Here is a 110,891-nt window from a genome sequence, read left to right as displayed (position 1 = left end):
CACCGCGCCGATGTCCGCGAACCACGCACGCGCGTCGCCACGGCCGATCGCGAACGTGTTGGCCCACGGAATCGCCGCGTAGCGCTTCTGGACCGCGATGAAATCGTCGAGCGAGCGCGCCTGGTTCCACGCGAAGAAGTTCTCGAAGCTGCGCACGTTGTCCGCGTTGATGTCGGCGAGCGCGTAGGCGTGCTGCGCGTTCCAGCCGAGCGCCGCGTTGAGCGGCGACAGATCGACGACCGGGCCGAAGCGCGTCCGGTACAGCGTGCGCGTCACCGATGCGAGCGAGCCGTCGGCGCGGCGCGAGCGCACGGTGAGCGGCACGGGCGTCATCGGCTCGCTTGCGCCGTCGTACCGGTAGCGCGTGGGATCGGCGGGATCGAGCGTCAGTTCGTAGATGCCGAAGCGGCGCGCGGTCGAAACTGTATGCGTCCACGCGATGTTCTCGTTGAAGCCGATCACGATGAGCGGCACGCCGAGAAACGACACGCCCGCCACGTCGAGCCGGCCGGGAATGGTGAGTTGTGCCTGATAGAAACGGTCCGGGCCGCGCCAGTACCAGTGCGGATTGCCGAACAGGATGCTGCGCCGGTCGCGCGTGATCGGCGCGCCGAACGCGAGCGCGTTGCTGCCGATGCCGGGCACGTCGCCGACTGAATAACGCAAGTCGTTCGTATCAAGCGATGCGGCCGGCGGCTGCGCCCCCGCCTTCGGAGGATGCGCCGCCGCGATCGATTGCACGAAGCGCGCCGATCCGCCCGCGAGATTCGCCGCGATCAGCCGTCGATAAATGTCGTCGGCGGCGATGTTCCCGGCCCACGGCTGGCTGCGGCACGCCGCATGCGCGCCCGGGAATTGCCCGGCGTTCAGGTCGGCGAGATAGCGGTTGTAGCCGGCGACGAAGCCGTCGATCAGACCGCGCAAATCGGCCGGTTGCGCGGCGCGGTAACGGTCGACGGCGGCTTGATCGTCGACGAAGCGGAAGAAGAAATCGGAATCGAGATTGCGCGGCTGGCCGAAAATCGATGCGGCGGGCGGACGCGCCTCGCCGCCGAAGTATTCCGAGCGCTGGCCGCGCCAGGTGACGAAGCCGTCGGCGAGCGAACACAGATTGTCTTGCGCCTGCGCGTAGCCGTAACCGTACCCCAGGCTGCCCCAGTCGGCGGCGCGGATGTGCGGAATGCCCGACTGCGTGCGGCGGATTTCCGCGCTGTACGGCGTCTGGTCGCCGCGCGCGGTTTCGGCGGACTCGGACGCATCCTGCGATGCAGCGCAGCCCGCGAGCATCGCGCTGGCAAGCGCCCCGAGGATCGCACGCCTGACGGTCTGGTTCATCGATCACAGTCCTCGCTTGTTGGAAGCACGGCGGTTCGCGGCAAGTATCGCACCGTCGCGCGGCGAGGCTCCGCCAAAAGCTAGGTCGAGCGACGGCGTTCAGCACGCGCGCGTCGCACAATATGGCCATGCCTCACGCAATTTCGCCGTCATGACTTCATCCGATTCCACCGCCAACGACCCGCGCCCAACGCAGCCCGAGCGCCCTTCGCCCGACGACTGCTGCAACAGCGGCTGCCATCCGTGCGTTTTCGATCTCTATGAAGAAGCGCTCGAGCGCTACGAGCAGCAGCTCCGTGCGTGGGAAGCGCGGCACGCCCCGCGCGACGAGAAATAGCGCCCGCTCATCCGAGCAGCGAAAAGCGCCGGGCGCTATGCTTGACGTCCTTCCCCTAGACGGACCGCCACGGTCCGCACCACGCCAAGGAGCGCCAGACCATGTCCCTTTCGATGTATCGCGCGTCGATTCCCGTGTTCATTCGCGGGTTGGAAGTGTGCTCGTCCCTGCTGGAAAAAGGCGCCGCCTTCGCCGATGAAAAAGGCCTCGCCCACGCCGATGTCATCGCTGCGCGCCTCGCGCCCGACATGCTGCCGCTCGCCGCGCAAATCCAGCGCGCAAGCGATACCGCGAAGCTCTCCGCGCAGCGTCTCTCGGGCGTCGAAGCGCCGCGTTTCGACGACAACGAGGACAGCTTCGCGGCATTGCAGGAGCGCATCGCGAAGACGATTGCGTATCTGAAGAGCATCGACAAGGCCGCGCTCGCCGACAGCGAAACCCGCACGGTCACGCTCAAGTTCCCCGACTTTTCGCCGTCGTTTTCGGGCGTCGATTATCTGCTCGGCTTCGGGCTGCCGAACTTCTATTTCCACGTCGTGACCACACACGACATCCTGCGCCATCTCGGCGCGCCCATCGGCAAGCGCGACTTTCTCGGCGCGCTCCAGTGACGGCGGACGCGGCTCAGGCCCCCGCCCGCGCCGCGATTTGCCTGTGCCATCCCGCAAGAATGCGGCGCGCGAGCGCATCGTAATCGCCGCCGAAGTGGTGATCGCCCGGCAGCTTCACCACTTCGATGCCCGTCTTCGTGAGCGTCGGGCACAGCGTGTCGTCTTCCTTCTCGCCGTAGATGCACTGAACCATCGCGGGCGGCAGCTTCGCCAGTTCCGGCTTGACCTTCAGCGCCTTTTCGCTCGCCTTCATGCCGAGCCAGCCCGTCACGCGAATCTGGAAGTCCGCTTCGGGCGCGAAGCCCATCAGCGAGATATAGGACACCTGCGCGCGCACCGCGTCCGGCAGGCGGTTGTACGCGAACGGCATCACGTCAGCGCCGAACGAATAGCCGACGAGCGCCACGTGGCTCGTATGCCAGCGCGCGTTGTACGTGCGGATCACGCGCGCGATGTCCGATGCCGTCTTCTCCGGCGACTTCTCGCTCCAGAAATAGCGCAGCGAATCGATGCCGATCACCGATACGCCGTCGTGTTGCAGCGCGAGCGCCATCGTCTTGTCGAGATCGCGCCAGCCGCCGTCGCCGGAAATGACGATTGCGAGCAGATCGGTCGGCTGCGCCGCGCGCAGTTCGATGAGCGGCAGGTCGGACACGTCGCTATCGACGGGCGCTTCGGGCTTTTTCAGATGCGGCCCGGCCATCGCGACGAGGGCATCGGCGCGGGAATGGCCCGGCTGCAGCGCAGCGCGCTCCATGAAGCCCGGCAAGCCTTTCATATGGATGATGGTCGGATCGGGCGGACACGGGTTGAAGCGCGCGTCGAGCTGCGTGTCCGGCGCGAGCGACACCGCGCCCGCCACCGTGTTGTCGGGCGCCTGGCTGAGCGCGTGTTCGCTCAAGATTGCGCCTTGACCGGTGCCCGCGAAGATCGGCGAGAAATAGTGGCTCGTCTGCACCGTGCGTTCGAGCTGATGGCTCATGTCTTCCGCATCGCCGACGAGGTTGTGGCACGTTTCCTTCTTCTCGGTGGCGAGATGCGCGGCGTAGTGCGGCGTATCGACACCTACGACCATTGCGCCCTTCGCGGCGAGGGCGTTGGCGGCTTCGGTATCGGCGGGACTCCAGCCGGTCTTCTCCGAGAACAGCACGACGAAACCGGTCATCTCGCCCGTGGGCTTCGTCAACGTCACCTGCCCATAGCGGCCGCCGGAAATGACGCTGCTACCGGTGGATGCATGCGCCGCGCCGAACATGGAAACGCCACACACCGCGGCCGTCGCGAGCGCCGCCAGTTTCTTGCCAAAGTAATTCATGAACGCCAGCCTCCCGCCAGCAGCGAAAGGTCCGCCAAAGTGAAAAACACGCCAACCGAACCGGACGCCGCCAGATAGCGCGGCTCCCAGTGCGGCTGGAACTTGCTCTTGAATCCGCGCAGCCCGCGGAAGTTGTAGAAACGCCCGCCGAAGCGCCACACGAGCCCTGCCAGCCGATGCCAGTGCGATGCAAGCGGCGTCGGCTCCATGCCCGAAAGCGGCGCGATGCCGAGCGACAGCGACTTGAACCCCGCTTCCTTCAGATGCAGTGCGAGCTTCGTGAAGAGATATTCCATCGCATACGGGGACGCCTGCGCGACATGGCGCATCACGCCGACGGTCGCTTCGGTGTTGAGGTCCGTCGTCATGAAGGTGACGAACGCGACGGGCGCGCCCGCCTGACGTACGAGCAGCACCGACTGCGCCGCCAGATAGTCCTCGTTGAAGGCCGCGACCGAGAAGCTCTTCTCGCGTGCCGAGCGGCTGTCGAGCCAGTCGTCGGAAATTTCGCGCAGCATCGGCATGCATTCGGCGATGCGCTCCGGACCGATCAGCTCCGTGTCGAAGCCGTCGCGTTCGCCGCGCTTCAGCGCATAACGCAGATTCGCGCGGTGCGCGCCCTTCAGATCGAAGTCGGACAGCGCGACGTGCGCTTCTTCGCCGAGCTTCATGAGCGTGAGACCGGCGTCGAGATAGAGCGGAAGCGCGTCGGCGCGGACCTGATAAAACGCCGCGCGGCCGTTGTGCCGGTGCGCAAGGGCGACGAACTCGCGGATCAAGCCAGCCCATTCGCTGCGCGGGCCGACCGGATCGTGCAGCGCGGCCCACGTGCGGCCATGCTTCGCGTACATCAGGAAGGCTTCGCGCGATTCGGAAAAGAGGAAGCTCTTGTCGCCCATCATCGCGAGGCCGGCGTCGCTGCGCTCCTGCGCGCGGAAAATGCGCGCGGCATCGGCGAGATCCTGCGGCGCGGGCTTCACGAAGCGGCCCGCTGCCGGACGCAGCAGTTGCCACACCGCGAACGCCGCCGCGAAAACGCCCGCCGCGAGCGTCGCGCGCAGCGCACGCGGGGCGCGCTCGTCGAACGCGAATTGCCACCAGAGGTCGGTGTTGTACGGCACGTCGCGGAAAGCGAAGAACATGATCCACACGGCGACGGCCATCACCATGCCGGCGGAAAAGAGCCACGTCAGCGTGAAGCGCTCCGCAAAGAGCGATGCCCGCCGATTGAACCGCTCGCGCGTCACGACGAGCAGCACGATGAGGAACGCGAGCACGCCCGCTTCGACGAACGCGAGGCCTTTCGCGAGCGACAGCGCGAAGTTCGCCACCGCGATGATCAGCGCGAGCCACCACGCGGCGTCGAGGCGGCGCATCAGCCCGCGCGCGACGAAGAGCAGCAGCACGCCGAGCACGCTGCCGAGCAACTGCGAGCTTTCCAGCACCCACAGCGGCACGATGGTCTGCAACAGCGCGATCCGCATCTTGAACGCGGGCGTGGCGCCCGAGATGACGAGCATCGAACCGGCGGCGAACGTGACGATCGCGAGAAAGAGCGGCGCCAGTTGCGACACGCGATGCGGGCTCAGGAACGCGAAGCGGCCCTTCAGCGCGCGGCCTTCGAACGCGGCCATGACGGCGGCCGACAGGATCAGCGGCAAGCCGAAGTAGATCGCGCGATACGCGAGCAGCGCGGCGAGCACGTCGGGCGTCGCGACATCGCGGCCGAGCGCGAACACCATCGCGGCCTCGAACACGCCGACGCCGCCCGGCGTGTGGCCGATCATGCCGAGCAGCATCGCCGCCGAGAAGACCGTCATGAACTCGCCGAGACCGACGTGCGCGCCCGGCAGCAGCGCCCAGAGCGCGAGGCCCGCGCCGAAGACATCGACGACGGCGAGCGCCGTTTGCGCGACGAAATCGCGGCGCGTCGGCACGTTGAACGCGAGCCATTTCCAGCGCGAACGCAGCGTGCGCTGTTCGCGTCCGCAGAAGGCGAGCATCGCGGCGAACACGGCGAGAACCGCTGCGCCGATCACGCGAAGCATCGCCGGGGAGAGATGCATCATGCCCGCGAGCGTGCCCGCCGACGCGACCATGCCGACCGCCGTCATGAACGCCAGCGACAACGCAAGCGTCACGCCCGTGAAAACCGACAGCCGGCCGACCTGCGCCGGCGTGACGTCCGCCGCGCCGTACACGCGGCAGCGCACGGCGCCGCCCGTCAGCGCGCCGAAGCCCGTCACGTTGCCGAGCGCGGAACCGACCGTCGCGCCGACCCACAGCAGCGAGCGCGGCACCGTCGCGCCGATGTGACGCAAGCCGATGGCGTCGCGCCCGACGAGCGCGGCGAAGCTGAGCACGGTCGCGAAGAGCGCCCCGCCCCACGCCTCGAACGAAAGCAGGCGCAGCGAGCGGACCACGGACTTGTAGTCGACCGAATGGGACAAATGCTGGAATACGACGAGCAACAGCGCGCACACGACGACCGCGAGCACGGGCGTGACGAAGCGCTGAAGGTCGGGAGAGGCGCCGGGCGAATCTCCGGGCTTCGAATGGGCGCGAAGCCGGGCGAACAACTTTCTGCGAGACATGCGATTGTTTGGAACTTGCTCGCGCCGCGGCCTGACGATGAAACTGCCGGCTGCTGCGCTAATCGTTGTTATGGGGGCCGCGCGTGATGCACAGTGGGGACGCGGCGCCGGCTTACAGCTGTGACATTCGCGCCCTACAAAACGTTGCAGAACAAGAAACGTCTGTATAACGGCTACGGTTGACCCGACTTGACGCTATCGGCGATGCGTTTCGTGCCGGATGCCGGGAGCGATGGCTGCTCCTACAGAGGCGCGTCATGCACCATCGGCGCCAAGACTAAGTGGATACCGCTCACAGGGGCATCGGAAATATGAGAAAAATTGTCGCGAATTGCTTGGCAGCCTGTTTCACGCTCGGACTCGCGTCGTGCGTGACCACGGACGACGCCCTGCTCAAGACCGTGCCGATCGGCTCCGGCACATCGACCCTGGCGACGCTCGATTTCGTGCGCTGCGTGAAGCAACAATGGACACCGCTCGGCGCGCCCGTGCGCGAGTACGGACTCGGCGCGGACAGCTTGGCGGTATCGGTGAAGGGGAAAGGCGGCGCATCCACGGTGCTCGTCGTCGCGCAACCGGCCGCGCGAGGCACCGGCTACACGCTTTACGGCGATATCGCGGCGAGCCGCTACGTGACGGCCACGCACGCGTGCGACTGATCCGCCGCGCCTACGACGGCTTGCCGTTGCGCATGTCTTCGCCGGCCAGATGCGTGCCGACGATGCGCCCGATCAGGTAACCGTCCGACGCGCAGGCGTTCGTGCGTTCCTTGCCGTTCCACTGGATCTTGTACTCGTCGTCGAGCGAATGGACGGCGGCGGCGTCGAACTTGCCGAGCTTGCGCTTGGTCGGCTTGCCGCCGCCGCTGCGCAATTCCTCGCCGACGAGCCGGTTCCAGGTCAGCGCATAGCCGTAGCGGACGCCGTCGGCGAAGGCGTCGTTGTCGCAGACTTGCGCGGGCGGCGTCGTTTTGACCGTCAGACGATACCCGCTCGCCCCGCCGACCACGATCCGTTGCTCGGTCGGTCCCGTCGCGGGCGCGGCGGCTTTTGCTGCCGCCGCAGCGCTCGCGGCCCGTGCCGCAGAGGCGGCGGAAGCAGCGGCGGCTGCATCGGCGTTGGCTTGCTGCTCGGGAAGCGGCGCGCATGCGCCGAGCGCGAACGCCCCCGACAATGCCGCCACACACGCGAACGCCTTGCCGGCGCCTTTCAACTTGTTGAACATCGACCTGCTATCCACCTGCACTCATCCCGTCTTAAGAATAATCTCAGCGTTACCTTAACATCCCAGCGGGCGATGCTCGGAATTTTGAGAGACGGAAGCCGCCGCGCGAATCGTCACGAAGCCGACGACGTGTTGCCCATCGGCATTTCGATTCCGCGCCGCGCCATTTCGACGATGAGGAACGTTCGCCGCGTCACGTGAAAGCGCGCGAGCAGATCGCTTGAATATTCCTTGGCGGTGTTTTCGCTGATGTTCATCTTGCGCGCGATCGCCTTGTTCGACAGCCCTTGCAGCAGGTAGCGCAGCGTTTCGGTGAGACGCGGCGGCAGATCGAGCGATTCGATGGTTACGCCCGAGTGCGTGGAAACGGGCTTCGGACTGTGGCCGCCCTTGCCGAGCACGGTGTTCGGCAGATAGACGCGTCCGTTGAGAATGGTCTTGAGCGCCTCGCGGAACACGCTCGCGCCCTGCTCGCTGCCCTTCGAGATAAAGCCGCACGCGCCGCTGCGGATACATTCGAGCACCGTGTCGCGGTCGTCCTGCGCGGACAGCATGATTGTCTGGACCTCGCGCTCTTCCTCGCGTATCCAGTTGAGCAGATCGATGCCCGTCGCCTGGCCGCGCAGATTGTAGTCGAGGAACATCAGGTCGTACGAGCGGGCGCCGAGCCTCGCTTTCGCCTGGTCGAAGCCGTCGGCTTCGTCGATTTCGAGCAAAGGCTCGTTCGCCAGGATCAGGCTTTTCATCGCGCTCCTGGTGAGCCCTTCGTCCTCTACCAGCAATACTGTTTTGAAATAACCGTTTTCCATTGCGAGTCCCCGAGAACGCTTTCGATACTACGCGCGGCGCGCACGCGTGCCCAACCCTCCTTTCGCGGGGATACGAAAGGAGGTCTCCCAAAATGCCTGCGCTTCCCCGCCCGTGCCGGGTTGGGGCGATGGCGCGAACCGCCGACACTGGGCGCATCACGACAATCACGATCTTTGCGAAGAGGGAGGATGTCATGGCGCCCCGTCCAGCCGACCACGAAAGCGAATTCGCGTTGTGGCGCATCAAGCGCGCGCCCGCGGGCAATTTCGCGCGACGAGTGCTGATTGCGCACAGGGATAAGTCGATCGGCGATTCCCTCGCGCTGCAATTGCGCGGCAAAGGCTTGCAGGTGATCCATTCGCAGGATCTCGGGTCCGTCCGCGCGCTCGTGCATAGCTGGCGTCCGCACGCACTTGCGCTCGATACGAGTCTCGACAGCGAATCGGGCTATGTCTTCATTCGCACGCTGCGCATGGACGCCGATGTGACCGGGCGGCTGCTCGTCGCGATGAGCAATGTGTGGCCCGCCGATCCCGTCGAGGTGCTGAAAGACGCGGGCTTCGACGCGCACTGCCGCCGGCCGTGTTCGACGTGGCGCATCGTCGATATGGTCGATGCGTTTTTCTCCGCCCCGGTGACGCGATAATGAACGCGACGAATGCGACGAATGCGTGCAAAGCACCGCGTGGCGTGAGCGCCCGTGTCAGGCGGCGTCGGCGGCGCGGGTCGGGTGCGGGCGCGCGTCAGTTGCCATCGCGAGCGACGCCGCTATTTCACTACCTGGCGCAATCACGGCGACACTCGTTCCCGGCACGCCTTGCGCGTGCAGATTGAAGCCGTCGCTCACGTGCGAGACCGGCTCGACGCACAAGTACGCCGCGCCCGCCGGACAATGCACGACGACATGATCGAGCGGCCCGTCAGCGATCAGCGTGAGCGTGCGGCCGTCGCCGTCGTCGTCGCCCTCGTCGTCGACATAACGCAGCGTGGCGCGGCGGTTCCAGCCGCTCATGTATCGCGTGTAGCCTTCGTCCTCTTTCGCGTGATGGCGCGGCGGTTTCTCGTCCGACTGGCCTACCGCGATTTCCGCTTCATGACGCCAGAGCGTCGTCGCATCGAGGTCCGCTTCCTGCGCCGCGAAGTACGGATGAAAGCCGAAGCCCGCGGGCATCGGCTGCGACGAACGGTTGATCACGCGCATGGAGAGCCGCGCGCCATCGGCGGTGACTTGTATCGTCTGGATGGCTTCGTAGGCCCACGGCCAGCCGTGCTCGCCCTCGCGATGAACATGGCGCATCTCGATGCAATCTGCATCGTGACGCTCGACGCTCCACGCCGCGTACTGGCCGAAGCCATGTAGCGCGTGCGTCATGCCGGGAAACGTCGTCAGTTCGATGCGCGCGCCATCGGGCGCGGGAAAATGCGCGTCCCGCACGCGATTCGAGAACGGCACGAGCGGATAGCAGCCGCCTTTCGGCCACGCATCGCACGGCCAGCTTTGCGCGGTGATGGGCACGAGCCACTCGTGCGCGCCGCGCGCGTCGTCGGTCGTGAAGCGCACGATGCGCCCGCCCGCCGATGGCGCCACCTCCACGCTATGCGCACCGTGCGCGATCCGCAGAAGCGGCTCCACCTTCAGCTCGACGACTTCGCGCGTCACTGCCGCTGCTCCTTCACGCGCGAGACGAGCTGCGTCGGGCTCACGAACTGCAGCGCGATCAGCACCCAGATCAGCGTGATCGCCATGTAGATCATCGCCATCGCGTCGATGGATTGCGGCGCGCGCACGCCCGTCGAAAACACCGCGTAGTACAGCGCGACGACGAGCGTTTGCGTTGTCGGCCCAGCGGTGAAGAACGTCAGCTCGAACATGCCGATGGTCCGCACCAGCACGAGCAGCCCCGCCGCCAGCATGCCGGGCACGAGCAGCGGCAACAGCACGTAGCGGAAATAGCGCGCGGTGTTCGCCCCGAAAATGCGCGCGGCGGATTCCAGATTCGGATCGATCTGCTCGATGAACGGCGTCATCACGAGAATCACGAACGGCAGCGCCGGCACAAGATTCGCGAGGATCACGCCGGTCAGCGTGCCGGCCAGATGGAACTTGTACATGACCGTCGCCATCGGGATGCCGTAGGTCACGGGCGGCACCATCAACGGCAGCAGAAAGACGAGCATCGCGAAACGCTTGCCCGGAAACTGCACGCGGGCGAGCGCATACGCGGCGGGGACGCCTAGCACGATGGACAGCAGCACCACCGCGCCCACCACTTCGAGCGTAACGAGCAGCACGCTCGACAATTGAAAGTCGCTCCACGCCTGCGCATACCAGTGCAGCGTGAAGCCTTGCGGCAGCAGCGTGCCGAACCAGCGCGTCGCCACCGAATTGACCGCGACGGTCGCGATCAGCAGCAGCACGTTGACGAGAAAGAAGCCCATCGTCGTCCAGACGAAGAACTTCCACAGCCTGTCGCGCAGGCTCGCATGCTGTTTCATGTTCTTGCCGGAACGTTGAGTCGGAGCCGGGGCTTGCCACGTGGATGCGGCGCGATTGTCGGTCGTCATTATCCCTTCCCTCCCGTCACCGGGCCCGTGTAGAAGAAGCGGCGCGCGCCGAGCATGCCGCCCACCACGAGCAATTGCACGAAGCCCATGACGATCGCAATCGTCGATGCCAGCGAGTAATCGTAGTTCTCGAACGCGGCTTCGGATGCGGCGATCGAAATGACGCGCGTGGGGCCAGCCGGCGCGCCGAGCAGCACCGCCGACGGAAACACCGAGAACGCCTGCACGAACGAAAGACACGCGGTCATCGTGAGGCCCGGAAGCAGCAACGGCAGATAGATCTGGCGAAACTGCTGCCACGGACTCGCGCCGAGCGTGGCGGCCGCGCGCGCGAGCGTCGGATCGATGCCCGTCACATACGAAAGCGTCAGCAGGAACGCGAACGGAAAGCCCGACACGATCAGCGAGATGAGCACGCCCCAGTAGTTATGCGTGAGCCGCACTTCGTCGCCATAGAGATGCAGCGCCTGGATGGCCTGCGGAAACCAGCCGTTCGGACTGAAGTACGTGAGCATGCCGTCCGCGATCAGCACCGTGCCGAGCGTGACCGGAATCACGAGCAACGTGGTCGCGAACTTCTGATACGGCGACGAACGCCGCAGCGCGAACGCGACAGGCACCGACACGCCCACGTTGATGACCGTCGCGGGCACGGCGAGCTTGAGCGTGACGATGATGGTCGGCCACATCGACGTATCGGTGAAGAACGTGATGTAGTTGGCCCAAACGCCGCCGCCGTTCATCGGATTGAAAGACAGCACGAGGCCGTACGCGAACGGATAGATGAACAGCGCGACGATGAAGATCAGCGCCGGCGCGACGAGCCAGCCCTTCGGATCACGCTGCGCGGGAAGCGCGATCATGCTTGTTCTCCGCGTTCTTGTCCGTACACGAGCGCCTTGGAAGGCGCGACGCGCAGCGCAATGCGCTCCCCTTCGCTGCATTCGCCCGCGATGCGCGCCCACAGCTTGCCGAACGCCGTGTTCACGATGATGAGCGAATCGCGCCCGCCGTATTCGACCGTTTCGACGAGCGCGTCGAACGCGTTCTGCTCGCCCGGTGCGCAGCGTTCCATGTCTTCCGGACGCAGCGCGACGCTGACGTTCTTGCTGTCGAAGCCTTCCATCGGCGTGCCGAAGAGGCGCACGCCGTTCGCGTTCACCGCGACCATCTCGCCCTGCGTGCCTTCGAGCGTGAACGGCACGACATTGCGAAAGCCCATGAAACGCGCGACGTGAAGGTTCTTCGGCCGCGAATAGACTTCCTTCGGCGACGCCACTTGCTGCACCACGCCCTCTTTCATCACGACGATGCGATCGGCCATTGAAAGCGCTTCGTCCTGATCGTGCGTCACGTAGATGGTGGCGCGTTCGAGCTTGCCGTGGATGCGTCGAATCTCGGCGCGCATTTCGATGCGCAGCTTGGTGTCGAGGTTGGAAAGCGGCTCGTCCATCAACACGAGCGGCGGTTCGATGACGATCGCGCGTGCGATCGCCACGCGCTGCTGCTGGCCGCCCGACAACTGGCCGGGCAGCTTGGCGTCGTGGCCGATCAGTTGCACGAGTTGCAGCGCGGCCTTCGCGCGCTTCATTGCTTCGGCCTTCGACACGCCGCGCATCTTCAGCCCGAAGCCGACGTTATCGAGCACGGACATATGCGGAAACAGCGCGTAGTTCTGGAACACCATGCCGAAGCCGCGCTTCTCGGGCGGCAACACGTCGATGCGCTTGTCGTCGAGCCAGATGCCGCCGCCCGTCAACGGCTGCAATCCGGCGATGCAGTTCAGCGCGGTCGACTTGCCGCAACCCGACGGCCCCAGCAGCGCGATGAACTCGCCGCGCTGAATGTTCAGATCGAGTCCCTTCAGCGCGGCGAGCTGATGCCCTTCCGCGCTCGTGAAGCTGCGCGAGACCGAGTCGAGGCGCAACTGCTCAAATGTGTGCTTCATGACGATTTCCTGCGCGCGTTCGTGCGCGCTTATGTGCGCTCTTTGTACAAGCGGCGACGCTCCCCACGAGGAACGCCGCCGTCTCAAGGCAATGATCCGCCGAATTACTTGGTCTTCTGCGCGCCGATTTCACGGTCCCATTTCTGGAATGCCGCGACCATCGCCTGCGCATTCAGCGGCACAACATGCGGACGATCCGCCAGCAGCTTCGCGTACTCGGGGCGGCCGAACTTCTGAATCACTTCCTGGCTCTTCGCGGGCGCGGCGGAGAGCGGCACGTCCTTCACGGCGGGGCCGGGATAGAAGTAGCCGTCGTCATAGGTCATCGCCTGCTGCGCGGGCTCGAGCATGAAGTTCATCAGCTTGTAGAGCACGTCGAGCTTTTCTTTCGGCACGCCCTTCGGGATCACCATGTAATGCGCGTCGTTCACCCAGGTCATGTTGTCGAACGCCTGCACCTTGAACTCCGCCGGGACGATGCCGAGCGCGCGCGGATTGATGTCCCATCCGGTGACGGTCACGGTCATGTCGCGCGTGCCTTCGCCGAGTTCCTTCATTACCGCGGACGTGCCGCCCGGATAGTAAGGAATGCAGTCGTTCAGTTGCTTGAGAAACGCCCAGGTCTTGTCCCAGCCGTTGACCGGATCCATCGGATTCTTGTCGCCGAGCACGTACGGCAGACCCATCAGGAACGTGCGGCCCGGACCCGAGTTCGCCGGGCGCGCGTAGATCAGCTTGTTCGGATGCGCCTTGCACCACGCGAGCAGTTGATCGGGCGTCTTCGGGACATCGCTGACCTTGGCCGGGTTGTATTCGAGCAGCGGGCCGGCGGGCATGTACGTCACTTCCAGACCGTAGCCCTGCGCGATGTCCTGCATCTTGCGCGGACCGGGCGCGTACTTGTCGAGCACGCCGGGGAACGCGGCCGACTGCTCGGGCAGCAGCTTCTCCCACAGGCCTTGCTGGATGCCGGCGGCGAGCGCATCGGTGCCGGTCACGACGAGATCGATATCCGAGCGGCCCGCGGCCTGCATCGCCTTGATCTTGCCCGGCAGTTGCGGCGCGGGCGCGTTGGTGAACGTGATGCTGGAAACCAGATTCGGGTACTTGGCCTTGAACGCCTCGAAACCCTTCTGCGTCAGTTGAAGATTGCCCGCGACATCGACGATGTTGATCGCGACGGGATCGGCCGCATTAGCCGCGCTCGACGCGAACGCCGCGCCCACGGCGACGCACAGCGCCGCCAGTTTCACTGACAGTCCTGCCTTGAAAGCCATTTTGTCTCCTCACTTCTCTCGCAACCACTGTTGGGACTTCGTTCTGGTGTGTTGTGCTCGGCCCGCGCGCGCTTTCGTGGTGTTCTGTGATCTTCGCTTTGCGTCCTCGCGGTCCGTATTAGCTCACGAAGCTGAAAAATAGCCAACTGAATCATCGTATGTCAAGCAAATCGGAAGCGGCTTCGCGTGTTTCCAAGATGCGTGAAACGGCTTCTCTTCGGCTTTCCGACTGGCGTTGCGTGCGATGCTCGGGATATACCCGGAGCGCTTGTTACCCGGCTTGTTTAACTTCTTTTAACCGGCGTTTTCCCAAGCGATGACGTGAGGCGCCACGCGAAGGAGCGGTTGAGGATGCTCGCATAGTTCGGGCTGGTAATCGGAATACCGCGCGTCCGCGCTTCGGCGATTTGCGCCGGCATGTCAAGCAACTCTTTCGCTACTTGCAGAGCGCGAGTTGATGGAGATTCGCGTTGCTGTCGCACGGCTGCGTGCGACCGCCGCGCCCCGCGCGAGATCGAGCGCGTAGTCGCCTCGCCTCGTTCACGGATGTAGCTCCGAAAGTGAGGACGCCGCAAGTTGTCAAACAACTCATCGACTACAACGACATCGCCATCTCGATGAGCGTCAGGTCGTATGACAACTAGCTGCCGAACATGCGGTCGAGGGCACTTTCGAGGTGAGTTTTCATGGCTTGCCCGGCGCGCGGCGCGTCTTTGGCGCGGATGGCGTCGAGGATCTCGAGATGCTCGCGTTGCACGAGCCGTTGCCGTTCCAGCATCTTCACGAGCGACAGATTGCGCGACAGGTTCATGCTGAACGCCACCTGCTCTTCGATGCCTGCCAACGCCGCGATGAAGAACTGATTCCGCGAAGCCCGCGCGATCGCCAGATGAAACGCGAAATCGTCCTTCGCGCCGATGCCCTGCTGTGCCTCGACCACGCGCTGCAACTGATCCCACGCGTCCTGAATCGCGCGGATGTCGTCGTCAGTGGCTTTGAGCGCGGCCAGTTCGGCGGCGCCCGCCTCGGTCACGATGCGGAATTCATAGCAGCGCCGGATGTCGGACAGCGTTTCGAGCGGCGCGAAGCGGCGCACGTCCGGATCCGGACGACGGCCCACGGTGGTGCCCGAGCCGCGCCTCGTCACGATGATGCCGTCGGCACGCAAGCGCGCGAGCGCCTCGCGCACGGTGGGCCGCGAAGTCGCGAAGCGTTCGGCGAGCGCGTGCTCGGTCATCAGCCGGTCGCCTTCCTTGAACTCGCCTTCGACGATGCTGTTGAGAATATCGCCGTAAATGCGGTCGGCGAGACCGTGCGACTTACGCTCGTTCATGTTCGCGCGTGGGCGTGCTTGTCAGGGTGGAGACCGATTGTAAGACAGATTCCACGCAGCGCCCACGAACGAACCTTCACAGCGCCAACAACGCGCGCGCCTCCTTCGCGGTCGCCACGGCGCGTCCATATTCCGCGCACAACGACGCCACGCGCTCCACCAGTTGCGCGTTGCTTTTCGCGAGCGTGTCCTTGTCCCAGCGCACGTTGTCTTCGAGCCCGGTGCGGCAATGTCCGCCCATCTGAAGCGTCCAGTGATTCACTTCGAGCTGATGCCGACCGATGCCCGCCGCCGTCCACGTCGCGTCGGGCAGCAGTTTCCTCAACTGCTCGACTTCGAACTCGAGAATCTCGCGACGCGCCGGCAACGCGTTCTTCACGCCGAGCACGAACTGCACGTGCACGGGCGGTTTCAACAAGCCCTGATCGACGAGATCGACCGTGCTGTAAAGCATCGCGAGGTCGAAGATTTCGATCTCGGGCTTCACGTCGTGGTCGAGCATGAGTTGCGCGAGCGAGCGCACGAAGTCGGGCGGGTTCTCATAGACGATCGTCGGAAAGTTCACCGATCCCGTCGCCAGCGACGCCATGTCCGGCTTCAGATCGAGCATCGCGCCGCGCTGTTCGAACGATCGTCCGCGCCCGCCCGTCGAGAACTGGATGATGATGTCGGGACAGTGCTTGCGAATGCCCTCTTGCAGCTCTTCAAAGCGATGCCGGTCCGAACTCGACTTCTCGTCTTCGTCGCGCACGTGCAGATGGACGAGCGTCGCGCCGGCCTCGTAGGCTTCGTGCGTGCTTTCGATCTGCTCGGGTATCGTGATCGGCACCGCGGGGTTGTCCTTCTTGCGCGGCACCGAACCGGTGATGGCGACGGATATGATGCACGGATCGTTTGTAGTGGCTTGCGTCACGCTTGTCTCCTTGAATGACCGATGCCCTGCAAGAAAACCGCTACCGTCCGGCCGCTTCGGCAAGCACCTTGCCGAGCTGCTCGTCTGTCATCGCGGGCACGACGTCGAGCGTGAAAAGATCGGCCCATTCGTGCGCCCATCGCGCGATCGGTCCTATCTCGCTGCACTCGCACACGGCGAAGCCGCGTATCGAACCGATACCGTGCCAGCGTCCCAGCAAGCGGACGCCATCGGGCGGCGCACCGCCGTTCTGCAAGAAGCGCTCGGCTGCCGTTTCCCGAACCTCGGGCAGCGCGGTCCAATTGACGATGAATAACATGGCTCGGCCCTCCTTCCGGCGATACCACGATCGGGCGCGCTTGCCCGATGTGGTTCATCCAGTATAGGAGCCGGCCATGCCGTCATGGCAAGGCGTGCGCAAGGAGCGGACCCGCGTGAGCATTCGAAACGCGCAGAGCGGACGCTATCGTCTATCCTCAGTGCATGACGACGACCGGCGCGGCGAGCACCGGCTGCGCGTAGGTCACGCGCACGGGCGGCGCGTACATCGGCACAGGCACAGGCACAGGCACCGGCACGGGCGCGGTCACGATCACGGGACGCGGCGGAGGCGGCGGAATGACCGCGACCGGAACCACGGGCGTCACCGGCACGATGGCGACAGGACGCGGCGGCGCATAGTAAGGCCGCGCGTAGTAATAGACCGGACGCGGCGCATAGACCACGGCGGGCGCGGCATAAGAGACGCTGACGGTCGTTCCCGCCGATGCGCCTTGCGCGCAAGTCAGACCAATGGCGGCGACGGCGGTTGCACTGAAGAGACGGATGTTCATGTGAAGTCCTCGATGTTCGACTGAGTGGATGCCGGCTCCAGGCGGAACGGGTCACGCCAGGCCGGCCAGCGGAACGATAGCGAAGGACCGCGCAAACCGTGAGCGCAAAGATGTGTCGCCGGATGTCGGATCGAGTCCGTCTCGTGCGCGATGAAACATGCCGACATGCTTCGTCACATCGCCGACATTGCCATCGACACGCGGCTCAATAGAATCACGTCAAGCTGAACACGAATCGAGGAGAGCATCATGCAAAAGATCGCCGCCGCGCTTGTCGTGTGCGCCGCCCTTGCATCGGGCGCGGCGCATGCGCAAACGGCCACGCAGCCGATGGGCGCGAGCCCGCATGTCGAACACATCGGACAGATGATGCCGAAGTTGCAGACGCGCTTCGCCAACGCGAACACCACGCACGACGGCAAGCTCACGCGCGACCAAGCCGCGACCGGCATGCCGATGGTCGCGAAGCATTTCGACGAGATCGACGCGCAGAAGAACGGCTACGTCACGCTGCCGCAGATCGAAGCCTTCCTGCGGGAGCACGCCGCGCAACGCTGAAGTCAACGGAGCACGCTTCATGGAAGCCTTGCCGAAGATCATCGTGCTCGACGACGAAGCCGAGCTGCGCAACATGCTTCAGCGTTTCCTTACCTCGCAGGGCTTCGACGTGCGCGTCGTCGAAAACGGCAAGCGGCTCGACCGGTATCTTCAGCGCGAGCCGTACGACCTGCTCGTGCTCGACTGGATGATGGAGCCGGAAGACGGCCTCTCGGTCTGCCGACGGTTGCGCACCGAAGGTCACACGCTGCCTATCCTCATGCTCACGGCGAAAGGCGATCCCGTCGATAAAGTCGTCGGTCTCGAAACCGGCGCGGACGATTACCTCGCGAAACCCTTCTTGCCGCAGGAGCTCGTCGCTCGCGTGCGCGCGCTGCTGCGCCGCCAGAAGATCGCAGCCGGCGACCCGACGCTCACGTCGCAAGTCATCCGCTTCGGCCCTTTCCGGCTCGATCTCGGCAAGCAGCGGCTCTTTCGCGGCGACGAGCCGTTCGAGATTCATTCGGCGCAGATGCAATTGCTGAACGCGCTCGGCTCGTCGCCGAATCGCGCAGTGAGCCGAGATAACCTCATCGCTCGCACGCGCGGCCGCGATCACGACGCGCTCGACCGCAGCATCGACGTGCAGGTGTTGCGGCTGCGTCAGCTGATCGAGGACGATCCGGCCAAGCCGCGCTTCATCAAGACCGTGTGGGGTGTCGGCTACATGCTCCTCGCGGAAGTCGAATCGTGAGCGTCGTGCCGCGCTCGCTCTTCGCGCGCAATGTGCTGCTGCTCGTCGCGCTGGTCGCGGTGAGCCAGGTCTGCGCGCTTGCCGTACTGCTGCATTTCATTCAGACGCCGCGCATCGAACGGGCCGCCGCGACGTTCGCGAGCTATATCGAAACGCTCGATGGCGTCCTGCGTTCCGCACCGCCCGGCGCCATGCAACTCGACGTGCGCCGCGAGTTGCCCGCCGCCGCAAGTGTGCGTCCCGATGCATCGCGCTTGCGGTTTTATCAGACGTATCAGCGCGAGACGTTCATCGAAAGCCTTCGTCATCACTTGCCCGCCGACATGCCGGTGCGCTGGCAAAGCGCCGATACATCCGACGATGGACAGCAGCGCCTCTGGATTCGCATTCACGTTTCCGGCGAGCCGCGCTGGATGGCGCTGCCGGTGCCCGAAGCCGCGCACGACGACGGCCTCGCCACCGCGCTGCTGCTGTCGCTCGCGCTGGGCGCGCTGGCGGTCGCGACGGCGTATCTCATTCAGCGGCATCTGAATCGCCCGCTCGAACATCTTGCCGATGCCGCGCGCCGCGTATCCGCTGGCGACGATCCCGGCACGCTGCCGACAAACGGCCCGACCGAAATCGCGCAAGTCAGCGACGCGTTCAATCGCATGACATCCGCGCTCGCCGAAGCGGAAGCCACGCGCGCGCTGATGCTCGCGGGCATCTCGCACGACATCCGCACGCCGATGACCAAGCTGCGCCTCGCGATGACGATGTCCGCGGTGCCGTCGAAGGACGCGGCGTTCGCGGCATCGGCGGAAGGCTATCTCGAGCAGATCGACGGCATTCTCCAGCAGTTCATGGACTACGCGGGCAGCGGCGCGAAGGAAACGCCCATCGTCGGCGACCTCAACGCGCTCATCGCAAATCTCGCCGCGGATTTCGCGGGCCTCGGGCATGAGTTCGCGCTGTCGCTCGGCGACATCCGAACGTTCGCGTTTCGCCCGATCAGCATGATGCGCATGCTCATGAACCTGATGCAGAACGCGGTGCTCTACGGCGTGCAGGGTCTCGAAGTCCGCACATGGACGGATGCGAGCGCGAACGCGGCGTGCATCGTGATTGCGGATCGCGGCAAGGGACTCGGCACGCACGATCCGGAATCGCTCAAGCAGCCGTTCAAGCGCGGCGGCGGCGAAGGCCAGCCGAAGGGCACCGGCCTCGGGCTCGCCATCGTCGAGCGCATTGCGCGGCTGCACGGCGGCACATTCGATTTGCGCGCGCGCGAAGGCGGCGGTGTCGAGGCGACGATCGTCTTGCCGATCCGCGCATCGACGGGCGAAACGCAGGGATGAAAACAGCGTCATGGATATTTTGCCGCCATGCACCATACTGAATGCGTAGGAACCCGTAGGAGAAATGGCCATGGACACACCCGCGAGCCCCGGCGCTCGGCGTCATGTCCCGGCTCTGCACGTTCACTTCGCGAACGCTGATGCGATTCCCTTCCCCACGCGCAATGTCGCTCGCGGCGACGCGCTGTATTGCGCGGGCGAGCCGCTGCGCAGCCTGTACACGGTGCAGTCCGGCTGCTTCAAGAGCGTGGCCGCGTACCCGAGCACGAACGACGACGTTCCGCCGCATACGCAAGTCACCGCGTTCCATCTGATCGATGAAACCCTCGCGCTCGATGGCATCTGCACGGGCCAGCATGAAAGCGACGCCATCGCGCTAGAAGACAGCGTCGTGCGCATCATGCCGGTCGGCATACTGGAGCCGCTGTGCCGCGAATATGCGCCGATGCAGCACGCGCTGCTCGCGATCATGAGCGCTGAGATCGTGCGCGCGGCGCGGCTCGCGCTGATGCTCGGCACGATGCCGGCGCTCATTCGCGTCTCGGCCTTCTTGCTGGACTTGTCGAACCGGCTCGATATGGACGCGACGCGACCGCAGCAACCCGACGACGTGCTCCTGCCGATGACCCGCGCCGATATCGGCAGCTATCTCGGGCTGGAGCTCGAAACCGTGAGCCGCATGCTGTCGAAGCTGCAACGCGAAGGCGCCATCGCGCTCAGTGGAAGGCAGGTTCGCATCGTGGACCGCGCACGTCTCGCGCGTATCTGATCGCCATGTATGTTGCGATGCAACGCATGTCTCATCGATGAGGCGACATGCTGGGGCGCGCGCAATCGACGCGGTGCACGCATGCACGGAGAACGCGCGTTGTCTGAAGAAACAATCCCACGTCTCCATGACGGTTGTCGTCATGTCGCCTCATTGCGAGGCTAATCTACAGAGACACGCCTCGAAGAGTTCGTCGGCATCGGACTTGCTTTGAACATCGTGGCGCGCTGATGCATCGCACAAGATGTTTCGCAGCACGAATATCGAACCGAACGCCGCACAGTCAATCGAAACGATTGCGCGTGAATTCGTGCCACCGGGCGATGCCCGCAGCATGCACGCGACTCAACCAATGCATCAGGCGGTGCGGGACAGCATGAAGCCCGCGTGGAATGCCGCCACTCAACTCGATGACGCTCATGGCCGGCGCAATCGCGCTGAGCGTCTCCTTCGTCTAATCGATGTTCATGGAGGATGTCATGCGTATCACCGTCAAGCTGGATGGCTTCGAAGGCAGTCAAAACGCCGCGTATGCCATTCTGTGGCTCGACAAGGAATCCCGCCGCTGGTCGCGCGAAGGGCATCAGGCGCTCGAAGTGCCGGACTGGGGCGGGCTGCGCTCGGGCTCGAATGGCACGATGATCTGCGATCAGCACACGGAACAACCCATCTGCGTGCTGGAACAACTCGACGTCGACGCGCCCGGCGGACCGGATGAAGGGCTCGCGGGACGTGTCGTGTGGTATGTGGATGCGTCGCGCAAGGAAAGCGCGGGCCGGTGGCATGTGCAATGCATCGACCGCGCGCAAATCAAGGCCGAGCACAGTGTGTTCGCGGGCGAAGAAGACGCCTGGCGCGTCTAGCCTGATGTAAACAAAGACTCGTGGAAAGTCAGGGTCCGTCTTCCGGCATCGGCATCAGCATGACGGCGAACGACGCGACCCCGACGAGAATGGTGAGCACGCCATAGTTGAGCACGGCCACCTTGTCGAAGACGAGGCCGTGCAGCGCAACGAAGATGCCCGCCAGCGTCGTGAAGACCGCGATCGCCGCCGCCACGATTCGCGCTTCGCTGCTGACCATGATGTTCTCCTCTCGGCGCGGCCCGCCGCCTTCGTTCCTTTATCTTCATCGTCGTCGCTGCCGTGGCGTGCGTCTTGACCTGCGTCAAACTGATCGCGGCGCGCTCTGGTGTTTTCCCTTGCCCCATTTTCGCCGCCGATATTGGTAGTATCGGGTTCGGGCTGCCAGCGTCGCGACGCTGCAACCGCCCATTACCGCGCGATGACGCCGGTCTTCCTGATCCGCTCGCGCGCATACGAAAAGAACCTGGGAGGCAAGATGAATCAGTCAAAGTTCAGCGATCCGTTCAGCCAGTTTGCCGCCATGTTCCAGCAATATCAGCTGCCGGGATTCGACGTTGCCGCGATCATGGAATCGCGGCGCAAGGATGTCGAAGCGCTGGCCGCGACGAATCGCGTGGCATTCGGCGGAATGGAAGCGCTGCGCGACAAGCAGCTCGAAATCCTGCGCCGCACGCTCGGCGAACTCGAAGGCATCGCGAAGCAGTTCGCGTCGTCGTCGGCCAAGCCGCCGTTCAATGCGAACGAAGTCGTTCAGCGCACGCTGCATAACGCGCTCGCCGACATGCAGGACATCGCGCGGACCACGCAGCAGACGCAGGCCGAGGCGTATGCGCTCGTGACGCAACGTGTCGAAGAAGCGCTGCAGGAACTGAAAGCCGCCGTCGAAAGGCCGCAAAGCTAGCGCCTATTTCTTCGCCTGCGTCGTGATCTGAAAGATGTCGACGAGCACGCGCTCACGTCCATATCGGGCCGCGAGCGCGGCGAGGCGTTTGTCCACCGCGCGTAGATAGTCGGCCTTCGCTTCGCTGTCCGGGCGCAGCGCGTCGAAGAGCGGCGCGGGCGTCACCATCAGCACGATCATCTCCGCGCCGAACGGCTTGCCGACGACCCAGTCGCCCATGGTGCCGATGGTCGCCGTGTAGCTCGGCGGCGCCTGGTTGTCGCGCGAACGTTCGTTCGGCAGCAGATGCACGGCGCTGCCGTCGAGCATGAAGTAATCGACGTTGACGTACGAATCGAACGCGGGCGTCATCAGTTCGACGATCAGCGGATCGCCTTCCGTGAGACGCGTCTGGTTCGATCGCGTATGCACCGACGCAGGATGCCCCGCCTGCCGGTTCGCCGTCCAGTACGGACCGAGCACCTTGAGCACGTCGCATTTGTCGTCGCTGACGGGCTGCACGCCGAAGTTCGTCGTGCGCACGCCGGGCACGCGCCCGAGCGTTTCCTTCAGTCGCGCGAGGCCGTATTTCTCGGATACGAAGCCTTGCACATCCACGGTCTGATCGTGCACCGACGCGACCAGCGCCGAGCACGGCACGCTCGCGAGCACGGGCGTGACGGCGGCCATCGTGAGCGTCGGCGCGGGCGCGGCGGGCGTGGGCATCGCGATGGGCGCTGTGGGTGCCGGAGTCGTTGCGGTAGCGGTCGAAGTCGCGGTGGACGTCGGCGCCCGGCTCTTCTGATGCGCGACGAACACATAGCCCGCGCCCGCGATCACCGCGAGCACCAGCGCGCCGATAGCGAGCTTCGGCACGCCCGTGCGCTTCGCCCTCGCTTGCGCCGATGCAGCCGGCCGCTCCTCGCTGATCTCATCGAGAAACTGCGCGACGGTCGGCGTCCTGTCTTCGCGTTCGAATGCAAGCGCCGCTTTCAGCGCCTTCCATTGCTTGTTGCCGAGATTCTCCGGACGCAGCGGCTTCATGCCCGCGCTCTTCGCCTGCAACGCGGGCACGCGATCGAACGGATGCTTGCCGGTCAGAAGCTCGTACGTGATGCAGCCAAGCGCGTAGATATCGTCGCGCGGATCGGGCTCGCGATGTTCGAGCATCTCCGGGCTGGCATAAGCGGGCGTCAGCGCGCCCAGGCTGCCCGGATCGAACACGGTGGCTTCGGTTTCCTCTTCGGGACGCTGAATCACGCGCGCGATGCCGAAGTCGATGACCTTCACTTCCGATGCATCCGTGACGAACACGTTGGCAGGCTTGAAGTCGCAATGCACGAAGCCGCGCTCGTGCGCATACGCGAGCGCCGTCGCCATGCCCTTGAAGATGCGAAACACTTCGGGAAACGCCATTCCCTTGAAGTTCGGTGTCCGAAGTATCCGGGACAATGGCTGACCGGACAGATACTCCATCGTCAGATAGACAATGGCCCCGTCGCGATCGAAGTCGTACACCGTGACGATATTGCGATGCGCGAGCTGCTGCGCCTTGCGCGCCTCGCGTTGCAGCGCGATCAGCGACTTCGGATTGCCGCGAAACTGCAGGTTCAGCACCTTGATCGCCACATACGGGCGCCGGTCCGACGCCTCCAGCTTGCGCAGATCGAGCGCCTTGTAGACGGTCCCCATCCCGCCGATGCCGAGACATTCTTCGAGCACGAAGCGATTGTTCAGCGTATCGCCCACGCCCTTGATCTGGTCCACTTCGGGAAGCACTTGCGTCGCCTGGCCCGAGGTAGCGCCGGTCGCGCCGGTCGCGCCCGTTGAGTCCGGGCCAACGCTCGCGCTGCTCAAGGCGCGCGGCGGCAAAGGCGGCGGTGCGGCGGGCGTCATGTGCAGACGCGTTTCATCGCGGTCCGGATGAAACGTGGTGCCGGGGTTCGTTTCCGAGCGCATGCGCGCCGTATGCTCGATGCGCCGGCGAATGGCGGAATAGATATCGGGCGGCAAGGGCCTTGCCGCGTTTTCCTCGTCGAGGATGTCGAGGAGCCGCGCGCCCGGCGTGCGATCGGCGGCCAGTGCGCCATCGACCCCTGCAAAGAACGCGTCGCGCGACCCGACATCGCCCCGATATTGACGAAGCGCTTCTCGGAAGCTAGTCATCTGTGCGACTCGATGCGGCTCCAATCGACCGACAATTCACTTGTCGTACCAAACAACCGGTGCTCGTTCGATACTAGCCTTCGCGTGCGGCTTAGGCAAATGGCGTTTTCGATGATGAGCGGCATCGCGCACATGTCGTTCGGATACCGACAGATCGCGTGGGCTGTTGGTCCGGCGGCATCATCCCGATCGACTCGAGATGATGAAACTGAACGCGCTCCCGATCAGAAAAGCCCATGAAACAAGGCTCGGAAGCGGTTTCGTTTGTTCAGACGCGCGCTTGGCATACCTCATGCGTTTAACTGGCCCGAGCAGACAAGTTGCTCGACACCACCACCGAACGCGCGATGCGCACTCAAGGAGAACCGCAATGAAGACGCTGACCATCAAGGACCTGCCCGTCACCGAAGAACTCGATCGCCGCGCGATGTCGGCCGTGCGTGGCGGCTCGAGCTATTTCGTGCCGGGCTTCGATATGTCGAAGGTCTCGCTCTCGTTCAACACGCAACAGATGATCCAGCAGGATCAGAAGACGTTCAACGAGAACGGCGCGAATGTCGCGTTCGCGGACGACATCGACTCGAAGGTCAAGCCGGTTCAGACGGCGCGCAACACGAGCAACATCAACATCGGCGGCGGGCTGGCCTGGGCCTGAACCGCAAAAACGATTCGCTACGCGAGGAGCACCACCATGTCGTCCATCATCGTCCGGGACCTGTCCCACAGCAAGGACCTCGACCGTCGCGCGATGTCCGCCGTCTCCGGCGGGCAAGGCTACGGACCGTATGCCAACGTGGAAGTCAACGTCGGCATCCTTCAGAACCTCACGCAGGTTCAGAAGGTCGATGTCACCGCGCTCAGCAACATCGGCTATGTCGGCGCGGGCGTCTCGCCGCACTTCGACATCAGTCCGGTGCAGATCGGCAAGCTGAACGCATCGGCGTTTCTCTGATGCGCGCGCCGTAGTAGATGCATCGAAGATCGAACGCGGCGTTTGCGGCGAAAGGCTTCGGCCTTTCGCCGCCTTTGGCTTCAGCGCGTCGCCGCGATGCGGTCCCGGTGAGGAGTCGGCCGGGATTGCCTATACTCGATCCGATAAGCTCGATCCGATAAGCTCGATCCGATAAGCTCGATCCGATAAGCTCGATCCGATGCCCCACAGCACGACTCCGATCACGAAGGAGCAACAGTCATGAGCGTCATCAAGATCAGGGATCTCGCGGACAGCGTCGAACTCGACCGGCAAGCCATGACGGCGATCGCGGGCGGCGCGCGCGATGCGGCGCATCCGTGGTTTCGCGTCAGGGCGTCGAATCCGAACCGCGTCGTCGATTATCCCGGCGTGCCGGTGAAGGACGTGCCGGTGCAGCAGCCGGGGCCGTTCCGGAACAAGATCGTTTCGCGATGAATCATTGCGTGCCGTGCGGTGCGCGTGTTTATCGCGATGAGAATCCCGCGATGCCGCCGCTCATCGGCACGCTCGACGCTCGGCCGCTGCGCTTGACGAGCGCGAGCCGCATGCGTTCGCGCGCGTCGCCGTCGATATCGCCGAAATAACGCGTCTTGCCCGCGATCACCGCGCCCACGGGCACGCCATCCAGATACAGCACGCGATTGCCCGCCAGCGCGGGTACCTTTTCACCGGGCAAGAGCGTGCCGACGAGATTGAGCGGATCGACCGCGCTCAGCGCGACGAACGCGCCCTCCTTCGGCCGCTTGCGCATGTCGCGCAGAAGCGGCACCGCCTCGGGCAGCGCGAACTGCTCGCCCGCCAGCCCGGCGACGAAGCGCCCGCCGCGAATCTCGCCGCGCGCCTCCAGCCGATGATAGACGCGCAGCAGATCGCGCCACGGCGGCAGCCACTGCGCCTCGCGCTCCAGGAGCCGCCAGAACACGACGCCGTAGCGCCGCAAGAGCGTCAGCGCCACATGCTCGATATCGCCGCTGTCGTCGCTTCCATTGCCCGCGCGACGCAGCAGCGCCCAGCGGCCCGCATCGTCCATTCCGCCGATGAACAGGCCGCCCGAGCCTCGGCGCGACCGGCGCGACCACGCATTGCGTTTCGCCGCCGGCGTGAGCAGCGCGCGCAGGCCGGCGAAGCTATCGGCGTTGACGAGCCCGAGCGCGACGAGTTCGCCGAGCGCGTCTTCGAGTTCCGTGCGCAGAAGCCGCGTGTCGGCGAGCAGTTCGTCGAAGAACATCGCGCCGTGCGCCGTCAGCGCGTCGAACACGCGTTGCGCGCGCGATGACAACGCGGGCGCTTCGTCGGCGGCCATCAGCGCGTTCCACGCCGCGAGCCTTCGACGCGGCAACAACACGATCGGCGTGCCGCGCACCGGTCCGCCCGTCGCGCGCGTACGGCCCGCGGGCCGCGACCACACGATCTTCCCCGCGCGGCAGATTTCGTCGAGCCACATGCCCGAATAATCGGCGATGCGCGCGGGCAGAATCTCGTCTTCCCACGCGACGGCGGGCGCTTCGAATCCCTCGAGTTGCTCGATCACGGCAAGCAACGCATCGCGACCCTCGCCGTGCGCATCGGGCGCGACGCGCTGCCATTCGAACAGAAAACGCATGAAGTCCTGCCGCTCGACCGGCTCGATTTCGCGCCGCAGCCGCCGCACGGTGTATCGATGTATGCGCGCGAGCAGATGCCGCTCGCACCATTGCTCTTCCGCGCTGATCGAGCCTGGCGTGAAGCGGCCGCGCATCACGTAGCCTTCGCTTTCGAGCCGCGTCAAGGCAATCGCAATCGCCGACGCGGGCAACGCCAGCGGCCGCGCAATTTCCGCCACCGTCAGCGGCCCGAATGCCGACAGCCGCGCGCGCACGATTTCCACGAGCGCGTCGTCCTCCGTCCAGGCATCGTCGAAACCGGGCGGCGGCGTGAGGCGCGGGTGCATCGGCGCATGCGGATAGACGGCGCGCACGCTCGCGAGGCGCTCGACGGGCGTCCACAACGCATCGTGATCCGCGATCTGCAGGCGCGTCGCGCGGCCCGCGCGGGCGAGCGCGTCGAGCCATACGGGCCAGCCATCGGTTGCGGCGGCTTCCGTATCGGCGATGCAGGACAGCGTCGTCAGCGCTTCGTGCATCTCGTCCGCGCTCGTGACCGACGGCCACGCTTCCTCCCGCACGCTCGCGATGGCGTCGGCGTCGAGCGCGCCTAAGTCGTCCGTCGATTGCGGATCGGTCCAGCGGCGCGCGAGCACGGCCTGCGTGCGACGCTCTTCGAGCGGGGCGTCGTCGAGAAAAGCGTAGGGCCGCGCCGACAGAATCTCGGCGGCCAGCGGCGACGGCGCGGGCAGCTCGCGCGTCACGAGCCGCACCGCGCCCGCCTCGATGCGCCGCAGGAGCGCGAGCCACGCGTCGCTGTCCATCGCGTCGTGCAGGCAATCGTCGATCGTCTGCTCGACGAGCGGATGCGCCGGCACCTCGCGCTCCCCGACGACGTTTTCCGCGCACGCCACCTGGTCCGGAAACACGGCGGCGAGCAGGTCCTCGCTCTTCATCCGCTGCAACTGCGGCGCGACCTTGCGCCCGCCCGTGTAGCGCGGCAGCGCGAGCGCGTTCGTCGCGTTCCAGCGCCAGCGCACGCCGAAGAGCGGCGCGTCGAGCAGCGCCTGAATCAGCAGATGCTCGGCCGTGGCGGATTTCAGATAGCGCCAGACTTCATCGAGCGCGAAGCTGTGGCCCGCCGTCAGCGACAGCACGATGGCATCCTCGGTCGCCGCCGCCTGCAATTCGAAGTTGAAGGTGCGGCAAAAGCGCTTGCGGAGTGCCAAGCCCCACGCGCGGTTCACGCGGCTGCCGAACGGCGCGTGAATGACGAGCTGCGTGCCGCCGGATTCGTCGAAGAAGCGCTCCATGACGAGCGTGTCCTGCGTCGGCAACACGGAAAGCGCGGCGCGCGCGCGGGCGAGATAGTCGACGATCTGGCGCGCGGCTTCCATGCCGATGCCGGTTTCTTCCGCGAGCCATTCGGTCGCGGCGTCAGCGGAGTCGCCGAGGCGCACGTCGACGTCCGCCCGCAAGCGTGCGATCGCGAAGGAGAGTTCATCGCTGCGTCCCGGCGCTTCGCCGAGCCAGAACGGGATGTTTGGCGGCTGCCCGTTCGCATTCTCGACGCGCACGCGCCCGCCTTCCACCCGCACGATCCGGTACGACGTGTTCCCGAGCTGAAAAATATCGCCCGCCAGACTTTCGACAGCGAAGTCCTCGTTCACCGTGCCGATCTGCAAGCCCTGCGGTTCCAGCAGCACCGCGAAATCCGCGTTGTCGGGAATGGCGCCGCCGGACGTCACCGCCGTCAGCTTGCCGCCGCGACGGCCCCGCAGCGTGCGGCTGACCGCATCGCGATGCACATACGCGCCGCGCACGCCCTGTCGCCCCGTATAGCCCTCCGCGAGCGTCTTCACGACGGCGTCGTAACGCGCGCGTTCGAGCGTCGCGTACGGATGCGCGCGGCGGATGCGCTCGAACAGCGCGTCCTCGCCCCACTCGCGGCACGCCACTTCGGCGGTGATCTGCTGCGCGAGCACGTCGAGCGGCGCGCGGGGAACGGTCAGCGCATCGAGTTCGCCGCGCCGCACGCAATCGAGCAGCGCCGCGCATTCGATCAGATCGTCGCGCGAAGTCGGAAAAAGCCGCCCTTTCGGCACGCCGCCCACGTGATGCCCCGAGCGCCCCACGCGCTGCAGGAACGCGCCGATCGAACCGGGCGAGCCGAGCTGGCAGACGAGATCCACATCGCCGATATCGATTCCCAGTTCCAGCGACGCGGTCGCGATCAGCACGCGCAGCTCGCCGCGCTTGAGCCGCTGCTCGGCGTCCAGCCGATGCTCCCGCGCGAGACTGCCGTGATGCGCCGCGACCGCTTCCTTTCCGAGCCGGTCGGTCAGATGCCGCGCCGCGCGCTCGGCCATGCGGCGGGTGTTGACGAAGACGAGCGTCGTCCGATGCTGTGCCGAAAGTTCCGCGAGCCTGTCGTAGACGCGCTCCCACATGTCGTTCGACATGATGGCTTCGAGCGGCATCGGCGGAAGCTCCAGCGCAAGGTCGCGCGCGCGCGAGTGCCCGACATCGACGATCTCGCACGGCTCGCCCTCGCCCGCCAGAAAGCGCGCGACGAGTTCGATCGGCTTTTGCGTCGCCGACAACCCGACGCGCACCGGACGCGCCGCGCCGCGCGCCTCGCACAGCGCGTCGAGCCGCTCGAGGCTCAGGCTCAGGTGCGAGCCGCGCTTGCTGCCGGCCACGGCGTGAATTTCATCGACGATGACCGTGCGTGTCGTGGACAGCATCGCGCGGCCGGAATCCGACGAAAGCAGCACGTAGAGCGATTCCGGCGTCGTCACGAGGATGTGCGGCGGACGCTTGCGCACGGCGTTGCGCTCTTGCTGCGTGGTGTCGCCGGTGCGCACGGCCGCGCGAATCTCGGGCGCGGCCGCGCCCATGCCGCTCAACTGACGCGCGATGCCCGCAAGCGGTTCTTCGAGATTCACGCGGATATCGTTCGACAGCGCCTTCAGCGGCGACACATACACGACGCGCGTTTCGTCCGGCAGGACGCCGCCGCCCGCGATGCCGTCGCGCACGAGCTCGTCGAGCGCGGCCAGGAACGCGGTCAGCGTCTTGCCCGAGCCTGTCGGCGCGGCGACGAGCGTGGAGCGTCGCGCGTGGATCAGCGGCCAGGCGCGCGCCTGCGCGGCGGTCGGCGCGGCGAAATGCGCGCGAAACCAGTCGGCGACAGCTGGATGGAAGCCGTCGAGCGCGGTGTCGGGCGAAGCGGAATCTGAGGTCATCGGAACATTCTAGGGGCGCGAGCGACGAGACGCGCGCCACGGTTTTAGGACACATCCCATGCGAACTTGTCCTATTTGCGGCGATGCTAGTCGGTTTTCAATCGTCAGCGCCTATCGCTTCTCGCCTCATGATCGTCATCAGCCTTCTCTTCGACCACGCGCCGGGCGCGCTCGCCAACCATCGCCGCTATGCGCGCACGCACGGGTATCGGCACGTCGAGATCGATATGTCGGAACTGTCCGGAAGCAAGCCCGAAGTGCTCTGGATGTACAAGTACGAAACGCTGCTGCTCTGGCTTCAGCGCGCGGAGGCCGGCGAGATCGTGCTGCTGCTGAACGAGAACGCCGCAATTCTCGGTTCGACGCCGCTGCCCGCGCTGCTGGATAGCCGCGACTGGTTGCTCACGTGCGCGGAATCCGCGTTGCCGCAAACGGACGTGCAGATCTGGCGCAACACGGAAACGGTTCGGCGCAAACTCCACAAGGTCGTTTCGCATTGCCGGGTCGGTGTCGAATTGCCCGGCGATGAAGGCGAACTGCTTTGCGAGTTCGACGCGATGCCGTCGCGGCACATGATCGGCGATGTCTTCGTGGTCCTGCCCGCCGCCACGAATCTCGAAAGCGTCTGGGCGACGTGGCCCGCGTTTTCCCTGAGCATCCGCGAAGGCGGGCAGCATCGGCGGTTTCGCGCGGCGTTCTTCGCGCACGTCAACGAACGCATGACGCGCGGCCAGCCGATGCTTTCGTTTCCCCACACTCACGACGCCGCCGACAATGCCGCCACCAGCGTCTATCAACCGGGCCAGCCGATCGCCGTCGTCACGCTTTACACGCCGAACGTTGCACGATACGGACGCATCGCGGAGCACAATTTCAGGCGTTATTGCGAGCGTCACGGCTATACGCTTTACGTTCATCGGGAGATTCCGTCGCATCTGAACGACGGCAAGACGTCGGGCAACTGGCTCAAGCCCGCGCTGCTGCGCGAATATCTGCCGCATCACGAATGGGTGTTCTGGGTCGATGCCGACGTGCTCTTCAACGACATGAACCGCACGCTCGATTCGATCATGCATGGACACGATGCCGTGCTCGCGCGCGATGTCGGCACGTGGACGTTCAACTCCGGCATCATGGGCTTCAGGCGCACGCAGCCCAACTACGACGCGTTCCAGCGCATTCTCGAAGCCTGCGCGCAACTCGACGACAAATCCCATGTCTACGCCAATCTGGGCGATCAGTTCTATTTCATTCGCGAGTACGAGCAGCATGCGGACTTCGATGCCGCGCACGTCGCATCGTTCATCGAGTGGAATACGGCGTGGTTCTACCGGCGCGCCGACAGCTTCATGGTTCATTACATCGGCATGTGGAACGACCATAAAGCCTTGCTGATGGACTACGACATCGCGCAATCGGCGATGGAATGACGTTCTGTCAAAAACGCGTCGCGCGAACGCAAGTATGATGTTTCGCGACGCTCGCAAGGAGCGCGAAGCAAGACACCGCATCAATCAGCATCAGCATCGAAGCCGCAAGACCGACGCTCCACCCAACTCTCACCACGAGGAGAAGCAAGTGAACGACGACGTCCAGGGCAAGACCGCGACGCAGACGCCTCTCTCCCCCGACCTTCTGCGCAGCATCGACGCGTACTGGCGCGCGTGCAATTACCTCTCGGTCGGCATGATCTACCTGCGCGCGAATCCGCTGCTGCGCGAACCGTTGAAGCCCGAGCACATCAAGCGGCGCCTGCTCGGTCACTGGGGTTCGGACCCCGGCCAGTCGTTCGTGTGGGTGCATCTCAACCGTCTCATCAAGCGTGACCATCTCGACGTGATGTTCGTCTCCGGCCCCGGCCACGGCGCGCCCGCGACGCTCGCGAATTCGTATCTCGAAGGCTTCTACTCCGAGATCTATCCGGATCGCAGTTATGACGAACGCGGCATGCTCAGGCTGTTTCGCGCGTTCTCGTCGCCGGGCGGCATCGGTTCGCATTGCACGCCGGAAACGCCGGGCTCCATCCACGAAGGCGGCGAACTCGGCTATAGCCTCTCGCATGCGTTCGGCGCGGCGTTCGACAATCCCGATTTGATCGTCGCGACGATAGTGGGCGACGGTGAAGCCGAAACAGGCCCGCTCGCCACATCGTGGCACTCCAACAAGTTCCTCAATCCCGCGACCGATGGCGCGGTGCTGCCGATCCTTCATCTCAACGGCTACAAGATCGCGAATCCAACGATCCTCGCGCGCATTCCGCACGACGAACTCGAAGCGCTCTTCAAAGGCTACGGTTACGAGCCGCATTTCGTCGAAGGCGACGAGCCGGATGTCATGCATCAATTGATGGCGGCGGCGCTCGAACGCTGCATCGGCGATATTCGCGCCATTCAAACGCGCGCACGCGCGAACCCTGATGAGATGACGCGTCCGCGCTGGCCGATGATCGTGTTGCGCACGCCGAAGGGCTGGACCGGCCCGAAGGAAGTCGCGGGTCATAAGGTCGAGAACTTCTGGCGTTCGCATCAGGTGCCCGTGCCCGATCCGGCGACCAATCCGAAGAGCCTCGTCGTGCTGGAAGAATGGATGCGCAGCTACAAGCCCGAAGAACTCTTCGATGACGAAGGCCGGCTCATCGAAAGTCTGCGCGCGCTCGCGCCCGAAGGCACGCGCCGAATCAGCGCGAATCCGCATGCGAACGGCGGCGTGTTGCGGCAAGCGCTCGATCTGCCGGACATTCGCGCCTATGCGTGCGAATTCGAAGCAGCAGCCGCGATTTATCAATCGCCGACAGCCGTGCTCGCCGCGTTCCTGCGCGATGTGATTCGCCGCAACATGCAGACGTTCCGTCTCTTCGGTCCCGATGAAACCGCAAGCAACAAGCTCGACGGCGTCTATGAAGCATCGGGCAAGCGCTGGCTCGCGGAAACGAAGCCCGAAGACGCCGACGGCGGTGCGCTCTCGCCCACCGGCCGCGTGATGGAAATGCTCTCGGAACACACGCTCGAAGGCTGGTTCGAAGGCTATGTGCTGACAGGACGCCACGGTCTCTTCGCCACGTATGAAGCCTTCGTGCACGTGATCGATTCGATGTTCAACCAGCACGCGAAGTGGCTCGAAAAAGCGAAGAACGAACTCGCGTGGCGCGCGCCGGTGCCATCCATCAATCTGCTCATTACATCGCTCGTATGGCGGCAGGATCACAACGGCTTCACGCATCAGGACCCGGGCTTTCTCGATGTCGTCACGAACAAAAGTCCCGGCGTCGTGCGTATTTATCTGCCGCCGGATGCGAACTGCCTGTTGAGCGTCGCGGACCATTGCCTGCGTTCGCACGACTACGTGAACGTGATCGTCGCGGACAAGCAGCCGCATCTGCAATACCTCGGCATGGACGATGCGATCGTGCATTGCGCGAAGGGCATCGGCATATGGGATTGGGCATCGACGGATCAGGGTTGCGAGCCGGACGTGGTGATCGCCTGTGCCGGCGATATCGCGACGATGGAAGCGCTCGCCGCCGTCGAAATTCTCAAGACGCAATGCCGCGATCTGAAGATCCGCTTCGTCAACGTAGTCGATCTCTTCAGGCTGATGCCCGAAACCGATCATCCGCACGGCCTCTCCGACCGCGATTTCGATTCCATCTTCACGCGCGACAAGCCGGTGATTTTCAACTTTCACTCCTATGCGTCGCTCGTGCACAAGTTCACGTATAACCGCACGAATCACGACAACATTCACGTGCACGGGTATCGCGAACGCGGCAACATCAACACGCCGTTCGAGCTTGCCATCATCAACGGCGTGGACCGCTATACGCTCGCCATCGACGTGATCGATCGCGTGCCCGGTCTCGCCAGCACCGCCGCGCATACGAAGGAAACGCTCAAGAACCGCATCATCGAGAGCGTGCGATACGCGCATGAAGAAGGCATCGATCGCGACGAAATCCGCGAATGGACCTGGAAGGGCTGAAGCCATGACGCAAGGCATTCTGGTGTTGAACAGCGGGTCTTCGTCGCTGAAGTTCGGCGTGTTCGTCGCGCGCGATGGCGACGAAGCCGCGTGGCTTTCCGGCAGCGCGAAAGGCATTGGCCGCGCAAATGGATCGCTGTCGATGCGCTCGTCGGATGGCGCGATAAACATTACGCAGGACCATCTGATGGAGTCGCAGCACGATGCGTTGCAGCGCGTCGCCGATGCGCTCGCGAAGCACTTGCGCGAGCCGCTTGCGGGCGTGGGGCATCGCGTGGTGCATGGCGGTCCGCACGTGCGCTCGCATTGCAAGATCGATGTCCATGTGAAGGACGCGTTGCGCGAAGCGGTTCCTTTTGCGCCGCTGCATCTGCCGCAGTCTTTGGCGCTGATCGACGACGCGCAGCGCATCTTCTCCGGCGTGCCGCATTTCGCGTGCTTCGACACGGTGTTTCATCGCACGATGCCCGAGCGTGCGACGCGCTTCGCGTTGCCGCGCGACTATGCGGAACACGGCATCCTGCGTTACGGCTTTCATGGGCTGTCGTATGAGTCCATCGTGAACACGCTCGGCGCGGGCGTGCCTTCGCGCATGGTGATCGCGCATCTCGGCTCCGGGTCGAGTCTGTGCGCGCTGAAGGACGGCCGTTCCGTCGATACGTCGATGGGCATGACGCCGGCAGGCGGCATCCCGATGGCCACCCGCAGCGGCGATATCGATCCCGGTGTGCTGATTCACTTGCTGCGCAACGAATCCCTCAATGCGAACGCGCTGGAGACGCTCGTGAATCGCGCAAGCGGCCTGAAGGCGCTATCCGACTCCGATGACGACATGGAAGCGCTATTGACCCGCCGCGATCAGCGCGATGCCAATGCGGCGCTTGCCATCGACGTGTTCTGCACCGCAATCCGCAAGACGATCGGCGCTTATGCGGCGCTCTTGGGCGGCGTCGATCTGATCGTGTTCAGCGGCGGCATCGGCGAGCATGCGGAAGCCATCCGCGAACAAGCCCTCGATGGGCTTGGTTTTTTGCATGCAGAACATCGCGTCGTGGCGACGGATGAGGAAAGGCAGATCGCGCGGCATTGCCGGCGGATGCTCAGCGAGTGACTTTGCATTTTGCATGCGGCGCGATGCATGCGGCATGCCGCATGCAAAATGCCAACGCTTAGCGCGTGTACTTGAACGTGCCTTGCGCGCTCGCGATCATCACGCGGTCATCGACCCACGCTTCGCCGCGTGCGAAGTACACCGAGCGCCCTTGCCTTTCGAGGAAGCCTTTGGCAACCACCTTGTCGCCGATACCGCGATCCAGATAATTCACCGTCAGCGAAAGCGTGAAGCCGTGAATCGGCGTCGGCCCGGTGGTGAAGAGGCCGGTGTAGCCGCAAGCCACATCGAGCAGCGTCGCAATGGCGCCGCCCTGCAGCACGCGCTGGCGGTTCAGATGACCCGCGTGAATCGGCATCGTGAATTCCGCGTAACCTGCGCGCCATTCCGTCAGCGTCGCGCCGAGTGCTTCGAGGAAAGGATTGTCGAGATCCGAATTCGCCAAGCTGCATTCTCCCTGCGTCGTGGTTTGTGCGATGCAAGGGATTGTGCCACCGCGACGCCCGGCCTGCCGCGCGCCGCTTCGTTCGATATCAGCGCATGCGAGGCTTCATGTGCAGCGCGATCAGCGCGAGCGTGGCGAACTTCGCCAGGCATTCGACGCTCGACAGCACCGCGAGCCACGGCGCATTGACGAATTCGCCGGGCAACTCGGGCGCGATGGCGAGCACGCTCGTCAGGCACACGAAGAGCAGGACATAACGCGCGATGCGCCGTCCTTGCAGCGACAGCCACGCGACGGCCATCAACAGCGCCTTGGCGGTGATGACCGCGGCCCATTGCTCGAGACTGCTGTCGGTGTCGACTTCCCACGGGACTTCGAACAGCGACCACGCGACCATCATGCACGTCGATGCCGCGAGCGCGCGGCGAAGGCGGTTCGCATCGGCGCGGACGTCGCCGAAATTGCGCTTGCGCACAGGCGTTGCGATGCGCGCGTCTTCGTTTTCGATCAGGCGCGTGGGCAGCGCCGCGTTTTCGTCGATATGCATCATGTGCCGCCTGAAAGACGATTCGTGCTCGCGCAGCCACGCCAAAAAGCGCGGTTAAGCGTTTCCCGTCTGGTTATTTCCATCTGCAACGACAGCGTAGGCGATCAAAAAAAATCGCGCCGCGCGACGCAGTGTTGTTTTAAGGCGTCGGCTAAAGGAATTTGTAGGGAAGGAATAAATGCTTGAGTGAAGAACCGAGAAGGGCGCTAATTTACTGCCCGCAATGAAGCGTGAAACGCGCTGCCAATCGGTTTATCGCTTGCGCGCCCGCTATAACGCGTCTGCGCGCAAGGAATCACATCCTAAAACGATTAGTTATATCCACGGACTACGCAGGACTTTTGTTCCTCTTCCGCTTTTTCTCCCGCAAAGCGGCCGCATATTTCGGCAACATATTCCGGTTCGGCACTGACCTGACTGGAACGGTGCGACGCGGGAGCCGTCGTATCAGCGTGTGCTTCCGAGTCTTCCATCCATTGCGCTAAACCCGTGCCATGCGTGTTGGATCGAGCATCCATCTTTCGCCTCCTGTTTTCCTCGACGGTTTCAGAATGCGCTTTTCCGGGCCAAGTGGCCCTAGTGGATTTCATTGATGGACGCAGCCTGCAACCGTGCGGATGATAAAAAGAATGCGTGTCTGGCGGGCGCATCCCAAAGAACCGACTTCGAAAAAATCCGCCTGTCTTTAAGCTAGCCAAAACGATGCCCGGTATGCACTGCACGTGCAAACTTAAGCCATCGCTTTTACACGACATTCTTTTCGACGATCGGCCTTTCTTCGATTACGCGCGCCCAGCCGAGCGGCGAGAGATCGAGGGTCGTATATCGGCCATGCAGAACGAGTTCGCCGATGCCGCGCCCGGTTGCGGGTCCGTGTTGAAGCCCGTGCCCGCTGAAACCGCTTCCGAAAATACAATTGTCGATGTCCGGATGCGCGCCGATGATCGCGTTCTGATCGAGCACGTTGTATTCGTAATAGCCGGACCACGCGTGCTCCACGCGCAACGCTTCGAATTGCGGCACGCGATGCGCAAGCGTGGGCCAAATGACATCGTCGAAGAGCGCGTGATCCACTTCGTCGAGCGGTAAGTCGTCGGGATCGTTGTCCGCGGCGGGCGATGTCCCGCAGATATACGTGCGCCCTTCGGGACGAAAGTACACGCCGGTGGGATCGATCAACAACGGGCAGCCGTCGAGCTTCGCTGGCGACGACACATTGAAGATGCTGCGCCGCCGCGCATGCACGGGAATGTCGATGCCGAGCATCGACGCGATCGAACGCGACCATGCGCCCGCCGCGCTCACCACGACATCGCATGCATACGCTTCGCCATTCGATGCGCGCACACGCGTCACGCGCCGTCCCTCGTGCTCCATGCCGACGACTTCCGCCGCCACGTATCGCGCGCCGAGCGATGCAGCCTTGCGCCGCAGCGCCTGCACGAGACCGTAGCCGTCGAACCAGCCCTCGCCGCTTTCGCCGAACGCGCCCGCCGCGAGATCGTCCGTGTTCAGCCACGGGAAGCGCGTGCGCAGACCGGCGGCATCGAGCAGCGTGATATCGGCGCCGAGATCGCGTTGCATCGAATGATTCTCGCGCAGCGTGGCTTCGCCGCGAGACGTTGCGAGAAAGAGATAGCCGCCCTCGTGGAGATCGATGGAAGGCCGCTCTCCGTTCACTTCCAGCCGCTCGCCGATGGTGCGCAGGAAGTCGATGCCGTACAGCGACATGCGCACCGAAAGCGGCGTGGAGAACTGCTGGCGAATCGACGCCGCCGACAACGCCGACGACGAACGCGCGTAAGTCGGATCGCGCTCGATCACCGTCACCTGCACGTTCGGGTCCGATGCCCGCAGAAAATACGCGACCGCACTGCCGATCACCCCGCCACCGACGATCACCACTTGAGAAGCCACGCCGCCCCCGTCGCGAAATAGATTCGAAGCCTTAGCCGAGATTGAAGTCGATGCCCTGCGCCAGCGGCAATGCCGACGAGTAGTTGATGGTGTTCGTCGCGCGCCGCATGTAGGCCTTCCACGCATCGGAGCCGGACTCGCGCCCGCCGCCCGTTTCTTTCTCGCCGCCGAATGCGCCGCCGATTTCCGCGCCGCTCGGCCCGATGTTCACGTTCGCGATGCCGCAATCGCTGCCCGATGCGGACAGGAAGCGTTCGGCCTCGCGCAAGTCGGTGGTGAACGCGCACGACGACAGGCCATGCACGGCGGCATTGTTCGCGGCGATGGCGTCGTCGAAATCGGTGTAGCGCATCACGTAGAGAATCGGCGCGAAGGTTTCCTTCAGCACGACATCGCTTTGCGCCGGCATTTCGACAAGCGCGGGCCGCACGTAATAGCCGCCTTCGCAGCCTTCGACCGGCACGCGCTCTCCGCCGAATACCTTGCCGCCCTCGCCCTTCGCCTGCTCGATTGCATCTTGCATGCGAGCGAACGCCTGCACGTCGATGAGCGGCCCCATCAGCACGCCGTCTTTCAGCGGATTGCCGACCGGCACCTTCGCGTAAAGGTCCTTGAGGCGCGCGACGGTATCATCGTAAATGCTGTCATGGACAAACAGGCGCCTGAGCGACGTGCAGCGCTGCCCCGCCGTGCCGACCGCCGAGAACAGAATGCCGCGCAGCGCGAGATCGCGATTGGCCGACTGAGAGACGATGCCCGCGTTGTTGCCGCCGAGTTCGAGGATCGAGCGCCCGAAGCGCCGCGCCACTTCCACGCCCACCGCGCGGCCCATCTCCGTGCTGCCCGTCGCGCTGACGATGTCCGAGCGCTTGTCCGCGACGAGCTGCGCGCCGACGTCCCGGTCGCCGATGATGACCGACGCGAGTCCTTCGGGCGCGTCGCCGAATTCGTCGATGGCATCGCTCAAAATGCGATCGACGGCGAGCGCCGTGAGCGGCGTTTTCTCCGAAGGCTTCCAGATGACCGCGTTGCCGCAGACGAGCGCGAGTGCCGCGTTCCACGACCACACCGCGACCGGGAAGTTGAACGCCGAAATGATGGTGCAGACGCCGAACGGATGCCACGTCTCCGCCATGCGATGCCCGGGGCGCTCGGACGCGATCGTGAGCCCGTATAGCTGCCGCGACAGGCCCACGGCGAAATCGCAGATATCGATCATTTCCTGCACTTCGCCGAGGCCTTCCTGAAGAATCTTGCCCGCCTCGAGCGACACGAGCCGACCCAGCGCCGCCTTCTTTTCGCGCAGGCGATTGCCGAGCAGCCGCACGAGTTCACCGCGACGCGGCGCGGGCACGTTGCGCCAGGCGGTGAACGCGGTGCGCGCTTGCGTGAGCGTTGCATCGACTTGCGCGGACGTGTGACGCTTCACGCGTCCGATGACATCGCCAGTAATCGGCGACGTCGCCGCGATGTCGCCGTCCGCGACGAGGTCGGCAATGCCGAGGTCGGAAAGAATCGATTGAACGTCCACGATGAGATTCTCCAAAAGCTGAAGCGGTTTCGCGTGTTTCTGATGAGAAACTTTTCGCTGGTCCGAGAGACTATACGCGTCGTTTTCGCCGCTCACAATGCGGCCAATATTCGGGTTTTCTCGGATGAAAACGCATGCAAGCCCGGGCCGTAAGGCGCGCTTCGCCGATGTTATTATCGGAAACAAAGCGCTCCGCCTCTAATGAACACCATCGCATGAACAACCCGACCGAACCTTCTCTCGCCGATCTCGGACGCCGGGTGAAACAGGCGCGCGTCGCGCACGATCTCACGCTCGAAAGCGCCAGCCGCTTGTGCGGCGTGTCGCGCTCGGCGTTATCGAAGATCGAGAACGGGCTGATGTCGCCGACCTTCGACGTGCTGCAGAAAATCGTGCGCGGCTTGCGGATCGATCTCGGCGAACTGTTCGGCAGCGGCACCGCGGGCGCACCGAGCGCGAACGGCCGTCGCGCGCTCACGCGTCGCAACGAAGGACAGCGTCACGCGTATCGCGGCTATCAGATGGAACTGCTCGCCACCGACCTCGCGCACAAGGCGATGCTGCCGTTTCGCATCCGCATTTCGGCGCATACGCTCGACGCATTCGATGACTGGGGCCGTCACGAAGGCGAAGAATTCCTGTACGTGATCAGTGGCAGCGTGTGCCTGTATTCCGAACTCTATGCGCCGACGCATCTGAACGCGGGCGACAGCCTCTACTTCGACAGCCGCACCGGGCACGCAGCGATTTCGACCAGCGAAGAAGATGCCGAAGTGCTGTGGATGGCCACGGGTGGCGGCGCGCCACACGCTGCTCAGTAACGCTTCGCGTTCGTGCGCCCTTCGGCGTTCGTGGCCTTGTCGATCGCTTCGAGGTTCTGCGGATACGGATAGTTCAGTCCGAGCAACTGCCGCATCGTTCCGCTTGCGCGCTTCACGAACGCTTCGCCGACCATCGCGCGCAGGTCTTCCATCGGCTTCACGAATTTCGGCAGATACTGGATAAGCACGGCGCTGCGGTCGCGCGTGCTGTGGTTCGGCATCGCGCAATGCCATGTGGCGCCGAAGAAGACAATCGCATCGCCCGGTTCCGCTTCCATGCGCACGGCACGTTCGTAGAAGCGGTCATTTTCATTCGGATACCGAAGCATATTCTGGGTATGTGGCACGAACGCCGTTGCGCCGGTCTCGGCGGTGAACGGATCGAGCGGAATGGTCACTTGCGCATTGAGCGGAAAGCTCGTGTTGATGCCGGCCGGAAACGTGCCGGGCATGTGATAGTCCCAGTACGGATAGTCGATGTGCGGCTCCTGCCCCGGCCCGCCCGGCAGAATGCGGTTCGCGGCGATCGATCCCATGATGAAGTCGTCGCCGAGAAACGCGCGCATCGCCGCGACGATCCGTTCCTCTTCGGCCATCTGCGAAAACACGTCGCCCTTCGCGAGCAGATTCCACACGCGGCGCTGCAAGTGCAGCCTTTCGTCATGCGCCGCCTGCCCCTGAAAATGCGTGACCGTCTGCGCGCGATCGTCCGAATGCGCCATGACGATACGTCGCGCTTCGTCGATTTGCGCCGCGCTGAAAAGGCCGCGCACGCAGAGGGCGCCGGGACCGTTCAGGAGCGCATCGACGGTGAGTTCGGGAGTGAAGGACGCGGGATCGACTCGTTGCACGGCTGTCTCCTTGGCTGCGCATGTGAGAGGACGTCTTCAATGTGTAAACGCTTGAGCGTGCTTCAGTCGAACGGGTAACGCTGGCGCGCGTGCACGACGTTGATGATTTCGAGCACAGCATCGGTCACGCGATAAACAACGATGTAGTTAGGGTGAACGACGATCTCCCGCGTACCGGCAATTCGACCCGGTCTGAAAAGCTCCGGGTTGAGCGCGGCGGCGCTGGGCGCGGCTTCGATTCTCTCCTTCAACGACCGCGCCGCCTCGGGACTGTGTTCTGCAATGTATCGAATGATTTCGCGGATATCTGAACGTGCTTCGTGGGTCCACAAAACCTGCAGCGTCAAGCGGCCCTCTCACGACGGCGTTTCTCGGCGGCATCGATAATTTCATCGAGTTCGTTCATGACATCGTCATGCCCGACGCGCGGACGCGTATCCGCCATCGACCGCTGTACTTTTGCGCGATACCACTTGTCGTAAGTCTCGGCTTCTTCGACAGATGCGAAATCAGACACGACGGGATCGAGTGGATTGGTCATTTGATTATCTCGGCTGCTCATCAAACCCATGATACTGCACGGTTGACAGGCACGTCGCCTCTGCCATTCGGCCAACTCGTCCGCCTCAAACCGCCGCCTTCCGCTTCTTCCCCGCCGCCTGCGCCGGCTCCGTCGCCACATCCTTCGCCGCGGGCCGCTTGAAGTACGGCGAGCTCAACGTCGCGGCTCCCATATCCGACGCCGCCTCCAGCAACGCGGGCGCAAGCTCCTTCAAACGCGCATCGGGCAGGCGGCTCGTCGGTCCGGCGAGGCTCACCACGCCCACCACCGCGCCCGTCACCGGATGATGGATCGGCGCGGCCATCGAAGTCATGCCGGCCTCGTAAGTCTCGCTGGCAATGCCGTAGCCGCGCTTTCTCGCCGCCTGAAGATCCGCGAGGAACTGCTGGATCGTCTTCGGCGCCTTGGGGCCGCCTTGCCCCGGCTTGCCGAGGCCGCCCTGCTTCGACACCAGCGCGAGCGCTTCCTCATCCGACAGCGACGACAGCCACGCCTGCCCGCTCGCCGTGCAATGCAGCGGCGGCTGGCTGCCCATGTCGGGGTCGTAGCGCAGGCCGGACTTCGCGCCCTGCGCCTTGCCGACGAACGTGATGTGATCGTCCTCGACGACACCCAGCCGCGCCAGTTCCCCCGACGCCGCCGCGAGCCGGTCGAGCACCGGCTGCGACACGTCCAGCACGCCGCCCGTCGACAGGTAGATCAGCGCGAGCGACACGAGCTTGAGCGCAAGCATGTACTCGCCGTGATCTTCGTCCTGACGCACATAGCCTTCGTCGATCAGCATGGCGAGCAGCCGATGCGTGCCGCTGCGCGGAATGTTGAGCGTGTCCGCGATGGTCGCAAGCGGCATGCGCCCGCCGTTTTTCGCCAGCAGTTCGATGATCGACAACGCGCGCTCGAGGTTTCCTGCCATGTTTCGTTCTCGTTTGAATTACCGATTCGAATGAGAACACGATTCCACCACGGAATTCAACCGTAGACTTCGCCGAGCACCGCCAGCGTCGCTTCGCGCAGACGCTTCGCGCGTTCGTACGCGGTCGCGGTCTTCGCCCATTCGTCCATCGGCGCTTCGATGGAAAGCGGCAAATCGTCCGGCAGCGCTCGCAGAATGCTCGCGAGATCGATGCCGCCTTCGCCCGGCATCATCCGCGCGCAACGCGCCTGATGCAGCAAGGTCGCGAGATCGGCCGGGCGCTCGGCGGGCGCGTCGCAGAATTGCAGGTAGCCGAAGTACTCGCGCGGCAGCGCACGCAGCGTCTCCACGGACGATCCCGCGCGATCGAAATGAATCGGATCGACGATCAGCCCGGTGTTCGCGCGCCCCGCCGCCTTCACGATGCGCGCGCCCTGCGCGATGTCCTTCACATCGGTCCACGGCATCGGTTCCAGGGACGGCGCGAGTCCCAGCGGCTTCGCGAGATCGCACAGTTGCGCGAGCCGGTCGGCGGTGCGCGCTTCGTCCGGATCGTTGCCCGCGACGAGCACGAAGCGCGCGCCCAGCTCGGCGGCGGTGTCGAGCATCGGCGCGTAGCCGGCGACGTCCGTGTCCGGCTTGAGCCGCAGGATTTCGGTATCGAGCACGCCGATTCCCGTGTCGCGCAGCGCCGCGAGCGTTTCGCGCTTCAGTGGCGTCGCGCCGATGATCTCGTGCCGCACTTCCGTTTCCGTCGCCGGCAGAAGCCGCAGGCCGACGAAATCGTAGCCGGCAAGCGCCGCGCACTCGACCATCTGCGGCGGCGTCAGTTCGAGCACCGTCAGCGCGGAAAGGGACAGCTTGCGTGGTGGCATCGTCATGTCGGACCTCAACGCAGCGGCGAGAACGGCGCGGGCACGTAGATGGTCGATTCCATTGTCCTGAGATGCGCCGGCCCGCCCTTCGGCGGCCAGATGCCGTCCTTCACCGCCTCGGCGCGAACGCGCGAGCGCTCGTCCACGCTCTTGTACGGCCAGATGTTGAGAAAGCGCGGCACGGTGCCGTCGAGCGCGAACATCGCGCCGATCAGTGGCGAACGCCGCGTGCGCTCGGGCACGGCGTTGCGCCACGCGTCAATGGTGTGCTGAAGACTGCCGAGCTTCGTGCCGTAGACGCGCATCTCGTAGATGCCGCCGTGCTCGGCGGGCTGGATCGGCGGCAGGAACGGAAAGAGCGCGTAGCTGTTCACTTCGACATCGGTGATGAATTCGCCGCAGCCGAACGGATTGCCTTCGAGCAAAAGCCGCTTGCGTTCGCCGATCAGCGCCGCCTCCGATTCGAAGCCGCGCAGCACCATCACCTTGCCGAGCGCGCCGATGTCCGAATACCAGCAGCCGAGCAGCGTCGTGCCCGGTTGCGCGGCGCTCGCCTGAATGTTTTCGAAGACTTGCGCGTTCGTGCCGATTTTGACGGTGAGCGTGACCGTGTCGTACAGATTCATGGGAGCGTCCTTGCGTGATTGAGTGATGAATGTTCCGCGTCTGCCTCGGCTTCCGGTTCGACGGGCCGCGCGAGATCGTGTCCCGCGAGATAGCCGAAGGTCATCGCCGGGCCGAGCGTGATGCCGCCCGCCGGATAGTGGCCGCCCATCATGCTGGCGGCGTCGTTGCCGACGGCGTAGAGGCCGCGAATCGGCGTGCGCGTCGCGTCGAGCACGCGCGCGTTCGCGTCGGTGGCGAGGCCCGCGAAGGTGCCGAGGCTGCCGGGCAGCAGCTTCACCGCGTGAAACGGACCATCGACGATCGGCGCGACGCACGGATTCGGCTTCTGCGATGCATCGCCCTGTATGCGGTTGTAGGGCGTCGAGCCTTTGTGGAACTGCGGATCGCGGCCGTCTTGCGCGTGCGCGTTATAGGCCGCGATGGTTTCGCTGAACGCGTGCGCATCGATGCCGCATTGGCGGGCGAGCGCGTCGAGCGTCGGCGCGGATTTCAGATAGCCGGAGCGTTCGTAAGGATGCAGCGGAAACGGAAACGGCTTCGCCGCGCCCAGACCGTAGCGCCGCTGAAAACGATGATCGCAGACGAGCCACGCGCACACTTCGTCGCCGGACGGCGTGGCATCGATCATGGCGGCGACGAAGTCGTGATACGACGACGCCTCGTTCACGAAGCGCTTGCCCGCGCGCGTCACCGCGATCACGCCCGGCTTCGCGCGCTCGATGAGATGCGCGAACGCGACGGCATCGCCATCACGTTTCGGCGCAAGCGATACGGGCGCCCACGCCGCCGGGGCTTTCAGCGATGCATCGAAGTGCGCGCCGGCCGCTTCGCCGATTCGCACGCCATCGCCGGTATTGCTGCGCGGCGCGGCGGACCAGTGTTCGTCGCCCGACGGCGTGTAGGCGAAGGTCTGCGCGCGCCGCGCCCGGTCGTGCGGATAGCCGCCGCACGCGAGCACGACGCCCCGCCGCGCGATCACTTCATGCGGCACGCCTTCGATCTCGACGCGCGCGCCCGTCACGCGTGCGCCATCGCGTATCAATTCGACCGCCTTCGCGCGCGTCATGAGCTGCACGCCGCGATCCGCCGCCGACTTGAGCAGACGCGCGACCAGCGCATTGCCGTTCACGAGATGCATCGAACGGCCATGACGCAGCTTGTGCATCGCGAAGGCGGCAAGGCGCTTCGTCACGTGCCAGGCGGAGCGCGGCGAGCGCGTCGCGTTGAAGAAATGCGCGAGGTCTTGCCCCGATGCGATCGCCATGCCGCCGACGGTCATCTCCGTGAGCGGCGGCCGCAGCTTGTCGATGAGCGGACCGAGCGCGCGCCCATCGAACGGCATCGCGCAGACGGAACGCCCGCCGCTGCCCGCGCCTTGCGTCGTGTGGAAATCGGGAATGCGGTTGCCGTCGATGAAACGCATCGACGTATTGCGTTCGAAGAAGTCGATCATGCGCGGACCGTGCTCGATCAGCGCGTCGGCTTTCGCGGCGTCGTAGCGCGCGCCGAGTTCGTTGCGCAGATAGGTGCGCGGAGCATCGGCCGTCTCGACGATGCCCGCGCGCATCGCGAGCGGATTGCGCGGGATCCACATCCATCCGCCGGACCACGCGGTCGTGCCGCCGAACACGTCTTCTTTCTCGCAGACGATCACGGAGAGGCCGAGCGCCGCGGCCGTGACGGCCGTGGACAAGCCGCCCGCGCCGGAGCCGAGCACGAGGACGTCGCAGTGCAATGTGTTCATGGCGTTTGCTCGTGCGCTTCTTGCTGCGTCTTTTCACTCGACTCCCGCTCCGGCGACTGCGCCCGCGCTCGCGCCGCCGCATGCCGCGCGGCCAGATACGCGAACGCGAGCCCCGGCCCGAGCGTGATGCCCGGCCCCGGATAGACGCCGCCCATCACCGACTGCATGTCGTTGCCGCAGGCGTAGAGGCCGGCAATCGGCTCGTCGTCGCGATCGAGCACGCGTGCGTCGGTATCGGTGACGAGCCCCGTCGCCGCGCCGATGTCGCCGGGGTAAAGCCGCACCGCATAGAACGGCGCACGCGTGATCGGGCCGAGACACGGATTGGGGCCGGTCCGGTTTGCATCGCCGTTCGCGCGCTGATAGTCGGTCGTGCCGCGCTGAAAATCCGGATCGACGCCCGTTTGAGCATATCGATTGATGCGCGCGACGCTATCCGCGAGTCCCGTCTGGTCGATGCCGAGCTTCGACGCGAGCATAGCGAGCGTGGCGGCCTCGGTGAGATAGCCGTCGTCGATGAACGGCTTCAGCCCCTTGCCGCCCGGCCGCACCATGCCAAGACCGTACTTGCGCAATCCTTCGGCATCCGTAACAAGATACGCAGGCACGGAAGGGTTTGTCCGATGCGCCTCCTGCATCGCGATGCCGAACAGGTGATACGACGTGTTCTCGTTGAGAAAGCGCTTGCCGCTTCTATCGACGACGATCATCCCCGGCTTGCCGCGATCCATCAGAAAGTGCGGGAACACGGCGGTCGTGCCGTCGGCGCGCTTGCGCACGGAAACCGGCGCCCAGAATGCATTTGACAACGCGCCTTCGCCGAAACGCGCGCCCACCGCCAGCGCAAGATCCTGCGCGCCGCCCTCATGCCCCGGCGCGCCCGGGCACCACGCGGGATCGGCGCCCGGCAACATGTCGGCGCGGCGCGCGGCGTGCCGGTTGAAGCCGCCGCTCGCGAGAATCACACCGCCCGTGACGGCTACGCGCCGACGTTCGTCGCCCTGAACGAGCGTCACGCCTTCGATGCGGCCCGCGCTCACATGCAGCGTCTCGACGGTCGCGCGCGTCAGCACCGGAACGCCGCGCCGTTGCAACGAATACAAAAGGCGGCCGATCAGCGCGTTGCCCATCACGAGCCGCATGCCGCGTGGCGCGCTCATGCGGTCGCGTGCGTGACGCGCCAGCAGTTTCACCGCATGTTTCAGCGATGCAAATGACTTCGTCATCCCGAGCAGATGGGCGACATCGTCGCGATCGACCATCATGCCGCCGAGCACGGTGAATTCCGGAATCGGCGGACGGATGAGCGCGAATGCGCCGCCGAGCTTGCGGCCATCGAACGGCAGCGGTTCCAGCGCGCGGCCGCAGAGCGTCGAGCCTTCGAGTTCGGAGAGATAGTCGGGATGAAACGGGCGCGCGCGGTATTTCACGTCCGAATTCGCTTCGATATGCGCGACCGCCTTCGGACCGGCCTCGAGAAACGCGCGACGCATCGCGGCGCTGCTGCGTTCGCCGACGGCACGGTCAAGAAAGCGCTCCGCGACCGACCGCGAATCGGCGGGATTGACGCTCGCCATGTGCATCGACTCGGGAATCCACGTCGTACCGGCCGAATACGCCGTCGTCCCGCCGACGAACTCCGTGCTCTCGACGAGCAGCACGCGCGCGCCGTCGATCGCCGCGAACAGCGCCGCCGACATGCCCGCGCCGCCCGCGCCCACCACCACGACATCGAACTCCGTACCGCTCAGACCTGCCAGCGTCTCCACCATCTCTCGCTCCTCGTCCGGAACTTTATTTGATGTTGGAATGCTATTCCACTTTATGAGCGCTTGCCAAGCGATTTTTTGGAGATGCCTCGTCAACACGACGGCGCAACAGGCGCACGCTCGCGCGCCGACCGATGTACCGCGAGCGTCGCGGCGAGCGTGCGCGCGCCGTCATCGCCGGAACAAAGCGGCGTCTCCTTGCCGTCGATCACCGCCGCGAAATGGCGCAATTGTTCGTGGTACGGATCGCCTGCGTGAGGCGCGGTGCGCTCGGCGGTCAGCGGATCGTGCCAGCCCTTTGCCGCGCGATACTCCCAGACGTCGAGCTGGGGCAACGCGAGCGACGCATCGGTGCCGGAAATGAAATGCGTATTCACGCTTTGCCGCGGATAATGCGCCGCCTCGCCCGCCGCGAGGTCCCAGTTCCATGGCGACACCGCGCAGTCCGACACCGTCAGCGTGCCGAGCGCGCCGTTCTCGAAACGCAGCAGCACGGCGGCCGTATCCTCGACTTCGAAGCCGCGCACCGCGTTCGACGTCAGCGCCTGTACTTCGACGATCTCGCCGAGCAGAAACCGCATCATGTCGATGTCATGAATCAGGTTGATCAGCACCGGGCCGCCGCCCGCTTTCCTGCGCCAGTCGATGTCGAAATACGGATCGGGCTTGTAGAACGTCGCGAGCGCGTTCGCCGACACCGCCCGCCCGATGCGCCCGCTCGCCACGATTTCCCGCGCGCGCCGGAGAATCGGGCTATGCCGGCGGTGATGCCCGACAAGAAGCGGGACGCGCGCCTGCGCGGCGGCATCGACGAGAATGCGCGCCTGTTCGACGGTATCCGCGATTGGCTTTTCGATGAGCACCGCCATGCCGCGCTCGATGCACGCGAGGCCCGCTTCGACGTGCGTGGCGTTCGGCGTCGCGACGATCACGCCATCGGGCTTTTCGGCGTCGAGCATCGCGTCGATCGTCGAAAACCAGCGCGCGCCGTGCTCTTGCGCGACCGATTGCGCCGTCGCCGATGGATCCGCCACCGCGATGACTTCGCAATCCGGATGCAGACGCGCGCGCTCCATGTGCATGCGTCCGATCGCGCCCGCTCCTGCTACTGCCAGCCGTTTCTTGCTCATGCGTATGCTCTCCTCGATTCGTGGATGTGGACGAAAAAGACGGTTAGTTGCTTTGTCCTTGGAACTGCATTTGTTGAATCCTATTCCATTTTCAACTACAGTTTCACCGACGCAGGCCACAAATTTTTTCATCGGCAACGTGCGTTCGCCGGAGCGATCCGCGAGCGCCTCACGGGAGACAGTCGGAGCATGGCGCAGGACACAACTTTTTCCGCATCGCTGGATGCGGGCTTGAGCGGCGCGACCCGCGTGTACTTCATCGTCGGCGATCCGATCGCGCAGGTGCGCTCGCCGTCCGGCGTCACCGCGGCGTTGCGCGCGGCCGGACGCGACGCGATCGTGATTCCGGCGCACGTCGCCCCCGCCGATCTCGACGCGTTCTTCGCGGGCGTCACGCGGATGCAGAACGTCGACGGCCTCATCATCACGGTGCCGCACAAGTTCGACGCAACGCGCTATTGCCGCACGCTCAGCGGCGAATCCGCGTTCCTCGGCGCGACGAACATGCTCAGGCGCAACGCGGACGGCACGTGGCACGGCGGCATGTCCGACGGCGTCGCGATGGTCGCCGCGCTCCGGGATGCGGGCTGCGAGCCTGCGGGAAAGCGCGCGCTTCTGATCGGCGCGGGCGGCGCGGGTTCGGCCATCGGTCATGCGCTCGTCGAGGCAGGCGTGGCGTCGCTCGCCATCCGCGATTTCGACGCCGCGCGCACCGATGCCCTCGCCTCGCGGCTGGCGTCGTTGGGACGCGGCGCGGTCAGCGTCGCCGATGACGCGGGTGCTGAGACCTACGACATCGTCGTGAACGCGTCGCCGGCGGGCATGCGTCCCGGCGATCCGCTGCCGATCGACGTGTCGCGCCTCGCTCGCACGACCTTCGTCGGCGATGTCGTGACCAAGCCGCCGCTTACGCCTTTCATCGAGGCCGCTCGCGCGCGCGGCTGTCCGACCGTCACCGGCACGCAGATGTTTGGCCGCGTGTGCGATGCGATCGTCGACTATCTGCTGAAGGACTGAGCCCGCGCAAAGCCGCGCCGGGAATCGGAGCAATCTGGTTCAAACGCGCCGCGCGATGCTGCACCATAGCGCGGCGCAATCGTCCCCTCGGGAGCGCACGCCGGCCTCGGCATGCATTGGAAGCCGCCCTTTCACGGGCGGCATTTTTTTGTCCGACGCCATGACGCCCACGCCGGCGCGAGAAGAAACGAGGGTCAATCACGGGTCAACGAAGCTCTCATGAATTCCAACCAACGCATCTTCAAACGCGCGGCGCGGGCGGGCGTCGCGGCTGCCGCGCTCACGTTGCTCGCGGCGTGCGCGAGCGGGCCGGGCGCATCGGCCGCTATACCGTCCGATGCCGCGTTTGCCAACGGGCGCGTCGTCGGCAAGCAATATCTGACGACGGTCGTGGCCGGCGCGCCTGCCTCGTCCGGGCCGACAGTCGGCGTGGGTGCGGGCGGTATCGGCGGCGGCGGTGGCGGATGGAGCGGCGTCGGGGCCGGCGCGGGGCTGAGCTTCGATCTCACGAGCCTCTTCGAAAAGAGCCCGGAACAGACGGCACGGGTCTATCGCTACAGCGTTCAGATGCGCGACGGCGCCAGGCGCGACATCGACAGCACGCTGGATCTGCCGGACGGCGCGTGCGTGACGACGATCGATTCGACGCAGCCGGGTTATCCGCGGCTCGTGGCATCGAACGAATGCTGAGTCTTGCCGACGAAAGCGCAACGGTCAGGACCGGCGTTTTGTGGATGCATCTCATGCGTCACGCGCCTATGCGGCGACGTATCCAGCCATCGGCATAATCGGGCCGAAACGAAACGCACTGCTTCAAACAGACGATTGAGCCGGATCAACGCGTTTGCCATACTGACTCGCATCCGGTTGTCTCCTCACGCGTCCGTTCCCCGACCGGGACAGTCTCGCAACAGACGCGCTCTCGCCGCCTTCCCGGGCGGCTTTTTTTTTGCGCAAAGAAAAAGCCGCCGTTCGGAAACGGCGGCTTCGTTGCGGCATCGACTACGACGCGTGGCTTATTGCGGCTCGTACCACGAGTACGTCGGCAGCGACGTCACCGGCGTGCCGATCTGCAAGGTGATATCGCGCAGCGAATTCAGCGTGATATCGCGCGGATCGCCCATGTAGCGGCGCACATCGCCGTTGTCGTTGATGTAGACGACCACATTGCCCTGGAAGCCCGCGACATTCGTGGTGGTCAGCGTCTCACCCCAGATATCGAAGAACTGACCGAGCGTGAAGCGCTTGTCGTTCGGCGTTTCGATGTGGATGATGCCGGTGTTGTCGTGCGTGTGCAGCTCATAGTTGCACGACCCCGGCAGGCCGATGCTCTTCGGCAGCGCGAGCTGTTGCCCGTTGTTGAAGATCGCCAGATGCGAGTGCACGTGGAACGTCTCCGTCATGCCTGCCGCGCAGACCACGCCATCGACCGGCGCCCCGCTGCCGCCCGTCGCGGTCGCGCCGTCCGGCCAGGCCGAGGCGCCGACGACGCCGCCGTACGTCAGTACGGTGGGCGTGGTGTTGAACGGAGGCGGATCGGTCCACGTGTACGTCGGAATCTGCGCGAGCGGCGTGCCGACTTCCAGCGTCACTTCACCGTTGCGCGGCAGCACGAGGCTCGACAGATCGCCGGTGTATTGCGTGAGCGTGCCGCCCGTGTTCACCCATGCCGTGACCGGTCCCGTGATGCCCGCGACGTTCGTCGACGAGAGCGGCTGCCCCCACACGGAGAAGAACTGGCCGAGCGTGTACTGCGTGTTCGTGCTCGCGTCGATGCGGATCTTGCCGCTGGAATCGTCGGTATGGACGGGATAGACGCATCCCTTCTGCACGGCGAGGCTCGAATCCACCGTGCCGATGTTTGCCGGCAGCGCGAGCAGCTTGCCGTTCTGGTAGATGGAAAGATGCGAGTACGTGTACGAAGCGCCTGCCGGTGCGCAAGTGAGCGCGCCCACGGCCTGGCCCGTGCCGCCCGAGGGCGAGCCGGCGGGCCATTGCGCGGCGCCGAGCGTGGTGCCGTCGATGACGGGCGTCGCGGCGGCGAGCGTCGGCGTGGTGTTCGCCGCGGGCGTGCTGGCGCCGGTAGGCGAACCGGCAGTGGTCGGCGAGCTTGCGCCCGTTGCCGGCGCGCTCGACGAGGTCGTGCCGCTATTCGAACCGCTTCCGCCGCCGCCGCAACCGGCGAGCACGGCGAGCGCAGCCGCCGAAGCGATTGCGCTCATCCAATAGGCATACTTTCCTTCTTTCATGTCTCAACTCCGCTTTTTCGTTAATGAAACTCTTCTCGCGAAGCGCGCTTTTTAAACGCACGACGCATTAGACGGCATGCGCATGCATGCCTTGTCTGCGTGAATCGAGCACACTGGCAAAACCCGAGAAACGACATAAGACAGACGAAACGATTCGTTTCGCTCCGGGCGCGGGTCTAATGCACGCAAGTTTTGCCGTGTATGGCGTTGGCATGCGGTCGATTTATCCGATACACGCCGAAGGCCACGGGACAACGCCCTCGCGGGGCGCGGTTAATCTCGACTAAACGATAATTAACGTGATACGCGTTACGGCGGGTAAATCGCCGGTGAGCGAAGCGTAACGTTACAGCTTCGTCATCGCAAGTGGAACTGTCGCGGTATTTCAACGAGAATCCGATTAATCGCGTATTAATCGTTCATATGTTCAGATTAAAACTCACCGGAAGACAAAACAAAGTATTAATCCGCAATTCTTCGGCAAGTGCTAATTGACAGCGCCGACAGCAACATGAAAGCATGCCCGGCGCAGTCTCCACATTCCCGACCGGAGCGCTCGTCATGATCTTCCACGCGTCCATCCCTGCCCGCGATCCGAAGCACGTCGCGCACGTGCTCGCCGAACTGTGGGACGGCTTCGCCGCGCCCTTCTCGCCTTTCCCCGATGCATGGATGGCCGTCGCGGGCGACGATCGCGGCACCATCATCGAGGTCTATCCGGGCGATCGCGTGATCACGCCGGGCGGCGGTCACGAGACGAGCGTGAGTTATGGCGCGGGGTCGATCGAGCGCCCGCAATACAGCGCGTTCCATATGGCGATCGCGACGAAGCTGAGCGCGGCGCAAGTGCTGGCAATCGGCGAGCGCGAAGGATGGCGCGCGGTGCAATGCACGCGCGGCAACGATTTCTTCGATGTGATCGAGTTCTGGGTCGAGAATTCGACGATGCTCGAATTCCTCACGCCCGAGATGCAGGCTCAGTACCTTGCCTTCGCCACGCCGGAGAACTTCAAGGCGATGGCGGCCGCGGCGGTCGCCTGAGTTTGGCGCACGTTCTAGCCACGCCGCACGATCTCGCCGCCCGTCACGCGGATGGCGGGGAAACGGTCCGTCGGCTTCGCTATTTCGTCCTGCGAAGCCACGATCTCCAGTTCGTAGCGGCCCGCGTCGTACGTCGCCTTCACGACCGCGTTGACTGCCGCGAGCGTATGTTCGAGCGCGTTGCGCAGCGAATCGCCGAGCAGCGTGCGCGCGACGAACACCGCGCTCGTCAGGTCGCCGACGCCGACCGGCTGGCGCGCGAACGGATACAACGGACGCTGCACGAACCACGCTTCGCTCGGGCTGACGGCGAGCATGTTGAACGTATCGGCGCGACTGTTGCGATCCAGCAGATGCTTGACGAGCACGATGCGCGGCCCGCGCGCGATCACTTCGCGGCAGGCATCGACGGCTTCTTCCACCGTTTCGATAGTGCGCCCGACGAGTTTTTCGAGTTCGGTGTGGTTGGGCATCATCGCGTCGGCGACTTCGGGCATGGTCGTGACGAGGAAGTCTTCGATGCCCGGCGCCACCGTGCAGCCGCCCGTCATGCCCATGACCGGATCGCAGAAATACAGCGCACGCGGATTCACCGCCTTCACCATCTTCACGATTTCGACGACCGCGCGCCCTTGCTCCGTCGCGCCGAGATAGCCCGACAGCACCGCGTTGCAGCGGCCCAGCACGCCGATCGCGCCGATGCCGTCGATCACGCTTTGCAGCTCGTCGGCATCGAACACGCTGCCGGTCCAGCGGCCGTATTGCGTGTGATTGGAAAACTGCACCGTGTTGAGCGGCCACACGTTGACGCCGAGCCGCCGCATGGGAAACACCGCCGCGCTATTGCCCGCATGCCCGAAGACGACGTGCGACTGGATACTCAGGACGTTATTCATATTGCGATTCCAGGGCGAGGCATGGGCGGTGATGGATGACTGTCGGGCTCGACAGCGAGACGTGCTCCGCGGAATTGCTCCGCGGACGTGCTTCGTATTGTGCCGTGCCGCGACGTAATGCGGCACGGCCCGCTCGTTATAAATTGCGCCAACGCAATCAGCCAGTCGCGCGGCTGCAACAACGCCGCGACGCGCGAGGGCACGGTGCTTGCTCCATGCGTCGCGGATGCGATGCACTCGGCCGCTTTCGGAGAAACCGTCGCGCGCGCCATCGATAAATATTCGAACGACTTCAGTACACGAATCCGAATGCGCGCCGGATAATGCAACGACTGGCAACGACTGCAAGCGCTCGCTTCCGGCGCCCGCGCACAGCCATCACACGAGGACTCCCGCACCACTCACACGACATCAACAGACGCAAGTCAAATCAGGAGCTGACATGGAGACGCCGTCTAAGAATCGCACCGATTTGCAAAAGTCGACCCTCGCAATCGTCCTTGCCGGCGGGCGCGGCACGCGTCTCGGGCCGCTCACGGACAAGCGCGTGAAACCCGCCGTCCATTTTGGCGGCAAGTACCGCATCGTCGATTTCGCGCTGTCCAATTGCCTCAATTCAGGCATCCGCCGTATCGCGGTCGTCACGCAGTACAAGGCGCATTCGCTGTTGCGCCATCTGCAGCGCGGCTGGGGTTTCCTGCGCGGCGAGTTCAACGAGTTCATCGATATCTGGCCGGCGCAGCAGCGCGTCGATTCGAGCTGGTATCGCGGCACCGCCGACGCCGTGTTCCAGAATCTCGACATCATCCGGTCGATCGCGCCGCAGTTCATCATCGTGCTGGCGGGCGATCACGTCTACAAGATGGACTACACGCGCATGGTGCTGGATCACGTCGAAAGCGGCGCGGACTGCACGGTCGGCTGCATCGAAGTGCCGCGCATGGAAGCGACCGCATTCGGCGTGATGCACGTCGACGAAAACCGCCGCGTCACCGACTTCCTCGAAAAGCCCGCCGATCCGCCCGCGATGCCCGGCAAGCCCGATATCGCGCTGGCGAGCATGGGCATCTACGTGTTCAGCGCGAAGTATCTGTATCACCTGCTCGAGGAAAACATCGCGGCGTCGAGCACGGATCACGATTTCGGCAAGGACATCATTCCGCGCGTGGTGACGAGCGGCCGCGCGATCGCGCATCCGTTCAGCATGTCTTGCGTGACGTCCGACGCCGATCCAAACGCACCCGCGTATTGGCGCGATGTCGGCACCGTCGACGCCTACTGGGCGGCAAATCTCGATCTCGCCTCGACCATCCCGCAACTCGATTTGTATGACCGCAACTGGCCGATCTGGACCAACCAGGAACAGTTGCCGCCGGGCAAGTTCGTGCGCGACCTGAACGGCCAGCAAGGCGCGATCACGAATCTGCTCGTGTGCGGCGGCTGCGTGATATCGGGATCGCAGGTATCGAAGTCGGTGTTTTCGTCGGCGGTGCGCGTGCATTCGTTCTGCAACCTCAACGAGGCGGTCCTGTTGCCGCAGGTGACGGTCGGGCCGAGTTGCCGATTGCAGCGCGTCGTGGTCGATCGCGGGTGCACGATACCGGAAGGGCTCGTGATCGGCGAGGATCCGGACGACGACGCCGCGCGCTTCTTCCGCACCGAATCGGGCGTCACGCTGGTCACGCGCGAGGCGCTCGCGAGGCTCGCGCAGCGTTAGCCATCGCAAGCTGCGTGGCCGCAACGTCGTACATGGCCGGAGCACGACGCTCGATCGTCGGTTCCGGCTGATCCTCAATGTGTCCCTGGAGCGCCGATGACCCTTTGCGTGCTGCACGTCGCAGCAGAAATGTTTCCGCTGTTGAAAACCGGCGGCCTCGCCGATGTCGCCGGCGCGTTGCCGCCCGCGCAATCGCAATTGGGCATGGATGTGCGCGTGGTGCTGCCGGGCTTTCCGGCCGTGCTCGCGGGCCTGTCCGATCTGGAGCCGGTCGCCGATCTGGGCGCGGCCTTCGGCGCGGGGCAAGTGCGGCTCGAACGCGGCGTGCTGAAGCCGCATGGCGTCGTGGTGTACGTCGTGCGCGCGGATGCGTTTTACGACCGCCCCGGCAATCCTTATCTCGATGCCGCGCATCGCCCGTATGCGGATAACGATCGCCGCTTCGCGCTGCTCGGCTGGAGCGCGGCGCGCATCGCAACCGGCGCCGATCCCGCGTGGAAGCCGCACATCGTCCACGCGCACGACTGGCACGCGGGCCTCGCGCCCGCCTATTTGCGCGCGTTCGAACGCGGCGGCGCGGCTCGCGTGGCGAGCGTGATGACCGTGCACAACCTCGCGTATCAGGGCGTGTTCCCGGCGTCCGAATTCGGCGTGCTGCAGTTGCCCGGCGACTTCTACGCCGTCGATGGCCTCGAGTTCTACGGCCACGTTTCCTTCCTGAAGGCGGGCCTCTTCTACGCGGACCGCATCACCACGGTCAGCCCGACCTACGCCCGCGAGATTCAGACGCAGGCGCACGGCGCGGGACTGCACGGCCTCTTGCAGACGCGCACGCACGACATCAGCGGCATTCTGAACGGCGTCGACTATACGATCTGGAGCCCGACGATCGACGACGCCATCGCGTCGCGCTACACGGCCGCGAAGCCGTCCGGCAAGAGCAAGTGCAAGACCGCGCTGCAAGAACGCGTGGGCCTCGCGCGCGACGACGACGCCCTGCTCTTCGGCGTCGTCAGCCGTCTGACTGAGCAGAAAGGGCTCGACCTGCTGCTTTCGGCAGTGCCGGATATCGTGCAGCGCGGCGGACAGCTCGTCGTGCTCGGCACCGGCGACCCGGCGCTCGAAACCGGCATGAAGAACGCGGCGGCGGCGCATCCGGGCGCGGTCGCGGTGGTGCTCGGTTTCGACGAAACGCTGTCGCACTCGATCATCGCGGGCAGCGACGTGGTCATGGTGCCGTCGCGCTTCGAGCCGTGCGGACTCACGCAGCTGTACGCGCTCGCCTATGGCGCGTTGCCGCTGGTGCATTGCGTGGGCGGACTGGCCGATACCGTCGTCGATTGCTCGCTCGAAAATCTCGCGGAAGGACTCGCGACCGGCTTCGTGTTCGAGAACTTCGACCGCGCGAGCATCGTCGCGGCCATCCGCCGGGCGTTCGCGCTCAAGGGACGCCGCACCGAATGGAAGGCCGTCGTCAAGCGCGCGATGTGTCAGAGCTTCGGCTGGGAAACGGCGGCGCTGCGGTACGCGGAGGTGTATCAGGGGCTGCTCGCACCCTGAGCCGGGCGCGTCACTTGCTCGCCCGGGGAGATTCACACGACCCCGGGAACAGTCATGCAAAAAGCTCTCGCAGGCCAGATCGCGCTCGTGACGGGCGCGAGTTCGGGAATCGGCGCGGGTGTCGCGAAGGCGCTCGCCGAGGCGGGCGCGCACGTCGCCATCAACTATCACTCGCACGCGGAGCCGGCTGAAAAGCTCGCCGATGAAATCGCGTCGCTCGGCGGCGAAGCTCTTCCGGTCGGCGCGGACGTCTCCGACGAAAACGACGTGGACGCCATGTTCGATGCCGTCGTCAAGCGCTTCGGCACGGTCGATATCGTCGTCGCCAATTCGGGGTTGCAGCAGGACGCGGCGTTCGCCGAGATGTCGCTCGCCGACTGGCGGAAGGTGATCGAAACGAATCTCACGGGCCAATTTCTCACGGCGCAGCGCGCGGTGCGCGAGTTCCAGCGGCGCGGGCCGAGTCCGGTCTCGAAGGCGCTGGGCAAGATCATCTGCATGAGTTCCGTGCACGAAGTCATTCCGTGGGCGGGACACGTGAACTACGCGGCGTCGAAGGGCGGCATTCAGATGATGATGAAATCGCTCGCGCAGGAAGTCGCGCCGCAGCGCATCCGCGTCAACTCGATCGCGCCCGGCGCGATCCGCACGCCGATCAATGAAGCCGCGTGGGCGTCGAAAGAAGCGATGGACCGCCTGCTGACGCTCGTGCCGTACGGACGCATCGGCGAAGTGGACGACATCGGGCGGGCGGCCGTGTGGCTCGCGTCGGATGATAGCGATTACGTGGTCGGCACCACGCTTTTCGTCGATGGCGGCATGACGCTTTATCCCGCGTTCGCCGGCAACGGCTGAACAGCAGCACAACGATAACGGGGGCGAATTTGAAAACAATGGAAGTCGATGTCGCCGTGATCGGCGCGGGCACCGCCGGCATGGCCGCGTTCCGGGCGGCGCGCGATGCGGGCGCGAACGCCGTGCTCATCGAAGGCGGCGAACTCGGAACGACGTGCGCGCGCGTCGGCTGCATGCCGTCGAAGCTGCTGATCGCCGCCGCCAACGGGCTACATGATGCACGCGCGCTCGGGCCGCGCGGCATCGAAGGCGGCGAGGCGCTAGCGGCCGACTCCGCCCGCGTGATGGACTACGTGCGGCGCGAGCGCGATCACTTCGTGGCCGGCGTCATCGAGGAAACGGAGGCGTTTCCCGAAGGCGCGATCCTTCGCGGCGAGGCGCGCTTCGAATCGCCGCAGCGTTTGATGATCGGCCACGACACGCGCGTGGAAGCGAAAAGCGTGGTCATTGCGACGGGCGCATCGTCCGTGGTGCCCGACGAGCTGAAAGTGTTCGGCGACAAGCTGATCACGAGCGACGATCTCTTCGAATTGCGTGCGCTGCCGAAGCGCATTGCCGTGTTCGGCGCGGGACCGCTCGCGCTCGAATTGGGACAGGCGCTCTCGCGGCTGTCGGTCGATGTGTTCATGTTCGGCAAGGGCGGCAGCGTCGCCGCGTTGTCCGATACACCCGTGCGCGATGCGCTCGCCGCCGCGCTCGCCAGCGAGTTCTATTTCGATCCCGACGCGCATATCGACGGCATGTCGCTCGAAAACGGCCAGCCGACGCTGCGCTTTACCTCGCGCGACGGCGAGAAGCGCATCGAGCGTTTCGACCTCGTGCTTGCCGCGACCGGCCGCGCGCCGGATTTGAAGCCGCTGGCGCTGGATCGCGCGGGCATCGAACTGAACGACAAGGGCGTGCCGCTTTTCGACGAAACCACGATGCAGTGCGGCAAAAGTTCGATTTTCATCGCGGGCGATTGCGACGGCACGCGCCCGTGGCTCCACGACGCCGCCGACGAAGGCAAGCTCGCCGGCGACAACGCCGCGCGCTTCCCGGACGTGCAGGCGGTCGAGCGCAAGGTGCCCTTCTCGATCGTGTTCTGCGAGCCGCAGGTGGCGATCGTCGGCGCTTCGTATGACGAACTCGAAAAGCAGATGACCGTGACCGGCGAGGCGTCGTTCGAGACACAGGGCAGAAGCCGCGTGATGCGCCAAAATCGGGGCCTGCTTCACGTCTATGCCGACGCGAAGACCGGCACGCTGCGCGGCGCGCAAGGCTGCGGTCCGGCAATGGAACATCTCGGGCATCTGCTCGCGTGGGCCGTTCAACTGGAACTGACGCTCGACGACATGCTGAAGCTGCCGTTCTATCACCCGGTCGTGGAGGAAGGCTTGCGCACGGCGCTGGAAGATGCCGACAGGAAGTGCTACGCAGAGCGATCCGCGAAGCCGCCCGCGATGCCGAGCGCAGCGGGTTACTGAATCCGCGCGCCGAAAGAAAACTGTCTGGTCAGCCTGATTTCTGCAACCTCGATCGGTGATCTAAGATAGAAGGGCTTGCGCAAATGTATCCGGGCTCGAAATGGGCGCGGATCAAAGCGCCCGGCCCTCGATGAGAAGCCGCACCCAACTGTCCTCAAAAAGGCCTCAGTCTGCAGGACTGGATTTTTTGTCAGGGTTTCAGTTGGGCCGTGAGCCGTTTATCTTCATCACAGGTCAGTGGTCGCAAAAGCAGGCGGGAAAGCTGTTCAGGCGATGGCCGGTTGCGCCCGGTACTCGCCCCCCTTGGCCAGAATCGCCCAGACGATTCTGGCCATTTTGTTGGCAAGTGCGCAGGCGACGACATTGCTGTGACGGCGACGCAGCAGGGCTTGTAGCCAGCGCCCGAGCGCATCCGTTCTGCGCTCGGCGTAACGCATCACCGCACGCGCACCTTGCACGAGCAGACTGCGCAGTGCTTGTTGCCACGCTTGGAGATTCCGAGGAGAGTCGCTCGACCGCCGGTCGAATGCTGGCGCGGCACCAGACCGAGGGATGCGGCGAAGTCACGACCACACTTGAACGCACGCGCGTCGCCGGCCATGGCCAGCAAGCTGCTGGCGGTAATCGGGCCGATGCCCGGAATCGTGAGCAGGCGCTGGCCCGCTTCATCTTCGAGCGTCTGTTGCTTGATTTGCGTCTCAAGCTCGAGGATTTCCTGACTCAACTGCGCGTAGCGCTGATGCAAACGCAGCAACAAGGCCACCATCGTGGGTGGCAGTGCGTGTCTGAGATCATCAAGGAGCACCGGCAGGCGCGTGATGGCCAGCGCACCGATTGGCAAGTCGATACCGAATTCGAGCAGGAAAGCGTGAATCTGATTGCTGGTTGCAGTGCGCTCGCCGACAAGCGATTCGCGCACCCGATGCAGCGCGAGCAGCGTCTGCTGCTCGGCTGTCTTGACTGCGACAAAGCGCATAGAGGGGCGCGAGGCGGCTTCGCAAATGGCTTCGGCGTCGGCGAAGTCAGTCTTATTGCCCTTGACGAACGGCCTGACGAACTGCGGCGCAATCAAGCGAACCTGATGTCCATACGACTGAGCCTTGCGCGCCAGCCAATGCGCGCCAGCGCAAGCTTCCATCGCTAGCACGGCGACCGGACAAGTGGCCAGGCATGTGTAGAGCTGCTTGCGCGTCATCTTCTTGCGCCAAATCTGCGTACCGCGTGCGTCCTGCGCGTGCACGAAGAAACAATGCTTGCCCAGATCAATACCGATGAGCGTCGCGTCCGTCATGATGGCCTCCGGAAAAAGGAAATGGCCCGATCAGCGTAAGCCGATCGGGCCATTTCGGTCAGGCTGACCATCTCATTAAGGCCGGCTGCACGCCGGCCTTCGTCGTTGCAATACCGCCTGAATTAATCAGCTTCCGCCCAAGCCATATTGCAGTGCGAGATCGAAGCCGAGCACGACCATCGAGCAGAAAAGGCCCGCCAGCAGATTCGCCAGCCGATGGCCGACGTCCTTATGCCGCGTCAGCACGGCCCCCGCGAGGAACGCGATTTCCACGATCACCTGCATGGCGAATACGGCGATCATCAACGCGAACTCATAACCCATCGCGTTGAAGTTGGTGAAGTTGAAGCCATTCACCGCGACCCACGACCCCACTCGCCACGCTTCGTATGCCAATAGCAGCAACGGAAAGAAATAGCTGGCGACATAAGTCGGCACGGTGGCGTGCCGCAATTCCATGTTCAAATGACGTGTGACTTGCATCGCGTACTCCTCGTTTGGTCGCCCGAAAGGCCGGGCTTTTCGCCTGCGTCGGAGGCGCGCGTCGCGTCGATTATCAAGGCGCTTAAATCAACGACACACGCGCGTCGTGCTTTCAGAATAGGACATTTTTTTGGAAAGCGAATCATCGTATTCCCGATCATTCCGCCCGATAAGCGAGTCCGCGATGCGTTGTGCAGTGCAGCTTAATAAAAGGGCTAAATACTCATATCGAATCGGCACGCACGTGCGTGCCGTATCACGCACTTATTCTTTTCCGTATAACTTGATAATGCCTGAAAAATCGAGTCCGCCGAGGCCCTGCTGACTCATCGACTGGTACAACTGCTGCGCCAGCGCGCCCATGAAAACAGGCTGCTTCGCGCCGCGCGCGGCATCGACGGCGAGGCCGAGATCCTTGAGCATCAGATCCGCGCCGAAGCCGCCGCTATATCCGCGCGACGCGGGCGCCGTTTCCACGATGCCCGGATACGGATTGCACGTGTCCGCGCTCCAGCATCGCCCGGTCGACGTGTTGATGATGCTCGCCAGCTTCGCCGGATCGATACCGAGCGTTTCCCCCAGTTTCATCGCTTCCGCGACGCCGATCATCGAGACGGCGAGCAGCAGGTTGTTGCATATCTTCGCGATCTGCCCGGTGCCGGTTTCGCCGCAGCGCACCATGTTCTTGCCCATGCCGGCGAGCACCGGGCGCAGCGTTTCGAAGAGCGCCTCGTCCGCGCCGACCATGAAGGTCAGCGTGCCCGCCTGCGCGCCGACGACGCCGCCAGACACCGGCGCATCCGCGAACGGATTGCCGTGCGCGGTGGCCGCCTCGCCGATGAGCTTCGCCGTCGCGGGATCGATCGTGCTGCTGTCCACGAGCGGCACGCCTGCCCGCACGCCCGCGAGCACGCCGTCGTCGTTCAGGTAGACCGCTTTCACGTGCTGCGCGGCGGGCAGCATCGTGATGACGGCTTCCGCGCTTTCCACCGCTTCGCGCGGCGATGCGGCGAGCGTCGCGCCGGCATTTTTCGCGGCATCGAGTGCGGGCGCGGACAAGTCGAAGGCAGTCACGGCGTGCCCCGCTTTCAGGAGATTCGCCGCCATCGGGCCGCCCATGTGGCCTAAGCCGATAAAACCGATTTGCATCGTCGTTTCTCCGTCGTTATCGCAGCGAAATCGTCGTGTTCACGCCGTCGTTCACGGTCGCGTCGTCGAACCAGCGCGCCGTCACGGTCTTCGTCTGCGTGTAGAACTGCACGACCTGCTTGCCGTACGGCCCCAGATCGCCGAGTTTCGAGCCGCGCGAACCCGTGAAGCTGAAGGTCGGCACCGGCACCGGAATCGGAATGTTGATGCCCACCTGGCCGATGTCGATCTCGCTCTGGAACTTGCGCGCCGCCGCCCCGCTCTGCGTGAAAAGCCCTACGCCGTTGCCCATCGGATTGCGGTTGACGAGCGCGATGGCGTCGTCGAGCGTCGGCGCTTCGACGATGCATAGCACCGGCCCGAAAATCTCCGTCCTGTAGATGGTCATGTCGGTGGTGACATCGGAAAAAATCGTCGGCCCGATGAAGTTGCCGTTCTCGTAACCCGACACCGCGATGCCGCGCCCGTCGAGCGCGAGCGTCGCGCCCTCTTCCACGCCCTTCTCGATCAGCCCGAGAATGCGCTCCTTCGCCGTCCGCGACACGACCGGCCCGAGGTCCGCGCCCGCCTCCACGCCCGCGTTGACCTTAAGCGACCGCGCGCGCTCGACCAGGTCCGGCAGCCATTCTTTCGACGCGCCCACGAGCACCACCACCGACGTCGCCATGCAGCGCTGCCCCGCCGCGCCGAAGCCCGCGCCGGCCAGCGCGTTGAGCGTCTGCTCCTTGTTGGCGTCCGGAAGCACGACGGCGTGATTCTTCGCGCCCATCATCGACTGCACGCGCTTGCCGTGCTGGCTCGCAAGGTTGTAGACGTGCGTGCCGACAGTTGTCGAGCCGACGAACGAAATCGCCTTGATATCCGGATGCGTGCAGAGCGCATCGACGACATCCTTGCCGCCGTGCACGACGTTCAGCACGCCCGGCGGCATGCCCGCCTGCATCGCCAGTTCGACGAGTTCCATCGTCGACAGCGGGTCCTGCTCGGACGGCTTCAGCACGAAGGTGTTGCCGCAGACGATCGCCATCGGGAACATCCAGAGCGGGATCATCGCGGGGAAATTGAACGGCGTGATGCCGGCGCAGACGCCGATCGGCTGACGCAGCGTGTACGTATCGACGCCGCCCGCGACGTTCTCCGCGAATTCGCCCTGCTGCAGCGTGCCGATGGAACAGGCGTGCTCGACCACTTCGAGGCCGCGGAAGATGTCGCCTTCGGCATCCGCGAGCGTCTTGCCCTGCTCGGCGGTCAGCGTCTCGGCAATGCGCTTCATGTTCTGCCGGACCAGGTCCTGAAAGCGGAGCATGAGCCGCATGCGCACGCCGAGCGGCGTCGTGCGCCACGTCGCGAAGGCCGCTTGCGCGGAGGCGACGGCGGCGTTCACTTCGTCCGGCGTCGCGAACGGCACGCGGCCCACGACTTCCTGCGTCGCCGGATTGACGATGTCGCGCCAATCGCTCGTCTTCGAATCGACGAACTCGCCGTCGATGAGCAGCTTCGCGGTGCGCACGCGCGCGCGCTGCGCCGGTTGTTCAGCAGCGATATTCACGGATGACTCCTTGGGGGATCAATGCGAAAAAGGAGGGAGCGAAGACGCGCGCGGGAAAGCGCGGTTTGATGAGGCATGTCGTCTCCGTTATGAGTATTCGGCCCGCTATTTGGCAGGCTCGTGACTTTGAGTATAGTTATGCAAAAGTCTGTCAAGGCACGAGAAAAATACCCGATCGATATGCAAAAACGCCCGACGCTCGATCCCGCCAAACTCAACTGGGACGATCTGCGCTATTTCCTCGAAGTCGCCCGCACGCAGCGCGCGAGCGGTGCGGCGAAGCGCCTGGGCGTCGATTACACGACGGTCGCGCGGCGCGTGCGCGCGCTGGAAGATGCGCTCGGCACGCTGCTCTTCGATAAATCGCGCAGCGGCGGTTTCGTGCTGACGGCGGAAGGCCAGCGCCTGCTCGGTTTCGTCGACGCGATGGAAACGACGGTGCAATCCGCCACCGAGCAGATCGCCAATACGGGACACGCGCTCTCGGGGCACGTGCGCGTCGGTTCGACGGAAGGCTTCGGCTGCTTCTTTCTCGCGCCGCAGCTCGCGCGCTTTCAGGACGCGCATCCGAACATATCCATCGATCTGCTACCGGTGCCGCATTTCGTGAGCCTGTCGAAGCGCGAGGCGGATATCGCGGTGACGCTCGAGCGGCCCGAGCAAGGCCAGTACGTCTACACGAAGCTCTGCGACTATCGGCTCAAGCTGTATGCAACGCCCGATTACCTCGCCGCACACGAGCCGATCCGCACACCCGACGATCTGCGCAGCCATCGCTTCGCGAGCTATATCGACGATCTCGCGTTCAGCCACGAACTGCTGTATCTCGAACGCGCGGTGCCCGGCGCAGTGTCGCGCTGGCGCAGCACGAGCGCGATTGCGCAATATCACGCGGCGCTGCAGGGCCGTTCGCTCGCGATCCTGCCGTGCTTCATGGCGTCGCCCGATGCGCGGCTCGTGCCGGTGCTGGCCGATCAGATCGTCGTGACGCGCGCGTTCTTTCTCTCGTGCCGCGAGGACTTGCGCCGGCTGCGGCGCATCACCGCCGTCTGGGACTATCTGCGCGCGGCGGCCGAAGCGAACCGCGCGTTCCTCATGGGCGATGCGCCCGGCATGGCCTGGGTGGACATCAAGCCCGCGTGAGTGAGCGGCGGCGGCGTCGCGCGTAACGCTTTTTGACTTTGTTATCGCGATCAAGTGTTTTAATGCCGCTTTTCGGCGATAAACGCTGTCAGCCCGTCTCACCACTACCCCGTATTACATTGATTCGCTATCCCAATCGATTATCGGCGCACCGCGCGGGTCGCCTCGAATCGCGCTGCTCGCGCCGTGCGTCCCGCTTCGTTCAACCCCGCCACCTTTTCGCCGTCCGCTGATGCCGTTCGTCATCTGGTCCAGGCGGTCGATGTCCAGCCAGCGCATCCGCTTCGTCGAAGCGCGCACGGCGCGCACCATCGCCGTCGTCGCATTGGTGGCGCTTCTGATCGCGGCACTCGCGATCGGCATCGTCATCGGCACGATGTTCGCGCGCACGCATCTCGGCGAGAAGCAGGCGCTCGCGGCGCGGCGTTCCTATGAAATCGAGCAGCTCGGCCGTATCGACGCAAATCTCAGTGCGCTCGGGCCGCGCGTCGCCGCGCTCGCCGCCCAGTTGAGCGAACTGCGCGACTTCGACATCCGGCTGAAAGGCTCGTCGGGCGGCGGCAACGCGCAGGGCGTTCATGATGTGCCGCCGCTGCCGGACAGCCAGGAGCCCGCGACATCGCTCGACGGCGCGGGCGGCCCGGAACTGCCGCCGCGCTTGTGCGAAACGGATCACGCGAGCGAGGGCACGCCGTCGCAACGGCTCAAGCGCGCGGCGAAAGCGGTCGATTGCCTCGACGACACGCTCTCGCAACTCCAGAGCCAGACGGTCGCGCACTACGTCGCGTACATGGCGTTTCCCGGCCGCGACCCCGCGCCGGGCGCGCGCTTCGGCTCGCCGTACGGCAATCGCATCGATCCGTTCACGGGGCACGCCAGTTTTCATCCGGGACTCGATCTCGTCGCGCCCACCGGCACGGCGATTCTCGCGAGCGCGGGCGGACGCGTCGTGCAGGCAGGCGAACGCAACGGCTACGGCAACGCCGTCGATATCCGCCATGCGAACGGCATCGTCACGCGCTACGGACATGCATCGCGCGTGCTCGTGAAGGAAGGCCAGTTCGTGATGCCGGGCGATGAAATCGCCGAAGTCGGATCGACGGGCCGTTCGACCGGGCCGCATCTGCACTTCGAAGTGATCGTCGGCGGCGCGCAGATCGATCCGAAGCCCTATCTCTCGCTCTTCACGCACAAGCCCAATGCGAAAGGCTGATTCAAAACGGGTGTCGCTGAAGCTCACCCAGCATCGTTACTCGCTCACACCGAAGCGCAACGCCGCCTGGCTGCCGGGCGCGATCGCGGCCCTCTGCGCGGTCGGCGCACTCGTCGCGGCGAGCATCGCGCTGAAAAGCTCGCAGGACCAGTCGCGCAGGCTCGACACGCTGTGCGCGCCGCCCGCGTCCGAACAGACGCTGCGCGAGCAACTGGTTCACGCGCAATTCGCACTGGAACAGGAAGCCGCGACGCGCACCGCGCTGGAACAACGCGTCGCGCAAGGCACCGCGCAGATCGAACGATTGCAGACCGATCTCGCTTTCCTCAGGAAGCAACGCTGATTCATCCGGCCATCGTGGCCATGCCGCGCGGCGTGGCCGTTTGAAACCCCTTTGATCGCATCACAAGGATTCGCCATGTTTTCATCGAAGAAAGACCCAAAGAGCGTCAAGTCCGCGAAGCTCTCCACGCTCGTCGCACAGAACGTGCACGTTTCGGGCGATATCGAATTCAGCGAGGGCCTGCGCATGGACGGCCAGGTGACCGGCAACGTCACGGGCCGTCCGGGCGACGAATCGCTGCTCGTCGTGAGCGATCAGGGCGCGATTCACGGCAACGTCAGCGCATACGACGTCATCATCAACGGCCGCGTGGTCGGCGACGTCACGGTCGCGCATTTCGTCGAACTGCAATCGAACGCGCACGTGCACGGCAACATCTTCTATCAGAAGCTGCGCATGGACGTCGGCGCGACGGTCGAAGGCAAGCTGACCAAGCTCGATTCGATGCAGACGGCCCCCGCCGCGCTGCCCGCCGCCGAAGTCGTGCCGGCGCTCGATTACTCCGCAAGCTGAACGTCGCGCGGGGTTGCACGAAGCCCGTTTCACGAGGCAATCCGCTAAGATTTCCCCGATGACGAAGCCACGCGCTCGTAGCCGCCAGGCACGAGCGCGCGGCCCATTACATCGACATAACAAGGGCGCCCCCATGCTCGTCAATTGCGCGGCCTATCAGAACGGCCGGAAGCTCGCGGACGTACATATCGATGATATCAACGCATATCGCGATCTGCCCGACTCTTTCATTTGGGTTGCGCTCAAAGAGCCGGGACCCGGCGAACTCGCGCACATGGCGCAGCAGTTCGGCCTGCACGAACTGGCCGTCGAAGATGCACAGCACGGGCATCAGCGGCCGAAGATCGAGGAATACGGCGATTCGCTCTTCGCCGTGTTTCATACGGTCGAGTTCGACGAAGAAGGCGAATTGCTCGTCGGCGAGATGAACGTATTCGTCGGCAGGAATTACGTCATCTCGGTGCGTAATCGGACGACGCAAGGCTTCCAGGAAGTGCGCAAGCGCTGCGAGCGCGAGCCGCATCTGCTCAAGCACGGTCCGGCGTTCGTCATGTACGCGCTGCTCGATGCCGTCGTCGATCGCTATTTCCCCATTCTCGAAACGCTCGGCGCGGACCTCGACGAAGTCGAAGAGCGCATCTTCGAGCACAACGGATCGGCGGCGTCGCGGGAGATCATCGAGGATTTGTACTCGCTCAAGCGCCGCATGACGCTTTTGCAGCATCACACCGCGCCCTTGCTCGAAGCCGTCAGCAAGCTCTACGGCGGACGGCCGCCCGGCGTCTGCGCGGGCATGCAGGAATATTTCCGCGACGTGTACGACCACTTGCTGCGCATCGTGAAGACCATCGAGGGCCGACGCGAAATGATCGTCACGGCGATTCAGGTCAATCTCGGTCTCATCGCGCTCGCGGAAAGCGAAGTGACCAAGCGCTTAGGCTCGTTCGCGGCGCTCTTCGCCGTGCCGACGATGATCGCCGGCATCTACGGCATGAACTTTCATCGCATTCCGGAACTGGACTGGGCGTACGGCTATCCGGCGTGCATCGGCGTGATGCTGGTCGTCGATGTGCTGTTGTTCCTGCGCTTTAAGAAGGCAGGTTGGTTATAATGGCGACTTCGATGCGAAGTTTGCATCGGTAGTCGAACATTCATAGGGCATCGCGCGGGAACTTTTGCGCGATGTTGTCTGTCTAATCGGACATGTTTGCTGTGATTTACCAAAGCCGCAGTCTTGCAATCTGACTCGGTGGCCGCAGCTAAAAGCAGCAGCAGACACGTTCAATCCTGCAGTCATGCATCACATCGCACGTTGGCAGCCGTGGCATCGCGCCGGACATCACTTCGGAGCGGTTCATGCGCCAATGTCGCCGTCCCGGTCATGCCGGCCAGGGTTCGCCGCCTCACGGTGAACTCCGCAGTTCCGGCCTATGCCGTCAAGCTCAGCACGAGCCTGAAACGAGACGCGGCGCGCTCATTCGAGCGTGCCGGACACGCTTTACATCGCTTCTGACGCATTGCAGCGACGATGCCTTCTGGCGCAGCCGCTCGTGCATCCATCCGCGAAACCGGCGTTGTGTGCCTGCTCGTGTGCCCGCGCGCGTATCGCGTCAAGGCGGGCAATGGATGGATGAATGAGGCAGGCGCAGCACCCTACACCACCTTCAACAGGAGCTCAAATGGCGAAAGAAGAACTCATCGAACTCGATGGCATCGTTGACGAAGTGCTTCCCGACAGCCGCTACCGCGTGACGCTGGACAATGGCGTCGTCGTGGGCGCGTACGCTTCGGGCCGCATGCGCAAGAACCATATCCGCATTCTGGCCGGCGACCGCGTCACGCTGGAGCTGTCCGTGTACGACCTTACGAAAGGCCGCATCAATTTCCGTCACAAGGACGAACGCGCAAGCGGCGGCGGCGGGGCACGCGCACCGATGCGCCGGCGTTAATCCTCAAGCATCTGCAGTTAGCGTCCACCGCTGATCCGAAGGCTGTTTCGAAGCCCCGATCCGCGGCGGGCGACCCCCCGAAGTCTCATCCGCGCGCCGACAAGAGCGCGTTGATCCCCACCGCAAATCCATCGGCGTCGTTCGTCGCCGACACCAGGCTCGCGCGGCTCTGCACGCCTTCCGACGCCTGCCCCATCGCAATCGACACCCCTGCAATATCGAACATCGCGATATCGTTGGTCATGTCGCCGAGCACGGCCACGCGCTCGAGCGGCACGTTCCTGCGCCGCCCGAGCTCGCGCACCGCTTCGCCCTTGTTCGCGAGCAGATGCGTGATGTCGAGGTAATAGCTCTGCGAGCGCGCCGCGTTCGCGCGCCCCTCCAGCCGCCCCTGCAGTTGCTGTTCGACGCGCTCAAGCAACGGCGCATCGGCCGTCGAGCCGACGATCTTGTCGACCGCATCCAGATCCACGTCGTCGAAACGCTGCACGAGCACGCCGTCGTAACCGACCGTGCGACGCTCGCGCGGCACGTACGCGCCGTCCGGATTCGTCAGATACCACACGTCGCCGACGAACACCCACGCATCCACACCCGCCGACGCCAGCGCTTCCAGCGATGTCTGCACCGCGTCGCGCGGCAGCTTGTGCGCGGCGAGCACTTCCCACGTGCGCGGCGCGACGAGATTGCCGCCGTTATACGACGCGTACGGCATGTCGACGGCGAGCGTCTCGACGATATGGCGCATGCCCGCGCCCGGCCGGCTGCTCGCCACCGTGAATTCGACGCCCGCCTCGTGCAGACGGCGCACCGCGTCTTTCGCGGCCTCGCTGATCGACTTGTCGGTGTGAAGCAGCGTGCCGTCGCAATCCGATACGACGAGCTGGACCTGCGCGAGCGCCTCGAAAGCGGCGGCGCCGTCGCCCGTCACGCTATGCAAACCGTATTGGCCATTCGCGTTCATGAAAGCGCTCCTTCGCGCTGATTGAAATGAGGCAATTGACGGGTCTCGCGCACGGAACGCGGATGCCACAGCTTCGCGCCGCCCTCGATGCCCGCCGCGTTCGACACGACCGCCACGTGCGCCGGCAACTTGAATTTCAGATGCGCCGCGTTGCCGCCGCCGATCCACAGTTTGTCGTAGTTCACGAGCGACGCCAGAATGCCGACGATTTTCTCCACGCGCCGGTTCCAGCGCTTGCTGCCGGCCTTTTCGCGCGCCGCGTTGCCGATGTATTCGTCGTAAGTCCGGCCCTTCGAGACCGGATGATGCGCGAGTTCCAGATGCGGCATCAGTTCGCCGTCGCGGAAAAGCGCGGTTCCTGCGCCCGTGCCGAGCGTCAGCACCATCTCGATGCCGCTTCCTTCGATGGCCGCGAGCCCCTGCATTTCCGCGTCGTTGATCATGCGCACGGGCACGCCGCCCAGACGCTGCGCGATCATGTCCGCGAGCGGCACGCGATACCAGTATTCGTTGCCGAGATTCGGCGCGGTCAACACGACGTTCTCGCGCACGACGCCGGGAAAGCCGATCGAGATATGCGTCGGCGGTTCCTCGACGATCGGCGCGACCAGCGTCATCAGCGTATCGACGACGACATCGGGCGTCGCGGGCTTGGGCGTCGGCACGCGCACGCGCTCGCTTTTCATTTCGCCGTCTTCGGAAAGAACGGCGGCCTTCAACCCCGTCCCGCCGATATCGATGGCCAAAATGCGGTCGGCCTTCGGCGCGCCCTTGGCGGTGGACACGCGCGTCCTGTGCTTCGTTCTGGTTTCCGTGCTCACGTTTTTTGTCCTTCTTCGTTGTGTTGATCCGCATCGTCGGTCGGCGAATTCAACGCCCGCCACGCGCGGCCATCCGCAGCGAGCAGGGCATCCGCCGCTTCCGGACCCGCGCTGCCGGCCGCATAGCCGTGCACGGGCAGATCGCCATCCGGATGCAGCACGCGATCCACCACCGCCCACGCCGTCTCGATGCTGTCCGCGCGCTGGAAGAGCGTCGCGTCGCCGAGCATGCAATCGTAGAGCAGCGTTTCGTAGCCGACGTTCGCGCTCGCCGCGAAGAAATCGCCGTAATCGAACGACGAACGCACCGCGCCGATCTCCACCAGCGGGCCGGGCTTTTTCACGTTGAAGTCGAACGTGGTGCCGTGCGCCGGATCGATGCGCAGCGTGTAGACGTTGGGCGTGAGCGCGTCGTTGGGCGTGTCGCGGAAAAGGCGGAACGGCACCGCTTTCAGTTGCACCGATATCTCCGTGCACCGCTCGGCGAGCCGCTTGCCGGTGCGCAGATAGAACGGCACGCCGGCCCATCGCCAATTGTCGACATACACGCGCGCCGCCGCATACGTCTCGACACGGCTGTCCTTCGCGACGCCCGGTTCTTCCCGATACGCGGGCCCCGCCGGACCGGCATCGTACTGGCCGAGCACGACATCGTCGGGGGAAAGCGGCTTCATCGCGTCGAAGACTTCGGCTTTCTTGTCGCGCACGCTTTCGGCATCGAACGAATTCGGCGGCTCCATCGCGACCATGCCGAGCAACTGGAACAGATGATTCGGCACCATGTCGCGGAATGCGCCCGTGTGCTCGTAGAAGCTGCCGCGCCCTTCCACGCCGATGGTTTCCGCCGCCGTGATCTGCACGTGATCGATGTACTCGCGCCGCCAGACAGGCTCGAACATCGCGTTGGCGAAGCGCACGGCGAGAATGCTCTGCACCGTGTCCTTGCCGAGAAAATGATCGATGCGATACACCTGCGACTCGTCCGCGTGCGCGAGGATGCAGCGGTTCAGTTCTTTCGCCGATGCGAGGTCCGTTCCGAACGGCTTCTCGACGACGAGCCGCCTGAACGCGCCGTCCTTCTGTTCGAGCAGGCCGGCGCGGCCGAGATGCTCCGCGATCGGCGCGAAGAACCGCGCGCCCACCGCGAGATAGAACACGACGTTGCCGCTCTTCGCCTTTTCGAGTCGTTCCTTCAGGCGCGTGTAGGTCGCGTCGTCGTCGAATTCGCCCGCGAAGTATTCGAGGCTTCGCGCCACGCGATTCCATGCGTCGTCGTTCAGTTTCGACGTATGGAACGTGCTCGCCTTGTCGGCGGCGAACTTGCGCAGCGACTGCGTCAGATCATCGCGCCATTCGTCTGTTTCGCGCGCGCCATGATTGACGCCGATGACCTGCATGTCGTCGTCGAGCAGGCCATCGGCGGACAGGTTGTAGAGCGCGGGCATCAGGAGCCGCTTCGTGAGATCGCCGCCCGCGCCGAAGATCACCAGCGTGCACGGCGGCGCGCGCCGCTTCGTTTTGCTCGAATCGCTTGACTGCGTGGCTTCATTCGGCATGACGTGAGGTTCCTCATCCTTGTCCGTTGAGCTGAAGCTGGAAAGACCCTTGGCGATGCGGCACAGTTCAATCGAACGCCCCGTCTTACGGCACGCGCGGCGCAATGTATGCATTTTGTAATTTTGCGCCTTTCGTGTCGTAAAATGTCCCGGTCACCGGCGACGCGTCGCGACTTCGCAGATCACCCACATGAATCCAAACGACACTTCCATCGACCTGTCCGCTTACTTCGCGCGTATCGGCTATGACGATGCACGCCGTCCCGCGCCGACGCTCGACACGCTGCGCGCGCTGCATCTGCTGCATCCTCAGGCGATACCCTTCGAGAATCTCGACGTCCTGCTCGGCCGTCCGGTGCGGCTCGATCTGGCGTCGATCCAGCGCAAGCTCGTCGCCGGCCGGCGCGGCGGCTACTGCTACGAACACAATCTGCTTTTCCGCAGCGTACTCGAAGCGCTCGGTTTTCGCGTGCAAAGCTACGCGGCCCGCGTGCTGTGGGGCCGCGCCGACGCCGCCATGCCGCCGCGCTCGCACATGCTGCTCGTCGTCGAACTGGACGAAGGCGCGTTCGTCGCGGATGTCGGCTTCGGCGGCATGACGCTTTCCGCGCCGCTCGCGCTCGAAAGCGGACTCGAGCAGATCACGCCGCACGGCGCGTTTCGTCTGGAGAAAATCGATCCCGACGCGCGGCTGCCGCATTTCCGGCTCGATGCGCTCATCGACGGGAAATGGGCGCCTGTCTACCGCTTCGACTTCGATCCGCAATACGGCATCGACTATGAGATGTCGAACCATTTCGTCTCCACGTATCCGCAGTCCATCTTCCTGCACAACCTCATGGCCGCGCGCCTCGCGCCGGGCCGGCGCTACGGGCTGCTCAACCGGCGCCTCTCCACGCATGACGATCACGACGGCACCACGCATCGCGACCTGGCGAGCGTGGCCGACTTGCGCCGCGCACTGAGCGAGGAGATCGGCATTCATCTGCCCGATGCGCCCGATTGCGCGAATCCCGTCACCACTGCCGATCTGGACGCCGCGCTCGCGCGTCTTTCCGCGTCCCATCCGGCCTGAGCGCACGACACCGATGTTCAGAAGAAAAACGCCTGCAGGCCGCGACTTTCATACACATCACCGCAGCACCATGCTCGGAAGCCGCCTGCCCGCGTGGCGCTCGCGGCTCGTCTTCGCGGGCGTGACGGCGGCGTTTCTCGCGCTGGCCGGGCGCGCGATGTGGGTGCAGGTCGTCGATCACGAGTTCTACATCGGCGAAGGACAGAAGCGCTATCAGCGCACGCTGGCGCTTGCGGCGACGCGCGGGCGCATCGTCGACCGGCATGGCGCGATGCTCGCCGTGAGCCTCGCGACCTACGAGGTGTGGGCGAGTCCGAAGCGACTCGACGGCGCGCGCAACGACGACATCGCGAAGCTGCTCGGCATGCCCGCGCGCGATCTGGCGCGGCGGCTCGACACCGATCGCAGCTTCGTGCTGCTCAAGCGCCAGGTCGATTCCGAAGCCGCCGAGCGCATCGCCGAACTCGGGCGCGCGGGCGTCACGCTCGTGCCGGACACGAAGCGTTTCTATCCCGAGGGCGAATCGGCGGCGCATGTCGTCGGCTTCACGGATAACGAGGACCAAGGTCAGGAAGGCGTCGAGCTTGCCGCCGATGCGCGTCTCGCGGGCGAAGCCGGCCAGCGCGAAGTCATTCGCGACCGGCTCGGGCGCGTGGTATCGCAGATCGGCGAGACGGAGATGCCGCAGAACGGCGAGACCATTCAACTGACCATCGACCGGCGTATTCAGCAGCTCGCGCATTCGCAACTGAAAGCCGCCATCGCGAAGCATCGGGCGCGCGCGGGCAGCGTCGTCGTGCTCGATGCGAAGAACGGCGAAGTGCTTGCGCTCGCGAACTATCCGAGCTTCGATCCGAACGACCGCAGCCGTCTCACCGGCGAGCAGTTGCGCAACCGCGCGCTCACCGACACGTTCGAGCCCGGCTCGACCATCAAGCCGCTCGTGGCGGCGCTCGCCATCGATCTCGGCAAGGTGCGGCCGGATACGCGTATCGATACGACGCCCGGCACCATGAAAATCGGTCCGAACGTGATTCACGACACGTCCAATCACGGCGTCATCACCGTGTCGGAAGCCGTGCAGATGTCGAGCAATGTCGCGCTCACGAAGCTCGCGCTGCAACTGCCCGCGCAGACCATCTGGGACAAGTATCGCGAATACGGCATCGGGCGCGCGCCGGAACTCACGTTTCCGGGCGCGGCCACCGGGCGGCTGCGTGCGCCGGAACGCTGGAAACCCATCGAACAGGCGACGATGGCGTACGGCTACGGGTTGTCGCTCTCGCTGTTGCAGATCGCGCAGATGTACACCGCTTATGCCGGCGACGGGCGCTTTCACGCGGCCACGCTGATCCACGGCGAGAAGCGCCGCGAAAGCGTGCCGGTGGTCAAGCCCGCGACGGCCGCCGCCGTGCGCGACATGCTCGAAATGGCGATGGGACCGAACGGCACCGGACGCGCCGCCGCGGTCGAAGGCTATCGCGTCGGCGGCAAGACGGGCACGGCGCGCAAGCAGGTCGGGCGATCGTATGCGGCGAACAAGTATCGCGCGTCGTTCGTCGGCATTGCGCCGATGAGCGATCCGCGCGTGATCGTCGCCGTCATGATCGACGAGCCGACCGGCGGCACGTACTACGGCGGCACTGTGGCGGGACCGGTGTTCTCGGGCATCGTCGGCGCGACGCTGCCGCTGCTCGGCATTCCGCCCGACGCGTGATGCGCGACGCCACGCGCAGAAGCGCCAGCGGGCGCGGACGTTGCTGCCCCGATCAGGCGCCGAAGCTGACCGAACCGTAAAGGCGCTGTGATCTAATGACGCGTTCGGCCTGAAATCACGACAACCGGGAAGACCATGAAAAAACTCGCCGCGGCCCTCGCGCTGCCCTTGCTCATGTCCGCTTGCGGGCGCTTCCATAACGCCGATGCAGGCCAGCCCGAAGTGGATACCGCATCGACGGAAAACCGCGTCGGCAGCATCGTTCAATGCATTGCCGACGAAGCGAAGAAGCACAACGCCACGTTCAAGCAGACCGCGATTCCGCAAGGCACGATGCTCGAATTCGGCGACTCCAACGTCATCAAGGTTCGCTACGACAACGGCGAGACCGTGTATCGCTTCTATCCGGGCGAACGCCACGCGTCGAACCTGTGGATCGAAGGCGCGGGCAAGAAATGCGCGCCGTGACGCACGGAGCATAGAACGGCATGCGCTCGACCAAAGCCATCAACGCCGTCGAACGGCTCAAGACCCGCAGCGGCAATCCGCACTACGCGGCGGTCAGCATGCCGGGCGGCTATTTCTATCTCATCGAACGCTCGGCGGAAGGATCGAGCAAGCTCTGCGATCCTTTGCCGATGGACGACTTCATCGCGTTCGTCAATGCGCGTGAGCCCGCCAAACCGCGCAAGGTCAGCAAGCTCGATCAGGCGATGGAAGCGCAAATAGGCCGCAGCGGCAAGCGCGCGGACAAGCCGACGCCTGACGAACGCGACTGAAAACGCGCTTGCGTCTGGCGCATCGCAGCATCGAAAGCACCACGCTCTCAGCAATAAATGTGCGTTGACAGACGGAGCCACATGGCGCCCGTTGCGTACATTTTTGTTAACGGTCGTACCTTTGGTCATCAAGGATTCGAAGACAGCATCACGGGTCACGATCGTACAAGTCAGATAACGAGCAAGGGCCGCCCGCGACGATTCATCAGAAATCGCGCGGGTGAAACGGGGTGCCCGCCGGCGTAACGACGAAAGAGCGTGCGTCGCGTCGCGCGGCTGAGAGGAAGACCAGCGATGAAGAAGAAAAAGAGCGAGGCCAAGGGCAGCTTGCTGCCTTCGGCTTTGGCAGATGTCGAACTTCAACATATCGAACGCGCGGTCGCGCAGCTTCGCACGATGCACAACCAGTCTCCGGGAACGCTCAACGTCGAGTACTGGCGTGAGCGGCTCGCGGCGGTCGTGAGCGGCTATGCGCTCGTGCCGGCGCAGAAGCAGCGCATCGAGGCGCTGCGCCTCGCGCTCGATGCGGTCCGCACCACTCCACGCGACGGCGGCAGCCGCAAAAGGTCGACCAACAGGCTTTGGGCGAAAGCGGCCTGAATAGCCGCTTTCGCCACTCGCGCAAACGGCGCGATCCCGATCGTCGCGCGTCCGGCCCGGTCGCGCGCGCTTGCACAGGCTTGCACTATCGCTTTTGTTTGTCGAACCGGTTTCACAGGCGGTCTCAGGCATCGTTCGTGCTCGGCATGGAGCTTCCATTAGCAACGCCTGGAGGCGCCATGTCTGCATCGTTTCATCGAATCGCCGCCACGCTCGTCGCGTCCGCCGCAGCCGTGTTCAGCACGGCCGGCCACGCGCAGATCACGCAGCCCGCGGGCTCGGATCAGCAGGAAAACCGCACGTCGGATTCGACCGGCCGCGCGAATCCGTCGGGCACGATGGTGCATGAATCCCAGAAGCCGCAATCGAAGGACGCCGCCGGCGCCGCGCGCGGCCCGACCGTCGGCAAGGACCACAAGACCGAAGGCGCGGGCGGCTTCAACAACGGCCTTTACGGCACGGGCGCGGGCAACAACAAGTAGCCCGCACGACAGCGCGCGGGCTCGGGCTGCGTTCAGTCCGCGCGCTGCGCCGATCCGTTGATCTCGGGCGCGATGGCCGCGTGATTGACGATCGCCACCAGCGACACCCCGCCGATCACGTTGCCGATGAACGTCGGCACGAGGAACACGAGGAAGTAATCGGAGACGCTGGCGGCGCCCGTCATCACCGCATACGCCGATTCCACCGATCCCGCGATCACATGCGACAGCTTGCTCACGGCGACGGTATAGGTCACGAGCAGCACGGTGAGCAGGCGCGCGGACCGGGCGCTCGGCAGCAGCCAGACCATCAGCGCGATGAGCCAGCCGGCAAACATCGCGCGCACGAGCGTCACGCCGAAATCCGCCGAAAGCGGCGCCTTGGCGACCTTCGCGAGCGCCTCCGTGACACCGGGCGAGAACACGCCGGGAATCTGCAAGAGACCCGCGAAGATCACCGTTCCGATCAGATTGAAGAACAGCACTATCGCCCATAGCCGAAAGGTCTTGGCGAGCGTCGTCAGGTCGCGCCGCGTGAGCACGGGCAGCACCGCCGTCAGCGTGCTTTCGGTGAAGAGCTGCTGGCGCCCGAGAATGACGAAGACGAAGCCGATCGTATAGCCGAAGCTCGTGATGAGGCTGCGCCAGCTCGTGTCCGGCAACTCGCTTTCGAGTATGGATTGAACGAGAAACGAGAAGCCCATCGAGAGTCCCGCGGCGAGCGCGGACCACATGAGCGCGGCGAAAGTCCGCTCCATCGCGGCCTCGCCCTCTTCCCGCACGATTTCGTGAATGACGAGCGCATGAGGCGTCGAATGCTCGGCGGCCTGCTCGCGCTCGGCTTCGTCGAGGTTGGGTGATTCGGAGCCGGCGGATGGCCCCTTGTCCTGCTCTGACATGATCGTTCTCCGTGAAGGCCGCTCGATGGGGATCGATGAGCGGCGGGCGCAGGAGCAGAGCAGGAACGATGCCCGCGAATCAGGACACGGCGGACTAGCGCGCGTTGACGGTATCGCGCGTATCGTAGCCGCGCCACTTGTAGATGAGCGCCGACGCGAGCCAGCACGCGGCGAAGAGACCGACGATCGCATAGCCGAGCGCGCCGAAGTGCTCGGAGAGCACCGACGCGACGTCCCACAGCCCGCCCTTCAGTTGCAGCCGGTCCGCGATCAGCCCGAGCGCCTCGACGCCGCCCACGAACACCGCGATCACCACCGAGATCAGCGTGACCGTCAGGTTGTAGTAGAGCTTGCGCACCGGCTTCATGAAGGCCCAGCCGTATGCGCCGAGCATCAGCATGCTGTCGGCGGTATCGATGAGCGACATGCCCGCCGTGAAGAGCACCGGAAACACGAGGATCGACCAGACCGGCATGCCGCGCGCCGCTTCCGACGCCGCAATGCCCATCAGGCCGATTTCGGTGGCCGTATCGAAGCCGAGGCCGAACAGAAAGCCGAGCGGATACATGTGCCAGCTTTTGCCGATGAACCCGAAAAGCGGCCGCGCGATGCGCGCGAGCAGCCCGCCGCCGACGATCAGCATGTCCGCGTCTTCATCGCGGATGGCGTCGCCGCGCCGCACGCGCCGGAATGCGCGCCATACGCCGCGCAACACGAAGAGATTCATCGCCGCGATGGCGAACAGAAAGAGCGCCGACACCGACGTGCCGATCAGCCCGCCGATCTCGCGGAACGCGAGAAAGCGTCCCTGCACGGCGGCGGCTGTCGCGGCGATGACGGCGGTGGCGAGCACGACGACCGTCGAATGCCCGAGCGAAAAGAAGATGCCCACGGCGATCGGCCGCTTGCCCTGCTGCATCAGCTTGCGCGTGACGTTATCGATGGCGGCGATGTGGTCGGCATCGACCGCATGGCGAAGCCCGAGCGAATACGCGAGCAGCGACGTGCCGAGAATCAAGGGATAGTGACGAAATGCGATCAGCGCCCAGACCCAGGCGACGATATTGAACGCGACGAGCCCGGCTAAAAGGCGCGTGGACCGGCGCGGGAGCGTGAACGCCGGAGGGGACGCGGTGCCGGGGTCGAAAGGTCGGGCCATGGATGCGCAGACGTGACGGAGGAACAAAGGGTCACAAAGCGTCAAAGGATACCGTGCTTCGACTCTGAGCCAATATTCCGCGGCCTGAAGCGACATCGCCCGGCCGCCGCGTTGAATGCGACGGCCGGGCGATTGCCCGGACGAGCGACGGGGACGGACTTACTTGCCCATGACCGTATCCACCGATTCGCCGATGATCACGATCTCCGTGCGACGATTGCGCGCGCGGCCTTCATCGCTGTCGTTGCTCGCGACGGGACGGTCGAACGCGAAGCCCTTGTAGTTGACGCGCGACGCCGGCACGCCCTTGTCGGCGAGCGCACGCGCGACGACTTCCGCGCGCGCCTGCGAGAGCTTCATGTTGTAGTCGCGTTCGCCGATGTTGTCGGTATGGCCTTCCACCAGCACGGGCTTCTTGCTGCGCATGATCAGCACGGCCGACCGCGCGATTGCGGGACCGGAATCCGCGCGCAGCGTGGCCTTGTCGAAGTCGAACAGCACCTTCTCCGGCAGGCGCACACCCACGCCCTGCGGCGTCTCCGTCACTTCGATACCCGCCGCCCGGTTCAACGACTCTTCCTTCGTGCGGTCCAGACTGGAACAGCCCGTCAGCACGGAAACGGCAGCCACTAAGGCGCCCACAGCCATCAGCTTCTTCAACTCTTTCTCCTTGCAGCTCATGAATTCGGCGTCGCGGCGACATTGCCGTGCGCCTCGACTGCATCCCGTTGGCAGGTCTAACGATCGACCGATGCCGGCACGTTTCCGGATGCGCTTAGCAAAAGCGCGAAAGGTATAGCACGGTCGTGCGGCGCACTTGTCAACATTTGCAAAGCGCGAGAGACGGGCGAGCGGCGCTTTCCCGGCATCGCGAAAAACATTGCCGGATTCGTTGGTTGGGCGCGCCAGGCTGCGCGGCTACCATGGCGCTTCCGCTTTACAGAGTCCGCCATGCCACGCTATATCGACGACGCCCAACGCGATGCAATCCAGGATCGGCGCGCGTCGTGGCGCTGGCGCAGCGAATGGCCGACGTGGCTCGTGATCGTCGCCGTGCATGGCGGATGGTTCGCCGTCGCGGTCAACGCGCGCACGCTCGGATTGCCGGTCGCGCTCGTCCTGCTGACGGTGCTCTCGTGCTGGTACATGTCGCTGCAGCACGAACTGCTGCACGGCCATCCGACGCGCTGGCCGTTCATCAACATGCTGTTCGGCATCGCGCCGCTGGCCGTGTGGTTTCCGTATGCGGTCTATCGCGATTCGCATCTTCGTCATCACGACGAAGCTCACCTCACCGTGCCCGGCCGCGATCCCGAGAGCTATTACGTGACGCCCGAACAGTGGGCGAACGCGGGCGCGCTGCTGCGGGGCGCCATCGCCGCGCGCAATACGTTCGCGGGGCGCATGCTCATCGGGCCGTGGTTTTCGATCGCCGCGTCATGGCGCGAAGCCGCGCAGGCGCTCGCGACGCGTCAGTGGCGGATCGTCGCGAGCTGGGCCGCGCATGTGACGATGCTGGCCGCGCTCGCGTGGTGGCTCGATGCGCGATGCGGCATCCCGTGGCGCGCGCTGATTTTCGGCGTCGGCTATGCGTCGCTCGCGCTGGCTTCGGTGCGATCGTTCCACGAGCATCGCGCGGCTCACGACGAACGCGAACGCACGGTCATCAACGAAGCCGCGTGGCCGTGGCGGCTGCTTTTCCTGAACAACAACTATCACGCGGTGCATCACGACTTGCCCGGCGTGCCGTGGTACGCGCTCGGCGATGTCTACGAAGAACGGCGCGACGCCTATCGCGCGGGCAACGGCGGCTTCGTCGTGCGCGGCTATGGCGAGTGGCTGACGCGGCATGCGTTCGCGCAGGCCGTGTCGCCCGTGCATCCGTTCGCGGGCGACGCGGACGTGCAGGCATCGGCACGGATTCGGCCGGTTCGCCGCGATATCGGTACGATGCAATCTCCTTCCGCCTGACCGCCCCCCGATGCAATGGATTGCCGCCTTGCCGATGTACAACGTCGCGCCCGCGCTCGCCGACGACTGGCGCGCATGGCTCGATGCCGCCCTCGCGCGTGTATCCGGCCGGCTGATTGCGCGCGGCGATACCGTGCGGATCGTCGATCCGGACGCGGATCTCACCGCGTTCTGGCTTCGCGACGACGTGCTGCTCTCGCAAACCTGCGGCTATCCGCTGCTGCATGCGCTGAACGGGCGCGTGCGAGTCGTCGCCACGCCCGACTTCGATGCGTCCGGTTGCGAGCACGGCGGCTATCGCAGCGTGCTGGTGACGGGCGCGCACGTGGAGGCGGCGTCGCTCGAAGCGTGCCGCGGCCTGCGCGCGGTCTATAACGACGACGATTCCAACAGCGGCATGAATCTTTTCCGGCACGCGGTCACGCCGTTTGCAGCGAACGGGCGATTCTTCGCGTCGGTCGCGAAAAGCGGCTCGCATCTGGCGTCGTTGCGGGCGATTGCAGTCGATCGCACCGCGGATGTCGCCGCCATCGACTGCGTCACGCTCGCGTTCGTGCGGACACATCGGCCGGAGCTGGCGACGGGCATCCGCGAGATCGGCGTGACGGCGAGCGCGCCCGCGCTGCCGTTCATCGCGTCGCGGCGCGTGCCGCCAGATATCGTCGATGCCCTCGCCGCCGCGCTCTCCGAGGCAATCGCGCATGACGCGCCGCTCGCGCGCCGGCTGCGGCTTAAAGGACTGCTGCGCTTCACACAGGCGGATTACGCGGTGATCGACCGCTATGAGCGCGAGGCGATGGAGTCGGGGTATCCGCGGCTGGCGTGATTGAGCGCTTCTCATCTGGAATGCTTACTGATGCGTCCCCGGTTGCCATGACGCGTGCATAGAGTCACGGCCCGCGCTGCATCTTTGCCGGGCTTCGCGCCCCCCCGAATCCTCCCGTCCCGGCAGACTTTCCAGACTTTCGGCACAATCGGGTTTTCCCATACGTGGCCGCGTCGAGGCCCGCTCCGCAAGCATTCACGCGCGGAGCGCCGCCTCACCGAAAGCCAAGAATCCGCAATGATCCCCTTCTCGCTGCTGGACCTTTCGCCCATCCCGCTCGGCTCGACCGCCGCCGACGCCTTCGCTCATTCGCTCGACCTCGCCCAGCACGCCGAACGCTGGGGCTATCAGCGCTACTGGCTCGCGGAACACCACAACATGACGGGCATCGCCAGCGCGGCGACGTCGGTCGTGATCGGCCATATCGCGGCGGGCACCAAAACGATCCGCGTCGGCTCCGGCGGCATCATGCTGCCGAATCACGCGCCGCTCGTGATCGCCGAGCAGTTCGGCACGCTCGCGTCGCTGTTTCCGGGCCGTATCGATCTCGGCCTGGGCCGCGCGCCCGGCACCGACCAGACCACCGCCCGCGCGCTGCGCCGCGATCTGCAAGGCAGCGCGGACTCGTTCCCGGACGATGTCGTCGAACTGCAACGCTTTTTCGCCGATCCCGTCGAAGGCCAGCGCGTGCGCGCGGTACCCGGCGCGGGCCTGAACGTGCCGATCTGGCTGCTCGGCTCGTCGCTGTTCTCCGCGCAGCTCGCGGCCGCGCTCGGGCTGCCGTTCGCGTTCGCATCGCATTTCGCGCCGGATTATCTGCTGACCGCGCTGGACGTTTATCGCTCGCAGTTCCGTCCGTCGCCGACGCTGAAAAAGCCCTACGCGATGGTCGGCGTCAACGTCTTCGCCGCCGATACCACCGAGGAGGCGCGCTTCCTGTTCACGTCGCTCGAGCAGCAGTTCGTCAATCTGCGGCGCGGCACGCCGGGTCAACTGCCGCCGCCCGTCGAGTCCATCGCGTGGACGCCGGCCGAGCGCGCGGGCGTCGAGCATTCGCTCGCGTGCTCGGTCGTCGGCGATCGCGCGGACGTCGAGGCGGGGCTGCGCTCGGTCATCGACCAGACGCGGGCCGACGAACTCATCGTGACCGCGCAGATTTTCGATCACCGGGCGCGCCTGCGCTCCTTCGAGATCACGGCAGAAGCGCGCGACGCCATCGGCACAAACGCCTAGCCGCACGTCCACGCCACGCCCGGCACGCGCGCAAGCCGCCCGTGCTGGACGCGCGCGCTTTTGACAGGCAATAATGAGATACCGGAGCGCCAGCGCGGGAAGCATCGCGCGCGGCGCTTCGCGTCTGCTCTACCGCCACGCATCGCTCATTCGAACGCGTACGCTTTTTTGGTGCGCGCGGCCGGCGACGCGGCGGACAACAACAACGACGTTGCAAGAGGGAGAGGAAGAATGTCGATGCCGAGAAGCGCTGCCACCGGGGCCATGACGCTCCTGACGGAACACGATGAAGCGAGCGGCCAGGAAGTGCGCTCGCTGCGGCTCGAACCCGCCGCCGACGGCAAGGCCGTCCTGCTGATCGAAATCGACGAGCGCAAACCCGGTATTCATCGTGAAGTGCGTTATGAGATTACCCCCGCCGAACTGATTGCCGCCATTCGCGCGCACGGTGCGGAATTACCGGGAGAGCAGCATACGCGTTAAAACTTTTTTAATAGTTGCCGCGCGCAGCATACAATAGAGTTCAAAGCGGGGTTTCAGCCGTCCGGCAGTGGCGGCGGCGCGAGCCTCGTGTTCCGCGGATCGTGGCCGAATTCGGCTTTCCGGCGTGACTTCCCGCGCGCACCCTTGTCGCGCGTCCGTCATGCGATCCCTGAACTGGCGTTTATCCGCAATCCGCTCGATGCCGGCTATATGAGCAACGAGACTAGCGGATTAAACCCGACCTGCGGTAAATACACTAATTGACGCGCGGCAGGCACTGCGCCACGCTTGTATAAACACAAACTCAAGTCTTCGAACCGCCCCGGTCCGCGCGGGGCATCGGTTCGTCATCTGTAAATCAAAAAGCTGAATCAGGAAAGCCGTGGACGAAAGAAAGCGAGATAGCATCATTGCGTATTTGCGCAGCCGCATGGCCGAATTCGGCATCACCGAAAGCGCATTGGCCGAAGCATTAGCCGAAGCGTCGGAGGCTCCCCCGCCGCCCATGCTCACGAAGACCAACGGAGCAAATGGCGCGATAAAGCCGAAACGGGCGATGCCGCAACTCCCGTCCCTGCCGCAAGCCAATGGCGACCAGCCGGTTTTTCGCAATGCCAGCGGCGATACGTGGGACGGCGTCGGCGACATGCCGGAATGGCTCAAACGCGCGGTGCATGCGGGACAGGACATCGAGTTCTATCGCGTCTGAAGCCCCGGCTTCAAGGCTGCGTGCGCGCGTGGACGGCAACGCCCGGGCGCGCGCCCGCGTGCGCGCAACGCCATTCGTGAAACCGGCGAAATCAATTCGCCCGGCGTTACGCATCGCGTAGCGCGGGTGCGTCGTGTCATAGTCAATTCGCTGCTAATTATCAAGCTCAAAAATTTTCAGCGATGCATCGCCATCGTGCCGGAAACGGTTTATTGGTCGTTCCTGTAGCCGGCTGGCTTTCGCTCGCCGCGTATCGACCTCGTTGAGTCGCCGACTTAGAGCGACAAAACGCCCATCCCGGTCGTGAGGAGCACCCATGAACGCACACGGACGCCGCGAGCCCGACGCCGACATGTACCCCATTGCAATCGCCATTGCGATTGCGCCGGCGCGTCTGCCGGCCGATGACTGCGCTGCGAGGCATCGCGCCTGAGCCGCCGTGCGCGGCCTTTGACCCATCGAGGGACGAGCGCCATGCATTCCCGCTCCGCCTCCCTTCCGAGCGTCGTGCGGCGCATGACGGCGGGCCGCATGCTGCTCGAAGGGGCGTCGGTGGAGCGGGTCGCGGACGACTTGCATCTGTCGGTGCAGACGGTGCGCCGCTACAAGGCGATCGTGTCCGAAGGCGGCCTCGACGCGCTCGCGAAAATGGGCGTCGGCGGGCGGGCATCGGTGCTGGATCAGGAAGCGCTCGGCTGGATCGCGACGGCATTGCAGGGCTCGGCGCGCGAACACGGCTTCGAAAGCGACGCGTGGACCAATGCGCGGCTGCGCGAGTTGATCGAACGGCGCTACGGCGTGCGCTACTCGCGCGTCTATGTCTGGCAGATCGCGACGAATCTCGGCCTCGGGCATTTGCTGTCCAAATCGCGCCGATGAAACGCGGAGCGCCGCGCAGCGCCCCGCGTCCGGCGCATCAGAAGTTGAACTGGTCGATGTTGCTCGCATCGAACGTCGTCGGCGGGCCGAGAATCACTTCGCCGCTCTTGCCGACGGTGCGCTTGCCGAGCTTGCCCGCATCGAAGGAATCGCCTTCCTTGCCCGTGATCGTCCCCGACGCGAGATTCGCCGCCGCGAACGCGGCCAGATAACCCAACTGGCCCGGGTCCCACAACTGGAACGCGGTGACGGTGCCGTTCTTCACGAACGCGCGCATCTGGTTAGGCGTGCCGAGACCGGTGACGACGACCTTGCCCTTCGCGGGCGATGTCGAGATATAGCGCGCCGCCGCCGCGATGCCCACCGATGTCGGCGCGACGATGCCCTTCAGGTTCGGATACGCCTGCAGCAAGCCCTGCGTTTCGACGAACGATTTCTGATCGTCGTCGTTGCCGTAGGCGATCTTCACGAGCTTGAGCTTCGAATATTCCGGCTTCTTCAATTCCTCCTGCATCCATTTGATCCAGGTGTTCTGGTTCGTCGCGTTGGGCGTGGCGGAGAGAATCGCGAACTCGCCCTCGCCGCCGACGAGCTTCGACAGCAGTTGAATCTGGCCGCGTCCGATCGCTTCCGAATCGGCCTGATTGACGAAGATCTGGCGTCCGTCGGGCGCGGTATCGGAATCGAACGTGACGACCTTGATGCCTTGCGACATCGCTTTCTTGAGATACGGCACGACGGCGTTCGCGTCGTTGGCCGCGATCACGATCGCGTTCTGGCGCTGCGTGATGAGCGTGTTGATATAACTCACTTGCGACGACGCTCCCGCATCCGACGGCCCCACGACCTTGCCCTCGCCCTTGAACTCCTTGATCGCGGCCATGCCGCCATCGTCGGCGATGACTTCGTACGGATTGTTGATCTGCTTCGGCAGGAACGCGATCTTGAGGCCGCTCTTCACTTCGGCGGCGCTCGACGTGAACGCGACGCTGGCCGCGAGCAGCGCCGCCGCGAGGATCGGCGCGCGCATGAGTCGATACGGTGTCTTCATTGTCGTCAAGTCTCCTGTCTATGCGCAAAGCTGCGCTGGTTATCAACGGGCTTGCGCCATCAGGCGCTTCTCGCGCGCCGCCCGCCAGCGCGCGACGAGATTCGGAATCAGCACGGAAGACAGCAGGAGCGCGCCGGTCACGATGGTGAGCGTTTCGCTCGATACATCCGCGAGCGTCAGCGCATTGCGCAGCACGCCGATGATGACGAGCGACAGCAGCACGCCGATCATCGAGCCGCGTCCGCCGAAGATGCTCACGCCGCCGAACAGCACCGCCGCGATCACGGACAGCTCGAAGCCTTCGCCGTTGTCGCCGCGCGCGCTCGTGAAGCGCAGCGTATAGACGATGCCCGCGAGCGCGGCCATCGCGCCGGACATCATGAAGAGCTTGAGCTTCGTCTTCGCCACGTCGATGCCCGAGAACTGCGCGGCGGTCGGGTTCGCGCCGATCGCATAGAGGCTGCGGCCGAAGGGCGTCGCTTGCAGCAGCACGGTGAAGATGACCGCGCCCGCGATGACGAGCACGAACGGCATCGGCAGGAACGTGTTGACGACGGTATCGATGCCGAACGCCGTGTACGACGCGGGAAAATCCGCGATGGCCTGATCGCCGAGCAGCACGTACGCCAGCCCGCGAAACAACGCGAGCGTGCCGATGGTGACGGCCAGCGACGGCAAGCCGAAGCGCACGATCACGAGTCCGTTGAGCAGTCCCGCGAGCGTGCCGAACGCCAAAACACTTAGGATGACGAACGGCATCGGCAAGTGCATGTGCCACAGCACGCCCATCAATGCGCTCGACGCGCCAAGCACCGACGCCACCGACAAATCGATCTCCGCCGCGACGATCACGAGCGTCATCGGCAACGCGATCAGCGCGATCTCCGTGAAATCGGCGAGCATGTTCGAGAGATTCGCGGACGAGAGGAACATCGGCGACAGCGCGCGGCCCGCCACGAGCGAGACGACGAGCACGATGACGAGCATCGCTTCCCATTGCAAATGACGACGCCTCGCCGTGGACAAAGCGGAATCGGGCTTAGCCATGATCGCGTTTCCTCATCATGCGGCGCGCGACGGAACGCGCGAGCAAGGTATCGAGCGTGATCGCCGCGACGATCAGCGCGCCTTGAATGGCCTGCTGCCAGAACGGCGACACGCGCAGCACCACCAGCGCGATATTGATGACGCCGAGCACGAGCGCACCGAGCGTCGCGCCCGCGATGGTGCCGACGCCGCCCGTGATCGCGACGCTGCCCACCACCGCCGCCGCGACCACTTGCAGCTCGATGCCTTTGGCCGTGCTGGCATCGACGGTGCCGAAGCGCGCGAGCCACAGCACGCCCGCGAGTCCCGCGATTGCGCCGGACAACAGGAAGCCGATCATCACGCGACGATCCACGCGAATGCCCGCGAGCCGCGCGGCTTCGGGATTCGAGCCGATCGCATAATGCTCGCGCCCGCCGCGATACTGCTTCAAATACACCGACAACGCGATCAGCACGACAAGCGCGATCAACACGAGATTCGGCACGCCGAGCACCGAACCGGTGGCGATGGCGGCGAAGGCATCGGGCAGGCTCGTCGCGTTGATCTGGCCGCCGTGGACCCACGCGTAATCCGCGCCGCGCACGATATAGAGCGTCGATAGCGTGGCGACGAGCGAAGGCACGCGCCCGAACGTGACGAGCGCGCCGTTCACCGCGCCGACGATCAAGCCCATGCCGATGCCCGCGAACATCGCGACGATCACGGGCATGTGCGGAAACATGACGAAGAGGCTGCCGACCGCATACGCGCTCACGCCGACGATCGACGCCACCGAGAGATCGATATGCCGCATCAGCATCACGATCGTCATGCCTGCGGTCAGCAAGCCGATGATCGAGACGTTGAGCAACACGTCGCGCAGATTCTGCAAGTTGAGGAAGTCGGGCTTCACGGCTGCCGTCGCGCCGACGAGCACGAGCAGCACGATGAACAACGTCAGCTCGCGGCTCTTCGCAATGGTGACGGCGAGGCTGTCGCGTTTGGGATGCGCGGTCTGCATCGCGGGCAAGGTCGGGGAATGTCGGGTCATCATGCTGCACGTCCCAACGCTTGAGGCGACGCGCCCAACGCCGCGCTCATCACCCGTTCCTCGTTCGCTTCGGCGCGGGGAATATCCGCGCTGATGCGGCCTTCATGCATCACGAGCACGCGATCCGCCATGCCGAGCACTTCAGGCAGTTCGCTCGATATCATCAACACGGCCATGCCCTCCTTCACGAGTTCGGCCAGCGTGCGATACACCTCCGCTTTCGCGCCCACGTCGATGCCGCGCGTCGGTTCGTCGATGATGAGCACCTTCGGATTCGTCGCGAGCCATTTGCCGAGCACCACCTTCTGCTGATTGCCGCCCGATAGCGTGCCGACGGGCGCATCGAGATCGCTGGCCTTGAGACGAAGGCGCTGGCCCCAGTCGGCGGCAAGCGCGGATTCGCTGCGCGACGAGATAAGGCCGTGCCGCATCAACCGGCCGAGCACGGTCAGCGATGCATTGCGCGCAATCGAAAGCTCCATCGCAAGTCCTTGCGCGCGGCGGTCTTCGGGCACGAGCGCGAGACCCGCGCGCACCGCCGCCGCCGGCTTGCCCAAATCCAGCTTCTTCCCCGCGATGCTCACGTCGCCGCCATCGACCGGATCGATGCCGAAGATCGCACGCGCCACTTCGCTGCGCCCCGCGCCGACGAGTCCCGCGAGCGCGACGATCTCGCCCGCGCGGACATCGAACGAAACGTTTTTGAACACGCCTTCGCGCGTAAGATTGCGCACTGCGAGCCGCACGTCGCCGGGCACGACATCGGCTTTCGGATAGAACGTGTCGAGATCGCGGCCGACCATTTTGCTCACGATCGCATCGATGCTCATGTCGGCGGTCAGCGCGTCATGCACCTTCATGCCGTCGCGCATGATCGTCATGCGTTGCGTGAGCGCGAAGACTTCATCGAGCCGATGCGTGATGAACAGAATCGCGACATCGCGCTCACGCAACGCGCGCACGATGGCAAAGAGCCGCTCGACTTCGGGCAGCGAAAGCGCGGCGGTCGGCTCGTCCATAATGAGCACGTTCGCATCGAGCGACAGCGCCTTGGCGATCTCGACCACTTGCTGATCCGCGATCGACAGCCCGCGCACGAGCCGCTGCGCGCGCAGACTCACGCCGAGCGACGCGAGCAGCGCATCGACTTCGCGATGCATCTCGTCGTAGCGAATGCGGCCCAGGCGGTCGCGCGGCTGCCGGCCCATGTAGATGTTCTCCGCAATCGACAGGTCCGCGAACAGCGTCGGCTCCTGATAGATCACGGCGATGCCCGCATCGCGCGCTTCGGCGGGATTCGCGAAGCGCCGCGCGACGCCATCGACGAGCAGTTCGCCGGCATCGGGCTGATACACGCCCGCGAGCAGCTTCACGAGCGTGGACTTGCCCGCGCCGTTCTCGCCGAGCAGCGCGTGCACTTCGCCAGGAAAGAGTTGAAGGCTGCCGTCGCCGAGCGCGCGCACGCGTCCGAATGCCTTGCTCGCGTGTCTCAGTTCGAGTCGTGGCGTCGTCATCGCGTTCTCCTAGATGCGGTAGATGCGCTCGGCGTTGCGCACGAAGAGCGCGTCCTTTTCGGCGTCGCTTGCATCGGCGACGATGCGCGCATACGCATTCCATATCGCCGTGTAAGAACCGAACAGGCGATCCACCGGAAAGTTCGATGCAAACATCGCGCGATCGCAGCCGAACGTGTCGATGGTTTCGAGCACGTAGGGCCGAAAGCTCTCGATGGTCCAGTCGTGATCGAACATCGCGAGGCCACTGATCTTCACCGCGACGTTCGGGCAAGCAGCGAGCGCACGCATGCCGTCACGCCACGCGCGATACCCCGCGGGCGATGCGCGATCCACGAACATGCCCGCGTGATTCACGATGAACTGCGTGTTCGCATGCTCGCGCGCAAGCGCCGCCGCATCCTGCATCTGCGAGGGATACAACTGAAGATCGAACGACAAGCCGAAGCGTTCGAGCAATCCGAAATGCTTGCGCCACTGCGGCTCGTGCATGTAGTGCCGTCCCACATAGTCGTACAGGGGATCGTCATGCACGTTGAGTATCTGGCGGATGCCGCGCGTGTTCGCGAACGCCGCATGCGCTTCGAGCACTTGCGGCGCGTTGTCCGCCGACAAATCCGCGCCCGCCACGATGCCTTCCGGCATGCCGCGCCCTTCGCCATCGGCGATGCTTTGCAGCCAGCGCGTTTCTTCGACGGGATCGGCGGGATCGTGATTCGCATCGACATGCACGACCTTCAGCACCGCGACGCTGCCGGTATCGCGCAAGAAATCGCTGATCAGATAGTCGTGACGCAAGTCGCGCGCATCGCCCACGAACGATGTCTGCGGATTCGCCAGCCACGGATAGTGATGCGTGGAGAGATCCCACAGATGAATATGCGGATCGACGACCTGCATGATGGTTTCCTCGCGATCGATGCGCGTTCAGGGAAGATGAAACACCGGCAGGAGCGGCGCCGCGACAGGCGCGTGATCCGCGTGCGTCTCCATCAATTCGGCCATGTAGTCCCACCATTTGCGCATGATGGGCAGTTGCGGCAACGCATCCGTGGTGTGCGCGTCCGTGCGCCGGTAGGTCGCGAACAGATGCCCGCTCGCCTCGTCGAGAAATATCCAGTAATCGCGGATGCCCGCGGCGCGCAAGGCATCGGCCAGTTCGGGCCATATCTCGCGATGGCGCCGTTCGTATTCCTCGCGCATGCCCGGCTTGAGGGTCATGCGATATGCCACTGTCTCCATGGCGGCCCGCCTTCTTATGTTTGTGCGCCCTACTGTGCGTGAAGGCGCGTTGTGCTGCGACTATAATTCGCCGACCGATAACACGACAATCCGAAAGCAGGATCGACCGATCGCAAAATTACATCGCGCGCGATCCTGGCCCTCGCGTTGCGTTGCATCATCCGGACAGCCAAATGAATCAGAACGTCTCGCAGGTGGCGCTCGTCAACCGCCTGAAATTCAAGCATCTGGCGCTGCTCGTCGCGCTCGACGACACGCGCAATCTTCATCAGGCCGCCGATACCGTCAACGTCGCGCAGCCGAGCGCGAGCCGCATGCTCGCGGATATCGAAGAAGCGTTCGGCTTTCTGCTCTTCGAACGCAACGCGCGCGGCATGCATCCGACGCCGCTCGGCACCGCCGCGCTCGCTTATGCGCGACGCTCGCTCGCGGACCTCACGCGCTTTGCCGACGATCTCGACAACAAGCGGCGCGGCGGCCACGGCCAGTTGACCGTCGGCGCGATCATGGGCGCCGCGCCCGATGTGCTTGCGATGGCCGTCACCGAACTCAAGTCCGAGCGGCCGCTGCTGAACGTGCGCATTCTCGGTGAAACGAGCGATCAGGTCGTGCAACTGCTGCATCGGCGCGAAGTGGATCTCGCGCTCGGCCGCCTGACCACGCCCCTGCAACACAACGACTTCGACTTCGAACCGCTCGCGCGCGAAGCGATGCGCCTCGTCGTGCGCGCGAAGCATCCGCTGGCCGCGAAAACATCGCTCGCGCTCGACATGCTCGTCGGCTGGCCGTGGATTCTTCAGCCGATCACGAGTCCGGCGCGCGGTCTCTTCGAAGAAGAGCTTGCGCGCGCGGGACTCACGACGCCCGCCGATATCGTGGAATGCGCGTCGATTTTCGCGACCTTGCAACTGCTGCAGAACGCCGACGCCGTCGCCATGCTGCCGGAGTCCGTCGTGCGCGATTACCTGCGCGCGGGCTTGCTCGCCGAATTGCCCATCGAGATCGGCAAGAGCCTGTCGGGCTTCGGCCTCTTGCGACGCAAATCCGAAACGCTGAGCGAGCCGGCCGAGTACTTCATCGCGCTCTTGCGCAAATATTCGGCGGCGTCGCTCGCGCTCACTGCAGGTTGACGAACAGCCCGCCATCGACAAGCAACGACGCGCCCGTCACATAGCGCGCGCGATCCGACGCGAGAAACACGACGCATTGCGCGACATCGTCCGGCGCGCCGAGTCGTCCGAGCGGAATGCGCTTTTCCATGTAGGCGCGCTTGCCGGCGTCGGACAGATCGTCGGCGTTCAAGTCCGTTGCGATGGTGCCGGGCATCACCGAATTGCAGCGGATGCCATACGCTCCGAGCGCGATGGCGCACGACTGCATCAGCGAATGCACGCCCGCCTTCGTCGGCGTGTAATGCGTCTGCATGCCGCCGCCGACGAGCGCGCTGATCGAACTCGTCGCGACAATCGCGCCGCCCGTGCCCTGCGTCTTCATCTGGTTCGCGGCGGCCTGCGTCACATAGAACGCGCCGTTCAGATTCACGGCGACCGTCGTTTCATAGACCGAAAGCGGCATGTCGAGAAACGCGTGGAACGGACAGATGCCCGCATTGCTCGACAGCACGTCCACGCGCCCGAACGCCTCCACTGTGCGCCGCACGAGCTCGATGCCCGTCTCGCGCTCGGCCACGTTGCCTTCGACCGCGATCGCGCGCCGCCCCAGCGCCTCGATTTCGCCGACGATCGATTCCACCGCCGATGCCTTGCCGTACGACTGGTCGTTGTCGCGCCAGTAGTTGATCGCGACGTCCGCGCCTTCGCGCGCGCTGGCAAGCGCAATCGCCCGGCCGATGCCGCGCGAGCCGCCCGTCACGATCACCACCTTGTTTTCGAGCAGCATGTGAGCCTCGTCAATGAGTGTACGGCCGCGTCAATGCGCATTCGGGATTGAGCCGCACCCCGAAGCCCGGCGTCTCCGGCACCTTCATGCGGCCGTTCACCGGCACGGGTTCGTCGAGCAGCAAGGGCGTGAACATCGGCACGACCTGATCGGCTTTCGGGGCCATCATCAGGAATTCGGCGAACGGCGAGTTGTGGCGCGTCACGACGAAGTGATAGCTGTACACCGACGACCCGTGCGGCACGACGAGCACGTTATGCGCGTCCGCGAGCGCGGAAATCTTGATCAGTTCCGTGATGCCGCCGCACCAGCCCACGTCCGGCTGCACGAGATCCGCGCAGCCCATTTCGAAGAGCATGCGAAAACCCCAGCGCGTCGCTTCGTGTTCGCCCGTCGTCACCATCATGCCGCGCGGCACCGAGCGGCGCAGTTCGGCGTAGCCCCAATAGTCGTCGGGCGGAAGCGTTTCTTCGAGCCACTTGAGGCCGTATTCGTGCGCGGCCGTCGCCAGCCGCTTCGCGTAATTGAGATCGAGCGACATCCAGCAATCGAACATCAGCCAGAAATCGTCGCCGACTTTCGCGCGCATGTCAGCCAGCTTCGCGATGTTCTTCGCGAGTCCTTCCTCGCCCTCGGCGGGACCGTGCTGCAGCGGCATTTTTCCGCCGATGAAGCCCATTTCCTTCGCGAGGTCCGGACGCGCGCCGGTCGCGTAGAACTGAAGCTCGTCGCGCACCGGGCCGCCGAGTAGCTGGAACACCGGCTCCTTACGCACCTTTGCGAGCAAATCCCACAACGCGAGATCGACACCCGAGATCGCATTCAGCACGATGCCCTTGCGCCCGTAATAGAGCGTCGCGTTGAACATCTGGTCCCACATCTTTTCGATGTCCGTCACGCGCTGGCCTTCGAGGAATCGCGCGAGATGCTTTTCGACGATGAACGCGCCGATCTCGCCGCCCGTCGTCACCGCGAAGCCGACGGTGCCATCGCTCGCTTCAATCTCGACGACGAGCGAACCGAGCACGTTCAGCCCGAACGACTGCCGGCTCTTCCGATACTCGGGATAACGCGCCATCGGCGTGGCGACGTGATCGTCGATCCAGTGGTCGGCGCCCTGGTCATGATAGTCGGCGCCGCCGCCGCGAACGGTGAAGGCGCGCACGTACTTGATGGTCGGCATGGACATGCTGTGTCTCCTTGTACCTTGGAATCAGGATGCGTTGGCGGCCTCGCCGCCCGGAACCGGATGACGCCCGGGCACGCGCACGAACGCGACGATGACGAGCGCGGCCAGCACGCTCGCCGCGCCGAGCACGGCGAGACCGGCGCTCGTCGAATGGAACGCGGCTTCGGCGGCGGTGCGGGCCATCGGCGCGAAGAATCCGCCGAGTCCGCCGAGCGAATTAATGAGCGCGATGCCGGCGGCGGCAGCGGCGCCCGTGAGATAGCGCGTCGGGAAGGTCCAGAAAAGCGGCTGTGCGGCGATGAATCCGCTGGCGGCGCAACACAGCGCGATCAGCGAAACGATCGGCGCGCCCGCGATGCCCGATACGGCGATCGCCACGCCCGACATCGCGAGCAGCGCGACGGCGCACCCGCGATGCTTCGACGTGCGATCCGCATAACGCGGCACGATCCACGTGACGACGACCGCCGCGATCCACGGCAGCGCGGTCACGAGCCCGACGCGAAAGCCGACTTTGGTGCCGAGCAGCGCCGACACCTGCTGCGGCAGATAAAACACGACGCCATACACGGCGGCCTGGATCAGGAAGTACACGCAGCAGAGCACGAGCACGCGCGGATCGACGAGCGCGGCGAGCACGCTGCGCGGTCCGTGCGACGACGCGGCGCGCGCATCGTCATGCAGGCGCGCGGCGAGCCACGCGCGCTGGTCGGGCGTGAGCCAGCGGGCGCGGGCGGGATCGTCGTCGAGATACCAGAACGCCCACACACCGACGATCGACGCCAGCAGGCCTTCCACGAGAAACAGCCACTGCCAGCCTTTGAGACCGAGCATGCCGTGCAGATCGAGCAGCAACCCGGACAGCGGCGCGCCGAAAATGAACGCGAGCGGCGCGCCGAAGTAGAAGACGCCGAGCGCCCGTGCGCGCGATGCCTGCGGAAACCAGCGCGTCAGGTAATAGACGATGCCGGGAAAGAAGCCCGCCTCCGCCACGCCCAGCAGAAAGCGCAGCAGATAGAACGTGGTCGCGGAATGAGCAAAGGCCATCGCCGCCGACACGATGCCCCACGTGACCATGATGCGGCACATCCACAGCTTCGCGCCCACGCGATGCAGCAGCAGGTTGCTCGGCACTTCGAAGATCGCGTAGCCGACGAAGAACACGCCCGCGCCGAACGCGAACGCAGCGTTCGTGAGCCCGGTGTCCTGTTGCAGCGCCTTCTGCGCAAAGCCGATGTTCGCGCGGTCCAGAAATGCGAGCACGTACATCAGCAGGAGGAACGGCAGCAGACGGCGCATCACGCGCGACGTGACGGCGCCTTCCGCGTGTGCGGAATTTTCCATGTCTCTCTCCGGTGAGACGTGCGGATCAGTAGGTCGCGCGTCCGCCCGACAAGTCGAACACCGCGCCCGTGCTGAACGCGCAGTCCTCGGACGAGAGCCACAGAATGAGCGACGCCGCTTCCTCGGGCATGAGGAAACGGTTCATCGGAATCTTGGAGAGCATGTAGTCGATGTGCTGCTGCGACATCGAATCAAAGATTTCGGTTTTGGCGGCGGCCGGCGTGACCGCGTTGACGAGAATGTTCTTGCCCGCGAGTTCCTTGCCGAGCGACTTGGTGAGCCCGATCAGCCCCGCTTTCGACGCGCTGTAATGCGAGGCGTTCGGATTGCCCTCCTTGCCCGCGATCGACGCGATATTCACGATGCGCCCGTACCCCGACTTCAGCATGTGCGGCACGACCGCGCGGCACGTCAGATACGGGCCGATGAGATTGACATCGATCACGCGCCGCCACACGTCGGGCGCAAGCTCCCATGTCGTGCCGTTGCCGCCGGTGATGCCCGCGTTGTTCACGAGCACGTCGATCTTGCCGTGCGCGGCGAGCGTCTTCTGCACGGCGGCTTCGACGGACGCTTCGTCGGTGAGTTCGACGACCGCGTCGCTGACGATGCGCTCCCGGTGCTTCGACGCGAGTTCATCGCTCGTGCGCTGCAGGCGTTCCGCATCGACGTCCCAGAGCGCGACGTTCGCGCCGGATGCCAACGCACGCTCCGCCACCGCGAGCCCGATGCCCCGCGCGCCGCCGGTGATGACGACGCTGCGCCCTGCCAGATCGATACGGTTCATGCCTTGTCTCCTGATCGTTGTTTTGCATCGGCTTGTGCCGTGACAGGCACTATAGACCGGCGGCAATAGCGTAACAATTCGAAAGGGCAATCGTTCGATAGCGAAAGCGGATCGCGCGAGTTTCAGCGGCGGCGAAGCTTGGGCCGGCGCGGCGATTCCGGCGCGGCTTCCGTGGCCGGTTTGGGCTCGCGGGTGGCGTGCAGAACCTTATCGGCGAACATGGCAAGGGCAAAAATCGCAGCGACGCCGATGGGCAAGAGAAGAAGAAATGCGACGAACATCGAAAAAACTCCCGGATGTGATCGTCGCAGTATAAGACGATAACTTCGGTCAATTAATGCCTAAGTTGGCAATATCGTATTCAAACGTGCGGATCAATTTTTCGAGCTTGTTCGATTGGAACACGGCCCACGGGCGGTCAGGCACGCGCGTTGCTCAAGACGACGCACCGCTGAGTGACAGCGATCAACATTGACCAACTAAAAAAGCATGTTCAAACCGAAAGCCTGCACCGCTACCTGTGTTCTCGACGGAATGCCCGTCACCCTGACCTACTATCCCGACACCACCTTGCTCCGCATCACCAACGCCGCCACCGGCCGATGCGTGCGCGAGACCCGCTGGCCCGCGCCGTGGCGCACGCTGCTCGCGACCTTGCGCGAATTCAGCGGACGCGATACAGAAAGCCAGCTTGCGACGCTGCTCGACGAAATGCCCGAAGAAGCCGCGCTGGCCTGACCTGCCGGCGCACGACGAAATCGATCCACCACGCGAGGACGAACCTCGCTCAACGCTGTAGAAGAAGAGGAAACAATGGCAACTGGCACTGTGAAATGGTTCAACGACACCAAGGGTTTCGGCTTCATCAAGCCGGATGACGGCACGCCCGACGTGTTCGCGCATTTCTCGGAGATTCGTGCGGACGGCTACAAGTCGCTGCAGGAAAATCAAAAGGTGTTGTTCGAAGTGCGTCAGGGCCCGAAGGGTCTGCAAGCCGCGAACATCCAGCCGCAATAAACGATAAAGCCAACGACGAAGCCGTGAGGCCGGCAACGGTTTCACGGCTTTTTTGTCGCTGATGGCCGGTCACACGCGTTCGAGCGCCGGTGCATCGGCGGGGCGCAGCGCCATCCAGTAGATCAGGAAGCGACCCGCGAAAATCCCCGCGACCACACCCGACACCAGCGCGTTGAGCACGACGAAAGTCGAATCGATGCCGACCGGTCCGCTCGTCGCAAGCTCGAAGCCGATCCAGAACTTCGACGCGAACGTCACCAGAATCAGCGCGAGCGGCACGATCGAGCCCGGCAGCGTGACCGTGCGCGCCGCGCGATCCACGCTCAGCCCGCTCGTCTTCGCCTGCACCACGCCGACGCCGATCCCGAGCAGCCCGCCCACGAACCACATCAGCGCGCTTTCCACGCCGGCAGCCGGTCCCGTGACGATATGCAGCAAGCCCCAGCCGGCGAATACCGCCGGCACGATGGCCAGTGTCGAAAGCGGCGCGGTGCCGCCTTTCATCGCCTTCAGGCCGCGCGAAACGAGGACGGCCAACAGCACCCACACGTATACCGGCGTGCCCGACAAAATCGCTGCGAAAGACATGTTCGTTCTCCAGAGATGATGCGTTGAATAAGGTTCACCGGCTTCTGACTTCGTCCCGCCGATCAATCTTTACGTTGGAAAGATTTTGACTTTCTCGCGCGGCTGCGTCAACATAAATTTACATTGTAAAGATTGATCGACCGGCGCATTCCCATTCCTATGCAGAACACCACCGTTGCCCGCAAGCGCGGCCGTCCATCGACGAAGACGACCGCGCCGCACGCTTACCATCACGGTTCTTTACCCGATGCGCTCCTCGCCGCCGCAGAAGCCGTCCTCCGGCGCGATGGCCTTCGCGGTCTCACGCTGCGCGCGATCGCGCGGGAAGCGGGCGTCTCGCACACGGCGCCTCAGCATCATTTCGGCGATACGGCCGGCGTGCTCAGCGAACTCGCCGCAAGCGGACATCGCCGGCTCGCGCACGCGATGGCGAAGCGCGCGGCGGCAGCCGGCAGTGGCGCGGAGCGTCAACGCGCGATCGCGCATGGCTATATCGATTTCGCTGTCGAGAATCCCGATCTCTTTCGGCTCATGTCGCGCAACGAATTGCTCGATACGAACCGGCCGTCGCTCGTCGAAGCGCGGCGGATGTCGGCGGGCGGACTGGCGGGCGTCTTCGATGATGCGTCGTCCGAACGACCCGCCGAGGGCACCAGCGCGTTCGGCAAGATGGACGCCGCGCGAGCGGTGAAGATGGCGTCCGCGTGGGGACACGTGCACGGACTGGCGTCGCTGCTGGTCGATCAACGGCTGAACGGCCTCGCGGCTGCGGCAGGCGCTTTCGCGACGCCGCGCGAACTCGTCGATGCCGTGATCGACGGTTTCTGAACCGCGATAGTGCGCGACAGCGAACGCCATTCCCGGTCATCGGCGCGTAATATCGGTGCAACGACCGTTTCGTTTTTTCGAGCAGTTCGCGCAGACGTTTACAATCAGCGTTTACTGCGTATCGGCCGCGTGCGCGCGATGCGCCCCGGCGCCATGCCGCGCCGCCACTTACAGCACCCGCCTGGCAGTATGGTCACTGAAACGTCTTCCTCGGAATCGCTCGCCGTCGCCGAACGCGTGCGCGAGCTCATGAGCCGTCACGGCATCGGCAAGCGGCAGCAAACCGCCGAACTGTGCCGCATTCTCGATCTCAGCTTTTCGCAGGGGCATCGCAAGCTGCGCGGCAACAGTCCGTGGACGATCGCGCAGATTCGCCGCGTCGCCGATGCTTTCGACGAGCCCGCGCTCAAGCTCTTCGACGCCATCGACACGCGCCCCGACGACACCGAAGGCATACCGCACGACGCGGTGCTGAAACTCGGATCGGTCGAGATTCCGTGCACCGCGTGGATCGGCAATTCGCTCGACGCCGGCACGCGGCCGGATTTCATCGCGCAGAAACTGAACGCCCGCTGGGTCGTCACGCGACACGAAGGCGTGCTGTTGCAGGAAGGCTGCGATGTCCACAAGATCGAGATCCTGCCGCGCCGCACGGATACCGAAAAGCCGATCATCGCGGTCGTCGACGACGATCACGCTTCCGCCGACAATCTGCACGATTATCTGGAAATGACCGGCTTCACGGCGATGGCGTTCTACGGCCTCGACGCGTTCCTCGACGCGCTGCAGTCGCAAGTGTTCGATGCCGTGGTCATCGACTGGCTGTTCGGCACCCACACGTCCGCGGGCGCGATTCAGGCCGTGCGCGAATCGGACAATCCGGATGCGCCGGTCTTCGTGCTCACGGGCGAACTGACCACGGGCAAGGCGAGCGAGTCCGAGATCAGCCAGATTATTCGCGACTACAACGTCACCTGTTTCGAAAAGCCCGCGCGGCTCGGCATTCTGGTCGCGGATCTGTCGAAACGGCTGTTGCGCGCCTGATCACCTTGGCGCGAGCGCTCAAGCCGCCCGCCGCCGCGCCGTGGCCGCGCGATGCACGGCGGCTTTCAGCACTTCGTAGCGCACCGGCTTCAGCAGGTAGTCGAAGAAAAACACCGATGCGCTCGGGTCCACCAGTTCCGGCACATACGCGCTCACCGCGATGATCGGCACGCTCGCGCCCGGCGCGGTGCGCGCGCGATATTCGCTCGCGAACGAATAGCCGTCCTTGCCCGGCATGTGGAGATCGGCGAGGATCACGTCGGCGTCGTAGGCGCGCAGCCACGCGAGCGCGCTGTCCACGTCCGGCACCGCGATCGCCCAGTAGCCGAGATGCGTCAGCATTTCCGTCAGCGACTCGCGGATCGCTTCGTGATCGTCGATCACGAGCACGCGGGACTTGCCCGCGCCGGGCGCATCGGCGTCGTCGGGGCCGGCCTCGGGAATGCGCTCCACCGATGTCACCGGCAGGCTCACGCGAAACGCCGCGCCTTCGCCCACTTCGCTCGCCACTTCGATGTTCCCGCCGAGCAGATCGACAAGCCCGCGCACGACCGCGAGGCCCATCCCGGCGCCGTCGAAACGACGCGTGCTGGACGAATCGAGCTGCGTGAACTCCTGGAAAATCAGCGGCAGCTTTTCGCGCGCGATGCCCGGCCCCGTGTCCGTCACCGTGATGTCGAGGCGCTTGTCCGAGCGCGCGAAATGCACTTCGATGGAGCCGGCGTCCGTGTACTTGATGGCGTTGGTGACGAGGTTCGTCACGATCTGCCGCACGCGATGCGGGTCCGACTCCAACGGCCCGCGCTTGCCGTCATACCCGCCGCGCAGATGCAGCCCCTTCGCGGTCGCGGCGGGCGCGTTGGCATCGACGATCGAATCGAGCAGCTCCACCGGATCGAACACCGTCACGCGCAGTTCGAGCTTGCCCGCGCCGAGCCGCGCGTAATCGGTCAGATCGCGCATTTGCGCTTCGAGATGCCGCGCGCCGGTTTCGAGCCGCTGAATGATCTTGCGGTCCGCCTCGCCGCGCAGATTCAGCCCGAGCAGTTCGATGGACGAAACGATGGCGTGCAGCGGCGTGCGCAACTCGTGGCTGATCATGCCGAGAAACGTGTCTTTCGCGACACCCGCTTCGCGCGCCGCCCGCGTCGCCTGATGCTCGGCGGCGAGCGCGGCGCGTTGCTGCTCGATGAGCCGCGCGCGGCGATAGCCGTTGAGCAAAAGCAGCGAGGTCGCCGCCGCCGAAAGCATGCCGAGCAGCACGCCGCTATAGATCAGATAGCGGCGCTTCGCCTCGAAATCGCCGACGATCGCCTCGTGCTCGGCGGCATCCATGAGCCGGCGGCCGCTCGCCAGTTCCGCGACGGCGGGCGCGTTCTGCCGCAGAACGCCGATGATGCGCAACGTGCGCTGCCGGTCGCCTCTCAGCCTTTCCACATCGAGCTGGATGGAACCGAGCGCCGTGCGCAGTTGCCGCACGATCTCCGCCTGACGATTGCTCAGCGCTTCGTGTTCTTCGGGCATGCGCGCCGAATTCGATGCGTCGTCTAGCCGCGCGCGCAGCCGCGCGTAGCTGGAGCGCACGGCTTCGGCGTCTTCGTCGATGCCATTGCGCAAGAGCAGCACCTGCGTCTCGAAACGCTCGTACGCGATCTGGAACTGCGCGGCGTTCCAGTACTGCCCTTGGTAGGGCGCGACCGCGCGATGCGTCTCGCGCGCGACCAGCCCCGAGTACAGCATGTAGCCGACCACGCCGAACGGCGGCGCAACCGCGAGCACGAACATCACCGCGTACCACAGGCGGCGAAGCAGCGGGCGCGCACTGGGCGCGCGAAACAGAGAGTCGTTGCGCGTAATGGCCATGTTCGTTCGATACCCGACGCGCGATGCGCGCGCTACCTGAGCGCGTCGATTTCGCGCGCTGCACGCTCCGACGCGACCACGATGAGCTTCATCGTCGCGCGTGTCGCGCCTACGAAGATTTTGCGCGCGGCCTGGTCGTCGAGCGCGTCGAAATCGACTTCGGTGAGCACCACGCACGGCGCGGATTGCCCCTTGAAGCGATATATCGATTCGAGCAGCACGTCACCCTCGCGATACTCCGGGTTGCCAAAGAGATCATAAGTGCCGGTGAACGCGCGCAGCCGATGCGGCCCGAGATGATCCACGGCCGTCAGCGCCGAGCCTTCGCGCCCGCGGAACGACAGCACCGCGATATCCTGCTTGCGAAAGCCGAGCGAGAGCGCGTGCGTGATGGCACGCTTGGTCGCTTCGATCACTTCCTCGGGATGGCCGTCCTCGTAGGTCGAAATGGTGACGTCGGAGCCGTCGAACGGACTGCCCGCATCGAGCCGCACTTCCGGCCCGACGATCTTGCGGATGAAACCGAGCAAGTCGCGCGGGCTGCGATAGTTCGTGGTTTCGCGCAGGATGGTCCAGCCGGGCAGCGGCACCGGCTCGCGCAGATACAGGTTCTGCATCGGGTCTTCGAGCCACCACCACGCGCCGTCCGGATTGAGCAGCCGTTCGAGCGATTCGACCCACGCCGCATGAAAATCCTGTCCCTCGTCGACGATCAGCACGTCCGTCTTCCACTGCTCCGGCACCGGCACGGCGGCGAAGCGCTCTTCGAGCGTCGTGAAGACGTTGGGCTGGCTGAAGTCGGGCGGACTGCCGGCATCGCGCGCGACGGCCGCGCTCAGTTGATGATAGTTCGCGATCTTCGCCTCTTTCGGCGCGATGGCGCGGATATGGTCCGCGAGCGGCCGGTTGAAGCACACGTAGAGCACGCTCTTGCCGGCGGCGAGCGCATCGCGCATCACGCGCACGGCGAGCTGCGTCTTGCCCGCGCCGGCCGTCGCGATCACGCGCAGGCGGAACGGCTCGAATTCCAGCCGCCGCGCCCATGTCGCGAGACCGCCCGACAGCCGCGTGACGAGCGTGTTCGCCGCGCCGACGAGCGCGTTGGTATCGGGCGTGAGCGAGAGTTCGTCAGCGAGGAAGTGATGGATGCGCGCGGCGGCTTCGAAACGCGGCTCGTCGGGCGGAAGAATCTCCAGCACGACGCGCGCGAGTTGCGCCTTGCGGCTCGCATCCACGATGCGCCCCGGCGGCACGCCCGCAATCGCCGCGTCCTTCACCGTGTAGTCGGGGCAATAGAGCAGTTCCTCGATCCGGTACGTCCCCGCGCCGAACGCCGCCGTGAACCGCCGGTGCAGGTTTTCGAGCGTGCGCGCAAGCTGAATGGCGACGTTGCGTTCCTTCTGCAAATAGACCTTGACGAGCCCCGCGCCGGTTTCGCGCAGGAAACCCGCCTTCATCTCGATCATCAGCACGCGGCCGGACGGCGCGACCACGACGAAATCCGCCTCGCCGAAGACGGAAAAGCCTTCGTTGATGCGCGTCCAGTGAACGCCGTGATAGACCGTGTAATCCTCGGGCAGCTTTTCGAGTTGCGCGAGCGTCTCCAGTTCGCGCGCGGCGGCGCCGGTCGCTTCGAGATTCTTCCAGTCGTCGGGAACGATTCGAGCCATGCGTTACCTTGTGTTGGTCAATGCGCGTGCGCTCATTGTACGCAAGGGTCAATCGGCATAGTCGTATCGGCCGCCACGTTCGAGCGCGCGCTGATACGCGGGCCGCGCGTGAATGCGCTCCAGAAAAGCGCGGATATGCGGCAGGTCGTTCGCGCCCGCGCGCTGGCTCGCGGCTTCGAGCGGGAAGCTCATCTGCACGTCGGCGGCGCTGAATGAATCGCCCGCGAACCACGGCGACTTCGCAAGCTCGCCGTCGATATAGCCGAAATGCAGCTTCAGTTGCGGATCGATGAAACTCGACTGCAGCGTTCCCGCGATGCGCTTGGCAATCGGCTTCGCGAAGAACGGCATCTTCGCGCCCGCAATCCGCGATGCGACGAGCTTGATCAGGAGCGGCGGCATCGCGGAGCCTTCGGCGTAGTGCATCCAGTAGTTGTAGCGCACGCGTTCCGGCGACGCGCCATGCGGCGGCGAGAAGCGTCCTTCGCCATAACGATCCACGAGATATTCGATGATCGCACCCGACTCCGCGACGGTCAGCGCGCCATCCGTTATGACCGGCGACTTGCCGAGCGGATGCACGGCGCGCAGTTCGCGCGGCGCGAGCATCGTGCGCGGATCGCGCTGATAACGCTTCAGTTCGTATTCGACGCCGAGTTCTTCGAGCATCCACAGCACGCGCTGCGACCGTGAATTGTTGAGGTGATGGACGATGAGCATGGCGTGCGGTCGCATTCGGTACGCATCTTGCAGGCTATGTCCTGCTTCAAGGACATTGCCATTAAGACAAGGAAAAGGAGAACCCGATGACGCTCATCATTTATCTCGTGGGATGGCTTATTTTCATCGGCGGCGTGTCGTGGGCGCTCGTCGCCATGCACGTCGCGCAACATACGGTCGCGATCGTCGCGGTCATTTTGCTCGGTATCGCGGTGATCACGGGCGCCACGCGGGCGCGCAATCGCGACCGTTCATAGCGTGCGGCGCGCCGCGTGCATCGCGGCGCGCGCCTTGAAGCTCGGCGTCAGGCGACGACGCGTGCGTTGAGCGCGTCCTGAATCAGCGTGACGAGCGCGTCGGGATGCGCGGGCTTCGTCATGAAATGCTGGAATCCTTCGCCGATACTTCGTAATCGATATGCGTCGCCGTCGTGCCCCGTCAGCGCAATGGCGACGGAAGGCGGCAGATTTCCGCGTATTTCGTGGTCGCGCAAACGTTGGATGAGATAGAAACCGTCCATTCCAGGAAGGTCGAGATCGCAGATCACTGCATCGGGAAGCACGCGGATCGCGGTTTCCACGCCGTCTTCGGCGTCGGCCACGGCGATGACCTCGGCTCCTTCATCTTCCAGCAACATCTGCAGTGACGCCCTGCTCTCGGGATCGTCTTCGATGAGTACGATCCGCGTATGCCCCAGTCTTGCTACTTCGTTCATGATTTTGTTTTCAACTGCCAAAAACGGAATTCTCGTGCGCGCGGTCTCCACGGCTCGCCGCTTCGTCCTTGTCTTCGCGTCGCGCAGGTGCGCTTCGGTTGACAGAAAAACGCAGCGGGAATTCCGAACGCACCGTATCTTTTTGCCGCGCGTGCGCCGGTGCGGAACGTCTCGCGGTGTCCGGGCGGCGCCAGCTCGACTGGCCGGTCGCCGTAATCCCAGCAATTTCCCCAACAGCAAATTCCGGACCGGCGAGCGGTCCTTTCGCCGGAATGCCCCGCCGTACGGGGCGGGCGATTCCGGCCATTTCTTCCCAGCTGCACCACCAATGCGCACGACCGTGTAATTCCGGCATGGTCCATCCCTTCTTGCACGTCAGACGTTTGCAAGGCTCGGCACGTCCGAACGCGCGGCGGGCGATTGCAACAGCGCCCGATATTCCGTCGGCGTGATGCCGACTGTCGCCTTGAACTGACGCGTGAACGCGCTGTGATCGGTGTAGCCGCACAGCGCCGCGACGTCCGTCACCTTGTCGTGCGTGACGAGCAGCGCCGTTGCCGCATCGAGGCGCGTCTTCAGCAGCACCTGTCGCGGCGTCAAATGAAAGACCTTGTGAAAATAGCGTTCGAGCTGCGCGATCGACATGTTGGCCATCTTGGCGAGATCGCGCATGTTGAGCGGCTGCACGTAATTTTCCTGAATATGCTGCACGACCGCCGCGAGCCGGCTATATGCCGGATGCGTTCCTTCGGCCGCCTGCAGGTCGCGCGAAATGCCCGCGAGCCCGACGATATTCCCTTGCGCACCGTGAAGCGGCTGCTTGCAGGTCATGCACCAGCCGGGCTCGCGTCCGGGATACAGATGCAGTTCCAGCTGATCGATGAGTTGCACGCCCTGCGCGATGATCGCCTGATCCTGCGCCGTGTAGATGCGCCCGAAGCGGCGCGGAAACACGTCCTCGGCGGTCTTGCCGATGAGCGCGGTCTTGTCGTCCTTGTGGCCGCAACGGCGCGCGAGCGTGCGGTTGACCATCGCGTAGCGCGCGTCGCGGTCCTTCACGAAGAAGACGATGTCCGGCATCGCATCGAAGACCGGCGCGAGCAGAGCGAAGTGCGAGAGCATGTCGCTCAGCGACGAAGGCGGCGGCGCATCGACGTGCACCGCATCGCGCGAAACGTGTCCGGCAGTAAGGCCCTGCGTGCTCATCGTGCGTTTCGCGGTTGGTCGTATGCGTGATTTTTGCGACGATTATAGGGGCGCTGAAATCGAGTCAATATTGGCGCTGTCCCCACTATTCTTTGGCCTTCGATGCTGAAACGCAGCCCGCGCTGCCGGATCTTTCACGCGAAAGCTGAGCTGAAAACGAAAATGCCGTCTTGCGACGGCATTTTTCATGGTGCTGCTCGGCCTCGACGCTTCACGCGGCGATACGCGCACGCTCCGGTTCCGCGTGGTCGTCGCCGGAATCCTCGTTGTCATCGTAGAGATGCAGGAGGCGGTAGCCGCTCTTGTACACCGGCTGCAGGCGGAAATGGTTCACCGGCTCGATTTCCAGCGCGAGGCGCAGACGCGACACATGACTGTCGATGGTGCGCGTGGTTTCGCGGAACTCGCGGCCCCAGACCATCGCGAAGATGTGATCGCGGGACAGCACACGACCGATGTTCGAAAAGAAAAGCTGCGCGAGGCGGAACTGCGTGCCGCTCAGCTGCACGGGACGGCCGCGCACCGTGACCGTCTGCTGGCGCGAATCGAAACGATACGGCCCGATTTCGAGGCACGCGCTCGACGTGGCCGGGAACGCGCGGCGCAGCAACGCTTCGATGCGCGCGCCGAATTCGCCTGGACGGATGGGATAGACCACGTAGTCGTCCGCGCCCGCCGTCAGCGCGCACACGACGTTGTGCTCCGCGCCGTCGGGCGTGGCGAACATGACGGGCACGCGTTCGCCGAAGCTCGAACGCACAGATTTGAGAAGATCGAGACCGCAGAGACCGGATGAATTCCAGTCGAGAATCAGCAGATCGACCGTCGAGCGCGAAAGCGCCTTGGAGAGCATGAGACCGTCGCCAAAGGTCACGACCGTGTGGCCGAGCCGTTTCACGACGTCGCTGATGAGGTTTCGATAACTTGTGTCGGTTTGCAAAACGGCGACGCGCATAGTGTCAAGCCTGATGAGTCTAAGGGACATGGGCCGAACGCCGCACTGATCCCGCGGCATTCCCCGGGCGTCTCGTTACAAAAAGAGACGCCGAATACAGGCACGCATTCTGGTCAGCCGGGCATCCCTTTCCCATCGGATTGATCCGAAATTGTCAACGCATGTCATCACTTGTCACGGCGTGCGTCTCGCGGGCGCCACCGCGCAATCGTCCGACTGCGAAAATTCGTGTAGTGGAGACTTACATCCTGTAACATGCCGCCTTTGGCTCACAATGGCCCAAACCCCGCTTTCGCCGTCTTTACCGGGACGCCGCGAGAGCATGCGCCGCGGCTGCCCGTCGTCACGCGCAGTGCGGTTGACGGGCGCCGGCTTCGAATCCGCGCCCGAGTCGTTCCCGTTTCGCGCTCACCCGGCGCGTCTGACATCCCGCAGGGCATCGCCTCGTTCCATGCGTCGCTGACGGCACGCGTGGCTTTTCTCATTACGGGTTCTCATTCGATGCAGGCAACACCTTTCGACGGCGCGTCGCACGCCGCCGGCCGCTCGCTCACGCGCGGCGATTACAAGACGCTCACGCTCGCCGCGCTCGGCGGCGCGCTCGAGTTCTACGACTTCATCATTTTCGTGTTCTTCGCGCCGGTCATCGGCCAGCTGTTTTTCCCGCCTTCGATTCCCGACTGGCTGCGGCAATTGCAGACCTTCGGCATCTTCGCCGCCGGTTATCTTGCGCGGCCGCTGGGCGGCATCATCATGGCGCACTTCGGCGACCTGCTCGGACGCAAGCGCATGTTCACGCTGTCCGTGCTGCTGATGTCGGTGCCGACGCTTCTCATGGGCGTGCTGCCCACGTATGCGTCCATCGGCATGATGGCGCCGGTGCTGTTGCTGCTGTTCCGCGTGATGCAGGGCGCGGCGGTCGGCGGCGAAGTGCCGGGCGCGTGGGTGTTCGTGTCGGAGCACGTGCCGAGCCGTCATATCGGCTATGCGTGCGGCACGCTGACGGCCGGCCTCACGGCGGGCATCCTGCTCGGCTCGCTGATCGCGACGGCCATCAACAAGAGCTTCGTCCCCGCCGATGTCGCCGCTTTCGCGTGGCGTCTGCCGTTCCTGCTCGGCGGCGTGTTCGGGCTGTGCTCCGTCTATCTGCGCCGCTGGCTGCATGAAACGCCGGTGTTCGCGGAACTGCAAAAGCGCAAGTCGCTCGCGGCGGAGATTCCGCTGAAGGCCGTGCTGCGCGATCATGGCCGCGCCGTGATCGTGTCGATGCTGCTGACGTGGATGCTGTCCGCTGCGATCGTCGTCGTGATCCTGATGACGCCGACGCTCCTGCAAAAGCAGTTCGGTATCGCACCGGCGACCGTGCTCGTCGCGAACTGCGCGGCGACGCTTTGCCTGACCGTCGGCTGCGTGCTGGCGGGCGCGATTGCGGGGCGCATCGGCGCGGGCAAGACCATTTTCATCGGCGGCATCATGCTGGCCGTGTCGTATTACGCGCTCTTCAGGCAGGTCGCGGTCGACGCCTCCGTGCTGCTGCCGTGGTATGCGTTCACGGGCTTCACGGTCGGCGTGATCGGCGCGATTCCGTTCGTGATGGTCAAGTCCTTCCCGCCCGCCGTGCGCTTCTCGGGCATCTCGTTCTCGTACAACGTCGCGTATGCGGTGTTCGGCGGACTCACGCCGATCGTCGTTTCGCTGATGATGAAGTCGAGCCCGATGGCGCCCGCGCTGTACGTCGGCGCGTTGTGTGTCGTGGGCGCGCTGACGACGCTCTTCATCAAGGAAGCGCCGGCTGCGCGATAAGCGTCGCGGCTCGACGATCGATGGCGCGCTCGCGGTTCGGAGCGCGCCATTTTTGTCTGCCATGCAGGCACCGGGAACGCCCGTTGCACGCGCCAAGGCCAAGCGCGTGAACGCGCGCCTTCGTCACTTTCCCGGAGATCACGCCATCATGTCGACCATGCCTCGCTCACCGGAAGAAAACATCGAGCCGGACCCGGACAAGCTGCTCGATCCCGACGCCCCGCCGAATACCGAAGATCCCGATATGCCCGACGGCCCCGATTCGGCCACGCCGATGGTCCCCGCCGATCCGCACAACGGCGAACCGCGCATGTAAGTCACGCGGCACGCGCAAAAAGCAATGCCCGCGCGGTGCGAAACCGCGCGGGCATTATTCAAACCATGACGTGTGTTACAGGCTCGTCGTCTGCACCGTGCCTGTTTCCAGCGCGCGTTCGATCAGCGCTTCCTGCTGCGCCTTGCGCACCGCGTCCGCGACGAACGTGTCGGGCGCTTCCACTTCCGCCTTGATCGCGCCGATGATGCCGTCGGCCTCGACGATCACGAGCGATTCCGCCGAATCCGCGCGGCTGATGATGACGCGTTGCGGCCCGCCGCCTTCCGCGATGCTGGCGCAGAACTGCATGCGTTCACCGCCGATCACCTGTTCGAATGTTTGAATCATGGCTGCTCTTCCGCGTTGGTTGGACAAGATATCGTCAGCGCGCGAGCGCGCAACGTTTCCATTATTGATCCGCGCGGCGTCCGCAGGTTCCTTTTTGTAAGCCTGACCTCAACGGCGCGCGGCGGCGAGTTCGCGTAGCGTGGCAGCGGTGGCATCGTCGGCCGGAAAGAAGGCTTCGATCGCCAGTTCCGACAACGTGATATCCACGGGCGTGCCGAACACGGTCGTCGTGCTGAAGAACGAAAGCACGCCATGTGCCGTGCGCAAACGCAGCGGCACGATGACCGCATCGGGTTCGCCGTGCAGCGCGTTCCCGGCATGCGGCGGCGCGGGATACGCCTCGAGTTCCTTCATCAGCGCGGCGAGCGTCGCATCGCCCGATACTTCGACCTGACGCCGCACGCGCGCGAGCAAATGCGCGCGCCATTCGTGCCAGTTGTCGATGACGCTCGCGAGTCCCAGCGGATGCATCGACAGCCGCAGCACGTTCACCGGCGGCGCGAGCAGCGACGCATCCGCCGACGCGACCAGCGGCCCGAGCGCGGCGTTCGCGGCGATCATCGTCCAATGCCGGTCGACGGCCAGCGCGGGATACGGCTCATGCCCCTTCAGCACGAGATCGACGGCGCGGCGCGCTGCATCGAGTTGCGGATCGGCGAGAGCGCGTTCGCGATACAGCGGCGCATAACCCGCGGCCACGAAGAGCGTGTTGCGCTCGCGCAGCGGGACATCGAGTTGTTCGGCGAGGCGGATGAGCATGTCGCGGCTCGGCATCGACCGTCCCGATTCGACGAAGCTCAAGTGCCGCGTCGATACGTCCGCGATGCCCGCGAGATCGAGCTGGCTCATGCGCCTGCGCTGACGCCATTCGCGCAGCAGCGTGCCGACGGTGGCGGGCGCGGGCCGCGTCGTGGGCTTAAAGAGTGTGTCCATGCGCCGATATTAGATGAAGCGCGCGCGTGTCATCCATTACCTCGAAGGTAATTCGCCACGTAACATTTACCGTGTCATACGGCCGTTCGAAATGTTTGCGCAAGCGCCCCTAAATCTTCACGTGTACCGCGCCGTTAAAAAGCCCAGCATCATTGCAGACAAT

The 110,891-nt window shown here is 64.7% G+C and carries 111 protein-coding genes and 2 pseudogenes (1 of these 113 running past the window's edge); 50 read left to right on the top strand and 63 right to left on the bottom strand.

All coding sequences use genetic code 11. The annotated features are described in order from the left end of the window. Positions 1 to 1,335, bottom strand: the 5' portion of a protein-coding gene (locus AWB72_RS11150; protein ID WP_087128064.1) for a penicillin acylase family protein. 1,089 nt of this gene lie to the left of the window's left edge; the window shows 1,335 of its 2,424 coding nt (coding positions 1–1,335); it begins with the start codon at positions 1,333 to 1,335; its stop codon lies off the left edge, out of view. A gap of 151 nt (positions 1,336 to 1,486) precedes the next feature. Between AWB72_RS11150 and AWB72_RS11145 the strand changes: the two genes are divergently transcribed. Both AWB72_RS11145 and AWB72_RS11140 read left to right on the top strand, forming a co-directional pair. Then, a complete protein-coding gene (locus AWB72_RS11145; protein WP_040052240.1) occupies positions 1,487 to 1,672 on the top strand; it encodes an oxidoreductase-like domain-containing protein in 186 nt (61 codons plus the stop codon). Between the two features lie 101 nt (positions 1,673 to 1,773). Next, complete coding sequence (locus tag AWB72_RS11140; protein WP_040052239.1) at positions 1,774 to 2,283, top strand: DUF1993 domain-containing protein; 510 nt, start codon at positions 1,774 to 1,776, stop codon at positions 2,281 to 2,283. Between the two features lie 13 nt (positions 2,284 to 2,296). On the opposite strand, the gene AWB72_RS11135 is transcribed toward AWB72_RS11140, so the two are convergent. Beyond that, positions 2,297 to 3,598, bottom strand: a complete 1,302-nt coding sequence (locus AWB72_RS11135) for a virulence factor family protein (RefSeq protein WP_040052238.1) — start codon at positions 3,596 to 3,598, stop codon at positions 2,297 to 2,299. Next, positions 3,595 to 6,192 carry a bifunctional lysylphosphatidylglycerol flippase/synthetase MprF gene (mprF, locus tag AWB72_RS11130; RefSeq protein ID WP_040052237.1) on the bottom strand — a complete coding sequence of 866 codons (2,598 nt, stop codon included), beginning with the start codon at positions 6,190 to 6,192 and terminating at the stop codon, positions 3,595 to 3,597. Before mprF ends, AWB72_RS11135 begins: the two co-directional genes overlap by 4 nt. A gap of 335 nt (positions 6,193 to 6,527) precedes the next feature. Between mprF and AWB72_RS11125 the strand changes: the two genes are divergently transcribed. Next, positions 6,528 to 6,851, top strand: a complete 324-nt coding sequence (locus AWB72_RS11125) for a hypothetical protein (RefSeq protein WP_244285586.1) — start codon at positions 6,528 to 6,530, stop codon at positions 6,849 to 6,851. Between the two features lie 10 nt (positions 6,852 to 6,861). Here AWB72_RS11125 and AWB72_RS11120 read toward each other — a convergent pair whose 3' ends face one another. Together AWB72_RS11120 and AWB72_RS11115 are read right to left on the bottom strand one after the other, a co-directional pair. Next, positions 6,862 to 7,416: a hypothetical protein gene (locus AWB72_RS11120; RefSeq protein WP_052450045.1), complete on the bottom strand. Its 555-nt coding sequence runs from the start codon at positions 7,414 to 7,416 to the stop codon at positions 6,862 to 6,864. 113 nt (positions 7,417 to 7,529) lie between these two features. Further along, positions 7,530 to 8,225: a response regulator gene (locus AWB72_RS11115; protein ID WP_040052234.1), complete on the bottom strand. Its 696-nt coding sequence runs from the start codon at positions 8,223 to 8,225 to the stop codon at positions 7,530 to 7,532. 194 nt (positions 8,226 to 8,419) lie between these two features. Here AWB72_RS11115 and AWB72_RS11110 point away from each other — a divergent pair, with 194 nt between their 5' ends. Then, positions 8,420 to 8,872, top strand: coding sequence for a response regulator (locus AWB72_RS11110; protein ID WP_040052363.1), 453 nt, complete (start codon positions 8,420 to 8,422; stop codon positions 8,870 to 8,872). A 57-nt stretch (positions 8,873 to 8,929) separates the two neighbouring features. On the opposite strand, the gene AWB72_RS11105 is transcribed toward AWB72_RS11110, so the two are convergent. The 9 genes from AWB72_RS11105 to AWB72_RS11065 all read right to left on the bottom strand — a co-directional run bounded on the left by AWB72_RS11105 (position 8,930) and on the right by AWB72_RS11065 (position 17,095). Then, positions 8,930 to 9,886 carry an aldose epimerase family protein gene (locus AWB72_RS11105; RefSeq protein WP_040052233.1) on the bottom strand — a complete coding sequence of 319 codons (957 nt, stop codon included), beginning with the start codon at positions 9,884 to 9,886 and terminating at the stop codon, positions 8,930 to 8,932. After that, positions 9,883 to 10,722: an ABC transporter permease gene (locus AWB72_RS11100; RefSeq protein WP_374728889.1), complete on the bottom strand. Its 840-nt coding sequence runs from the start codon at positions 10,720 to 10,722 to the stop codon at positions 9,883 to 9,885. The genes AWB72_RS11105 and AWB72_RS11100 overlap by 4 nt, the downstream gene beginning before the upstream one ends. Before the next feature lie 68 nt (positions 10,723 to 10,790). After that, positions 10,791 to 11,654, bottom strand: a complete 864-nt coding sequence (locus tag AWB72_RS11095; protein ID WP_040052231.1) for an ABC transporter permease — start codon at positions 11,652 to 11,654, stop codon at positions 10,791 to 10,793. Beyond that, positions 11,651 to 12,739, bottom strand: coding sequence for an ABC transporter ATP-binding protein (locus AWB72_RS11090; protein ID WP_040052230.1), 1,089 nt, complete (start codon positions 12,737 to 12,739; stop codon positions 11,651 to 11,653). The genes AWB72_RS11095 and AWB72_RS11090 overlap by 4 nt, the downstream gene beginning before the upstream one ends. A 104-nt stretch (positions 12,740 to 12,843) precedes the next feature. Further along, positions 12,844 to 14,016 carry an ABC transporter substrate-binding protein gene (locus AWB72_RS11085; RefSeq protein WP_040052229.1) on the bottom strand — a complete coding sequence of 391 codons (1,173 nt, stop codon included), beginning with the start codon at positions 14,014 to 14,016 and terminating at the stop codon, positions 12,844 to 12,846. A 640-nt stretch (positions 14,017 to 14,656) separates the two neighbouring features. Next, positions 14,657 to 15,349 carry a FadR/GntR family transcriptional regulator gene (locus tag AWB72_RS11080; RefSeq protein ID WP_040052228.1) on the bottom strand — a complete coding sequence of 231 codons (693 nt, stop codon included), beginning with the start codon at positions 15,347 to 15,349 and terminating at the stop codon, positions 14,657 to 14,659. Between the two features lie 76 nt (positions 15,350 to 15,425). Continuing rightward, positions 15,426 to 16,262 (bottom strand): 3-oxoadipate:acetyl-CoA acetyltransferase, encoded by an 837-nt coding sequence (locus tag AWB72_RS11075; RefSeq protein ID WP_040052227.1) that lies wholly within the window; start codon positions 16,260 to 16,262, stop codon positions 15,426 to 15,428. A gap of 40 nt (positions 16,263 to 16,302) precedes the next feature. Then, the gene (locus AWB72_RS11070; RefSeq protein WP_040052226.1) at positions 16,303 to 16,581 is read right to left on the bottom strand and encodes a DUF3303 domain-containing protein; all 279 of its coding nucleotides are present in this window, start codon (positions 16,579 to 16,581) and stop codon (positions 16,303 to 16,305) included. Between the two features lie 157 nt (positions 16,582 to 16,738). Beyond that, a complete protein-coding gene (locus AWB72_RS11065) occupies positions 16,739 to 17,095 on the bottom strand; it encodes a hypothetical protein (protein WP_040052225.1) in 357 nt (118 codons plus the stop codon). Positions 17,096 to 17,344: 249 nt separating this feature from the next. Here AWB72_RS11065 and AWB72_RS11060 point away from each other — a divergent pair, with 249 nt between their 5' ends. The 5 genes from AWB72_RS11060 (at position 17,345) to AWB72_RS11040 (ending at position 21,355) form a co-directional block, all read left to right on the top strand. Beyond that, positions 17,345 to 17,653: an EF-hand domain-containing protein gene (locus AWB72_RS11060; RefSeq protein WP_040052224.1), complete on the top strand. Its 309-nt coding sequence runs from the start codon at positions 17,345 to 17,347 to the stop codon at positions 17,651 to 17,653. A 19-nt stretch (positions 17,654 to 17,672) separates the two neighbouring features. After that, positions 17,673 to 18,386, top strand: a complete 714-nt coding sequence (locus AWB72_RS11055; protein ID WP_040052223.1) for a response regulator — start codon at positions 17,673 to 17,675, stop codon at positions 18,384 to 18,386. Then, positions 18,383 to 19,723, top strand: a complete 1,341-nt coding sequence (locus tag AWB72_RS11050) for an ATP-binding protein (protein WP_052450044.1) — start codon at positions 18,383 to 18,385, stop codon at positions 19,721 to 19,723. Before AWB72_RS11055 ends, AWB72_RS11050 begins: the two co-directional genes overlap by 4 nt. A gap of 70 nt (positions 19,724 to 19,793) precedes the next feature. Beyond that, positions 19,794 to 20,492: a Crp/Fnr family transcriptional regulator gene (locus AWB72_RS11045; RefSeq protein WP_040052361.1), complete on the top strand. Its 699-nt coding sequence runs from the start codon at positions 19,794 to 19,796 to the stop codon at positions 20,490 to 20,492. Between the two features lie 479 nt (positions 20,493 to 20,971). Beyond that, complete coding sequence (locus AWB72_RS11040; protein WP_040052360.1) at positions 20,972 to 21,355, top strand: DUF3564 family protein; 384 nt, start codon at positions 20,972 to 20,974, stop codon at positions 21,353 to 21,355. Between the two features lie 28 nt (positions 21,356 to 21,383). Here AWB72_RS11040 and AWB72_RS11035 read toward each other — a convergent pair whose 3' ends face one another. Next, complete coding sequence (locus tag AWB72_RS11035; protein ID WP_040052222.1) at positions 21,384 to 21,575, bottom strand: DUF2964 family protein; 192 nt, start codon at positions 21,573 to 21,575, stop codon at positions 21,384 to 21,386. A gap of 258 nt (positions 21,576 to 21,833) precedes the next feature. Here AWB72_RS11035 and AWB72_RS11030 point away from each other — a divergent pair, with 258 nt between their 5' ends. After that, a complete protein-coding gene (locus AWB72_RS11030; RefSeq protein ID WP_040052359.1) occupies positions 21,834 to 22,259 on the top strand; it encodes a phasin family protein in 426 nt (141 codons plus the stop codon). A 3-nt stretch (positions 22,260 to 22,262) separates the two neighbouring features. Here AWB72_RS11030 and AWB72_RS11025 read toward each other — a convergent pair whose 3' ends face one another. Continuing rightward, entirely contained in the window at positions 22,263 to 24,404 is a 2,142-nt protein-coding gene (locus tag AWB72_RS11025) for a serine/threonine-protein kinase (RefSeq protein ID WP_040052221.1), read from the bottom strand. Between the two features lie 370 nt (positions 24,405 to 24,774). Between AWB72_RS11025 and AWB72_RS11020 the strand changes: the two genes are divergently transcribed. The 3 genes from AWB72_RS11020 to AWB72_RS11010 all read left to right on the top strand — a co-directional run bounded on the left by AWB72_RS11020 (position 24,775) and on the right by AWB72_RS11010 (position 25,812). Beyond that, the gene (locus tag AWB72_RS11020; protein WP_040052220.1) at positions 24,775 to 25,059 is read left to right on the top strand and encodes a hypothetical protein; all 285 of its coding nucleotides are present in this window, start codon (positions 24,775 to 24,777) and stop codon (positions 25,057 to 25,059) included. 36 nt (positions 25,060 to 25,095) lie between these two features. Continuing rightward, a complete protein-coding gene (locus tag AWB72_RS11015) occupies positions 25,096 to 25,356 on the top strand; it encodes a hypothetical protein (protein ID WP_040052219.1) in 261 nt (86 codons plus the stop codon). Positions 25,357 to 25,596: 240 nt separating this feature from the next. Beyond that, complete coding sequence (locus AWB72_RS11010; RefSeq protein WP_040052218.1) at positions 25,597 to 25,812, top strand: hypothetical protein; 216 nt, start codon at positions 25,597 to 25,599, stop codon at positions 25,810 to 25,812. Positions 25,813 to 25,840: 28 nt separating this feature from the next. On the opposite strand, the gene AWB72_RS11005 is transcribed toward AWB72_RS11010, so the two are convergent. Then, entirely contained in the window at positions 25,841 to 30,208 is a 4,368-nt protein-coding gene (locus AWB72_RS11005; protein WP_040052217.1) for a DEAD/DEAH box helicase, read from the bottom strand. Between the two features lie 128 nt (positions 30,209 to 30,336). Between AWB72_RS11005 and AWB72_RS11000 the strand changes: the two genes are divergently transcribed. The 3 genes from AWB72_RS11000 (at position 30,337) to AWB72_RS10990 (ending at position 35,297) form a co-directional block, all read left to right on the top strand. Beyond that, positions 30,337 to 31,638, top strand: coding sequence for a glycosyltransferase family protein (locus tag AWB72_RS11000; RefSeq protein ID WP_040052216.1), 1,302 nt, complete (start codon positions 30,337 to 30,339; stop codon positions 31,636 to 31,638). Positions 31,639 to 31,786: 148 nt separating this feature from the next. Continuing rightward, positions 31,787 to 34,186 carry a phosphoketolase family protein gene (locus tag AWB72_RS10995; RefSeq protein ID WP_040052358.1) on the top strand — a complete coding sequence of 800 codons (2,400 nt, stop codon included), beginning with the start codon at positions 31,787 to 31,789 and terminating at the stop codon, positions 34,184 to 34,186. Between the two features lie 4 nt (positions 34,187 to 34,190). Continuing rightward, positions 34,191 to 35,297 carry an acetate/propionate family kinase gene (locus AWB72_RS10990; RefSeq protein ID WP_040052357.1) on the top strand — a complete coding sequence of 369 codons (1,107 nt, stop codon included), beginning with the start codon at positions 34,191 to 34,193 and terminating at the stop codon, positions 35,295 to 35,297. A gap of 58 nt (positions 35,298 to 35,355) precedes the next feature. Here AWB72_RS10990 and AWB72_RS10985 read toward each other — a convergent pair whose 3' ends face one another. The 4 genes from AWB72_RS10985 to amaB form a co-directional block, all read right to left on the bottom strand. Then, positions 35,356 to 35,742, bottom strand: a complete 387-nt coding sequence (locus AWB72_RS10985) for a PaaI family thioesterase (RefSeq protein WP_040052215.1) — start codon at positions 35,740 to 35,742, stop codon at positions 35,356 to 35,358. 88 nt (positions 35,743 to 35,830) lie between these two features. Further along, positions 35,831 to 36,292 (bottom strand): hypothetical protein, encoded by a 462-nt coding sequence (locus AWB72_RS10980; RefSeq protein ID WP_040052214.1) that lies wholly within the window; start codon positions 36,290 to 36,292, stop codon positions 35,831 to 35,833. Between the two features lie 741 nt (positions 36,293 to 37,033). After that, positions 37,034 to 38,206, bottom strand: coding sequence for an NAD(P)/FAD-dependent oxidoreductase (locus tag AWB72_RS10970; RefSeq protein ID WP_040052213.1), 1,173 nt, complete (start codon positions 38,204 to 38,206; stop codon positions 37,034 to 37,036). A 31-nt stretch (positions 38,207 to 38,237) separates the two neighbouring features. Then, positions 38,238 to 39,737: an L-piperidine-6-carboxylate dehydrogenase gene (amaB, locus tag AWB72_RS10965; protein ID WP_040052356.1), complete on the bottom strand. Its 1,500-nt coding sequence runs from the start codon at positions 39,735 to 39,737 to the stop codon at positions 38,238 to 38,240. Between the two features lie 215 nt (positions 39,738 to 39,952). Between amaB and AWB72_RS10960 the strand changes: the two genes are divergently transcribed. Further along, on the top strand, positions 39,953 to 40,558 hold the full coding sequence (locus AWB72_RS10960; RefSeq protein WP_040052212.1) for a helix-turn-helix domain-containing protein: 606 nt from the start codon (positions 39,953 to 39,955) through the stop codon (positions 40,556 to 40,558). Here AWB72_RS10960 and AWB72_RS10955 read toward each other — a convergent pair. The 9 genes from AWB72_RS10955 to AWB72_RS10915 all read right to left on the bottom strand — a co-directional run bounded on the left by AWB72_RS10955 (position 40,552) and on the right by AWB72_RS10915 (position 49,029). Then, positions 40,552 to 41,409 carry a phytanoyl-CoA dioxygenase family protein gene (locus AWB72_RS10955; RefSeq protein ID WP_040052211.1) on the bottom strand — a complete coding sequence of 286 codons (858 nt, stop codon included), beginning with the start codon at positions 41,407 to 41,409 and terminating at the stop codon, positions 40,552 to 40,554. The two genes, AWB72_RS10960 and AWB72_RS10955, sit on opposite strands and share 7 nt — an antisense overlap. Positions 41,410 to 41,471: 62 nt before the next feature. Then, the gene (locus AWB72_RS10950) at positions 41,472 to 41,756 is read right to left on the bottom strand and encodes a type II toxin-antitoxin system RelE/ParE family toxin (RefSeq protein ID WP_084593048.1); all 285 of its coding nucleotides are present in this window, start codon (positions 41,754 to 41,756) and stop codon (positions 41,472 to 41,474) included. Then, on the bottom strand, positions 41,753 to 41,980 hold the full coding sequence (gene relB, locus AWB72_RS10945; protein WP_244285584.1) for a type II toxin-antitoxin system RelB family antitoxin: 228 nt from the start codon (positions 41,978 to 41,980) through the stop codon (positions 41,753 to 41,755). The genes AWB72_RS10950 and relB overlap by 4 nt, the downstream gene beginning before the upstream one ends. Before the next feature lie 55 nt (positions 41,981 to 42,035). Continuing rightward, the gene (locus AWB72_RS10940) at positions 42,036 to 42,884 is read right to left on the bottom strand and encodes an IclR family transcriptional regulator (protein WP_040052209.1); all 849 of its coding nucleotides are present in this window, start codon (positions 42,882 to 42,884) and stop codon (positions 42,036 to 42,038) included. A 56-nt stretch (positions 42,885 to 42,940) separates the two neighbouring features. Next, on the bottom strand, positions 42,941 to 43,765 hold the full coding sequence (locus AWB72_RS10935; protein WP_040052208.1) for a sugar phosphate isomerase/epimerase family protein: 825 nt from the start codon (positions 43,763 to 43,765) through the stop codon (positions 42,941 to 42,943). 8 nt (positions 43,766 to 43,773) lie between these two features. Beyond that, positions 43,774 to 44,385, bottom strand: a complete 612-nt coding sequence (locus tag AWB72_RS10930) for an NIPSNAP family protein (RefSeq protein ID WP_040052207.1) — start codon at positions 44,383 to 44,385, stop codon at positions 43,774 to 43,776. Then, positions 44,382 to 46,130, bottom strand: a complete 1,749-nt coding sequence (locus AWB72_RS10925; protein ID WP_040052206.1) for an FAD-dependent oxidoreductase — start codon at positions 46,128 to 46,130, stop codon at positions 44,382 to 44,384. The genes AWB72_RS10930 and AWB72_RS10925 overlap by 4 nt, the downstream gene beginning before the upstream one ends. Then, positions 46,127 to 47,902 carry an FAD-dependent oxidoreductase gene (locus AWB72_RS10920; RefSeq protein ID WP_052450043.1) on the bottom strand — a complete coding sequence of 592 codons (1,776 nt, stop codon included), beginning with the start codon at positions 47,900 to 47,902 and terminating at the stop codon, positions 46,127 to 46,129. Before AWB72_RS10920 ends, AWB72_RS10925 begins: the two co-directional genes overlap by 4 nt. Before the next feature lie 89 nt (positions 47,903 to 47,991). Next, complete coding sequence (locus AWB72_RS10915) at positions 47,992 to 49,029, bottom strand: Gfo/Idh/MocA family protein (RefSeq protein ID WP_087128063.1); 1,038 nt, start codon at positions 49,027 to 49,029, stop codon at positions 47,992 to 47,994. 189 nt (positions 49,030 to 49,218) lie between these two features. On the opposite strand from AWB72_RS10915, the gene AWB72_RS10910 reads away from it, so the two are divergent. Both AWB72_RS10910 and AWB72_RS10905 read left to right on the top strand, forming a co-directional pair. Further along, the gene (locus tag AWB72_RS10910; protein WP_040052204.1) at positions 49,219 to 50,046 is read left to right on the top strand and encodes a shikimate dehydrogenase family protein; all 828 of its coding nucleotides are present in this window, start codon (positions 49,219 to 49,221) and stop codon (positions 50,044 to 50,046) included. A gap of 219 nt (positions 50,047 to 50,265) precedes the next feature. Then, a complete protein-coding gene (locus AWB72_RS10905; protein WP_040052203.1) occupies positions 50,266 to 50,736 on the top strand; it encodes a hypothetical protein in 471 nt (156 codons plus the stop codon). A gap of 326 nt (positions 50,737 to 51,062) precedes the next feature. On the opposite strand, the gene AWB72_RS10900 is transcribed toward AWB72_RS10905, so the two are convergent. Continuing rightward, positions 51,063 to 52,295, bottom strand: coding sequence for a hypothetical protein (locus AWB72_RS10900; RefSeq protein WP_244285583.1), 1,233 nt, complete (start codon positions 52,293 to 52,295; stop codon positions 51,063 to 51,065). Between the two features lie 561 nt (positions 52,296 to 52,856). Here AWB72_RS10900 and AWB72_RS10895 point away from each other — a divergent pair. Continuing rightward, positions 52,857 to 53,336, top strand: coding sequence for a hypothetical protein (locus AWB72_RS10895; RefSeq protein ID WP_040052353.1), 480 nt, complete (start codon positions 52,857 to 52,859; stop codon positions 53,334 to 53,336). A gap of 14 nt (positions 53,337 to 53,350) precedes the next feature. On the opposite strand, the gene pdxY is transcribed toward AWB72_RS10895, so the two are convergent. Continuing rightward, positions 53,351 to 54,232: a pyridoxal kinase PdxY gene (gene pdxY / locus AWB72_RS10890; protein ID WP_040052200.1), complete on the bottom strand. Its 882-nt coding sequence runs from the start codon at positions 54,230 to 54,232 to the stop codon at positions 53,351 to 53,353. A 442-nt stretch (positions 54,233 to 54,674) separates the two neighbouring features. Here pdxY and glgC point away from each other — a divergent pair, with 442 nt between their 5' ends. From glgC to AWB72_RS10865, 4 genes are all read left to right on the top strand, one after another. Further along, complete coding sequence (glgC, locus tag AWB72_RS10880) at positions 54,675 to 55,949, top strand: glucose-1-phosphate adenylyltransferase (protein WP_040052198.1); 1,275 nt, start codon at positions 54,675 to 54,677, stop codon at positions 55,947 to 55,949. 96 nt (positions 55,950 to 56,045) lie between these two features. Beyond that, the gene (glgA, locus tag AWB72_RS10875) at positions 56,046 to 57,509 is read left to right on the top strand and encodes a glycogen synthase GlgA (protein ID WP_040052197.1); all 1,464 of its coding nucleotides are present in this window, start codon (positions 56,046 to 56,048) and stop codon (positions 57,507 to 57,509) included. A gap of 54 nt (positions 57,510 to 57,563) precedes the next feature. Next, positions 57,564 to 58,364, top strand: a complete 801-nt coding sequence (locus AWB72_RS10870) for an SDR family oxidoreductase (RefSeq protein WP_040052196.1) — start codon at positions 57,564 to 57,566, stop codon at positions 58,362 to 58,364. Positions 58,365 to 58,393: 29 nt separating this feature from the next. Next, on the top strand, positions 58,394 to 59,830 hold the full coding sequence (locus AWB72_RS10865; protein ID WP_040052195.1) for a dihydrolipoyl dehydrogenase: 1,437 nt from the start codon (positions 58,394 to 58,396) through the stop codon (positions 59,828 to 59,830). 266 nt (positions 59,831 to 60,096) lie between these two features. Here AWB72_RS10865 and AWB72_RS10860 read toward each other — a convergent pair. From AWB72_RS10860 to AWB72_RS10845, 4 genes and pseudogenes are all read right to left on the bottom strand, one after another. After that, a pseudogene (locus AWB72_RS10860) lies at positions 60,097 to 61,121 on the bottom strand (IS110 family RNA-guided transposase). Between the two features lie 126 nt (positions 61,122 to 61,247). Further along, positions 61,248 to 61,604: a hypothetical protein gene (locus tag AWB72_RS10855; RefSeq protein ID WP_040052194.1), complete on the bottom strand. Its 357-nt coding sequence runs from the start codon at positions 61,602 to 61,604 to the stop codon at positions 61,248 to 61,250. 264 nt (positions 61,605 to 61,868) lie between these two features. Further along, a complete protein-coding gene (gene mmsB, locus AWB72_RS10850; protein WP_040052193.1) occupies positions 61,869 to 62,753 on the bottom strand; it encodes a 3-hydroxyisobutyrate dehydrogenase in 885 nt (294 codons plus the stop codon). Between the two features lie 16 nt (positions 62,754 to 62,769). Beyond that, positions 62,770 to 64,302 (bottom strand): CoA-acylating methylmalonate-semialdehyde dehydrogenase, encoded by a 1,533-nt coding sequence (locus AWB72_RS10845; RefSeq protein WP_040052192.1) that lies wholly within the window; start codon positions 64,300 to 64,302, stop codon positions 62,770 to 62,772. A 180-nt stretch (positions 64,303 to 64,482) separates the two neighbouring features. Between AWB72_RS10845 and AWB72_RS10840 the strand changes: the two genes are divergently transcribed. From AWB72_RS10840 to infA, 6 genes are all read left to right on the top strand, one after another. Next, on the top strand, positions 64,483 to 65,445 hold the full coding sequence (locus tag AWB72_RS10840) for a LysR family transcriptional regulator (protein ID WP_040052191.1): 963 nt from the start codon (positions 64,483 to 64,485) through the stop codon (positions 65,443 to 65,445). Between the two features lie 262 nt (positions 65,446 to 65,707). Continuing rightward, positions 65,708 to 66,658 carry a M23 family metallopeptidase gene (locus AWB72_RS10835; protein WP_087128090.1) on the top strand — a complete coding sequence of 317 codons (951 nt, stop codon included), beginning with the start codon at positions 65,708 to 65,710 and terminating at the stop codon, positions 66,656 to 66,658. Then, positions 66,645 to 67,001 carry a hypothetical protein gene (locus AWB72_RS10830; protein WP_040052189.1) on the top strand — a complete coding sequence of 119 codons (357 nt, stop codon included), beginning with the start codon at positions 66,645 to 66,647 and terminating at the stop codon, positions 66,999 to 67,001. The genes AWB72_RS10835 and AWB72_RS10830 overlap by 14 nt, the downstream gene beginning before the upstream one ends. A gap of 75 nt (positions 67,002 to 67,076) precedes the next feature. Further along, complete coding sequence (locus AWB72_RS10825) at positions 67,077 to 67,514, top strand: bactofilin family protein (RefSeq protein WP_040052188.1); 438 nt, start codon at positions 67,077 to 67,079, stop codon at positions 67,512 to 67,514. A gap of 133 nt (positions 67,515 to 67,647) precedes the next feature. Continuing rightward, positions 67,648 to 68,625, top strand: coding sequence for a magnesium/cobalt transporter CorA (gene corA / locus AWB72_RS10820; RefSeq protein WP_040052187.1), 978 nt, complete (start codon positions 67,648 to 67,650; stop codon positions 68,623 to 68,625). 568 nt (positions 68,626 to 69,193) lie between these two features. Next, positions 69,194 to 69,463, top strand: a complete 270-nt coding sequence (gene infA / locus AWB72_RS10815; protein ID WP_040052186.1) for a translation initiation factor IF-1 — start codon at positions 69,194 to 69,196, stop codon at positions 69,461 to 69,463. An 85-nt stretch (positions 69,464 to 69,548) separates the two neighbouring features. Here the strand turns inward: infA and AWB72_RS10810 are convergent, their stop codons facing one another. From AWB72_RS10810 to zwf, 3 genes are read right to left on the bottom strand one after another with little or no spacing between them, the layout of a single operon-like run. Then, positions 69,549 to 70,427 carry a Cof-type HAD-IIB family hydrolase gene (locus tag AWB72_RS10810; RefSeq protein ID WP_052450042.1) on the bottom strand — a complete coding sequence of 293 codons (879 nt, stop codon included), beginning with the start codon at positions 70,425 to 70,427 and terminating at the stop codon, positions 69,549 to 69,551. Continuing rightward, the gene (locus tag AWB72_RS10805) at positions 70,424 to 71,212 is read right to left on the bottom strand and encodes an ROK family protein (RefSeq protein WP_040052351.1); all 789 of its coding nucleotides are present in this window, start codon (positions 71,210 to 71,212) and stop codon (positions 70,424 to 70,426) included. Before AWB72_RS10805 ends, AWB72_RS10810 begins: the two co-directional genes overlap by 4 nt. A gap of 32 nt (positions 71,213 to 71,244) precedes the next feature. Further along, positions 71,245 to 72,804, bottom strand: coding sequence for a glucose-6-phosphate dehydrogenase (gene zwf, locus AWB72_RS10800; RefSeq protein ID WP_052450041.1), 1,560 nt, complete (start codon positions 72,802 to 72,804; stop codon positions 71,245 to 71,247). Positions 72,805 to 72,994: 190 nt separating this feature from the next. Here zwf and AWB72_RS10795 point away from each other — a divergent pair, with 190 nt between their 5' ends. The 6 genes from AWB72_RS10795 (at position 72,995) to AWB72_RS10770 (ending at position 77,457) form a co-directional block, all read left to right on the top strand. After that, a complete protein-coding gene (locus tag AWB72_RS10795) occupies positions 72,995 to 73,879 on the top strand; it encodes an arylamine N-acetyltransferase family protein (RefSeq protein WP_040052185.1) in 885 nt (294 codons plus the stop codon). Between the two features lie 13 nt (positions 73,880 to 73,892). Continuing rightward, positions 73,893 to 75,596, top strand: a complete 1,704-nt coding sequence (locus tag AWB72_RS10790; protein WP_040052184.1) for a peptidoglycan D,D-transpeptidase FtsI family protein — start codon at positions 73,893 to 73,895, stop codon at positions 75,594 to 75,596. Positions 75,597 to 75,731: 135 nt separating this feature from the next. After that, a complete protein-coding gene (locus tag AWB72_RS10785) occupies positions 75,732 to 76,064 on the top strand; it encodes a hypothetical protein (protein ID WP_040052183.1) in 333 nt (110 codons plus the stop codon). A gap of 20 nt (positions 76,065 to 76,084) precedes the next feature. Further along, complete coding sequence (locus tag AWB72_RS10780; protein WP_040052182.1) at positions 76,085 to 76,375, top strand: hypothetical protein; 291 nt, start codon at positions 76,085 to 76,087, stop codon at positions 76,373 to 76,375. 294 nt (positions 76,376 to 76,669) lie between these two features. Continuing rightward, a complete protein-coding gene (locus AWB72_RS10775) occupies positions 76,670 to 76,975 on the top strand; it encodes a hypothetical protein (RefSeq protein ID WP_040052181.1) in 306 nt (101 codons plus the stop codon). Between the two features lie 179 nt (positions 76,976 to 77,154). Continuing rightward, the gene (locus AWB72_RS10770; RefSeq protein WP_040052180.1) at positions 77,155 to 77,457 is read left to right on the top strand and encodes a hypothetical protein; all 303 of its coding nucleotides are present in this window, start codon (positions 77,155 to 77,157) and stop codon (positions 77,455 to 77,457) included. Positions 77,458 to 77,489: 32 nt separating this feature from the next. Here the strand turns inward: AWB72_RS10770 and AWB72_RS10765 are convergent, their stop codons facing one another. The 3 genes from AWB72_RS10765 to AWB72_RS10755 form a co-directional block, all read right to left on the bottom strand. Continuing rightward, positions 77,490 to 78,356 (bottom strand): formate/nitrite transporter family protein, encoded by an 867-nt coding sequence (locus tag AWB72_RS10765; RefSeq protein ID WP_052450040.1) that lies wholly within the window; start codon positions 78,354 to 78,356, stop codon positions 77,490 to 77,492. Between the two features lie 94 nt (positions 78,357 to 78,450). After that, positions 78,451 to 79,515: a HoxN/HupN/NixA family nickel/cobalt transporter gene (locus tag AWB72_RS10760; RefSeq protein ID WP_040052179.1), complete on the bottom strand. Its 1,065-nt coding sequence runs from the start codon at positions 79,513 to 79,515 to the stop codon at positions 78,451 to 78,453. Between the two features lie 159 nt (positions 79,516 to 79,674). Beyond that, positions 79,675 to 80,175, bottom strand: coding sequence for an OmpA family protein (locus tag AWB72_RS10755; protein ID WP_040052348.1), 501 nt, complete (start codon positions 80,173 to 80,175; stop codon positions 79,675 to 79,677). Between the two features lie 291 nt (positions 80,176 to 80,466). Between AWB72_RS10755 and AWB72_RS10750 the strand changes: the two genes are divergently transcribed. The 6 genes from AWB72_RS10750 to AWB72_RS10725 all read left to right on the top strand — a co-directional run bounded on the left by AWB72_RS10750 (position 80,467) and on the right by AWB72_RS10725 (position 85,616). Next, positions 80,467 to 81,486 carry a fatty acid desaturase gene (locus tag AWB72_RS10750; protein ID WP_040052178.1) on the top strand — a complete coding sequence of 340 codons (1,020 nt, stop codon included), beginning with the start codon at positions 80,467 to 80,469 and terminating at the stop codon, positions 81,484 to 81,486. A 10-nt stretch (positions 81,487 to 81,496) separates the two neighbouring features. Further along, on the top strand, positions 81,497 to 82,312 hold the full coding sequence (locus AWB72_RS10745; protein ID WP_040052177.1) for a phosphate/phosphite/phosphonate ABC transporter substrate-binding protein: 816 nt from the start codon (positions 81,497 to 81,499) through the stop codon (positions 82,310 to 82,312). A 237-nt stretch (positions 82,313 to 82,549) separates the two neighbouring features. After that, a complete protein-coding gene (locus AWB72_RS10740) occupies positions 82,550 to 83,545 on the top strand; it encodes a luciferase-like monooxygenase (protein ID WP_040052176.1) in 996 nt (331 codons plus the stop codon). A gap of 237 nt (positions 83,546 to 83,782) precedes the next feature. Continuing rightward, positions 83,783 to 84,028, top strand: a complete 246-nt coding sequence (locus tag AWB72_RS10735; protein ID WP_040052347.1) for a hypothetical protein — start codon at positions 83,783 to 83,785, stop codon at positions 84,026 to 84,028. Between the two features lie 430 nt (positions 84,029 to 84,458). After that, positions 84,459 to 84,737 carry an H-NS family nucleoid-associated regulatory protein gene (locus AWB72_RS10730; RefSeq protein ID WP_244285582.1) on the top strand — a complete coding sequence of 93 codons (279 nt, stop codon included), beginning with the start codon at positions 84,459 to 84,461 and terminating at the stop codon, positions 84,735 to 84,737. 474 nt (positions 84,738 to 85,211) lie between these two features. Beyond that, the gene (locus tag AWB72_RS10725) at positions 85,212 to 85,616 is read left to right on the top strand and encodes a helix-turn-helix domain-containing protein (RefSeq protein ID WP_040052174.1); all 405 of its coding nucleotides are present in this window, start codon (positions 85,212 to 85,214) and stop codon (positions 85,614 to 85,616) included. 37 nt (positions 85,617 to 85,653) lie between these two features. Here the strand turns inward: AWB72_RS10725 and rhaS are convergent, their stop codons facing one another. The 6 genes from rhaS to AWB72_RS10695 are packed head-to-tail and all read right to left on the bottom strand — an operon-like array spanning position 85,654 to position 91,503. Beyond that, positions 85,654 to 86,667 carry a rhamnose ABC transporter substrate-binding protein gene (rhaS, locus tag AWB72_RS10720; RefSeq protein ID WP_040052173.1) on the bottom strand — a complete coding sequence of 338 codons (1,014 nt, stop codon included), beginning with the start codon at positions 86,665 to 86,667 and terminating at the stop codon, positions 85,654 to 85,656. 42 nt (positions 86,668 to 86,709) lie between these two features. Continuing rightward, positions 86,710 to 87,714, bottom strand: a complete 1,005-nt coding sequence (locus tag AWB72_RS10715; protein WP_040052172.1) for an ABC transporter permease — start codon at positions 87,712 to 87,714, stop codon at positions 86,710 to 86,712. After that, on the bottom strand, positions 87,707 to 88,747 hold the full coding sequence (locus AWB72_RS10710) for an ABC transporter permease (RefSeq protein ID WP_040052346.1): 1,041 nt from the start codon (positions 88,745 to 88,747) through the stop codon (positions 87,707 to 87,709). Before AWB72_RS10710 ends, AWB72_RS10715 begins: the two co-directional genes overlap by 8 nt. After that, positions 88,747 to 90,261 (bottom strand): sugar ABC transporter ATP-binding protein, encoded by a 1,515-nt coding sequence (locus AWB72_RS10705; protein ID WP_040052171.1) that lies wholly within the window; start codon positions 90,259 to 90,261, stop codon positions 88,747 to 88,749. Before AWB72_RS10705 ends, AWB72_RS10710 begins: the two co-directional genes overlap by 1 nt. Positions 90,262 to 90,270: 9 nt before the next feature. Then, positions 90,271 to 91,161 (bottom strand): amidohydrolase family protein, encoded by an 891-nt coding sequence (locus tag AWB72_RS10700; RefSeq protein ID WP_040052170.1) that lies wholly within the window; start codon positions 91,159 to 91,161, stop codon positions 90,271 to 90,273. Positions 91,162 to 91,188: 27 nt separating this feature from the next. After that, positions 91,189 to 91,503 carry an L-rhamnose mutarotase gene (locus AWB72_RS10695; RefSeq protein WP_040052169.1) on the bottom strand — a complete coding sequence of 105 codons (315 nt, stop codon included), beginning with the start codon at positions 91,501 to 91,503 and terminating at the stop codon, positions 91,189 to 91,191. 173 nt (positions 91,504 to 91,676) lie between these two features. Between AWB72_RS10695 and AWB72_RS10690 the strand changes: the two genes are divergently transcribed. Continuing rightward, positions 91,677 to 92,633, top strand: a complete 957-nt coding sequence (locus AWB72_RS10690; protein WP_040052168.1) for a LysR family transcriptional regulator — start codon at positions 91,677 to 91,679, stop codon at positions 92,631 to 92,633. Here AWB72_RS10690 and lra1 read toward each other — a convergent pair. The 5 genes from lra1 to AWB72_RS28865 form a co-directional block, all read right to left on the bottom strand. Further along, complete coding sequence (gene lra1 / locus AWB72_RS10685; protein ID WP_040052167.1) at positions 92,620 to 93,402, bottom strand: L-rhamnose 1-dehydrogenase Lra1; 783 nt, start codon at positions 93,400 to 93,402, stop codon at positions 92,620 to 92,622. The genes AWB72_RS10690 and lra1 overlap by 14 nt on opposite strands. Positions 93,403 to 93,412: 10 nt before the next feature. Further along, on the bottom strand, positions 93,413 to 94,591 hold the full coding sequence (rhmD, locus tag AWB72_RS10680) for an L-rhamnonate dehydratase (protein WP_040052166.1): 1,179 nt from the start codon (positions 94,589 to 94,591) through the stop codon (positions 93,413 to 93,415). A gap of 24 nt (positions 94,592 to 94,615) precedes the next feature. Then, on the bottom strand, positions 94,616 to 95,935 hold the full coding sequence (locus AWB72_RS10675; protein WP_040052165.1) for an MFS transporter: 1,320 nt from the start codon (positions 95,933 to 95,935) through the stop codon (positions 94,616 to 94,618). A gap of 25 nt (positions 95,936 to 95,960) precedes the next feature. Next, entirely contained in the window at positions 95,961 to 96,722 is a 762-nt protein-coding gene (locus tag AWB72_RS10670; RefSeq protein ID WP_040052164.1) for an SDR family oxidoreductase, read from the bottom strand. 122 nt (positions 96,723 to 96,844) lie between these two features. Next, positions 96,845 to 97,003: a hypothetical protein gene (locus tag AWB72_RS28865; RefSeq protein ID WP_159459356.1), complete on the bottom strand. Its 159-nt coding sequence runs from the start codon at positions 97,001 to 97,003 to the stop codon at positions 96,845 to 96,847. A gap of 208 nt (positions 97,004 to 97,211) precedes the next feature. On the opposite strand from AWB72_RS28865, the gene AWB72_RS10665 reads away from it, so the two are divergent. Further along, complete coding sequence (locus AWB72_RS10665; RefSeq protein WP_040052163.1) at positions 97,212 to 97,460, top strand: hypothetical protein; 249 nt, start codon at positions 97,212 to 97,214, stop codon at positions 97,458 to 97,460. A 75-nt stretch (positions 97,461 to 97,535) separates the two neighbouring features. Beyond that, positions 97,536 to 97,739, top strand: coding sequence for a cold-shock protein (locus tag AWB72_RS10660; RefSeq protein WP_040052162.1), 204 nt, complete (start codon positions 97,536 to 97,538; stop codon positions 97,737 to 97,739). 69 nt (positions 97,740 to 97,808) lie between these two features. Here the strand turns inward: AWB72_RS10660 and AWB72_RS10655 are convergent, their stop codons facing one another. Continuing rightward, positions 97,809 to 98,327, bottom strand: coding sequence for a DUF6622 family protein (locus AWB72_RS10655; protein ID WP_040052161.1), 519 nt, complete (start codon positions 98,325 to 98,327; stop codon positions 97,809 to 97,811). 159 nt (positions 98,328 to 98,486) lie between these two features. Here AWB72_RS10655 and AWB72_RS10650 point away from each other — a divergent pair, with 159 nt between their 5' ends. Together AWB72_RS10650 and AWB72_RS10645 are read left to right on the top strand one after the other, a co-directional pair. Continuing rightward, the gene (locus tag AWB72_RS10650) at positions 98,487 to 99,155 is read left to right on the top strand and encodes a TetR/AcrR family transcriptional regulator (RefSeq protein WP_040052160.1); all 669 of its coding nucleotides are present in this window, start codon (positions 98,487 to 98,489) and stop codon (positions 99,153 to 99,155) included. A gap of 189 nt (positions 99,156 to 99,344) precedes the next feature. Continuing rightward, positions 99,345 to 100,199 (top strand): helix-turn-helix domain-containing protein, encoded by an 855-nt coding sequence (locus AWB72_RS10645; RefSeq protein WP_040052159.1) that lies wholly within the window; start codon positions 99,345 to 99,347, stop codon positions 100,197 to 100,199. 18 nt (positions 100,200 to 100,217) lie between these two features. Here AWB72_RS10645 and AWB72_RS10640 read toward each other — a convergent pair whose 3' ends face one another. From AWB72_RS10640 to AWB72_RS10630, 3 genes are read right to left on the bottom strand one after another with little or no spacing between them, the layout of a single operon-like run. Next, entirely contained in the window at positions 100,218 to 102,062 is a 1,845-nt protein-coding gene (locus tag AWB72_RS10640; RefSeq protein WP_040052158.1) for an ATP-binding response regulator, read from the bottom strand. 32 nt (positions 102,063 to 102,094) lie between these two features. After that, entirely contained in the window at positions 102,095 to 103,732 is a 1,638-nt protein-coding gene (locus AWB72_RS10635; RefSeq protein ID WP_040052157.1) for an ATP-binding domain-containing protein, read from the bottom strand. 48 nt (positions 103,733 to 103,780) lie between these two features. After that, on the bottom strand, positions 103,781 to 104,452 hold the full coding sequence (locus tag AWB72_RS10630; RefSeq protein ID WP_040052156.1) for a glutathione S-transferase: 672 nt from the start codon (positions 104,450 to 104,452) through the stop codon (positions 103,781 to 103,783). An 86-nt stretch (positions 104,453 to 104,538) separates the two neighbouring features. Between AWB72_RS10630 and AWB72_RS29140 the strand changes: the two genes are divergently transcribed. Continuing rightward, positions 104,539 to 104,709: a hypothetical protein gene (locus tag AWB72_RS29140; RefSeq protein ID WP_167550952.1), complete on the top strand. Its 171-nt coding sequence runs from the start codon at positions 104,539 to 104,541 to the stop codon at positions 104,707 to 104,709. Between the two features lie 47 nt (positions 104,710 to 104,756). Here the strand turns inward: AWB72_RS29140 and AWB72_RS10625 are convergent, their stop codons facing one another. The 4 genes from AWB72_RS10625 to AWB72_RS10615 form a co-directional block, all read right to left on the bottom strand. Next, positions 104,757 to 105,167 (bottom strand): response regulator, encoded by a 411-nt coding sequence (locus AWB72_RS10625; protein ID WP_040052155.1) that lies wholly within the window; start codon positions 105,165 to 105,167, stop codon positions 104,757 to 104,759. Between the two features lie 10 nt (positions 105,168 to 105,177). Then, entirely contained in the window at positions 105,178 to 105,522 is a 345-nt protein-coding gene (locus tag AWB72_RS28485; protein ID WP_143754609.1) for a hypothetical protein, read from the bottom strand. Between the two features lie 20 nt (positions 105,523 to 105,542). Continuing rightward, positions 105,543 to 106,289: an AraC family transcriptional regulator gene (locus AWB72_RS10620; RefSeq protein ID WP_052450056.1), complete on the bottom strand. Its 747-nt coding sequence runs from the start codon at positions 106,287 to 106,289 to the stop codon at positions 105,543 to 105,545. Positions 106,290 to 106,584: 295 nt separating this feature from the next. Next, positions 106,585 to 107,328 carry a response regulator transcription factor gene (locus tag AWB72_RS10615; RefSeq protein ID WP_040052154.1) on the bottom strand — a complete coding sequence of 248 codons (744 nt, stop codon included), beginning with the start codon at positions 107,326 to 107,328 and terminating at the stop codon, positions 106,585 to 106,587. Positions 107,329 to 107,829: 501 nt separating this feature from the next. Between AWB72_RS10615 and AWB72_RS10610 the strand changes: the two genes are divergently transcribed. Both AWB72_RS10610 and AWB72_RS28860 read left to right on the top strand, forming a co-directional pair. After that, positions 107,830 to 109,131 (top strand): MFS transporter, encoded by a 1,302-nt coding sequence (locus AWB72_RS10610; RefSeq protein WP_040052153.1) that lies wholly within the window; start codon positions 107,830 to 107,832, stop codon positions 109,129 to 109,131. A 148-nt stretch (positions 109,132 to 109,279) separates the two neighbouring features. Beyond that, the gene (locus AWB72_RS28860) at positions 109,280 to 109,447 is read left to right on the top strand and encodes a hypothetical protein (protein WP_159459355.1); all 168 of its coding nucleotides are present in this window, start codon (positions 109,280 to 109,282) and stop codon (positions 109,445 to 109,447) included. A gap of 75 nt (positions 109,448 to 109,522) precedes the next feature. On the opposite strand, the gene AWB72_RS10600 is transcribed toward AWB72_RS28860, so the two are convergent. Next, positions 109,523 to 109,795, bottom strand: coding sequence for a hypothetical protein (locus AWB72_RS10600; RefSeq protein ID WP_040052151.1), 273 nt, complete (start codon positions 109,793 to 109,795; stop codon positions 109,523 to 109,525). Positions 109,796 to 109,903: 108 nt separating this feature from the next. Next, positions 109,904 to 110,736: pseudogene (locus AWB72_RS10595) on the bottom strand (helix-turn-helix domain-containing protein). Positions 110,737 to 110,891: the final 155 nt, after the last annotated feature.

Origin of the sequence: Caballeronia concitans, from assembly GCF_001544615.1 — a bacterium.
In the GTDB taxonomy this organism is placed as follows: domain Bacteria; phylum Pseudomonadota; class Gammaproteobacteria; order Burkholderiales; family Burkholderiaceae; genus Caballeronia; species Caballeronia concitans.
This window is presented reverse-complemented; position numbering and strand designations above follow the sequence as displayed.

What these genes read in the sequence shown, in the direction of transcription:
- AWB72_RS10695 (WP_040052169.1), bottom strand. Translation starts at nt 91,503, where the DNA reads ATGGAGACAGTGGCATATCGCATGACCCTCAAGCCGGGCATGCGCGAG.
- AWB72_RS10900 (WP_244285583.1), bottom strand. Translation starts at nt 52,295, where the DNA reads ATGAAAGAAGGAAAGTATGCCTATTGGATGAGCGCAATCGCTTCGGCG.
- rhaS (WP_040052173.1), bottom strand. Translation starts at nt 86,667, where the DNA reads ATGAAGACACCGTATCGACTCATGCGCGCGCCGATCCTCGCGGCGGCG.
- AWB72_RS10660 (WP_040052162.1), top strand. Translation starts at nt 97,536, where the DNA reads ATGGCAACTGGCACTGTGAAATGGTTCAACGACACCAAGGGTTTCGGC.
- AWB72_RS10780 (WP_040052182.1), top strand. Translation starts at nt 76,085, where the DNA reads ATGCGCTCGACCAAAGCCATCAACGCCGTCGAACGGCTCAAGACCCGC.
- AWB72_RS11135 (WP_040052238.1), bottom strand. Translation starts at nt 3,598, where the DNA reads ATGAATTACTTTGGCAAGAAACTGGCGGCGCTCGCGACGGCCGCGGTG.
- AWB72_RS10980 (WP_040052214.1), bottom strand. Translation starts at nt 36,292, where the DNA reads ATGATGCATATCGACGAAAACGCGGCGCTGCCCACGCGCCTGATCGAA.
- AWB72_RS10930 (WP_040052207.1), bottom strand. Translation starts at nt 44,385, where the DNA reads ATGAATCTGTACGACACGGTCACGCTCACCGTCAAAATCGGCACGAAC.
- AWB72_RS11035 (WP_040052222.1), bottom strand. Translation starts at nt 21,575, where the DNA reads ATGGTCAGCAGCGAAGCGCGAATCGTGGCGGCGGCGATCGCGGTCTTC.
- AWB72_RS10765 (WP_052450040.1), bottom strand. Translation starts at nt 78,356, where the DNA reads ATGTCAGAGCAGGACAAGGGGCCATCCGCCGGCTCCGAATCACCCAAC.
- AWB72_RS28860 (WP_159459355.1), top strand. Translation starts at nt 109,280, where the DNA reads ATGTCGACCATGCCTCGCTCACCGGAAGAAAACATCGAGCCGGACCCG.
- AWB72_RS10825 (WP_040052188.1), top strand. Translation starts at nt 67,077, where the DNA reads ATGTTTTCATCGAAGAAAGACCCAAAGAGCGTCAAGTCCGCGAAGCTC.
- AWB72_RS10790 (WP_040052184.1), top strand. Translation starts at nt 73,893, where the DNA reads ATGTTCAGAAGAAAAACGCCTGCAGGCCGCGACTTTCATACACATCAC.
- mprF (WP_040052237.1), bottom strand. Translation starts at nt 6,192, where the DNA reads ATGTCTCGCAGAAAGTTGTTCGCCCGGCTTCGCGCCCATTCGAAGCCC.
- AWB72_RS10710 (WP_040052346.1), bottom strand. Translation starts at nt 88,747, where the DNA reads ATGACCCGACATTCCCCGACCTTGCCCGCGATGCAGACCGCGCATCCC.
- AWB72_RS10630 (WP_040052156.1), bottom strand. Translation starts at nt 104,452, where the DNA reads ATGCTCATCGTCCATCACCTCAACAATTCACGGTCGCAGCGCGTGCTG.
- AWB72_RS11110 (WP_040052363.1), top strand. Translation starts at nt 8,420, where the DNA reads ATGGCGCCCCGTCCAGCCGACCACGAAAGCGAATTCGCGTTGTGGCGC.
- AWB72_RS11045 (WP_040052361.1), top strand. Translation starts at nt 19,794, where the DNA reads ATGGACACACCCGCGAGCCCCGGCGCTCGGCGTCATGTCCCGGCTCTG.
- AWB72_RS11030 (WP_040052359.1), top strand. Translation starts at nt 21,834, where the DNA reads ATGAATCAGTCAAAGTTCAGCGATCCGTTCAGCCAGTTTGCCGCCATG.
- corA (WP_040052187.1), top strand. Translation starts at nt 67,648, where the DNA reads ATGCTCGTCAATTGCGCGGCCTATCAGAACGGCCGGAAGCTCGCGGAC.
- AWB72_RS10600 (WP_040052151.1), bottom strand. Translation starts at nt 109,795, where the DNA reads ATGATTCAAACATTCGAACAGGTGATCGGCGGTGAACGCATGCAGTTC.
- AWB72_RS11090 (WP_040052230.1), bottom strand. Translation starts at nt 12,739, where the DNA reads ATGAAGCACACATTTGAGCAGTTGCGCCTCGACTCGGTCTCGCGCAGC.
- AWB72_RS10635 (WP_040052157.1), bottom strand. Translation starts at nt 103,732, where the DNA reads ATGGCTCGAATCGTTCCCGACGACTGGAAGAATCTCGAAGCGACCGGC.
- AWB72_RS10700 (WP_040052170.1), bottom strand. Translation starts at nt 91,161, where the DNA reads ATGCAGGTCGTCGATCCGCATATTCATCTGTGGGATCTCTCCACGCAT.
- AWB72_RS28865 (WP_159459356.1), bottom strand. Translation starts at nt 97,003, where the DNA reads ATGTTCGTCGCATTTCTTCTTCTCTTGCCCATCGGCGTCGCTGCGATT.
- lra1 (WP_040052167.1), bottom strand. Translation starts at nt 93,402, where the DNA reads ATGCTGCTCGAAAACAAGGTGGTGATCGTGACGGGCGGCTCGCGCGGC.
- AWB72_RS10750 (WP_040052178.1), top strand. Translation starts at nt 80,467, where the DNA reads ATGCCACGCTATATCGACGACGCCCAACGCGATGCAATCCAGGATCGG.
- AWB72_RS10645 (WP_040052159.1), top strand. Translation starts at nt 99,345, where the DNA reads ATGGTCACTGAAACGTCTTCCTCGGAATCGCTCGCCGTCGCCGAACGC.
- AWB72_RS10935 (WP_040052208.1), bottom strand. Translation starts at nt 43,765, where the DNA reads ATGACGATGCCACCACGCAAGCTGTCCCTTTCCGCGCTGACGGTGCTC.
- AWB72_RS11085 (WP_040052229.1), bottom strand. Translation starts at nt 14,016, where the DNA reads ATGGCTTTCAAGGCAGGACTGTCAGTGAAACTGGCGGCGCTGTGCGTC.
- AWB72_RS11070 (WP_040052226.1), bottom strand. Translation starts at nt 16,581, where the DNA reads ATGTTATTCATCGTCAATTGGACCGCGCTGCCCGAGGTTCGGGAAACG.
- AWB72_RS10840 (WP_040052191.1), top strand. Translation starts at nt 64,483, where the DNA reads ATGCAAAAACGCCCGACGCTCGATCCCGCCAAACTCAACTGGGACGAT.
- AWB72_RS10910 (WP_040052204.1), top strand. Translation starts at nt 49,219, where the DNA reads ATGGCGCAGGACACAACTTTTTCCGCATCGCTGGATGCGGGCTTGAGC.
- zwf (WP_052450041.1), bottom strand. Translation starts at nt 72,804, where the DNA reads ATGCCGAATGAAGCCACGCAGTCAAGCGATTCGAGCAAAACGAAGCGG.
- AWB72_RS10735 (WP_040052347.1), top strand. Translation starts at nt 83,783, where the DNA reads ATGCCGAGAAGCGCTGCCACCGGGGCCATGACGCTCCTGACGGAACAC.
- AWB72_RS11025 (WP_040052221.1), bottom strand. Translation starts at nt 24,404, where the DNA reads ATGACTAGCTTCCGAGAAGCGCTTCGTCAATATCGGGGCGATGTCGGG.
- AWB72_RS29140 (WP_167550952.1), top strand. Translation starts at nt 104,539, where the DNA reads ATGACGCTCATCATTTATCTCGTGGGATGGCTTATTTTCATCGGCGGC.
- AWB72_RS11080 (WP_040052228.1), bottom strand. Translation starts at nt 15,349, where the DNA reads ATGAACGAGCGTAAGTCGCACGGTCTCGCCGACCGCATTTACGGCGAT.
- AWB72_RS11095 (WP_040052231.1), bottom strand. Translation starts at nt 11,654, where the DNA reads ATGATCGCGCTTCCCGCGCAGCGTGATCCGAAGGGCTGGCTCGTCGCG.
- AWB72_RS10740 (WP_040052176.1), top strand. Translation starts at nt 82,550, where the DNA reads ATGATCCCCTTCTCGCTGCTGGACCTTTCGCCCATCCCGCTCGGCTCG.
- AWB72_RS11040 (WP_040052360.1), top strand. Translation starts at nt 20,972, where the DNA reads ATGCGTATCACCGTCAAGCTGGATGGCTTCGAAGGCAGTCAAAACGCC.
- AWB72_RS11120 (WP_052450045.1), bottom strand. Translation starts at nt 7,416, where the DNA reads ATGTTCAACAAGTTGAAAGGCGCCGGCAAGGCGTTCGCGTGTGTGGCG.
- AWB72_RS10730 (WP_244285582.1), top strand. Translation starts at nt 84,459, where the DNA reads ATGGCCGAATTCGGCATCACCGAAAGCGCATTGGCCGAAGCATTAGCC.
- AWB72_RS10670 (WP_040052164.1), bottom strand. Translation starts at nt 96,722, where the DNA reads ATGAACCGTATCGATCTGGCAGGGCGCAGCGTCGTCATCACCGGCGGC.
- AWB72_RS11145 (WP_040052240.1), top strand. Translation starts at nt 1,487, where the DNA reads ATGACTTCATCCGATTCCACCGCCAACGACCCGCGCCCAACGCAGCCC.
- mmsB (WP_040052193.1), bottom strand. Translation starts at nt 62,753, where the DNA reads ATGCAAATCGGTTTTATCGGCTTAGGCCACATGGGCGGCCCGATGGCG.
- AWB72_RS10715 (WP_040052172.1), bottom strand. Translation starts at nt 87,714, where the DNA reads ATGGCTAAGCCCGATTCCGCTTTGTCCACGGCGAGGCGTCGTCATTTG.
- glgA (WP_040052197.1), top strand. Translation starts at nt 56,046, where the DNA reads ATGACCCTTTGCGTGCTGCACGTCGCAGCAGAAATGTTTCCGCTGTTG.
- AWB72_RS10915 (WP_087128063.1), bottom strand. Translation starts at nt 49,029, where the DNA reads ATGAGCAAGAAACGGCTGGCAGTAGCAGGAGCGGGCGCGATCGGACGC.
- infA (WP_040052186.1), top strand. Translation starts at nt 69,194, where the DNA reads ATGGCGAAAGAAGAACTCATCGAACTCGATGGCATCGTTGACGAAGTG.
- AWB72_RS10895 (WP_040052353.1), top strand. Translation starts at nt 52,857, where the DNA reads ATGATCTTCCACGCGTCCATCCCTGCCCGCGATCCGAAGCACGTCGCG.
- AWB72_RS28485 (WP_143754609.1), bottom strand. Translation starts at nt 105,522, where the DNA reads ATGCCGGAATTACACGGTCGTGCGCATTGGTGGTGCAGCTGGGAAGAA.
- AWB72_RS10920 (WP_052450043.1), bottom strand. Translation starts at nt 47,902, where the DNA reads ATGGTGGAGACGCTGGCAGGTCTGAGCGGTACGGAGTTCGATGTCGTG.
- pdxY (WP_040052200.1), bottom strand. Translation starts at nt 54,232, where the DNA reads ATGAATAACGTCCTGAGTATCCAGTCGCACGTCGTCTTCGGGCATGCG.
- AWB72_RS10835 (WP_087128090.1), top strand. Translation starts at nt 65,708, where the DNA reads ATGTCCAGCCAGCGCATCCGCTTCGTCGAAGCGCGCACGGCGCGCACC.
- AWB72_RS10855 (WP_040052194.1), bottom strand. Translation starts at nt 61,604, where the DNA reads ATGCAAGTCACACGTCATTTGAACATGGAATTGCGGCACGCCACCGTG.
- AWB72_RS10610 (WP_040052153.1), top strand. Translation starts at nt 107,830, where the DNA reads ATGCAGGCAACACCTTTCGACGGCGCGTCGCACGCCGCCGGCCGCTCG.
- AWB72_RS11015 (WP_040052219.1), top strand. Translation starts at nt 25,096, where the DNA reads ATGTCGTCCATCATCGTCCGGGACCTGTCCCACAGCAAGGACCTCGAC.
- AWB72_RS11005 (WP_040052217.1), bottom strand. Translation starts at nt 30,208, where the DNA reads ATGACCTCAGATTCCGCTTCGCCCGACACCGCGCTCGACGGCTTCCAT.
- AWB72_RS10745 (WP_040052177.1), top strand. Translation starts at nt 81,497, where the DNA reads ATGCAATGGATTGCCGCCTTGCCGATGTACAACGTCGCGCCCGCGCTC.
- AWB72_RS10925 (WP_040052206.1), bottom strand. Translation starts at nt 46,130, where the DNA reads ATGAACACATTGCACTGCGACGTCCTCGTGCTCGGCTCCGGCGCGGGC.
- AWB72_RS10810 (WP_052450042.1), bottom strand. Translation starts at nt 70,427, where the DNA reads ATGAACGCGAATGGCCAATACGGTTTGCATAGCGTGACGGGCGACGGC.
- AWB72_RS10870 (WP_040052196.1), top strand. Translation starts at nt 57,564, where the DNA reads ATGCAAAAAGCTCTCGCAGGCCAGATCGCGCTCGTGACGGGCGCGAGT.
- AWB72_RS10905 (WP_040052203.1), top strand. Translation starts at nt 50,266, where the DNA reads ATGAATTCCAACCAACGCATCTTCAAACGCGCGGCGCGGGCGGGCGTC.
- AWB72_RS11115 (WP_040052234.1), bottom strand. Translation starts at nt 8,225, where the DNA reads ATGGAAAACGGTTATTTCAAAACAGTATTGCTGGTAGAGGACGAAGGG.
- AWB72_RS11010 (WP_040052218.1), top strand. Translation starts at nt 25,597, where the DNA reads ATGAGCGTCATCAAGATCAGGGATCTCGCGGACAGCGTCGAACTCGAC.
- AWB72_RS11060 (WP_040052224.1), top strand. Translation starts at nt 17,345, where the DNA reads ATGCAAAAGATCGCCGCCGCGCTTGTCGTGTGCGCCGCCCTTGCATCG.
- AWB72_RS10725 (WP_040052174.1), top strand. Translation starts at nt 85,212, where the DNA reads ATGCATTCCCGCTCCGCCTCCCTTCCGAGCGTCGTGCGGCGCATGACG.
- AWB72_RS10830 (WP_040052189.1), top strand. Translation starts at nt 66,645, where the DNA reads ATGCGAAAGGCTGATTCAAAACGGGTGTCGCTGAAGCTCACCCAGCAT.
- relB (WP_244285584.1), bottom strand. Translation starts at nt 41,980, where the DNA reads ATGGGTTTGATGAGCAGCCGAGATAATCAAATGACCAATCCACTCGAT.
- AWB72_RS10785 (WP_040052183.1), top strand. Translation starts at nt 75,732, where the DNA reads ATGAAAAAACTCGCCGCGGCCCTCGCGCTGCCCTTGCTCATGTCCGCT.
- AWB72_RS10990 (WP_040052357.1), top strand. Translation starts at nt 34,191, where the DNA reads ATGACGCAAGGCATTCTGGTGTTGAACAGCGGGTCTTCGTCGCTGAAG.
- AWB72_RS10650 (WP_040052160.1), top strand. Translation starts at nt 98,487, where the DNA reads ATGCAGAACACCACCGTTGCCCGCAAGCGCGGCCGTCCATCGACGAAG.
- AWB72_RS11000 (WP_040052216.1), top strand. Translation starts at nt 30,337, where the DNA reads ATGATCGTCATCAGCCTTCTCTTCGACCACGCGCCGGGCGCGCTCGCC.
- glgC (WP_040052198.1), top strand. Translation starts at nt 54,675, where the DNA reads ATGGAGACGCCGTCTAAGAATCGCACCGATTTGCAAAAGTCGACCCTC.
- AWB72_RS11065 (WP_040052225.1), bottom strand. Translation starts at nt 17,095, where the DNA reads ATGAACATCCGTCTCTTCAGTGCAACCGCCGTCGCCGCCATTGGTCTG.
- AWB72_RS10940 (WP_040052209.1), bottom strand. Translation starts at nt 42,884, where the DNA reads ATGGCAGGAAACCTCGAGCGCGCGTTGTCGATCATCGAACTGCTGGCG.
- rhmD (WP_040052166.1), bottom strand. Translation starts at nt 94,591, where the DNA reads ATGTCCATGCCGACCATCAAGTACGTGCGCGCCTTCACCGTTCGCGGC.
- AWB72_RS10615 (WP_040052154.1), bottom strand. Translation starts at nt 107,328, where the DNA reads ATGCGCGTCGCCGTTTTGCAAACCGACACAAGTTATCGAAACCTCATC.
- AWB72_RS10775 (WP_040052181.1), top strand. Translation starts at nt 76,670, where the DNA reads ATGAAGAAGAAAAAGAGCGAGGCCAAGGGCAGCTTGCTGCCTTCGGCT.
- AWB72_RS11140 (WP_040052239.1), top strand. Translation starts at nt 1,774, where the DNA reads ATGTCCCTTTCGATGTATCGCGCGTCGATTCCCGTGTTCATTCGCGGG.
- AWB72_RS11055 (WP_040052223.1), top strand. Translation starts at nt 17,673, where the DNA reads ATGGAAGCCTTGCCGAAGATCATCGTGCTCGACGACGAAGCCGAGCTG.
- AWB72_RS10665 (WP_040052163.1), top strand. Translation starts at nt 97,212, where the DNA reads ATGTTCAAACCGAAAGCCTGCACCGCTACCTGTGTTCTCGACGGAATG.
- AWB72_RS11020 (WP_040052220.1), top strand. Translation starts at nt 24,775, where the DNA reads ATGAAGACGCTGACCATCAAGGACCTGCCCGTCACCGAAGAACTCGAT.
- AWB72_RS10690 (WP_040052168.1), top strand. Translation starts at nt 91,677, where the DNA reads ATGAATCAGAACGTCTCGCAGGTGGCGCTCGTCAACCGCCTGAAATTC.
- AWB72_RS10620 (WP_052450056.1), bottom strand. Translation starts at nt 106,289, where the DNA reads ATGCTCTCGCACTTCGCTCTGCTCGCGCCGGTCTTCGATGCGATGCCG.
- AWB72_RS10705 (WP_040052171.1), bottom strand. Translation starts at nt 90,261, where the DNA reads ATGACGACGCCACGACTCGAACTGAGACACGCGAGCAAGGCATTCGGA.
- AWB72_RS10675 (WP_040052165.1), bottom strand. Translation starts at nt 95,935, where the DNA reads ATGGAAAATTCCGCACACGCGGAAGGCGCCGTCACGTCGCGCGTGATG.
- AWB72_RS10770 (WP_040052180.1), top strand. Translation starts at nt 77,155, where the DNA reads ATGTCTGCATCGTTTCATCGAATCGCCGCCACGCTCGTCGCGTCCGCC.
- AWB72_RS10960 (WP_040052212.1), top strand. Translation starts at nt 39,953, where the DNA reads ATGAACAACCCGACCGAACCTTCTCTCGCCGATCTCGGACGCCGGGTG.
- AWB72_RS10760 (WP_040052179.1), bottom strand. Translation starts at nt 79,515, where the DNA reads ATGGCCCGACCTTTCGACCCCGGCACCGCGTCCCCTCCGGCGTTCACG.
- AWB72_RS11100 (WP_374728889.1), bottom strand. Translation starts at nt 10,722, where the DNA reads ATGAAACAGCATGCGAGCCTGCGCGACAGGCTGTGGAAGTTCTTCGTC.
- AWB72_RS10795 (WP_040052185.1), top strand. Translation starts at nt 72,995, where the DNA reads ATGAATCCAAACGACACTTCCATCGACCTGTCCGCTTACTTCGCGCGT.
- AWB72_RS10640 (WP_040052158.1), bottom strand. Translation starts at nt 102,062, where the DNA reads ATGGCCATTACGCGCAACGACTCTCTGTTTCGCGCGCCCAGTGCGCGC.
- AWB72_RS10655 (WP_040052161.1), bottom strand. Translation starts at nt 98,327, where the DNA reads ATGTCTTTCGCAGCGATTTTGTCGGGCACGCCGGTATACGTGTGGGTG.
- AWB72_RS10625 (WP_040052155.1), bottom strand. Translation starts at nt 105,167, where the DNA reads ATGAACGAAGTAGCAAGACTGGGGCATACGCGGATCGTACTCATCGAA.